The following is a 115343-nucleotide window of genomic DNA, read 5'->3' as shown; positions in this document are numbered from 1 at the left end:
AGTTCGAATCTCTTAAGACGCACCATATGTGGTGAATGTAGTTCAGTTGGTAGAGCGCCAGATTGTGGTTCTGGTTGTCGTGGGTTCGAGTCCCATCATTCACCCCATTTAATTATTGGGATATCGCCAAGCGGTAAGGCACCAGACTTTGACTCTGGCATTCGTAGGTTCAAATCCTGCTATCCCAGCCAAAATGTGGTTCGCTAGCTCAGTCGGTAGAGCACATGACTTTTAATCATGGTGTCCGGGGTTCGATCCCCCGGCGAGCCACCAGAATGAACATGCAGATGTGGCGGAATTGGCAGACGCACTAGACTTAGGATCTAGCGCCTTAGGCGTGGGGGTTCGACTCCCTTCATCTGCACCAATCATTCTAAAAAGTAAAATATGCGGGAGTGGCTCAGTGGTAGAGCGTCACCTTGCCAAGGTGAACGTCGCGAGTTCGAATCTCGTCTTCCGCTCCAATATGCGGGTGTAACTCAATGGTAGAGTGCTAGCCTTCCAAGCTAGTTACGAGGGTTCGATTCCCTTCACCCGCTCCAAATAAGCGTCTTTAGCTCAGCTGGATAGAGCAACGCCCTTCTAAGGCGTGGGCCAGGAGTTCGAATCTCTTAAGACGCACCATATATGCCGGGGTGTGGCGCAGATGGGAGCGCGCGTGGTTTGGGACCATGAGGTCGCAGGTTCAATCCCTGTCACCCCGACCACTAAATTTTAATAATATGCGGGTGTAACTCAATGGTAGAGTGCTAGCCTTCCAAGCTAGTTACGAGGGTTCGATTCCCTTCACCCGCTCCAATAAACAAGTAGTTTGATTAACTACTTGTTTTTTTATGTTTATAATGAAAAAGTTTATATATATTGTTAAATGCACAAATATTTCTATAATTATAAAACAGTGTGATATAATTGTAATAGATAATTATTTATAAGGGTTCAAGTAGGGGGAAGAAAAATGAATAAACCAAATATCATATTTTACTTTTCTGATCAGCAGAGATGGGATACTATTGGATGCTATGGACAGGAGTTAGATATTACACCGAATTTAGACAAATTAGCAGAAGAAGGAGTAGTTTTTGATGAGGCATATACAGCTCAACCAGTTTGTGGACCATGCAGAGCTATGTTTCAAACAGGAAAATATCCTACTCAAATAGGTTGTTATAAAAATGATATAGCACTTCCATTGAAGGTTAAAACTTTAGCTGATTATCTTTATGAAGCAGGATATGATGCAGGTTATGTTGGTAAATGGCATTTAGCAAGTGAGACTCTTGAGAATGGAGAGGTTATTGATTATACTGTAACTGCAATTCCACCTGAGAGAAGAGGAGGATACAAGGGATTTTGGAGAGCTTCAGATATATTAGAGTTTACTTCTCATGGGTATGATGGTTATGTATTTGATGAGAATATGAATAAATGCGAATTTAAAGGATATCGTGTAGATTGTATTACTGATTTTGCTTTAGAATATATAGAACAGCAAAAGGGCGATAAACCATTCTTCATGACTATTTCGCATATAGAGCCTCATCATCAGAATGATAGAAATAGATATGAGGGACCGGAAGGTTCAAAAGAAACCTTTAAAGATTTTAAACTTCCAGGTGATTTAGCGGCATTGAAAGGAAATGCTGAAAATGAATATCCGGATTATTTAGGATGTTGTAAGAGTTTAGATGATAATTTGGGACGAATTATTGCAAAATTAAAGGAAAAAGGGGTATATGAAAATACTATAATTGTATATTCTTCTGATCATGGCTCTCATTTTAAAACTAGAAATAAGGATAAAAATTTGAATGGAGCAGATGATTATAAGCGCTCATGTCATTCAGGCTGTTTACATGTACCGCTAGTTATTGCGGGACCTGGGTATAGGGGAGGTAAGCGCGTAAAGGAGTTAGTAAGCACAGCGAGTCTACCAAAGACATTTTTAGCAATGGCTGGAGTAAATGTTGGAGAAAAAATGGTAGGTGAAAATCTTTATGATGTAGCCTTTGGAGATATAAGTAATAGGAAGAATCAGATCTTTGCCCAAATAAGTGAAAGCAGAGTAGGAAGGTGTATACGTACGGATAAATATCTTTATAGTGTCTTTGCACCAGATAAAAATGGATATGAATATGCTGATAGCACAATATATGAAGAGGATTTTTTATATGACTTGGAAAAAGATCCATATGAACTTAATAATCTAGTAAAGGATACAGGTTATAAAGAAGTAAGAGCAGAATTAGCAGAAAGACTTAAATATGAAATGAAGTTAGCTGGTGAAGAAGAACCTATAATTATAGCAGCTCGATAGATATTTTGCAGACATATACGGCATAATAGTATGGGTGGGGGTATATGTACTATTATGCCGTATATACACTAAAATCCTTTATTGTAACAAACTTATTTTGGTGATAAAATAATAGTGTTACAATATGCACCCATAGCTCAGCTGGATAGAGTGCTGGACTTCGAATCCAGGCGTCGGGGGTTCGAGTCCCTTTGGGTGTGCCATAAATGAAAAAATACCAATGGTTCGGAGAAATGAGCTATTGGTATTTTTATTAAAAGTGTGCAACGCGGGTGTAACGAGATTGAATTAGCTATAAATTAGTGAAGAAAAGTAACTCATAATTTTATTGTTTATTTTTATATGTTGCAATGAGTTTAATTTAAATAATTTAATCTTTTAAATAAAAAAAGGTTGTATATATTTAACTTTTAGATTATATTATATTATTATTAGTGTAGAATATTAAAGATTATATTATAATTAGTGTAGAACATTAAAGATTATATAGCAGGGTGAAGTTAGTTTATTAAACAGTATTAAATTCACCAAAAAAATGGTATACTTAACTTAGCTAGGTATATTAAACTACATAAGTAGAGAAAAGAAAGGAATGAATTGAATATGGCATTAGTAACTACAACAGAAATGTTCAAAAAAGCTTACGAGGGAGGCTATGCTGTTGGTGCTTTCAACGTTAATAACATGGAAATAATTCAAGGTATTGTTGGAGCAGCAGCAGAATTAAAATCACCTCTTATTTTACAAGTTTCAGCAGGAGCTAGAAAATACGCTAATCCGACATATTTAAAGAAGTTAGTTGAGGCAGCTGTAATTGAGGCTGGAGATATTCCTATTGCTTTACACTTAGACCACGGCGAAGACTTTGAGATTTGTAAAGCTTGCATAGATAGTGGATTTACATCTGTTATGATAGATGGTTCTAAACATTCATTTGAAGAGAATATACGTTTAACTAAACAAGTAGTAGATTACGCACATGCTCATGGTTGCGTTGTTGAAGGAGAACTTGGAAAATTAGCAGGAATCGAGGATGACGTAAACGTATCTGCTGAAGATGCATCATACACGAATCCAGCTGAGGTTGAAGAGTTTGTAAAACGTACAGGAGTTGATTCTTTAGCAATAGCTATAGGAACTAGCCATGGTGCTTTCAAATTCAAACCAGGTCAAAAGCCACAATTAAGATTTGATATCTTAGAAGAAATTGAAAGAAGAATACCAGGATTCCCAATAGTATTACACGGTGCTTCATCTGTATCACAAGAGTATGTAAAAGAGATACAACAATACGGTGGAAACTTAGCTGATGCAATTGGTATACCAGAGGAAATGCTAAGACAAGCAGCATCTTCTGCAGTATGCAAAATAAATATAGATTCAGATTTACGTCTTGCATTCACTGCAGGTATACGTAATGTACTATCAAATAATCCCGCAGTATTTGATCCAAGATCATATTTAAAGGTTGGTAGAGAGAATATTAAAACTTTAGTTAGCCACAAAATTAAAGAAGTTCTTGGAAGCGAAGGTCAAGCATAAAATATAAAATCTTTAATATTAAAACAGTAAAATGCGTTAGTCATTTTACTGTTTTTTTATATGGAAAAGTTATAGATTAGTACGTAAAAAAGAGTATGGCTCAGTAAACCATACTCTTTCATCTCATCTATAAGATATAATATATAAAATAATTAATTATATTAATATATTTAAACGGGGTTGTTTAAGCTTTAATATAAAAGATTATTTTTCATTTGCAGCGTTTTGTCCAGCTATACGTCCGTAGAATGAACCCGCTGATATTGCTAGTCCACATCCTGGATATTCAGTTCCGAATAATCCTTCGAAGGCTGTTTCACCAGCAGCGTATAATCCTTTTATTGGATTATTGTTAGCATCTAAAACTCTTGACTCTAGGTCTGTTACAATACCACCGAAAGTAACTGTTACAGCAGGGTTAAGTTTAATTGCATAGTACTTTTCACCTTCTATAGGATACATCTTGTCGCTTGGCTTACCGAAATCTTCATCTACGCCTTTTGCGCAAAGTTCATTGTATCTATCAACAGTTGCTTTTAATGTTGCTGGATCTAAGTCAATTAATTCAGCCAGTTCTTCTATTGAAGCAGCACTTGGAGTGTCTTCTAAAGTCATTGCATATTGTACTGTTGGAGTTGGATCATTTGCTGTTGCAATGTAGTAACCTAAAGAACTGTTCTCTTTAGTCATTTTATCTCCAACATGGTATTGGTAAGTGTATTCATTAACAAATCTTTTTCCGTCTTCAGAAACGATAAGACCTGCCTCTTCATTTATACCTACTCCAGAAGTGTAGCTTACATAAACAGTTTGAGCACTAGGGCTATCGAAGATTTGAGCTCCAACAGCTTCAGCCATAGTTATTCCATCACCAACGTTTCCAGCAGGAACTTGAGTTGAATATCCCTCTGTAAAGTCAGCATATCTAGCCATCATTTCTTTATTAGAAGCGTATCCACCAGTTGCAAGAATAACTGTTTTAGCATTTACAGTTACAGTGCTTCCATCTTTAGCAGTAGCTTTTACTCCAACTACTTCTTTATTATCATTAGTTAATAATTCGTTTGCAGTTACGTTGTAGATGATATCTCCATCTACTTCTTTGTATTTATTCATCATTGGAACGATGATTTGACCGCCGTGACCATCGGTCATACCGCCGCCACCTTTTGTATTATGTACTCTCCATGGTTTTAGAGATGAATGGATTGGTTCAACATCTTGAACTTCAACACCCATTTCAGTCATCCAGTTGAAGGTATCAAGTGAGTTATCAACAAATTTGCTTAATTTTTCATCATCTATTAAGTCTCCACCTACTTCTTTTAGGTATGAGAACATTTGATCATTAGAATCTTCAATTCCTTCAGATTTTTGGAACTCAGTTCCGTTAGCCATAAGCTTACCACCAGATCTTGTAGTTGCTCCACCAACGATTCCTTGTTTTTCTAAAACTAATACGTCAGCTCCGCCTTCAGCAGCTTCAATTGCAGCAGATAAACCAGCAACTCCACCACCAACGACAACAACATCTACATCGTAAGTTTGATCTTCTCCTTTAGCGTCTTCTATATCTGCTAAATTTTCAGGAGCTCCACCAGCTTCAGTTACAGCTTGTTTAACAGCGCCTATTAAAAATTTTGAAGTTAATGTTGCACCAGTAACTGTATCAACATCTAAACTTTGAGTTTCAACGATTTTACCAGGTATTGTTTCGATTGGAGTTGTATCAAGTCCGTAACCTATACCATAAGTTTCTTTATGGTTAACAACCTTTACATCAGTGATTGATGTTTCATCAAAGGTTACATCAACAACCATTTCACCTTTCATACCATTTGTGTTAATTGTATAAACACCCGGAGTATATTTGTTTTCACCTTTAGCACCTTCATTTTTGTCATTACTGCTGCATGCTGTAGTAGTAACTAGCATTAATGAACTTAAAAGTAAGCATAATATTTTTTTCTTGCTCATATTGAACCTCCTTGTTTGTTAATCTACAAACATTCTATCAGATGCTCTAAGAGGAAAGTCAACACCTTGAAATGAGAAGCAATACGATGAAAAAAATGTCAGAAATTATTTAAAAAATATACAATATATACTTAAAATTTAAAAATAATTAAATAATATTGTTAAAATATCTACACAGAACTGTTCCCTTAGGGTATACTATTTATAGAGTTTTAAATAGTTAAAGTATTAATTATAGAAACTAAATTGTTTTTTTGTTAACTTTAGGGGGAAAGCATGAGAATACAAAAGATATTAGAAGTTACGAATCTGAGTAAGAAGGCAGTTTATTTTTATATAAAAGAAGGCTTGATTAATCCAGATAAAAATGATGAAAATGGCTACTATGATTTTTCAGAAGAGGATTTAAATAAGCTGCAGATTATAAATAATTTAAGAAAGATTGGAATGTCAATTCAAGATATTAAAGAGTTGTTTGTATATCCAAGTCTTACAAATTTTTTTATGCATAGACAGATAAATAACTTGAAGAAGGCATTGTCAGAGCAGATAGAGCAATTACAAACGGCGTATTATTTTATAGACAAACTTCCTAATAATGCTACACCGGGAAATCTTGATTTTTCTTTAGAGCCTTTGCATAAGGCTCAAGATAAAAATAACAGTATGTTAGATCAATATTTCCCTAGCATTGATTCTAGGATGATAGCTATATTAATATGGGCAGCGTTTACAGACATTGAAGCAAGTGAATATCATAATTTCTTGTGGGAAAAAATATCAAACGAGCTGAGTTTTCAATTAGAGAATAAATTGATTTACTTAAAAAAGATTATATATAGTTTGAATCCAGAACAAATATATAATGCTTCTGTTCATATGTTTAAAGTAGGTAGAGAAATTGAAATGGCAGAAAAAGCTGATTTGAATAGATATGCTGATAAATTATTTAACAATTGTGCTCAAATAGTTGAAGATGAGAATCTTAGAAGATATTGGACATTGATTTATGAACCTGTACTTAGACCGACAATAGATTTCTTTGATAGTGAGGCAAATAAGCTTTTTAAGGAGTACAATCCAAGATATTCAAAGTATAGTGATAATATGGAGATAATTTGTAAATGTGTACTTGAAAGACTGAAATATGAGCCAATAATCTTGAAAGAACTTATAAAATGCTTAGGAGAAGAGGAAAGTCATGGGGGATTAAATTATTCACATCTTATGTGCATATATTCTTTTGAAGGAAGCATTTTCACACAATTAGAGTTGAATAAATTAAAAGATCTACTTTCTTAAAAATAATAAAGGTTATAAAAACGTATGAGTTACTTATACCTTTTAACTTGAGAAGAAACTAATTTGTTAAAAAATAATTTTATACTCCACAGTATTAAAACAAAATTTAATGTTAGAATAAAGAATTTCTTTACATGAATTTTATATATTATATTATATGATGATGTTGTTGGTGAAATCATGAGAATTTTACCAACAACATTTTTGTTTTTGGAGGAGAGTGGATTGGCTTATGATTAAAGTTGGAGAGAAAAAGAGACTTTTTTTGATAACTATAGCAGTTGTAACAGTGATAGCAGTGTCATGGTTCTCTTTTATGAAAAAAGACGCTTCTGGTGAAAATGAAGTTTTGAGGGAAAGAGAATATGTTGCAACTATGGGAGATATAGTAGTTGGAATTGATGCTAAAGGCGTAGTTAAATTGAAAAGAGAAGCACATACTTTCAAGGATGGAGCTATTCTTGGAAAGTATAATGTCAAAGTTGGGGATTCAGTGAAAAGGGGAGATGTTTTAGCTGAGTTATCCATGGAAGACTTAGAGAAGAAGAAGTCTGAAATAAATGATAGATTTAAGGAAGCTCAAAATGCTTTAAGTAAAGCAAAGAGTGATAAAGAATTTTTTGAATCAGAGGGTAATAAAAAAGTTAATGATATTAAAAAAGATGGTGAGGCTGCATATAACAGTAAATTAAGTGAGATAAACACTAGAATATACTCAATCAATAAAAGGATATCATCAATACAAGGTCAGATAACGGCTCTACAAGATGAGAAGAAGAAGTTAGAGGCTGAATCAGCAAATGAAGCTAATTCTGCAAGGATAGCTGAAATAAAAAATGAGCTGACTGTAAAAGAAGGAGAGCTGAATAGTGCAAATGAAGAGCTTGCTACAGGGAATTCATCTCTATCAACGTTGAATTCAGATAGAAACAGAGAGATAGAGAGAGAAAATGAAGATGTAAACCTACTGAAAAGACAAAATGAAGCTCAGTCCAAAAGTCTTCAAGGAGCTTTAGAAAGTGCACAAAGCAGTTTCGATAAGATAAATAAAGAGCTAGAAGAAATTAATGAATTAATAGCTTCTCCCAAAATTGAAGCAAAGATTGATGGGGTAGTTTTAAGTACGCCATATGCTTTAGGAGAGACAATTGATGCAGCTAAACCAGTGGTAGAGATAGGAGATATGTCAAAGCAGAATCTAACTTTATTTATAGATCCAGTTGGTGTTATTGAGGTTTCAGAGGGACAGCAAGTAAGCTTTTATGTAGATGCATATCAAGAGGATACCTTTACTGGAAAGGTAGAATCCCGTTCTTATGTGCAAAATGAAAATAAACAAGTTGAAGTTACTGTTTTAGTTGATGAAAATGAAGCAGAATTATTAGAGGGTATGGGAGCGTCGGCAACTATTATATCAAAAGAAAAGAAGGAGGTTTTAACACTTTCTAATAAAGCGATTACTTTGAAGGATAACAAGCAGATGGTAAAAGTGAAAAATGCTGATGGCAAAATAGAGGAGCGAGAAATAACTACAGGCTTTTCAGATGGACGTGTGAGCGAAGTATTAAGTGGTCTTGAAGCTGGAGATGTTGTGGTAAGTGAGGGATAACAATGAGGAGTATTGAACTATTTCGTATGGTATGGATAAATATGCTGTAAAACAAATTCAAGGTTATTTTAACATCCCTCGGAATTATTTTTGGTACTATGACAATCGTTCTTGTTATAGCCATAGGTCAAGGAGCTGAAAAAGAGGCAGCTACTCAATTTTCAGGATTATCTGCAGATACAATCTACGTGAATCTAAACTATGGTGCAATGGGGGTGGATTTTGATTTTACAAAGCTTGAAAAGCTTACAGAAGAAAATTTGGAGCAAGTTAAAGAAGAAAGCACAGCTTTAAGTAATATATATTTAAGGGTTGAATCAACTAAAGAAGTTGGAATTGGCAAAACAAAAGAATACTTACCTATTATAGCAGTTACAGAAGGATATGCTGAGGTTTCAAACTTGAAATTTTCATTAGGGTCGGATTTTTCCATTGAGGACTTAGAGGATGGCACTAATGTGGCTGTTGTAGGTAATGATATTGTAGAAAAGTACTTTTCCAGTGGGGATGATGCTTTAGGTAGGAAGATTAAAATTGGTGATGCAAGATATGAAATAATCGGTATTCTAGAGCGTAATGAAGATGGACTTCAAGGAATGAATCATGATGGTGCCATATGTTCCATATACAAGCTTAGAGCAGAATAATATGATGGACGATATAGGGATTCCACAAATGGTTGGAAATGCAAAGAGCTTAGATGAAGTAAAGCGTACAATGCGAGAGATAAAAAGTACCCTTGACTACTATCTGGACAATGCTGATGTATATGTTGTTGAAGATGCTGGTAGTAGAATTGATGCAGCAACAAAGTCAGCTCGTACAATGAAATTATTACTTGTTTCTGTAGCAATAATTGTATTGATAGTTGGTGGTTCCTATATGACTTACTATTATTCAAGCAAAACATTAAAGCCTCTTGAAAAGTTGAATGAAGAGATGAATAAAATTAATGTTAATAATTTAAAAGTTAATCTTCAGGTTCAAAATACAGGAGATGAAGTAGATCAGCTTACAAAGACATTTAATACTATGACTTCAAAGCTTCATGATTCATATATACTTCAAAAAATTTTTTCTGCAAATGCAGCTCATGAACTTCGTACTCCATTGAGTGTTATGCAGACGAAAATAGATGTTTTTAAAATGAAAGATCGTTCTATGAAAGAGTATGAAGAGTTTTTAGCTATAATTGAAGATAGTACATCAAGATTAGTTGAAATAGTTAAGGATTTACTTGATTTTACAAATGAGCAGATTGTTGATATGTCTGAGAGTGTTAATCTTAGAGAGGTTGTAGAAGAGGTAATTTATGAATTAGAAGATTTGGAAATAAAGAATAAAATTGCTATATCATTAGTTGGAGATGATACTGCTATAAATGGAAATGATGGTTTATTACAGCAGGCTGTGTATAACTTAGTTGAAAATGCTATAAAATACAGTAATAAAAATGAAAGAGTTGAAATTGAAATATTGAAGAAGAAGGAACAGGTTATTTTAAAGATTTCAGATACAGGAATGGGAATTCCAGATGAAATGAAATAAAGTATTTTTCATCCTTTATTTAGAGTGGAGGAGTCAAGAAATAGAGAGATTGCAGGGAGTAGACTTGGACTTGCTATTGCTAGAAATATTATAGATAAGCATGGAGGAGTAATAAGGGTTAAAAATAATATACCTAAGGGTACATGTTTTGAAGTTATATTTAAAGCTTTAGATAGAGAATATTGTATTTATTAAAAGTAAAATTTAACTTATTAGTAGTAAGGTTAAAAGTAAAATTTAAAAATAGTAAACTGATGAATAAATTAATAAAAGTATCAAAGCTACAATTTATAGTTTTGATACTTTTATTATTTATTTTGTTTCAAGGTCTATTTTACTTCTAAGCATAAAGTGCTCATGAATATTTTTTACTATTATTTTAAGTATATTGTATATAGGAACAGCTAAAAAGGCTGCAAAAAATCCTCCAAAATAAACGCTGGTAGTAACAACTAAAATTGTTGTTAGAGGATGCATATTTAACTGGTTTCCTGTTATATTCGGTGTTATTACATTACCCTCTAATTGCTGAACAACAATGGTTAAAACAATAACCTTTACGAGCATAGGTAAGCCCATTCCTAAAGCAATTAATATTGCAGGAAGAATACCTAATATTACGCCAAGGAAGGGGATGAATGCTGTAATAAGAGAGAACATTGCAAGTACTAGTGCATTTGGCATGCCTATTATTACATAGCCTATAAACATTAAGACTCCGATTACAGAGGCAACCATTATTTGGGATGTAATATATTGTTTTAATACTGTATCAATTTCATGTAGTATTTTTAGCGTTGTTGATTTAGCTTTGCTAGGTAGAAGAGAAGTAAATGTTCCAAAAAGTTTTTTATCATCCTTTAATATGTAGAACATTATAATAGGAATTAAAATTAATTGAGCTACGAAGTTGCTGATGGAACTTGCAACACCAAAAATATTCTTTGATATGGATACAAAAGAATTCGAAAGATATTCAATTATACTCTGAACTAAATCAGGAATATTAAACATTTCTCCAAGTTGAGGAAATATATATGCATATTTTTGAGTCAGATTATCTAAAGAGTCAACTATTGCAGAAATCAATCCTTGTCCCTGAGTTCTTATTATTGAAGAAGCGTAAAATGTAATAGAAACAATTAAGAGGATTACTAAAAGCATTGATATGGCTGTTGAAATTCCACTTGAAAAATTTTGATTTTGAAAAAAACGCTTCAAAGGTCTTACTAAGTAGTATAGGAAAACAGCTAAAACTAATGGTAAAAACATGGCGTTAAGTATAGTTAATAAAGGTTCTATTACAAAATTCAGTTTTGAAAATAGGAATACTGCAATAAGAACTAAATTTATAATTAGAAGAGATTGAATTATTTTTGCATTAGGATTATTTTTCATAATATCCTCCTTTCAGTGAGGTTATAGGTGTATTATAACATAGTAAATTTAAGTTAAAAGGGGGATTAATGGTTATTAATAGTATATTAAAAAGTTATTAAATATGAGTATGCAATAAAAACGAGCTGTTTTATTAATAGCTCGTTTTTATTGCATATAATTAGTCTATATAATAAGTTGGTTTATAGATTTCATAAAAGTCAGGAATCTAAAGTATATGCTTGAAACTCTAAAAAAATTCCAAATTGTGGATAAAGTTGGGGATAATGTGGAAAAAAATGTAATGAAAGTTGAGTTATATATTTTTATCCACAGTATTTAATGAAGTTTTAGATATTAAATACTTTTGTAATTCCATACAGCTCTCTTTATCCATATGAGGAACACTATTAAGAGCATAATCTAAGCCTAATTTTTCGTATTTATTAACACCAAGTAGGTGATAAGGTAGCAATTCGATTTTATCCACATTAGGGATTTCATTATTTATTATTTTACTTAGTTCATCCATTTTTTCTTTGTTGTCGGTATAGCCAGGTACAACAACGTGTCTTACCCATACTCTGGTCTTTGCACGTCTTAATGCTTCTAAAAATGAATTAATACCTTCTGAAGTACAACCAGTTAGCTCTTTGTATCCAGCAGAGTTAATATGCTTGATATCTAATAAAACTAAATCTGTATATTTTAGAATTTCATCATAAGTGTCAGGATTTCCGTAGCCGGAAGTATCGATTGTGGTATGAATACCATGTTCTTTACACTTCTTTAAAAGTTCTAGAAGAAATGCTGGTTGCATTAAGGGGTCACCACCAGAGAAGGTAACACCACCACCAGAACGTTCGAAGTAAGGTCTGAAGCGTAGTATCTTTTTTATTAAATCTTCAGTGGTAACTTCATTACCATCTTTTAAATGCCAGGTATCAGGATTGTGACAATATAAACATCTTAGTTTACATCCTTGAAAGAAAATAACAGTTCTTATTCCAGGGCCGTCAACAAGACCCATGCTTTCGATTGAGTGAATTTTACCAGTTTCCATTATAGCCTCCAATTAGTTTATTATTTAAATTAACTTTAAACAAAAATATCATAATATATATTTCTCTTTAAAAGTAATTTGAATTCTCTATTATAATAAGAGATTATATTTGATTGAGTTTATAGAAAGGTAGCTTTTACATGGTGAAAATATGCTTATTTATAATTAAGAGAAATACCCACTAAGGAGTATTTCTCTTAAAGAAAATATATATTTAAATTTAAAAGGCAGATTTATGAAACTCCTGCTCACATTTCTTCGAAGGAGTGCTCATAGAACTTAAGTATGCCTTAGCCCAATCAAAGGTTTCAAGGCTTACTTACATTGATGCGTGGAATGTTCTGTTTATAACGTCAAGCTGCTGCTCTCTTGTTAACTTAATGAAGTTAACAGCATATCCAGAAACTCTGATTGTTAATTGTGGATACTGTTCTGGATGATCCATAGCATCTAATAGAGTTGCTCTATCAAAAACATTTACGTTTAAGTGGTGAGCGTTTTGTCCGAAGTATCCATCCATCATAGCACTTAAGTTAGTGATTCTATCTTCAGGAGTTTTTCCTAATGCATCTGGTATGATTGAGAATGTATTAGAAATACCGTCTTGAGAATGCTCGTATGGAAGTTTAGCAACAGAGTTTAATGATGCTAATGATCCGCTTGAATCTCTTCCGTGCATTGGGTTAGCTCCTGGTGCGAAAGGCTCTCCAGCTTTTCTTCCACATGGAGTTGTACCTGTTTTCTTACCGTAAACTACGTTAGATGTTATAGTTAGAACTGATTGAGTGTGGTATGCATTTCTATAAGTTTTGTTACGTCTGATTTTATCCATCATGTTTTCAACTAAGAATTTAGCTATATCATCAACTCTATCATCGTCGTTTCCGAATTTAGGGAAGTCACCTTCAACTTCGAAGTCAACAGCGATTCCTTCTTCGTTTCTTATTGGTTTAACTTTAGCATATTTTATAGCTGATAAAGAGTCTGCGCATACTGAAAGTCCTGCTATACCACAAGCCATTGTTCTAAATACATCTCTGTCATGTAAAGCCATTTGTAAGCTTTCATAAGAGTATTTATCGTGCATGTAGTGGATACAGTTTAGGGTATTAACGTAAAGGTTAGCTAACCAATCAGTCATAACATCAAACTTCTCCATTACTTCATCATAGTTTAAGTATTCAGAAGTTATTCCTTCCATTTTTGGAGCAACCTGAACACCAGATTTTTCATCTCTTCCACCGTTTATAGTGTAAAGTAAAGTTTTAGCAAGGTTAACTCTTGCTCCGAAGAATTGCATTTGCTTACCAACTCTCATAGCAGATACACAGCAAGCTATTGCATAATCATCTCCCCAGTATGGTGCCATTAAATCATCGTTCTCGTATTGTACTGAACTTGTATCTATAGAAACCTTAGAGCAGAAGTTTTTGAAGCCTTCAGGTAATCTAGTTGACCAAAGAACTGTTAAGTTTGGCTCAGGTGATGGTCCTAATGTGTAAAGAGTGTTAAGTACTCTGAATGAGTTCTTAGTAACTAATGTTTGTCCATTTAATCCCATTCCACCGATTGACTCAGTAACCCAAGTTGGATCTCCAGAGAATAATTGATCATACTCAGGAGTTCTTAGGAACTTAACTAATCTTAACTTCATTACGAAGTGGTCCATTATTTCTTGAGCTTCTTCTTCTGTTATAGTCCCGTTTTCTAAATCTCTTTGAATGTATATATCAAGGAATGTTGAAGTTCTTCCAAGAGACATTGCAGCTCCGTTTTGTTGCTTTATAGCTGCTAAGAATCCGAAGTATAACCATTGAACTGCTTCTTGAGCATTTGCAGCTGGAGCAGATATATCAAGGCCATAGCTTGCAGCCATTGTCTTTAATTCTTTAAGAGCAACGATTTGATCAGAAATCTCTTCTCTTAATCTAATAACATCTTCATCTATAGTAGAAACTTCTAAGCTCTTCTTTTGAGCTAATTTATCTTCGATTAATCTGTCAACACCATAAAGTGCAACTCTTCTGTAGTCACCTATAATTCTTCCTCTTCCATATGCATCAGGAAGACCAGTAACTATACCAGATTTTCTAGCCAATCTCATTTCCTCAGTGTAAACATCGAAAACTCCTTGGTTGTGAGTTTTTCTATATTTTGTAAAAATTTCAGAAGTTTTAGCTGAAACTTCATATCCATATGCTTTAGCAGCATTTTCAGCCATTCTGATACCACCTTGAGCTATAACAGCTCTTTTTAGAGGTGCGTCAGTTTGAACTCCTACGATTTTTTCTAATGCTTTATCTATGTATCCAGGGTTGTATGCGTCTATAGCAGAAATAGTTTCTGTATCAACATCTAATACTCCGCCATTTGCTCTTTCTTTCTTAAATAACTCGCTAACTTCTTCCCATAATTTTGTAGTAGCTTCTGTAGCTCCTGCAAGGAATGAAGCATCACCTTCATATGCAGTATAGTTGTTTTGAATGAAGTCTCTTACGTTGATTTCATTCTTCCATGTTTTACCTTTAAATCCGTTCCATTGAGTAAACATACAAAAATCCTCCTTAATAACTAAATATAAGATGTTATCATTGAATTAACAAATTTTTAAAAACTTAAACTTTTTATAACAGTCTTACAAAACTGTTATATATTTGTAACATGCAATGATAAGAAACGTTGCAAATTGGGATATCTGAACTTTCTATCTGTTATAATTGTACTACTATAACAGATAGAACACAACACTTTTTTAAAAATAAATATCAAGTTGTAAAATTAAGAATATTTAAAAAGCGAATCATTAATATTCTAATAAATTTCAAGAAAAAATGTTAATTTGAAGTAAGTTGAGTTATAATATTGCTAGGACTATGTGATTTTAAGTATAAATTTAAAAATTTATAAAATCAGGTTATTACATACTATAGCAAAGGTATAATATAAACTATGGAGGTATAAGCTGTGAGTAGAAAACCAAGCATGTTTAGTAAAAATTACAGAAAAGAGTTAAAACAAAGAAAGATAAGACGTATTGTATTAGCAGTTGGTGTAATATTAGTAATAGGTGGGACTGTAATTTCATTTGATAAGGGTAAAAGTATTGTTAAGAATTTCGTTGCTAAGAACAGCAAGGGGAATATAATAGATAAAGCCGAAAAGGAAGAAATTGATCAATCGACAGCTATTGAAAATGATGTTCACGAAAATGAAGAAAACTTAAACGTTACCTTTGAAGCAAAATTAACCTCAGGCAAAACTGTATTAGTTGAGATCAAAGATGACAATAATAAAAAGGTTATTTCTAATATTCAATGTCCGGAAGCCGTTGAAGGAATTATTTCACCTTCATTAGAAAAGGGATTAATAATAGATGGAAGCACACAGGACATTTATATAGTAGATTCTTCACAGCAAGTAAAGAACATAACTAACCAGCAATACACATCCACAACCAATGATGTTTATACTAAGGAGTCAGTACTTCAGTATACTCCAGATTATAAGTGGGTTGAGGGGGCAGCATTTATAGATGATTCGCATGTCGCATATAGCAGTCAGCTGCCTTGGATTAATGAAGGTGGAACTAGATATCTTTGGATAGTTAATCTTGATGACAACACTCATAATGGATATTACAATATAAAAGGAAATTCTTTTACTTTTGGTGAAACAAAAAATGAGAGGGTTTCTATTGATGTTGACGGAAGAATAATTGAAGTTAATTCCCAAGGAAAAATAGTTTCAAATTAAATAATTTAATGAAGTAAACTAATGAAGTAATTTGCTTAGTAGTGAATGAAAATCAACTGTACTAGTGAATATGTCGCAGTGTTTTTGTTAAAAAGTATATAAATTTAAAAAGTGTTGTAAATAGTTAGTATGTTATTGTATAATTTATAAGGTAATATACAGATTTATCATCTAGTATTTTAGTGCTGGGATAAATAGGAATATTAGTAATAAATACACTATTTACTTTACAAAATTTATGTTATAATTTTAAAAGTATAGAAATGGTAATATTAGGAGGAAGAACAATGAACGTTAAAATGGAGAAACTAGAGAAAAACGTTGTTAAATTAGAAATAACAGTAGGAGCAGATAAATTTGCAGAAGCAGTAAAGAAATCTTATGCTAAAAACGCTAAGAAATTCAATGTTCCTGGATTCAGAAAAGGTAAAGCTCCAATGAACATAATAAAAAAATATTATGGAGATTCTGCTTTATATGAGGATGCAATAAACTACATATGCGATACAACATACCCAAAAGCGTTAGTTGAAAACAACATCAACCCAGTTGATTACCCAGCTATCGATATAGTTCAAATTGAAGAAGGTAAAGAATTTATCTACACTGCTACAGTTGCAACTGTACCAGAGGTTGAGTTAGGTGCATATAAAGGAATAGAGGCTAAAAAAGAGTTAGCTGAAGTTACTGCAGAAGATGTTGAAGAAAGATTAAAAGCAATGCAAGCTCAAAACACTAGAGTAGAAGTTAAAGAAGGCGCAATCGAAAACGGTGATATAGCTGTTATCGACTTCAAAGGATTTGTAGATGGAGTTGCATTCGAAGGCGGAGAAGCTACAAACTATGAGTTAGAAATAGGTTCAGGAAGCTTCATCGATACTTTTGAAGATCAATTAGTTGGACTTAAAGCTGGAGAATCTAAAGACGTTAATGTTACTTTCCCAGAGCAATATGGTAAAGAAGAATTAAATGGTAAGCCAGCTAAATTCGAAGTTACTGTAAATGCTGTAAAAGCTAAAGAATTACCAGAAATAACTGATGAGTTCGCTAGCGAAGTATCAGAATTCGAAACTTTAGAAGAATTAAGAAATAGCATTAAAGAAGAGCTAACTAAAGCTAATGAAGCTAAATCTCAAAATGATTATGAAATAGCAGTAATGGAAACAGTAGTTGCTAATGCAAATGTTGAAATTCCAGATGCTATGGTTAACAGAGAATTAGATTCAATGATTCAAGATTTAGAAAACAGATTAAGATATCAAGGATTAGATCTTGCAAGCTACTTCAAGTTCACAAATACAACAGAAGCTGATTTCAGAAATCAAATGAGAGAAATCGCAGCTAAAAATGTTAAAAATGAATTAGTTATAGATGCTATAGCTAAAGCTGAAGGTGTTGAAGCTTCAGAAGAAGAAATAAAAGAAAGAGCTACTGAGCTTGCTTCTAAATATGGCGAAGCTGATAAAGTTGAAGAAACAGTTAACCGTTTATTACAAGTACAAAGAGGCTACTTAGCAACTCAAATAGTTAATGAAAAAATAAAGAACCTAATAATGGAAAACGCTAAATCTATATAAGCTTTTAAGTAATTGCCAGTCTTGACTGGCAATTATTTTAAAATAAATAGGTTAAAATGTTTTTAGTAAGGATATAATATAAGATATTCTGAAAGATTACATGGAGGAGGGTTTATTGATGAGCAGTTATATACCAATGGTTGTAGAGCAAACAGGTAAAGGTGAAAGATCCTATGATATATTTTCTAGACTTTTAAAGGATAGAATTATAATGTTATCAGACGAAGTAAATGATGCAACTGCAAGTTTAGTTGTAGCACAGCTTTTATTCTTAGAAGCTGAAGATCCTGATAAAGATATATATTTATATATAAATAGTCCAGGTGGCTCAATAACTTCAGGAATGGCTATTTACGATACGATGAATTACATTAAGCCTGAAGTTTCTACTATATGTATAGGAATGGCGGCTTCTATGGGCGCATTTTTACTTGCAGCAGGACAAAAGGGTAAGAGATTTGCATTACCAAATTCTGAAATAATGATTCACCAACCACTTGGAGGATTTAAAGGTCAGGCTACTGATATTGATATTCACGCAAGAAGAATATTAAAAACTAAGGAAACACTTAATCAAATTTTAAGTGAAAGAACAGGGCAACCTCTAGATAAGATAAAATTTGATGTGGAAAGAGATTACTTTATGTCCGCAGAAGAAGCTAAGGAATATGGATTAGTTGACGAGGTAATTAATAAAAAGAAATAGCTTTAAAGGGGTGTTGACATGCCAAGAAATGATGAAAAGAAAAAGTTTAAATGTTCATTTTGTGGTAAAAGTGAAGAGCAGGTTAGAAGACTTATTGCAGGACCTGGTGTTTATATATGTGACGAATGTATTGAACTTTGCTCTGAAATTATTGTAGATGAAAGAGAAGAAGATGTTCAAATTGACATGGGTACATTACCTAAACCTAGAGAAATAAGAAAATACCTTGACCAATATGTAGTAGGTCAGGAAGATGCAAAAAAAGCTTTGGCTGTTGCTGTTTATAATCACTACAAAAGAATTAATTCAGCTGTTGTTGAAAATGATATTGAGTTACAAAAAAGTAATATACTACTGTTAGGACCTACTGGTTCAGGTAAAACTTTATTAGCTCAAACACTAGCAAAAATGCTTAATGTACCATTTGCTATTGCAGATGCAACTACACTTACTGAAGCTGGTTATGTTGGAGAAGATGTAGAAAATATTCTATTGAAATTAATCCAAAATGCTGACTACGATGTAGAAAGAGCAGAAAGAGGAATTATATATATAGATGAGATTGATAAGATTGCACGTAAATCTGAAAATCCATCAATAACTCGTGATGTATCAGGTGAAGGTGTTCAGCAGGCTTTATTAAAGATTCTTGAAGGAACAGTGTCATCTGTACCGCCACAAGGTGGTAGAAAACATCCACATCAAGAGTTTATTCAAATAAACACTTCAAATATATTATTTATTTGTGGTGGAGCTTTTGATGGTTTAGAGAAAATTATTGAAAGAAGAACACAAAAATCAGCTATGGGGTTTGGTGCTGATGTAATGTCTAAGGAAAGTAAAGACTTAGGTGAAGTATTTAAGCAGATTATGCCACAAGACTTACTTAAGTTTGGATTAATTCCAGAGTTTGTTGGAAGAATTCCAGTTATAGTTACTTTAGATAACTTAGATGAATCGGCTTTAGTTAAGATTTTAAGTGAGCCAAAGAATGCCTTAGTAAAACAATATCAAAAGTTATTGGAAATTGATGATGTTAAGCTGGAATTTGATGAGCAATCGCTTATTGCCATAGCTAAGGAAGCTATAACAAGAAAGACAGGAGCCAGAGGTCTTAGAGCTATTATCGAAGACGTTATGCAAGATATAATGTATGAAGTTCCTTCTCGTGAAGAAATTGAAAAGGTAATAATACACGAGAATACTCTTACAACTAAAGAGCCTGAATATGTAATGGCTGCAAGTGGCAAGAGAGAACCTTTAAAAATTGAAGGTAAAAAGGGAGCAAAAAGAACTCCTGAACTTGCTTAAAAGTGAATTTTGAAATTAAGAAACTGCTGTTTAATACAGCAGTTTTTTTCTTATATTTTCTTCTATTAGAATATTAATGAAGCAGAATGAGAATAATACTATTGTGCCATTAAAAAAAGCAGAGGGAGGAAAGTTAACTTGCTTTGGTTCAAATATATCAAGTTAACACAAGAAATCTATGACATCTGTAATAATTATAATACAATTGTTTGTTACCATAGTAATGGGATTATATTTCTATAATGCATTAAAAGGTCAAAAGAGTTCGAAGGTGGTCATTAATAAGGAAAATACTAAGGAAGCTGAAAAGTTAAGAAGGATGAAGAACATTAGTCTTACAGAGCCTTTAACGGAAAAGAGCAGACCAACTACCTTTGAGGATATTATAGGTCAGGAAAAGGGGATTAAAGCTTTAAAGGCTGCTATCTGTGGGCCTAATCCTCAGCATGTAATAATTTATGGACCTCCGGGCGTTGGAAAAACTGCAGCAGCAAGATTAGTTTTAGAAGCTGCAAAATTGATTCCATCTTCACCTTTTAGAGGATTTTCTAAATTTGTTGAGGTTGATGCAACAACAATACGATTTGATGAAAGAGGTATTGCAGATCCATTAATTGGTTCTGTACATGATCCTATTTATCAGGGGGCAGGTCCTCTAGGGATTGCGGGAGTACCACAGCCGAAACCAGGTGCAGTTACTAAGGCTCATGGAGGGATTTTGTTCTTAGATGAAATAGGAGAATTGCACCCAATTGAGCTTAATAAGCTACTTAAGGTTTTAGAGGATAGAAAAGTGTTTTTAGATAGCGCATATTATAACAGTGAAGATCCTAATATGCCTAGTTATATTAAAGAAATATTTGATGAAGGACTTCCTGCTGATTTTAGACTTATAGGAGCAACAACTCGTAGTCCAGAAGAAATTGTTCCTGCTATTAGATCTAGGTGTGTAGAAATCTTTTTTAGGGCTCTTGATGCAGATGAGATTAAATTGATAGCAAGAAATGCAGTTGCAAAAATGGGTATTGAAATTGATGAAGAAGCTGCTGAAATGGTCGGCTTATATGCTAGCAATGGAAGAGATGCTGTAAATTTAGTGCAACTTGCATGTGGAATAGTTATCAATGAGAAAAGAAGTAAGATTGGTGTGGAAGAGGTTCAGTGGGTTATTGAAAATGGCCAGTATTCACCACGTCCAAATAAAAAGGTATGCTCAAAACCTAGAGTTGGGTATGTTAATGGCTTAGCCGTAGTTGGAGCTAATACAGGTGCTGTTATGGAAATTGAAGCTACTGCTAGAAGGATAGATGGTAGAGATGGAATTGTTAAGGTAACAGGAATTGTAGAGGAAGAAGAAATAGGAGATAAAAATAGAAAACTTAGACGAAAAGGTACAGCCAGAAATTCAATTGATAATGTACTCACTGTTCTTGAAAGATTCTACAATTTAGAGGTAAAGAATTATGATATTCATGTGAATTTTCCAGGGGGGCAGCCGGTGGATGGACCTTCAGCTGGAATAAGTATAACTACAGCAATTTATAGTGCAATAACAGGCAAAACTATAGACAACTTAATAGCCATGACTGGAGAAATTTCTATTCATGGTGAGGTTAAACCTGTTGGGGGAGTAACAGCCAAAATCACAGGAGCCATAAAGGCAGGTGCTAAAAAGGTTATTATTCCAAAGGAGAATTGGCAAGATATTTATGCTGGTTATAAGGAAGTAGAAGTTATTCCAATGAGCAATATAAAAGATGTAATAAATGAAGCAATTGTTAGCGAAACAGTTCTTCATGTTAATCTTGAAAATAAAGATGGTACATTTGGCATTATGGCATCACCTCAATTAAAAGCATAAAAAAATCCCTAGAGGAACACTATTAAAAGTACTCTAGGGATTATTTAATTGAAAAAATGAAGTTTTATAGGTATAATAGACTAGTCTAATTATGTTATTATGAAGTCACTATAAGTAAATAGTCAAATATTTGATTTGACTAGTGTTAAGTTAAGTCCAGTTTAAATCTTTGATTTAGTTTTTGGCACTTACTCAGTAGAGCACTCATTGAAATGAATATAAAGATGAGTTTCTTAAACAAAACATATCATTGAATATTTTATATACAGTTGTAATTTGAAAATAAGGAGATGATAGTATGGAGAATAAATTAATTAAACTGCCGTTAATTCCTTTAAGGGGATTAAGTATATTTCCTCACATGGCTTTAAATTTCGATATAGGCAGAGCAAAATCTATAGAGGCCATTAATAGGGCAATGAATAGTGATCAAAAAATATTTGTGGTTACTCAAAAAGAGGCAGCTTTAGAAAATCCTACAAGAAAAGATATATATACTATTGGTTGTGTTTGTACAATAAAACAATTTATGAAGCTTCCAGGAAATCATTTAAGGGTTCTTGTGGAAGGCGAATATAGAGCGAAGTTAGTTGAGTATATTGACGAGGAGCAATGTATTGAGGGTGAAATAGAAGCTATAGAAGAAGTTGATATTGAAGATGATACAGAAGCACAAGGATATAAAAATTCTCTAAATGATATGTTTAGTGACTATTTAGAATTAGTTGGTGATGAAGTTAATGAACTAATAACAGAATTAGAAGAAGAAGAAAATAATAGTGTTTACTGTGATGTTATTAGCGCATTTCTGCCTGTTAAAGGAAATGTGAAGCAAGAATTGTTAGAGACAATCTCCATTAAAGAGAGAATGGAAAAACTTCTAATTATCTTAAAGAAAGAAATAGAAGTTATAAAAGTGGAAAAGTTAATTGGAGATAAAGTAAAGGCTAAGGTAAGTGCATCACAAAAGGAATATTATTTAAGAGAGCAAATGAAAGTAATTCAACAAGAATTAGGCGAAGATGATGAGTTAAAAAAAGAGCTTGATAGATATAATAAACTTATTTCAAAGTGCAAGCTTCCTAAAGAAGTGAAGGAAAAAGTTGAATATGAAATGGAGAGACTAAACAATGTTGGTCTTTCAACTCAAGAAGGTTCCGTAATAAAAACTTATTTAGATACGGTGTTTAATATGCCTTGGAACAAAATAAGTAAAGATAACTTGGATATTAATAATGCAAGAAAGGTTCTTGATGAAGAACATTTTGGATTAGAAGATGTTAAGGAAAGAATAATTGAGCATTTAGCAGTTAGAAAAATGAGTAATGGATTAAAATCTCCTATATTATGTTTAGTGGGTCCTCCAGGAGTAGGAAAAACATCTATTGCAAAATCAGTGGCCAATTCCTTAGGTAGAAAATTTGTAAGAATGAGTCTTGGTGGAGTAAGAGATGAAGCTGAAATTAGAGGGCATAGAAGAACATATGTAGGTGCAATTCCGGGTAGAATAGTCACTGCATTAAAAGAAGCTGGATACAAAAATCCAGTATGCTTATTAGATGAGATTGATAAGGTATCTAAGGATTATAAAGGAAATGTTGAAGATGCTTTACTTGAGGTTCTTGATTCAGAACAAAACAAGACTTTTAGAGACCATTACTTAGATGTGGATTTTGATTTGTCTAAGGTGCTATTTATAACAACAGCTAACAGTTTAGATACAATTTCAAGACCTCTATTAGATAGAATGGAAATAATCGAAGTTTCTGGTTATACTAGTGAAGAGAAATTTCAAATTGCTAAGCAGCACTTATTACCGAAGGTTATGAAAGAGCATTCTTTAGAAGAGGGTGTAATAAATATAACTGAAAGTGCAATAAGAACTGTTATTGATAATTATACTAGGGAGTCAGGAGTAAGAAGCTTAGAAAGAAAAATATCTACTTTAATTAGAAAAGCTGTTACTGAACTGCTTGAAAAAGATAAAAAATCAATAACTATTAATGTTATGGGAGTTAAAAAATATTTAGGACCAGAGATTTTTAGTTATGATGATTTAGATACAGAAAATAAAGTTGGAGTAGTTACAGGTCTTGCATGGACAGGATATGGTGGAGATACTCTGCCAGTTGAAGCCATTGTGATGGATGGAGATGGAAAATTCCAATTAACTGGACAATTAGGTGATGTAATGAAGGAATCAGCTAAGGCTGGTTATAGTTATGTAAGAGCTCACTGTGAAGAGTATGGAATAGATGCTATGTTCCATAAGAATAAGGATATTCATATTCACATTCCAGAGGGAGCTATACCTAAGGATGGACCATCAGCTGGAGTTACAATGATAACAGCTATGATTTCTGCTTTAAGTGGACGACCAGTTGATTATTCAGTTGCTATGACTGGGGAAATTACGCTTACAGGAAGGGTCCTTCCAATAGGTGGTTTAAAAGAGAAAAGTTTAGCTGCTTATAGAATGGGTATAAAAACAATTGTAATTCCAAAAGCTAATGAAAAAGATTTAAAGGATATACCCAAAACGGTAAAAAGTAAAATAAAATATATACCAGTAGAAAAAGTAGAAGATGTACTTAAAAGTGCATTAATTGGAGAGATTAATAATGGAAATTAAACAAGCAGAATTTACAACATCAGCTGTAAAACCAGGACAGTATCCAGAGGATGGAAGAGTAGAGATTGCCTTTGTTGGTAGATCTAATGTAGGTAAATCATCATTAATAAATACTGTTACAAATAGAAGAAAGTTGGTTAAAGTAAGTCAAACACCAGGAAAAACAAGACTTATAAACTTTTTTATAATTAACAATCAATTTTATTTTGTTGATCTTCCAGGGTATGGTTACGCTAAGGTTTCTAAATCAGAGCAAGCCAAGTGGGGAGGAATGATGGAGCAATACTTAATAAATAGACCACAGCTTAAAAAAGTTGCTTTATTAGTGGATTGCAGGCATAAGCCCACTGGCGATGATGTCATGATGTATGAATGGATTAAGCATTACGGATATCAAGTAGTTGTTGTTGCAACGAAAAAAGATAAGCTTAACAAAAGTGAACTGCAAAGAAGTGCTAAAGTGATTAAGGAGACACTTAAACTTAATCCAGAGGATAATTTAGTATTTTTCTCTTCTTTAAAAAAAGAAGGAAAAGAAGAGTTATTAAATGAAATGTTTAAGGATATAGAATTATAAAATAAAAAGTTACTGCATAATTTTCTTTTGAAAATTATGCAGTTTTTTTATCACCGTTTTTTTATCTGAACATATATTGTAGTATAAAGCAAAGGAAAAAGATAAGAAAAACATAGGAATAAAAAAGCTGAGGAGATAGAGGCATAATTAAATTATGAGGAGCTAATGTGAGTGAATTACAAAGGAAATAAAAAACAAATGTTTATTTAGTAAGCAATTGAAAAATAAGTGTCAAAACCTAAGATAGGTCATATAGTATAATATAAAATTTACTAATGAAAATTCAATTTAAAAATAAAATAGGAGGAAAAATATATGAGCGATTATCAAGATTTTTTCGGAATGTTTGGAGGACCAGGCGCATGCCCACCACCACCACCTCCAGGACCATGCCCAGGGCCAGGACCAGTACCAGTACCAGGACCAGGACTAGGAGGATTTGGCGGGAATGGCATAATTATTTGGATAATAATACTATTCTTCTTATGCAGAGGCGGATTTGGATTTGGAAATAATGCATGTGGAAATGGATGCGGAAATAATGGATGCGGATGTGGCGGAAACGATGGATGTGGATGTGGAAATAATGGTTATGCACCTATGATGCCTGCTTATCAAACAGGATGCTGCACAACAATGATGCCAAACCCATGTGACTATACAGAGTATTGTAACTGCTGTGGAAAACAAGTTAAGAAATGCAAAAAACAAAAGAATTATATAGTTGAAATGTGTCAATGCGGAGGTAATTTACCAGCTGCAAACAACAACTGTGGATGTGGTAATTATGGTGGAGGCTTCGGATGCGGAAATGGATTCGGTATCTGGTGGATTATAATCCTAATAATCCTATTCTGTTTCAGAGGCGGTAATGGTTTTTTAGGCGGAGCTCCATGCCCTCCAGGACCACCACCAGCATCAAACCCATGTTAATGCTAAAGTGAAAAATAGTAAGTTACTATTCAGAAAAAAACAATAGAAATGGAGGAATAAACTATGTATGGATGCACAAATAATTCAAATGGTTCAAATCAATGCACAATAATATTAATAATCGTAATATTTGCACTACAGGGATTATTAAATGGATCATCTCAATCTAGGACAGCTTTAGTACTATTATTCTTATTCTGGTTATGTGGAAATAGAGGCTGTGGAAATAATGCACCAGCTCAAGTTAATACTTGCGCAATGCCAATTCAAATGCCAATGAGCAGCTGTTGTATGCCAGATCCTTGCTGCTGTAAATCTAAAAAGCGCCGTCATCGCGGAAGCTGCACTTGCAAATGCGAGAGAGTAAAAGTATGCTGTAATCCTGGAAGATGCTGCAACTAGAATATAATTAGAAAATGATATTAGATTACCAAAGAGCAATTGTTAAAAATAAACTATAGATTAATGATACTGATAGCAGAAGAGGGATGAAGAGGAATAAAGAACAAACAAAAGATTTTCAAATGAGTAACAACGAAAAAACAATATTATATGCTGAAGATATTGAATAACGAGTATTTGATGATAAAAAAATAATTTATAAAAAGGAGATAAAAACTATGTTTGGATGCGGAAATAACAATGGATGCACAATCATTTTAATTATAATAATATTAAAATTTTTAGGCTTATTAGATGTTTGCAACCCAAGTTCTAGAAATGCCATAACATTATTACTTCTATGGTGGTTATGTGGAAGCGGTAACTTCTTTGGTGGAAACTGTGGAGGAAATAGATGCAACAATTATGGTGGAATGATGCCAATGCAAATGAATAACTGCTGTATGCCAAGATCTTGCTGCTGCAGATAATAGAAAGTAATAGATTAAACAAAAGATATAGGAATACAAAGGCTAGTTGTTAACGAAAGAAATAGAGATGCGAAAGGTTCAAGTTGTAATTTACGAAAGTAATAAAAAATGCCGATATATTGATAAGACTCTCAAGAGTTAATTGCGAAAGATAAAATAGTGTGAAGACCATGGCCCGATGACGGGGGGTTTCTAGAAAGATAAGAAAATTAGCAGTCCATGTTTATCATGGATTGCTTTTTTAAAATTTATATATAATTTGAGAGGTGAGTCTATGGGAAAACATAAACATAGAAGACGTGATTCAGGATATGTTCAACAACCAATGAATCAAGGTTTTAATAACGGAAATATGGGAATGAATTCTGGGCAAATTAATGGACAAAATCAATACGCACAAAATGGAATGAATCCAGGAATGAATATGAATCAACAGGGTCAAGGGATGAATGGTCAAGGACAAGGAATTAATTCTAATATGGACTTAGGCATGTCACAAGGTATGAATCAAGGGTTTAATTCAGGGATGAACCAGGGTATGAATAATGCGGCAATGAATCAGAATCCTATGAATATGATGGGGAATATGATGAATAATCCGTTGCTTGGCTTATTAGGCGGCTTAGGTGGCTTAGGAGGCAATAGTGGTGGCGGAATGCCTGATATGAATGGTATTGTTCAGCTTTTAAATGGATTCGGCTTTGGAATAGACCCATCAATAGCCAATTTATTAGGTGGCGGAATGGGTGGCAATGGCAGTAATGGCGGTAATTTTGATATGATGCAGATGCTTGGGAGTTTGTTAGGTGGAAATCTAGGAGGGGGAAGTCAAGCACAGCCTCAAAGTCAAGCAAGTGGAAGCAGTCCAACAAATTCACCTTTTGATGAATTGTTAACTCAAATTAGTCCAGATCAGATGAGGACGATTCAAAGTATATTACAAGGCCTAGGAATTAATGGATTTCAGCAGCAGAGTGCTCCAGCACAAAATCAGCCAGAAAGGAAAGATGAATCATTAGAAGAAATATTAGCAAACTTAGATTTTAATGCTATATTAAATAATTTAGATGATCAGAGTTTCTTTGGAATGGATTTTACAAATGTAAATGGTGATTCTTTGGATGATATTGATGTAGACGATATAGTTAATGGAGAAGCATTTGAAGAGAATATGGGAGAAGTTAAGGATGCGGACATAGTTGAAGAAAATATACTTAATAAAGAAAAGGAGTTAACTCAGGATGATTATAAAAAGTTAATAAATGTTTTAATTAAGCTTATTGATCCGAATAAAATTAGACTTCTTCAAAAGGTATTTAGTGAGTATGAAAAAAAAGTAGAAAGTAAATAAAAAGTATTTTAACGAGTATAAAAAAGTTAAATGAGTCAATAATAATAATGTAATGGGAGTTAAAATCTCCATAAGCCTTCAAAAGAAATTTTGAAGGTCCCCCCCCATCCCCCTTGGGACCTGTATAGGTCCCGTTTTTTTTATAAATAAATGAAACTGCTTAATTTAATAAGCAGTTTCATTTATTTAAGGACAAGTTTTATTGATATATATTAAAAGATGTTATCTTATATGGGAAATCATCATCGTTATATTTATTAATCATTAAATTTATAGTCAGATTACTGATTTTAGAGGAATCAGAGGTATTAGTTGCTCTAAAATTTAATACCCAGTTTGCGCATGTAATAGTTCCATTTTCTTGCCATGCTAAATCAGTAAAATACCCATCTTGGAACTTAAAATTATTTGAGCCATTAGCAAGTTTAAAGAGACTCTCTAAATCGGAGCCACTAATTTGTGAATAAAAGTAGTTTGGTACAGAGATATATTGGTTAGGTAAAGATTGTACGAGAGAAATCAGATTACTGATTGTGTCTGCACCGGCTAAGGAAAGTGGATTTGTATTGGTAAATTCCTCGAGGTTTCCTTTATTGTAAATATATCCTTTGAAATCAATGTTTCCACCTTCGTAGTTTCCGATTATGACTTTAGGAGTTTTACTATTATTACTATCGAAAAAACCTAATAAGTTGTTTGTAGAACTAAATAAATTAACATACTTATTTCCATCCCATGTGAATATGTGTTGTACAGGCTTGTTATGAAAAGAGGATTGAAGAAAAATCTCTTTAGAATTATCTCTAGAGATGTCTAGAGTAGATATTCTAATAGGCCAATAAGCACAATATTCACCTAAAGTTGGAAGGTCTTTGGAGTAATCCAGACTGAAGGTTTTGCTTTTGTTGAGATTGACTTGGGCTATTAAACCTTCACTGGTATGTTTAATTAGTATAGTATCCTTCGCTTTGTCACCATTTAAATCTTCCTCCAGAATGTTATCCTTTTGAACTAGATTAAATACAGGCAGGGAAGAGTCGCTGGCAAAAATAAATTCATAACCACTAAAAAGAATTAATGCACATATAAGGATAACTAAAATTTTATTATTTATTATTAATTTTTTTAACATATAATCACCTCTCTTGATAAATTATATGTAATTAATGACTTAATAATTAATGAAAATAAAGGAAATAAAAAAGAGACTAAAAAATAGTCTCTTAATTACTTTTTTTACATTCAGGGCATATTCCGTAGAAATAAACTTTGTTAGATAAAACATCATAGTTAGTGTTGCATTTAACTGTTTGATTTAACTCTTCAAAGGTTACTCCTTCAAGATCATCAACTTTTGCACAACAAATGCAGTGAATATGAGGATGAGATGTAGTCATTCCATCATATCTAAAGTTGCCTTCTCCTACATTTAATTCTTGAACTAATCCAACCTCAACTAAAACCTTTAGAGTTTTATACACTGTAGCTAAGCTCATTGTAGGATACTCTTCCATTAAAGCTTTATGAATAGTTTCAGCAGATGGATGTTCTTTAGTTGATTTAAGGTAGTTGTATACGGCTATACGCTGAGGGGTAAGTTTAAGTTTCTTTTCCTTAAAGACCTGAGTAAAGTTTGTATCCATTAAATCACCTCAGATATATTTTTTAATTATTATATTATTATAAATATTATATAATAAAGATTATCCGTTGTCAAAAGGAAATTTATTGCATAATATTTTTATTAGTAAGAAAGATAGGGATTAATTACGTAAGGTGAAATTAAATGTAAAAATTTTGATTTAATTAAAATATGAAGGGTTAATTTATCAATATAAATAAATCAAGTAATGAAAAAATAAACATATATTATATTATATGGAAGGAGGAGAGTGGCTTGAAAAAAACATATGTGTTAGATACAAATGTTATACTTTACTCATCTGGAGCTTTGTTGTCCTTTGGAGATAATGATGTGGTAATACCTGAGGTGGTATTAGAGGAATTAGATGAATTTAAAAAGGATAAAAGTGAGTTAGGTCAAAATGCAAGGCAGGCATCAAGAATTATTGATGGGTTGAGGAAAACAGGAAATTTAAGCAAGGGCGTTGTTCTTCCAAATGGTGGGATATTAAGAATTGAAACCAATGGAATAGCGACTGAAATACCATTGTATTGGGATAAAAGTAAAGCTGATAATAGAATACTTCAAGTATGTAAAATGCTAAAAGATGCGGGAGAAGAAGTAGTTCTTATTACCAAGGATACTTTTGAAAGAATAAAAGCTGACATAGTTAATATAAAAAGTGAAGATTTTTATGAAAAAGTAGTTCCACAAGAAGAAGAGCAATATACAGGCAGAATTGAAGTGTATGTTTCACAGGAAAAAATGGCTCAGTTTTTTAATAAAAAACCTATATCAAAAAAAGATGTTCTTTGTTATCTAGAGGAGCAGGATGAATATTATGTTCCAACCTTATATATAAACCAATTTGTGTTGATGAAAGCTTTGGAAAGTGAAAAGCAGACAGCTTTAGGACGTTTTGATGGAGAAAATATTGTGCCTCTTTATTATAGGGATTGTAAGCCACTAGGATTAAGCACTAGAAATGCTGGGCAGAGGTTTATGCAGGAATGTTTATATGCCGATTGCAAGGTTGCACCATTAGTTATTGTAAAGGGTCCAGCTGGAACAGCAAAGACGTTGTTTTCATTGGCTGTTGGCCTTCAGAAAATAATAGAAGAAGATACAGGGGAATATAGAAAAATTTTAGTGTGCAGACCAAATGTTACTATGGACGAAGAAATAGGATTTTTGCCAGGAACAGAAGAGCAGAAAATTTCACCGTTTATGAGGCCTGTTTTTGATAATTTAGAAGTGTTGGTGGATTCTGACGAGAAGGAACGATATAAGAATGAAAAGGAGTTACAAGATAAGGTAACTGAATTATTTGATAGAAGAATTATTACAACAGAAGCTATAGCTTATTTAAGAGGTCGTTCAATTATAAGACAGTGGGTAATAATTGATGAAGCACAAAATCTTTCACCAAAACAGGTAAAAGCTATTATTACAAGGGTTGGAGTTGGAACTAAACTAATTTTAATTGGTGATCCAGATCAGATTGATCATCCTTTTATGGATTCAAGGTCAAATGGATTGTGTTATGCTTCAGAGAGAATGAGGGGAAGCCACCTATGCTATCAAGTTACTTTGAAGCATGAAGAGTGTGAGAGATCACCATTGGCTTATGAAGCTGCAAAGAGATTATAGATAATAGGCAAAAGAAGTGATATTTAGAGTATCACTTCTTTTTTTGTTTAAAATTTTATAAAAAGTGGACATAAAATATGATATACTAGGTTTATTGTAGAAGGAGGGACTTAGAATGAATGATTTTTTATTGAACATAGTACTTGTAATACCAGCAATTCTAATTGCTTTTACTGCAAAGGGCTGGGTTCAAGCTAAGATTGCAATAAAGCTAGGAGATAATACTCCTAAGGCATATGGAAGGGATACTTTCAATCCAATACACCATATAGATATAGTTGGATTTATATTTATGTTGATATTTAGATTTGGTTGGACAAAACCAATGCAGATAGATAGAAGAAACTTTAAAAATTACTTTAAGGATGATTTAAAAGTAAGAGTTGCAGGTGTGGCAGCTAATTTAGTTGTAGGATTTATTGCCACAATTGCATGGGTTGCTTTTGGAACGTTTGCTAAGGGAACTAATATAAATATAGTTATTTATAATATTATTCTAAACATTGCCGTGTTAAACTGTACATGGTTTGTGTTAAATTTATTGCCTATTCCTGGTTTTGATGGTTTTAACATTATCATTGACGTTTTAAAAAATAAATCTATCAAATATACAGATTTTATGCAAAGGTACAATTTACTTATCTTTTTAGTGTTAATTATGCCTTTAATAGGTAATAGCTCAATTTTAGAAATAGTAGTAGGGGTTCCAGGGAAAATGATTTTTGGTTTCTTCTGTAATATAGGTCTTATGATTTTTTAAAATTTTAATAGAGATAGTCTATTTGGTTGTAACATAAAAATCAAAAGTAAGTTAATGAGTGAGTGCTTAAGGCTGAAATTTAGCTTTGGACGCTAATACAAGAATAAAGCTTGGATAAAATATACATTGAGAAATAAGGAGCGATTTTAATGAGACTTAGGAAAAAGCACTGGGCAAGACCAGAGTTAGAAGCAAGTGAAGTGGTAATATATGACAAATATGATCATTGTGGAAAGTGGAATAAAGAATTTGGGAATAACAATCCTATACACTTAGAATTAGGATGTGGAATGGGTGGCCACATAAGCCAAAGAGCAAAGAAAAATAGTAATATAAACTATGTTGGAATTGATCTTAAAGATGAAGTTGTGGTTTATGCTTTAAGAAAAGTTATGAAAGAATTTGAAGATGTAAAGCAATGTAAAGATATTAATGCAAGGCTTATGGTATTAAATATAATGCTGATAGACAATGTATTTGGTAAGGATGAGATTGAAAGAGTATATATTAACTTCTGTAATCCGTGGCCAAAGGAAAGGCATAAAAAAAGAAGGCTTACTTATACTAAATTCTTAGAGTCTTATAAAAAATTCTTAAAACCAAATGGAGAGATTTGGTTTAAGACAGATGATACAGGTCTATTTGAAGAATCACAAGAATACTTTAAAGAAAGTGGTTTTGATTTGGAATTTGTGACTTATGATTTACATAATAGCGGGTTTGAAGATAATATAGTAACTGAATATGAAGCTAAATTTACTTCTTTAGGAATGAAGACAATGTTCTTAAGAGCTAGATTAAAATAAGCTAAACATTTATATCCTGTCAGGGTTTACTACTTTGATAGGATTTTTTTATTATTAATGAGTGAGAGTACAAATTATTATTTTGTTGATATTTATTTTATTATATGATAATATACTAAAAATACTAAAAACAAAAGGGGACATGGAGATGGATTTTAAATTATTACCTAAGATTGAGTTACATTGTCATTTAGATGGAAGTGTTAGACCGCAAACGGTATTAGATATAGCTAAAGAAGAAAATGTTGAGCTGCCAACTTATGAAATGGAGCAGCTAAGGGGCTTACTTGAAGTTCCAGAGGATTGTACTTCCTTAGTGGAGTATTTAAACAGATTTAATATTCCTTTAACAGTAATGCAAAGCAAATCAGCTTTAAGAAGGATAACTTATGAGCTTCTTGAGGATGCGGCAGCGGAAAATGTAAAATATATAGAGATTAGATATGCTCCAGTTTTACATGTGAATAAGGGATTAACCTTAGAAGAAGTAATTGAAAGTGTTTTGAAGGGTATAAAAGATGGTGAAGCAGATTTTGAGATAAAAGCAAACTTGATTTTATCATGTTTAAGACATAGAGGACCAGAAAGTGCAATGATGGTTGCAGAAGCTGGACGAAGATTTTTAAATAAGGGTGTAGTTGCTATAGATTTATGTGGAGCAGAAAATGAAGGCTTCTCAAAGGAATATGTTGAAGTTATAAGCAAAGCTAGAGAGTATGGATATAGAGTTACAATTCATGCTGGAGAAACAGGATATGGCTCTAATGTTGTTGATGCAATAAACCTTCTTCATGCAGAGAGGATTGGACATGGTGTATCAATTAAAGATTTAAAAGAAGCTTATGATTTAGTAAAGGAAAAAGGAATCTTATTGGAAATGTGCCCTACAAGTAATATTGACACTAAAATAGTTAAGGGATATGAAGATCATCCTATTTATAAGTTTTATAAGGATGGTATTAAGGTTTCCTTTAATACGGATAACAGAACTGTTTCAAACACTAACGTAACTAGAGAGTGTGAAGAGATTAATGAAAAGGTGCAAATAAGTCTTGAAGAGTACAAAAATATTTACTTAGATTCAGTAAATGCGTCATTTGCATCGGAGCAGGTTAAAGAGGAATTAAAGAAATATATTTAAATAATAGATAGGCAGTAAAGTTAACTTTTAATAGTTAATTTGCTGCCTGTCTTATTTTAATAAGGAGTTAAAGGTATCACTAGTGATATATCAATAGTGATACATAGATAATTATATATCACTATTGATAATATACTCACTATTGATATATAATATAAGTATAAAAACAAATATAAATTATAGGAGTTGAGAAGATGGAGAAAATTGCATTGATTACCGACAGTGCTAGTGATATAACTAAGGAGCTAGTTTTAAAATACAATATTAAAGTGTTGCCTTTTAAAATAATATATAGAGATAAAGAATTTAGTGATGGTATAGATATAACCTCGAAAGAAGTGTATGAAACTTTAGAGAGTAATACACCAACAACTTCATTACCTTCAATGGCTGAAATCGAAGGGGTTTTTGAGAGTTTAAAGGCTGAGGGATACACTCATGCTATAGCTGTTACTATATCATCAAAACTTTCTGGATTTAATAACGCAATTAAACTTTTATCTGAAGAATATCCTGAAATTAAAACCTACGTACATGATTCAAAATCTATTTCTAAGGGTGAACAGATATTGATTGAAGAAGCTGCAAAAATGATTGAAGCTGGGAAGAACTTTGATGAAGTAGTGGCAGAGCTTCCAAAGATTAATGAAAGAATCAAGATTTTCTTTGTAATAGGCACATTAGAGTATTTAATTAGAGGTGGCAGATTAGGAAAAGTTGCTGGGACCATAGCACAGTTTTTACACCTTAAGCCTATTGTAAGTGTGGATGAAGAGGGCGAGTACTACACTTATGCTAAGGTTAGAGGAAGAAAGCAGTCTTTACATAAGATTAAAGATATTGGTGAAGATATTTTAAATAATAAAAAGTGTGAAGTTTTTCTTATGCATGGTGAAGCGGAAGCAGAAACATTGGAGTTAGCTGAAAAGTTTAAAGAAAACTCTAATGCAGTAAGTGTTAATTTTGGTGGATATTTAAGTCCAGTGTCAGGAGTTCATTCAGGTCCAGGTTTTATAGGGGTACTTTTTTACGAAAAGGAGTAGAATTGGATGGGTGAAGAAAGTGGCAAAGATTTTGCTAGTATAAAGGATGAAGAGAAAAGGCTGTATGAAGAGTATAAGAGAAAATTAAATGAGCTTAGAAAAGTTAAGGTGGAAAATGAAGCCGTTGGTCAAGTTTTTACAAAGGGGCTTCTGCCAATTTATACTCTGTTTGTATTATCTCAAGGGCCTACTAATGGCAATGATATTTCGCAGCAGATAGGAAAGAGGACTAAGGGGTATTGGATTCCGAGTACGGGCGGGATTTATCCACTTTTGAAAAAGCTTGAAAAGCAAGGCTTTGTTGAAGGGACATGGAATGGAAATAAAAAAGCACAAAAAATTTACTCATTGACAGAAGCTGGATTTGAAGAATTTGAAAATAAAAAAGTTTTATTAAAAGAAAATATTGAAGAAGCCTTAGAAGTATTTAAAATAATAAAAGAAGATTTGTATGATTAAAAAGCTGTTACACAGGTTAATTAGAATAATTATGTCAGTAAAATGACAGGTATTCTAATGAAGCCTAGTAACAGCTTTTCTATTAAGCTTTTAGATAGGTTATTCCATCCAGTGGGATTAGCATTTGTGGTTCAGGATAATCATTTATTAATCCGATTAAATATAAAGTGTAATAATTGTCATTATTTAAATTCATGTTAGGAATGTATAAAATAGAAAGGGGGGAATCTGCTAGTTTTATGTCAACTATATAATTATTTGGTGGCAGTTCTATATATTTTGTTATATCTTTGTAGGAAACATTTTTATATAAAAGTGTGCCATTGGCAAGATAAATATCAATTGGTGATACATTTTCAATTAAATTAGATATTCTTATTTTAGCTTTTCCTTTTGTTGGATTATCCAATGGAACCTCGTCTACTGGGTGTAGAGATAAAGTTCTTGTATCTGAGTAAATTGCGTAGGTTATTATTGAACTTGGTTTTAATTGTATATCTAGGTTTAATAAAGGGGTAGATTTAGTGTTTTTAAGGTAAGTTTTTATGTTGTAAGCTCCATCAGGTAATCTGATATAATCGGTAAACTCTCTATATCTCAAATCGGGAACTGTAAGTTTATCGTTAATGTAAAGGTCCATATCGGGAGCCTTAGCTGCAGTGTGCACAAATCTCACATAAGCACCATTATCATTTGGGTCTTTAGGTGAGGTTCGAAGTAATACATTTTGGGAAAAATCATAATAGCGCATTTTATACCTCTATATTTAGTATTCTAGAATTAGTATATGAATAGAGGCATTGCAGTGTTACAAAAAGGCTATGGATAAAGTTTTTATCCATAGCCTTAAGTTTAAAACATATCTTTTTTGCTTAAATACATTATTGCACCTATTGTTATGAGTGTAACTATAAGGCACATATTAAAGAATCCATTTGGATGGTCGAAGAAAGGAATTCCACCTACGTTCATCCCAAGCATACCTGAAATTAATGTAGGAATTGAGATTACGATTGTAACAGAGGTAAGATACTTCATAACCTGGTTTTGATTGTTTGAGATTATTGAAGCGAAAACATTCATTGTTCCTTGAAGGACGTTATCATAAATACTACACATTTCAATTGCTTGTTTATTTTCGATTATAACATCTTCTAGGATATCTCTATCTTCATCGTATTTTGTTAGAATTTCTTGCTTTAAAAGCTTTTCTAAGGTTAAGTCGTTTGATTTTAGTGAAGTAGAGAAATATACTAAGGACTTTTGCAATGCAAATAGCTGAATAAGTTCTCTATTTCTTAGGGACTTATAAAGTGTTTTTTCTATTAACAAGCTTTTTTTATTTATTTGTCTTAAATAAAGCAGATAGTAATTAGAAATTCTATATAAAATCTGAAGCATAAATCGTACCTTTTTAAAAGTATAAAAAGATGGTACTTTTTCATGAGCAAAATCAAGTAAAACTGGACTGTTTTTTAAGCATACAGTAATTATGATATTCTCTGTATATATAATAGCTAAAGGATATGTATCATATGTAAGGGAGTTGTCGTCTATTTCTGTAAATGGTATGTCAACTATTACTAAAGTAGCGTTATCTTCAAATTCTATTCTAGAGCCTTCTTCTTCGTCAAGAGCTGCAGGAATGAAGTCTTGAGGAATGTTAAGACGTTGTGAGATTAATAATATTTCCTCTTTGGAAGGGTCAACCATATTAATCCAGGATCCTTGTTCAATTGAGTCGATATTTTCCAGAATGCCGTCAGCATTACTTCTATAAATTGTAATCAATGGTATCACCTCGTAAATTTAAGTCCATGAATATATTTTATCATTATATTTTTAATTGACAACTATATGTTTAAAAGTAATAATTATAATTGTGGAATAATTTAATTTTCAATCATAATTTTGCATTATCATAATTATAATATTAATGTCTTAATTAAAATATTTAAGAAAAAGGTACATTAATATGATTGGAGGTTATTATGACCATTGAAGAATTGCTGCTTATTGCCCTAGCAGTTTCCTTAGATGCCTTTGGAGTTGCTATTGCAATTGGTATAAATGATAAAGCAACAGTGGCAAAGAAATTTGCGTTTGCTCTTTCTTTTGGATTTTTTCAATTTTTATGCTCTTTTATAGGAGGAGTAGGAGGAAAGTTATTTACAGAAAATGTAGCAGCTGTACCTTCGCTTTTAGGAGGAATAGTAATTGCTATAGTTGGAATACTTATGATAAAGGAAGGAATGGAGGAGAAAGATGATAACTTTATTCTGTCTTTTAAAATGTATTTTGTACTAGGGATTTCTGTGAGTATTGATGCTATTGTTGTTGGGTTTATTACATTTTCATCTATCAGTAGTTTAGCTACTCTTGGATTAGCCACAGCGATTGTAGGGATTGTCACCATGATAATGAGCTTAATAGCGTTTATTTTGGCAAAATTCTTAGGGAAAATTAATGTGGTTGGAAAATATGGTGATTATATTGGAGGAATAATCTTGATTTTATTTGGAATTAAGATGATTTTCTTTTAGAAAGGATGAGTAATATGATAGAAACACTAAAAGATTTAAAAAGCGTTGAGGTATTTAACTTTTTCAAGGAGATGAACAAAATACCTAGAGGTTCAGGAAATGAAAAAGCAGTTAGCGACTGGTTAGTTAAATTTGCAAAAGACCGTAACCTTGAAGTAATTCAAGATGAGGCTCTTAACGTAATAATAAAGAAGCCAGCTTCAAAGGGATACGAGTCAGCACCAACTGTTATTTTACAAGGACACATGGATATGGTTTGTGAGAAGAATCAAGGAACAAACCATGATTTTGAGAAAGATCCTATAGAATTTATAATTGATGGAGATTTTGTCAGAGCAAATGGTACAACATTAGGAGCTGATAACGGAATAGCAGTAGCATTTGCTTTATCAATATTAGATAGAGATGATGTGAAGCACCCTGCTTTAGAAGTATTGATTACAACTGAAGAGGAAACAGGTATGGGTGGAGCTTTAGCTTTAAATCCAGATCATCTAAAAGGAAGAATATTAATTAACATAGATTCTGAAGAAGAAGGTGTACTTTTAGTTAGCTGTGCTGGAGGTGTTAGAGCTAGAATTTCAGTGCCTGTAGAGCTAGAAGAGGTTAATGGTAATTGTAAAGCTCTTGCAGTTAAGATAAGAGGCTTAAAGGGCGGACACTCAGGAATGGAAATTAACAAAGAAAGAGGAAACTCTAATAAGATGATGGGAAGATTCTTAATGGATCTTAACTCAGTAGTTGATTTCAAATTAGCTTCATTAAATGGAGGAGCTAAAATGAATGCTATTCCTAGAGAAGCTGATGCTGTTATTTTAGTTAAAGCTGAAGAAATAGCAAAAGTAGAAGCTAAAATAGCTGAATGGGATATGATATTTAAAAATGAACTTCAAGGAATTGATGACGAATTAAATCTTACAGTTGAAAGTACAGAAGCTGTGGCTAAGGTATTTACTGAAGACACAAAATTAAATGTACTTAGAGCTGTATTTATGATACCAAATGGAGTTCAAACTATGAGCATGGCAGTTTCAGGATTAGTTCAAAGCTCAACTAACTTAGGGGTTGTAACAACAAATGCTGATTCAGTTGAGATGGATAATGCAGTAAGAAGTTCTGTTGCATCACTTAAAAAATCTATAAAAGATCAAATGATAGTTCTTGCTGAAATGCTTGGAGCTTCAATTGAGCTAGAATCTGATTACCCAGAATGGGCTTATAAAGCAGATTCTAAAATAAGAGATATATTTATGGATGTATATGAAAAAACATTTGGTAAAAAAGCTGAAATTTCAGCTATTCATGCTGGCTTAGAGTGTGGATTAATTGGAGATAAATTTAATGGAGAATTAGATCAAATTTCCTTTGGTCCAAATATGTTTGATGTTCATACACCAGAAGAGAAGGTTAGCATATCTTCAGTAGAAAGAATGTATGAGTATCTTCTAAATGTTTTAGCAGAAGTGAAATAATTTAAGAGTTACCCCTGATAGTTATTCTATCAGGGGTTTATTCATTAAGTTGAATATTTTAAATGAGTAGAGTATACTTTAATAATGAGATGATGTCCTTATATGAAGTTTTATTTAAACTATAGTTATAGGGGAAAACATTTGAAATATTGAGAAGTATACAAAGTGGTATACGAGAGAATATAATAGTATACTGAATCAATGGATTTACTAAGGAAGGATGTTAATAGATATATGGATTTTTCAGCAGTAGTTTTAATGGAAAGAGAAAAGGAAACAAATTTTTTAGTTAAGGAACTAGGAAGTTATGAAGTTCATGATGGAGCAGAATATATTACAAAGTTATATTATGATGGAGAAAAAGTAAATTTGTATTTTGATACAAATAAAGAGGTTGAAGATTGGGAGTTCTCTGCAATTTATGATTTGTTTGATGAGGATGCATTTAAGGGATTAGTAACATCTATAGAAGTATATGATGAGGAATTTAATCCAACATGGATAGTTACGTTTGATTTCGATGAAAATCACAATGTGTTTGCAAAAAGATTAAATGATATATGTTCAGTTATTGCAGATGCAATGGAAAAGGTATTTAAGGATATAGAAGGCAAAGAAGAAGAGTATAAGTAAGCTTCCCACAGCAGGCTGGATAGCCTAATTACATAAATAATTAAAGGATGTACTGTTTACAGATATAATGTATAATGTAAGTATATCCTTTTGTTTTTCAGGATATTGTGGATAAATCTAAGCATCTATTTAGATGCTTGTTGAAGATTCGGGGGGAATAAAATGAATATATCAAATATAAAGGTTGTCATTACAGAGAAGGACTTAAATAGTATAGTTTCAGATGTGTTGACTGAATATGTCCATGTTGATGGATTAAAAATAGATAAAATATTAATTGATGAAAAAATAAGTGTGTCAGGAAGTTATAAATATAAGGTATCCATACCTTTTAATATTGAAATATCTATAAAAAGTGTTGAAAACAATACTTTATATCTTTCTATTGAAAAAATAAATGTGAAAAGTTTAAAGATATTTAAGGGAATAATAAATACTGCATTGAAAATCATTAGCTCAAAGGTTGAAGAATATGGAATTGCGTTTGAGAAAGATGTAATAAGTGTACATTTTGATAAACTATGTAAAGTAATTCCTATGGTTGATTTCAGCTTGAAAAGCTTAAAGGTTATTCCTTTTGGATTAGAAGCTGAGGTTGGAGATTTTAACTTTCATAGCGATAAAGGACAAGCTACCCAAGATGTAGGTGTGAAAAAAGAAGGTATTGAAGCAGCTGCCAATGAAGAAGATAATAAAAAAGAAACTGTTTCTAGTGTGGAAACGGTAAGTTGTGTAATAGAAGAGAATAAAGACCTTGAGGAAAAAGAGTATACCTATAGAAGGTTTAGAAAAGAACTTAAAAATAGATTTTCTGATAAAAATAAAAAGTATTATTCTTATGTAGTTTTAATTCCTGATATAACGGCTCTTTTATTTAGACTATATAAGGATCAAAGAGTTGCAAAGGAAATAAAAACTAACATATCCATTGCTTTAGGATATTTAATGTTTCCATTGGATATAATTCCTGATGTAATACCTTTTGTAGGAAAAATTGATGATATTGCTATTGTGTTTTATATTTTACAAAAGATATTATGTGATATACCAGAAGAAGTAGTATTAGAAAACTGGGAAGGTGACGCAAATATCATTGAATTATCTAGAGAAGCTATGTCTTTATTTAATGACAGATTTGGAGCAAAAGAAATTAAGAAGGTTGTGGATTGCGTTAGAATTGCAATGAAAAAAACTACAAACTTTTTTATTAAGTAAATTTATTATGATGGAGAGTAATTATGGCAGCTAAATATTATGCGATAAAAAAAGGTGAAAATTTAAGAACGGGTGAAAGTGTTAATAATATTATTGTTACAAGCTGGAATGAATGCCTAGCCTATGTTAAAGGTGTAAAAGGAGCTGTTTATAAAAGTTTTCTTAGTGAGGCTGAAGCAAAAGCTTATTTAAGCAGTGGAAATGCTTTGAAAAAAGGTGAGGATAAATATCCTGAAAATATACCTCATATATATGTAGATGGAAGTTATAATATAGCAACAGAGAGATTTGGCTATGGAGTTGCAGTGATATTAAAGGATGAGGTTATTTATGCTGACTTTGGAGGAGGACAGGATAAAGAGTGTAATCAAAGACAGGTTAATGGTGAGCTTAAAGCTGCAGTAGAAGGCGTTAAGCACTCCATTGAAATGGGGTATGACCATGTTGTACTTTTTTATGATTATGCTGGTGTATGTAACCATGCGGTGGGTTCATGGGAAAGAAATAATGATTTATCCGCTAAGTATTATGAATTAATGCAGGGCTTTATGCAAGAAGGAAAAATTAAAATTACTTTTGTAAAGGTTGATAGTCATACGGATGATTTATTTAATGATATTGCTGATGAATTAGCAAAACTTGGCGCTGAAGTATCCTTTACTAGTGTTGTGGATAAAGCTATAGGTACGACTGCTATTAAGGTTTCAAATGCTGAGGTGAAGAAAATACTCGGCAAAATAGTAAAGAAGAACATTAATAATGTGCTTTGTGAGGATGCTGCTGCTATTGATTTCTTAAGTGAAGAAGCTGAAAATTGTAAAGACGAAAGCATAGATGAAATTGAGGAAGCAATTGGGCGAATAAAGAAATTAAAGGACAAAGAAAAAGCAAAATTTGTTAAGTCTCTTAAAAAGGATATTCAAACTCAAATTATATTAAAGCTGATTTAGTGATGTTTATCTTATTAAAATCTATATTAAAGGATATTTATTTAGAAATTGCACATCATATTACTATAGTGTAAGAAGGGATGTGTTGATATGAAAAGCATATATAAATTTATAATTTTTCTTGGGGCACTCGTTTTTGGGGTAAACTATTTTATGCCTAAGATGAACCCAAGGGAAAGAAGAAGAATGATGAAAAAAGTAAGAAGGTTTCAAGACCAAGCAGAAGAATATATAGAAAGTGCTATATCTTTAATTAGATAGCTAGAGAAAACTCTAGCTATTTTTTTATTTGTTTTTAATATAATTAAGAAATATTCAAATATTTCGTTTTGTGTATTATGTTGATTTATGGTAGAATATAATAGATAAAATTTTTTATATATAGATAGATATAAAAGCATTTCGCAGAGAAGAGGATGAATTTATGGAGATCTTATCTTTAGGGGAAAAAATTAAACAAAGAAGAAAGGAACTTGATTTAACACTTAAAAATCTAGCTGGAGATAGAATAACTGCTGGTCAAATAAGTTTAATAGAGTCAGGTAAGTCTAATCCAAGTATGGACTTACTAGAATACTTAGCAAGTACACTAAAGGTATCTGTTGAACATTTAATGGAGACAGAGGAAACTCAAGCAAATAAGATATGTACATACTATGAAAATATTGCTGAGGCTTGTATATTAAATGGTCATTTAGAACAGGGCTATAAAGCACTAGAAGACTCAACATCATACATAGAAAAATATAATTTAGAGATTAGAATGGCTCGAAATTTATACTTAAAAGCATTAATATGTGAAAAAAGAAAACAATATGATGAAGCACAAGAATTATTACTTTCTGCAAATAATATTTATGTTAAGTTTAACTATAGTAATGAAGTAATCCGAATATTCATATTACTTGGAAAAATAACATTAAAGCTGGGAGCATATCATTCAGCTTACAGCTACTTTCAACAAGCTGAAAAAGTTTTTGAAGAAAGTGATGTATATAATGAAATATTAATTGGACAAGTTTATTATTATATAAGTAAAACCCTGAGTAAGATGGGGGTAGACTCTAAAGCTATAGAGTATATGAAAAATGCTGAAGAAAAGCTGAATAAGAGTAAATCATTATCACACTATGGAGAAACTTTCTTGGAAGTTGCAAATAAAAGATTCCAAGAGGGGAATTTAAGTCAAGCTATTGAATACACACAAAAAAGTTTAAGCTTTTTCTTGTATAGAGAACAAAGACGTCAAATGTCAGAGTTGAGAAGCGGAATGGGTTCATTGTTTTCTGAATATGGTGAAATAAATAAGTCATTTGAGTATCTTTCAGATACTGAAGGATTGAATGAGATTGTTTTAAAGGATGCAGTTGTAAATTCATTGATTCTTGTTTGTATGAATTATATAAAGCTTAAAGATGACACTAATGCAAAAAAAATCTTAGAACAAATAGAAGAAAACATTCAGTATATAGATAAAGCTGATTATACATTGATTTGTAAATATAATATTTTAAAATATAAAGTTGAACTGCTGGAGAAAAAATATGAGTCAGCAGAATCCACATTATTAAATACATTGGATTACATTGTAGATGTTGGATGCGTAAGCGAGGGAGCTGAAGTGGCCATAACTTTAGGAAAGTTCTATCTGGATTTAGGGAAAGAAGAAGAGGCTGGAAAGTATTTAGACATGGGTGTAAATCTTTTGAGTAATACAAGCAAATTTAGTGATTTTTAAAGAGAGGGATAAGTATGGAGATATTATCAGCCGGAGAAAAAATCAAAAGAACTAGAATATATAAAGGATTAACATTAAAAGATATCTGTGAAGATAAAATTTCGGTTTCTAAAATGAGCTGTATTGAAAATAATAAGGTTGAACCAGAAGATTGGATTTTAGAAATAATAGTTGAAAAACTAGGTTTGGACATGGCATATCTAAAACATGGAGTTAGACAGCAAATAGAAGAGAATATTGAAAAGTTTAGTTCTAACAATGAGGTAATTGCTTTAGATGAAATTCTTCATAATGTAGATTATGCTGAAAAATATGAATACCATGATCTTACGTGTAAGTTATTTCAAATTTTATTTGAATATTATTTAAATCATGGTATGACATCGGAATTGAGTACCACAATTCCTAGATATTACAATGCTTGTCAAAAGTCAAAGGATGAAATATTACATACTAATTATTATATGTATATTGCTAAATACTTATATTCAAATAAAGAGTACTCACAGGCTGGGAGTTATATTTCTACAGTAAGAAGAAAACTTGATGAATTAAATTTAAAAGAATCCATTGAGTATATAAAAGCTACATATAATCACGCTGTTATATATATTCAAAGTGGTAATCTTGAAAAGGCCATAGAGGTTACTGAAGATTTAAAAGAAGTATTGCATTTCAATAATGATGAATTTATTAATGCTGAAATATATAAGGTATTAGCCATAATGGAAATTTATTTGAAGGGTGATAAGGTTAATTATTACATAGAGGAATCCCTTAATAGATACGGGGAAATGCTTGATAAAAGAGCTGCAGCTTATTTTGACATTGCTGAAGCTATGATATTTAATGACATGAAGAATAGTGGAATAACATACTTAATTAAATCATTGAATGAGTATCCTAGAATTAATAAAGAGCATCTTTGTGATTTTCTAATAAATGGTGTAGAGATACTAATTAAATGTAATTATTATGATGAAGCATTGAAGTATATAGAAGAAGTATTAGACATTTCGATAGAACTAAATCTAATTCCAGGAATGGATAGAGGGTATTTTTATAAAGCTACAATATTAGAAAAACAAGATAATTATATTATGGCAGAGTCGTATATAATGTTATCCTTGGATGCACTTTTGAAATATGGAAGTAAAAATGATATATGCAAAAGGTACATGAAGATAGGAAAAATGTATCATAAAATGGGACAAGTAAAGGATGCTATTAGATATTTTGACTTGGCATTTAAAATTGAAAAATCAATGATTTAATAAAAAAGAGTATGTACGAATAGAAGTACATACTCTTTTTTATTATTCTTTAATGAATCTTTTTATAATATGCTCTTTAGCTTTTTCTTCAAAGGAATCATCTAAAGGCTGAAGATTAACTTCACCATATTTGTTTTGAAGAGCTAAGGTTAATAATCTGTCCGCAAGCTCTGGATTTTTCGATAATAGACTTCCGTGGAAATATGTACAGAAGGTATTTTTGTATATACATCCTTCTTTTTTATCGGTACCATTATTTCCATAGCCGTATTTAACTGTTCCCAGAGGTTTTAAGTTACCAATGTAAGTTTTACCTGAGTGATTTTCGAAGCCAACATAGGTTTCATCAAATTCCTCGTTGTATATGATGGAATTTCCGATTAGTCTATCCTTAGAAGCTTCAGTATAAATATCTAAAACTCCAAGACCTTCAAGAACTTCACCAGTAGAAGTCGCATAGGTTTTTCCAAGAAGCTGATATCCTCCGCAGATGCATAAAAATACCTTTCCGCCTTCAATATAATTTATTATTTCATCTTTCTTATTTTCTACTAAATCTGTAGACACTATAGATTGTTCGTAGTCTTGACCGCCTCCGAAGAATACTATATCGTAATCATTTGAAGAAAAATTGTCATTCATTGATACGTTTATAACGTTAACCTTAATTCCACGTTTTTCAGCTCTTTGTTTAAGGATTAAGATGTTTCCAATATCTCCATAAACATTTAATAAATCAGGATATAAGTGACATATATTAATTTCCATAAAAACACCTCAATCTTACCAAATTTTATTTATATAACCTTTGCTATGTAATAGCTTTCGAAGGTTAAGCATAGCAGTATAAGTTACTAATACATAGGTTGATTCTTGAGGAGCGTTTATTAAGTTGTTTAAAAGTTCCTCATCTGTTTCGCACATCTTAAAAGTTTCCTCTTGAATCTGTGCTGTTTTTAGCCTTATAGCCATATCATAAAGTCTAATTCCGCCAATAATGGTTGATTTAATATCTAGTTTTGATAACTGCTCAAAGTCTACGTCCCAGATCCAAGATACGTCAGTTCCATCAGCATAATTATCATTAAGCATTAGAGCTAAGTTTATTGGAGTGCTTTCGTTTAAGTTAAGCATTATTGTGTTAATAGCCTGGTTGTATCCTGCAGGATTTTTAACCAAAATTATTTTAACTTCTTTACCGTTAATATCAATGACTTCTTGTCTTCCAAAGCTGCTTTCTTGATTACTTAAAGAAGTTTTTATTGGATCTGAACTAACTCCTAATTCTTTTGTGACAGCAAGGGCGCATAAGCCATTGTATATGTTATATTCACCGGATTGGTTTATATAGAAGTCTTCGTTGTTGATAGTAACTTCTGATCCGGATGGAGTAAGAGAAATTATGTTTTCAACCTTATATTTTAAGTTTGGTCTGCTGTAACCGCAATGTTCACAAAAGTATTTTCCTAAATGATTATAGGTTATAAACTCATAGCTATATGGGTTTTTGCAGAACTTGCAGAATTTACTATCTGCATTAACGCTTAAAACAGTATCACTCTTGATTGGAGTATCAAAGCCATAATATACTGTAGGGTTTTCTAAATCGACTTTACCAAGTAGTGATTCATCTCCATTTAAAACTAAGGTTGTTTTAGGAGTTTTAACGATACCTTCTAATATTTTAGTGTAGGTTGTATGAACTTCACCATATCTATCAAGCTGATCTCTGAATAAATTAGTTACTGTTATTATTTCAGGTTTTATATTTTCTGTAATTATTTGAAGATAAGCTTCATCAACTTCGATGACAGCAAATTTTTCTTCATTATTCTTACCAAACTTATAGAAGGATACAAAAGAAGAAACTATACCTGTGTTCATATTTGCACCTGTGTTATTGGTAAATACCTTTTTACCATCTTTTTTTAGGATATTATAAATCATACTTGTTGTAGTGGTTTTTCCGTTAGTACCAGTAACTAGTATTACTTTATATCCCTTAGTAACTGTAGATAATATGTTTTTATCTAATGCTAGTGCGATTTTACCAGGAAAATTTGATCCGCCTTTAAATAAAATTGTACTAAGTTTTAATACGGTTTTAGAAGCTATTATAGCAATAAATGAATTGATTTTAATTTTAAACACATCCTTTATGTCTTATAAAGTAATAATTGACACTTTTTCATGAAAATATTAATGAAGACTTAAGTGATAATAATACTATGATTGCTGGCTTCGTTAATAATCACATTTAAATACCTGAATAAAAGGTCAATATTCAATTAAATATTATAGCATATAAATTTGGTTATTTCAGCTTGAACATTGATAATTTGAAAACTCAAATAAAAATTAGTAGTATTAAAGATTTTTATAAAAATTTTAGTCGTAATTTGCAGAAAAGCTAAAAGTGTATCATAAACTGAGCAATTTGGTTTAGAAGTGTAGAAAATAATATTATTATGGAGAAATAAATGTGTAAAATAAAATAAAAATATTCATAAATGCTATTGAAAAAGAATAATAATGTAGTAATATATAAGAGTAAACAGTATATATGTGATATACAATATAAATGCGGGGGGATAGTGTGATGGACTTACAATGTTTAGGAAAACACCGAGAGGACAAGTTTTATAGAAATTTAAAGCCGGCTGCTTTGATTGCTGAAGCTGTTAGAAATGGAGAGGGAACTTTAGCAGAGAGTGGGGCTTTAGTTGTAAATACAGGTAAATATACTGGAAGGTCACCTAAAGATAGATTCATAGTAAGGCAAGAAAGTGTTAATGAATTAATTAACTGGGGAGAAGTTAACTTACCTATAGAAGAAGTTGTGTTTGATAGATTATATGAACAAGTAAAAAGTTATTTGAAAGATAAAAAAATATATGTGTTTGATGGATATGTTGGAGCACTCAAAGAATATAGTATGAACATTGAAGTTATAAATGAGTATGCGTCTGAAGCTTTAATGGCAACACAGTTGTTTAGAAGATATTCTGAGGAAGAGTTAAAAGATTTTACTCCAGAGTTTACTGTTATTGCAGCACCAGGATTTAAAGCTAAAGGTTATGAAGATGGAATCAACTCAGAAGCTTTTATAATAATAAACTTTGAAAAGAAAATAGTTTTAATCGGAGGTACGCAATACTCAGGTGAGATAAAAAAATCCGTATTTTCAATAATGAACTTTTTATTGCCGCAAAAGGGCGTATTTCCAATGCACTGTTCAGCTAATATAGGGAAGTCTGGTGATACTGCCGTATTCTTTGGGCTTTCAGGCACTGGTAAAACAACTTTGTCAGCTGATCCAGAAAGAAAGTTAATTGGAGATGATGAACATGGGTGGTGTGATAAAGGTGTATTTAATTTCGAAGGTGGATGTTATGCAAAAACAATTAAACTTGATAAAGAAAAAGAAGCTGAAATATATAATGCATTAAAATTTGGAGCTTTATTAGAAAATGTTGTTTTAGATGAATGTAACAGACCTATGTTTGATGATGACTCTTTAACCGAAAATACTAGAGGTGCTTATCCCCTTGAATATATAGAAAATGTAGAGGAAAGTGGAGTTGGTGGTAACCCAGAGACAATAATATTTTTAACAGCAGATGCTTTTGGAGTAATACCGCCTATATCTAAATTGTCTAAGGAAGCAGCCATGTATCATTTTATGTCAGGATATACAAGTAAGCTAGCTGGTACAGAAAGAGGAATAACAAAACCAAAAGCTACATTTTCAGCTTGTTTTGGAGAACCATTCATGCTGATGAAGCCTGAGGTTTATGCAAAGTTATTAGGGGAAAAAATCAGTTCAAATAATACTGAAGTATATTTGGTTAACACAGGATGGTCAGGTGGAGAGTATGGTGTAGGGAAGAGAATGAATCTGTCCTATACAAGAGCTATGGTAAATGCTGCTATTGAGGGAGAACTTAAAAATACTGAATTTGAAAAAGATGAAAATTTTAATGTTTTTGTACCAAAAGAAATAAAGGGTGTTCCAAGTGAAATACTAAATCCAAGGAATACATGGAGTGATAAAGAAGCATATGATAAAAAGGCGAAGGAATTAATTGAGCAGTTTCATATGAACTTTAAAAAATTCGAGGGCGTAAGTGATGAGATCCTTGGAGCAGCTCCAGGAAGAAAAAACAATAATTGATACTTGCAAAGAGGTCCTAGAAAAAAATTTAATTGCCAACCCCAAACTAAACCATAGATTAAAAAGGAATCCTTTCAATATAAGGGGTTCCTTTTTACTATGCATTAGTATTTAAGTTTGCTAGATGGTGAGGTGAAGAGAACGAGAATATATTTTTATCTTCCTAATTAGAGAAATAAGGACAAAATAATGAGGTCTAAAGTTAATAGATGGCTGTTAGAATGAAGAAAATCAATATTCATTACATCAAGTGAGCCTGGTGTATCTATATAAGAATTAGTTAGAAAAATAAAGAAAATCAATGAAATTAATAGTTTAATTTTATTATAATTGAAGTTGAATAAAATGAAAGTTATACAAGCCGTGATAAGATATGTCTTGTCGCTGAGAGATGCGGCGAAACAACAGTAAACTTAATAAGTAAAGGAAATTCCTTCTCGCATTCACTAGGATGAGTGATTGAAGAGTAAGTTGGAAAAAGTAAATCGGAAATTTAGAGTTTCATTTAGCTTCAATTGACTAAATCAAGGAATTGAAAATTAACTTAAAAAGTTTAAAAAAGTTGTTGACAGATGTGAAAATGTCTGGTAAAATAGTAAAAGTCGTCGGGAGTAAGCGATGAAACAAAGAAGATGATCTTTGAAAATTAAACAGAGAAATAAAGGTAAAACCAGTTAATTTCGATAGAGATAATCTATCAATAAATGACTTTAACAAGTCAGCGAAACAATTAGAGCGCAGCTCAAACTTTTTAAATTGAGAGTTTGATCCTGGCTCAGGACGAACGCTGGCGGCGTGCCTAACACATGCAAGTCGAGCGATGAAATCCTTCGGGATGGATTAGCGGCGGACGGGTGAGTAACACGTGGGTAACCTGCCTTGTAGAGGGGGATAGCCTTCCGAAAGGAAGATTAATACCGCATAACATCTTTTTATCGCATGGTAGAAAGATCAAAGGAGCAATCCGCTACAAGATGGACCCGCGGCGCATTAGCTAGTTGGTGAGGTAACGGCTCACCAAGGCGACGATGCGTAGCCGACCTGAGAGGGTGATCGGCCACATTGGAACTGAGACACGGTCCAGACTCCTACGGGAGGCAGCAGTGGGGAATATTGCGCAATGGGGGAAACCCTGACGCAGCAACGCCGCGTGAATGAAGAAGGCCTTAGGGTTGTAAAGTTCTGTTTACGGGGACGATAATGACGGTACCCGTGGAGGAAGCCACGGCTAACTACGTGCCAGCAGCCGCGGTAATACGTAGGTGGCAAGCGTTGTCCGGATTTACTGGGCGTAAAGGATGCGTAGGCGGATGTTTAAGTGAGATGTGAAATACCCGGGCTCAACTTGGGTGCTGCATTTCAAACTGGACATCTAGAGTGCGGGAGAGGAAAGCGGAATTCCTAGTGTAGCGGTGAAATGCGTAGAGATTAGGAAGAACACCAGTGGCGAAGGCGGCTTTCTGGACCGTAACTGACGCTGAGGCATGAAAGCGTGGGGAGCAAACAGGATTAGATACCCTGGTAGTCCACGCCGTAAACGATGAATACTAGGTGTAGGAGGTATCGACTCCTTCTGTGCCGCAGTTAACACAATAAGTATTCCGCCTGGGAAGTACGATCGCAAGATTAAAACTCAAAGGAATTGACGGGGGCCCGCACAAGCAGCGGAGCATGTGGTTTAATTCGAAGCAACGCGAAGAACCTTACCTAGACTTGACATCTCCTGAATTACCCTTAATCGGGGAAGCCCTTCGGGGCAGGAAGACAGGTGGTGCATGGTTGTCGTCAGCTCGTGTCGTGAGATGTTGGGTTAAGTCCCGCAACGAGCGCAACCCTTATCATTAGTTGCTACCATTAAGTTGAGCACTCTAGTGAGACTGCCACGGTTAACGTGGAGGAAGGTGGGGATGACGTCAAATCATCATGCCCCTTATGTCTAGGGCTACACACGTGCTACAATGGTGAATACAAATAGATGCAATACCGCGAGGTGGAGCCAAACTATAAAATTCATCCCAGTTCGGATTGCAGTCTGAAACTCGACTGCATGAAGCCGGAGTTGCTAGTAATCGCGAATCAGCATGTCGCGGTGAATACGTTCCCGGGCCTTGTACACACCGCCCGTCACACCATGAGAGCTGGTAACACCCGAAGTCCGTGAGGTAACCGCAAGGAGCCAGCGGCCGAAGGTGGGATTAGTGATTGGGGTGAAGTCGTAACAAGGTAGCCGTAGGAGAACCTGCGGCTGGATCACCTCCTTTCTAGGGAGTCGACATAAGGTTAATCCCTTATGACATTACTGGTACTTATTACTCTGTTTAATTTTGAGAGATTATCTCTCAAGTGAATAATATAATATGGGGGTATAGCTCAGTTGGGAGAGCACCTGCCTTGCACGCAGGGGGTCAAGAGTTCGAATCTCTTTATCTCCACCATAGATTTGAGAAATTGTTCTCAAATTAATAAATTTGATAGAACCGAGCAGCAATGTGAAAGTTATAGCAAATTATAAATTGGATAGAAGCAAGCAGTTCAAGGAAGTGAACGAGCGAAGCAGTGAGCCTACTATGGTAGGTGAACAATGAGTAAGTGAAACTGACGCAGAAATGCGCCGCTTATAGACAATTTAAATGTTCTTTGAAAATTACACAGTGAAATATATTGTTAAACCTTTAAATTAATTTAAAGAAGCAATTTCGTCAAGAATTTTAATGAATTCTTTGTAGAATTAATAGTTTTATCGTGATTTTATCGCTAAAATCATGAAAGAACAAGATTACGAAGATAGAAGCGAGAAGTTCAAGGAAGCGAAGGCGCGAAGCGGCGAGCTTACTTTAGGGTAAGTGAGCAATGAGCAACTGAAGCTGATGCAGAAATTCGAAGCTTATATCGTAGTAAAGATAGGTCAAGCTACAAAGGGCGCATGGTGAATGCCTTGGCACTAGGAGCCGATGAAGGACGTGATAAGCTGCGATAAGCTTTGGGTAGGCGCAAATAGCCAGTGATCCAGAGATTTCCGAATGGGGAAACCTACATAGTCAACACTATGTACCGTATACTGAATAAATAGGTATGCGGAGGTAAACCCGGGGAACTGAAACATCTAAGTACCCGGAGGAAGAGAAAGAAAAATCGATTTCCTGAGTAGCGGCGAGCGAAAGGGAAAGAGCCCAAACCTAAGTCTTTGACTTAGGGGTTGCGGACAAAACATAAAAGATGACAGGAATTAGCCGAAGACAGCTGGAAAGCTGCTCCGCAGAGGGTAATAGGCCCGTAGGCGAAAATGGAGGTCATCGAGTTTTGATCCAGAGTACCACGAGACACGTGAAACCTTGTGGGAAGCAGGGAGGACCACCTCCCAAGGCTAAATACTACCTAGTGACCGATAGTGAAGAAGTACCGTGAGGGAAAGGTGAAAAGAACCCCGGAAGGGGAGTGAAATAGAACCTGAAACCGTGTGCCTACAACCGGTCGAAGCACTTTATATGTGTGACGACGTGCTTTTTGTAGAACGAGCCAACGAGTTACGATATGTAGCGAGGTTAAGTACTTAAGGTACGGAGCCGAAGGGAAACCGAGTCTGAATAGGGCGCATAGTTGCATGTCGTAGACCCGAAACCGGGTGACCTATCCATGGCCAGGATGAAGCGACAGTAAAATGTCGTGGAGGTCCGAACCACGTTGGTGTTGAAAAACCATGGGATGAGCTGTGGATAGCGGAGAAATTCCAATCGAACTCGGAGATAGCTGGTTCTCCTCGAAATAGCTTTAGGGCTAGCGTCGGTTAATTGAGTAATGGAGGTAGAGCACTGAATAGGCTAGGGGGCATAGCGCTTACCGAACCTTATCAAACTCCGAATGCCATATACTTGTATTCCGGCAGTCAGACTGCGAATGATAAGATCCGTAGTCAAAAGGGAAACAGCCCAGACCATCAGCTAAGGTCCCAAAGTGTAAGTTAAGTGGTAAAGGATGTGGGATTTCTAAGACAACTAGGATGTTGGCTTAGAAGCAGCCACTCATTTAAAGAGTGCGTAATAGCTCACTAGTCAAGAGATCCCGCGCCGAAGATGTCCGGGGCTAAAACTTACCACCGAAGCTATGGATGTGTACTATGTACACGTGGTAGAGGAGCTTTCTGCATTGGCTGAAGTCGTACCGTAAGGAGCGGTGGACGATGCAGAAGTGAGAATGTTGGCATAAGTAGCGAGAGCAAGGTGAGAATCCTTGCGGTCGAAAACCTAAGGTTTCCTGAGGAAGGCTCGTCCTCTCAGGGTTAGTCGGGACCTAAGCCGAGGCCGAAAGGCGTAGGTGATGGACAACGGGTTGATATTCCCGTACCACTTGCAGACGTTATTACAAACGGGGTGACGCAGGAGGATAGGTTGTGCATACTATTGGATGTATGTCTAAGCATTTAGGAGTAGCTAGTAGGAAAATCCGCTAGCCGAATCTGAGGTGTGATGGGGAAGCCCTACGGGGTGAAGTAACTGATTCCACGCTGCCAAGAAAAGCCTCTATGGAGGAAGCAAGTGCCCGTACCGCAAACCGACACAGGTAGGTGAGGAGAGAATCCTAAGACCATCGGAAGAACTGCTGTTAAGGAACTCGGCAAATTGACCCCGTAACTTCGGGAGAAGGGGTGCCTACGTAAGTAGGTCGCAGAGAATAGGCCCAAGCAACTGTTTAGCAAAAACACAGGTCTCTGCTAAAGCGAAAGCTGATGTATAGGGGCTGACGCCTGCCCGGTGCTGGAAGGTTAAGGGGAATGCTTAGCGCAAGCGAAGGTGTGAACTTAAGCCCCAGTAAACGGCGGCCGTAACTATAACGGTCCTAAGGTAGCGAAATTCCTTGTCGGGTAAGTTCCGACCCGCACGAATGGCGTAATGATTTGGGCACTGTCTCAACAGCAAATCCGGCGAAATTGTAGTACCAGTGAAGATGCTGGTTACCCGCGATTGGACGGAAAGACCCCGTAGAGCTTTACTGTAGTTTAGCATTGAGTTTCGGTATTGTCTGTACAGGATAGGTGGGAGACTGAGAAGCATGGCCGTCAGGTTGTGTGGAGTCAACCTTGGGATACCACCCTGACAGTACTGGAATTCTAACTGGAGGCCATGAATCTGGTCACAGGACATTGCTAGATGGGCAGTTTGACTGGGGCGGTCGCCTCCTAAAAAGTAACGGAGGCGCCCAAAGGTTCCCTCAGAACGGTCGGAAATCGTTCGAAGAGTGCAAAGGCAGAAGGGAGCCTGACTGCGAGACCTACAAGTCGAGCAGGGACGAAAGTCGGGCTTAGTGATCCGGTGGTACCTCGTGGGAGGGCCATCGCTCAACGGATAAAAGCTACCTCGGGGATAACAGGCTGATCTCCCCCAAGAGTCCACATCGACGGGGAGGTTTGGCACCTCGATGTCGGCTCGTCGCATCCTGGGGCTGAAGTAGGTCCCAAGGGTTGGGCTGTTCGCCCATTAAAGCGGCACGCGAGCTGGGTTCAGAACGTCGTGAGACAGTTCGGTCCCTATCCGTCGCGGGCGTAGGAAATTTGAAGGGAGCTGTCCTTAGTACGAGAGGACCGGGATGGACAGACCTCTGGTGCACCAGTTGTCACGCCAGTGGCACAGCTGGGTAGCTATGTCTGGAAGGGATAAACGCTGAAAGCATCTAAGCGTGAAGCCCACCCTAAGATGAGATTTCCCATAACGTAAGTTAGTAAGACTCCTGGAAGACTACCAGGTTGATAGGTGAGGGGTGTAAGCATGGTAACATGTTCAGCTGACTCATACTAATAAGTCGAGGGCTTGATCTAATAAATTGACGAAAATAATATTAACTGTGTAATTTTGAGAGAACATTTTATATTTTCTAATAGTTTGAAGTTAGAAGCAAGAAGTTCGAGGAAACAAGCGAGTGAAGTAGCGAGCTTACTTAAGGTAAGTGAGCAATGAACGAGCGCAGTTGACGAAGAAATTCGCAGCTTATAACGAAAACAATCTGGTGATGATGCTCTTAATGGATACACCCGTTCCCATACCGAACACGAAGGTTAAGCATTAAGAGGCCGATAGTACTGCACGGGAAGCTGTGTGGGAGGGTAAGTGGTTGCCAGGTAAATGTTCCGCGATAGCTCAACGGTGGAGCACTCGGCTGTTAACCGATAGGTTGGAGGTTCGAATCCTCTTCGCGGAGCCATTTTATTAAATACCTATGCAACAGTCTTACAATGCTAAGGCTTTTTTTATTTTTTGATATTTATTATGAAAACAGTTATATATAATTTAATTATCATATTCAGTATTAATCCATAGTTTATAGCCATCTGTTTTCATTAGGATATTTCCATTTATATCAGTACGATAAATTGATGAGTTTATGTTGCTGAGATTTGTGAGGGTATTTTTGTGTGGATGTCCGTAATTATTTCCTAGGCCACAAGTAATAATAGATATATTAGGACTGACAGCAGATAAAAAATTTGAAGTTGAAGAACTGTTACTTCCGTGATGGGCCACCTTTAAGATATCACTATCAAGGAGAGGCTCATTAATAGATTGTAGCTGAGCTTCAACTTCTTTTTCTATATCTCCAGTAAATAAAAAGGAAATATCTTGATTAATATATTTAACAACTAAGGAATTATTATTGATGTTATCAGTAGCAATGTTTCCTGACCATAAAAAAGTAAGATAATTATTATTTAATAAATTGATGGTCGTACTATCTTCAATAACATTAATCTTAAGATTTTTATGATTTAAAGCTTTAACCATATTTACAAAATCAATATCAGAAGAACTAATATTGGGTGCAATAAGATTATCAACATGAAAATTATTTATAATATCATCCATGGAACCTATATGATCTTCATGGGGATGAGTTGCGATAATATAATCGAGTTTTTTTATTTTAAAAGTTTTAAGATATGAGGTTAGATAATCAGAGGAGTCATTGGAGCCGCTATCTATTAAAATATTATAATTTTCATTATTTATAAGTATTGCATCTCCTTGCCCAACATTAATAAAATGAATAAAGGTTTTATTATCTAAGAAATGTGAATTGAAATTTATTAAATTCTTTTCTAAGAAAAATGATGATAGTGAAAAAAATAGGGTTAAAATAAAAAATGTATTTTTATTGAGTTTTAATTTAGATAGATTAAGTTTTAGGAAAGAGCAGATTTTTATATATTTGTGATTTAACCTGCGAGATAATCCATAAAAAAAATTCATAAGTATATCCTTTCTAATAGGTAGTACTATTAAGTAATTATTGACCAAATAAGAATAAATATTACTACAAGATAAAGTTTCACTTCTATACAATTTAAATTATTGATATAATAATTAGTGAAAATAAAGAATATATTTTTTAATATTTGAAAGATAAGGGATGAAGGGAGAGACATTATGAGAAAAGTTAGATATGCTTTAAAATTCTCTTTTATAATGTTTTGCATTGGGATAAAGAGATTTATATATCCATTGTATAAAAATAAATTAACTCCAGAGGAAAGAGAAAGATTTTTAACTAAGCTAGAAAAAAATTGGGCTGAGGGAACAATAAAGTATTCAGAGATGGATATAGAGGTTATTGGAAAAGAAAATTTAATTGAAGAAACATGTCTTTATGTAGCAAATCATCAAAGTATGCTGGATATTCCTCTTATAATGGCAAATGTTAATCATACAATAGGAGCAATGGCTAAGAAGGAAATGAGTAAGGTTATTGTATTTTCTTATTGGATGGAGGAGTTAGGCTCCGTATATATCGATAGAGAAGATGCAAGAGAAGGTTTGAAGGCTATACTTAAAGGGGTAGAAAACTTAAAAAATGGGCGTTCTATGCTTATTTTCCCAGAAGGTACAAGGAACAGAGGGGGAGAAACTGCAGAATTTAAAAAGGGCAGCCTAAAATTAGCCACTAAGGCAAATGTACCTGTAATACCTATAACAGTAGATGGGGCATACAAGGGTTTAGAAGGTCCGGAAGGTGATTTAAAAGCAAGGATGGTTATTCACAAGCCGATATACACAAAGGATTTGACTAAGGAAGAGAAGGCTGATTTATCATCAATGTGTCAGAAGATTATTGAGTCAGCTTTATAATGTATGTTCTAAAAGCATAATGAAAGCTATAGTTAATAGAAATTAATTAACTATAGCTCTTTTTTAATGAAAAATTTAATAGTTAAATCAAATAATTTTTAAGACTCACAAGAATCTATGGTTAAAACAATGGATTTTAATCTTGTCATTGCCTCTATACTGTATTTAATTCCTTGTGTTCCCATGCCAGAAGATTTCACACCAGAGAATGGGAAGTTATCTGGCCCTCTTTCAGATTTATTATTGATTTGAACAGCTCCAACCTCCAATTTATTCGCAATATAAAATGCATCATTAATATTTTTAGTAAATACACATGATTGCAAGCCATATTCGGATTTATTAGCCAAAGTAATAGCTTCAAATTTATCTTTAACTCTAATTATTGGCAGAACAGGCCCAAAAGGTTCTTCCCACGCAATGCGCATATCAGAAGTTACTTTATCGAATAAGGTTGGATAGAGAGTATTTTCACTTCGTTTATTACCATGAAGCATAACAGCACCTTTGGTAATAGCATCATCAATTAACTCTTCTACAAAGTCAGCTGCAGCAGTATCTATTAATGGAGTAATGGTTGAACCTTCTTCAGGAGATCCTACAGTTAATTTCTTTACGCCTTCAAGGATAAGGGAAGCGAGATCATCTGCTATGGATTCTTCGGCGATAACTCTTTTGATGGCAGTACATCTTTGACCAGAATAGCTGAAGGCACCAGAAACAATTTCATCTGCAGCATCGGCTAAATCAGCATCACTAAGAACTATGGCAGCATCTTTTCCGCCAAGTTCCATCATCATTGGAACCATTCCTGCTACCTTTGCAATATGCTTTCCAACTTGAGAAGAACCTGTAAAGTTAATAAAATTAATGTCAGGATGAGTAACTATGTAATCACCAATCTGTGATGATTTACCAGTAACTGTGTTAATTACTCCATCAGGTATTCCTGCTTCTTGAAAAATTTTAACAAGATGAAGGGCACTGATGGCACCTTGAGTAGGGGGTTTAAGAATTACAGAGTTACCGCCAATTAAAGCAGGTGCAATTTTTGATGCTGAAAGATTTATAGGATAGTTAAAGGGTGAAATTGCTAAAACCACTCCAAGGGGAACTCTCTGTGCAAAGCTAATTTTATTTTTTTTGAAACCAGGAAAGTTATCGGCAGAAATAGTTTCACCCTCTAAGTTTTTACCTGCATCAGCTGTAAAACGAATGAAGTCTGCAGTTCTTTTTACTTCAGATATTGATGAATTAATATCCTTACCTATCTCCATCATTAAGATTTTAGAAAGGTCATCACAATTAGCCTCCAAAAGGGAAGCAGCTTTATGAAGAATCTTAGCTCTTTCGTTGACACCTATGGAAGACCAATTTTTTTGAGCTTCTTTTGCTGATGATATAACTTTATCAATATCTTCAGTTTTCATTTTAGGAATTGAACCTAGGATAAGATTCTTATAAGGACACTTGATTTTAATAAAGTCCTCTGTACCAATCCATTGTCCGTTGATTAGATTTTTATAGTTTTCATTTTCTTTTATATACTGAAACAAAAAAATTCACCTCCGTATTGAAAATTTTTTAAGAAGTTATCTTCTCACATTCTTTAGAAGGAGTAAGAGTGTTATATCACAATATTAAATTTAAGCTGTGGAAGATTTACTACAAGATTTAAGGGTTAACAGCTGTTTTTTTGTGATTACTTATTGTTTAGTATTATCTAAGGAAGCTATTAAAATACGAAAAAAAGACATGGCTAAATTGAATAATAGCCATGAACTATAGAAAATTACTTTGTTAGTTTATTTAATATTTCATTAGGATCTATGTCATCGATTGATAAAAGTGCAGAGACACAGGTTACATATTCAGGTCTAATACTGCTGCTCCATTGAATTTTTTCTCCTACAATGTTTTCTACGATTCCAGCAACATCAAAACCAAGACCTTCAAGGGAATATCGTAGTTTTTCAGGATATCTGCAAGGAGTGTTTGTTTCTCGTGTACAGGTACTGCAGATCAAACATCTTCCAGAAACTAATGCTATTGAATTAGTAAATGATTCTTCAAGTTGAAGAATCTTTGAATCGTTAAATTCTCTGAAACTATAATATAAACCATTAAATATATCAGTGAAATCATCTTTACCATTACTGATATCAGTATACTTTTTTAAAGCATGAGAAACCATTTCAGACAATATATTAGAAGGAATTGCTTTGATATAGACTTTACTGTGTATTATATAGCAGTATTTGTACTTTGATATATAGTCTATATCTTTAAAAGGAAGTGGTGGACAAGACCATACCTTATTATGTTTAGTGCATTCGTAACAAAATTTGTTTATAACTAAAGGATTATAAAATTTTGTTATATCTTCTAGTGAAACTGGATTAATTTTATAGGAAACATAATTTATCATAAAACACCTCAACATTATTTTGTATAAGTTTATTATAAATAAGTTTGCATTTAAATACACTATATTATTAAAAAACAGAAAGAAAGCCGCAAATGCGACTTTCTTTATTAGTTTACATATAAATTATCGTTGGTTAATGTAACTTACTCTTTAGAAGAAAAGCATGGGAGTAAGTATAGGTAAAATTATAAATCAGTATATTTGCTTTTTCCAAAAAAAGAAATTGAATATAGTCCTGCAAGACCTACTAAAGCATATATGATTCTGCTGAAAGTGCTGATGGTACCGAAGGCACTAGAGCCTGCAAAGATTACAGCAACTAAGTCAAAACCGAATAAACCAATAAGACCCCAGTTAACTGCTCCAACGATGACAAGAATTAAAACTATTGAGTCAAATACTTTCATAGTCACATCTCCTTATATAATATTTCATGAATAGTATTTGTAATAATAAATTTTTTAGTCAAAAAATTGAGTACCATATTTTAATAAATTGTAAAAGCTTTATAAAAATAAGATAATAGCTACTTTTTTAGTATGGTATATTATATAATACACTTAGTATTAAACTTTTTGAAAGGAAGGAAATAAAATGAAAGAATTTCTTCAGTATTTTGGAATAATTTTATTATTTTCTGTTATAGTTTTTATTCTGTATCAAGGATTAAAGAAATTTGTTTTTGACAAAATAAAGATTAATAAATGGATTGTATTAGCTATAGGAATAGTGTGTTTTATGGTCCCACCATTATTTTTACCACAAATGCCTGTTATAGTTTCTAATTTTGTTTTACCTGGATGTTTTGTAATATTCTTTTTATGGTTTTTAGATTTAACTGGTTTTATGAAAAAGGTTGAAAAGAAAGCAGAAACGACTACATACAATACTATGAGTAAAAGAAAAAATAAAAAAGACGATATTCAAATAAGACCTAAGGCAAAACCGAATAGGGTAAAAAATAACAATAAGTAAGGTTTTTAGAACAGAAAATTTTTCTGTTCTTTTTATTTTATAAAATGAATAGAAGTGTTTTTAAGAGGAAATTAATGAAATTTATCAGATAACTTGTAAAATTAATATTATATGATAAAATTTAATTATAAATTATTTTAAGGAGATACGTTATTATGTGCATTTGCTGTTGTTGCTGTTATTATAAAAATATATAATTAAACAAGAATAAGCTGTGCTATAATTATGTGGATTAATAAATAAAAGAGTTTAATCGTCATCTTTGCTACAGCATTGTCTGTAGCTTTTTTCATGTGATTTGAATAAATTAAACGTAAGATGATAATATAAAGAAGTAAAGGAGAGATAAAATGAGTTTTTATATTTACAATACTTTGACTAGAAGTAAAGATGAATTAGTTACTATAAAAAAAGATAAAGTAGGTATGTATACTTGTGGACCAACTGTATACAATTATGCTCATATTGGAAACCTAAGAACTTACATATTTGAAGATGCTTTAAAGAAGTCATTAGAATATGTAGGATATAAGGTTAAACATGTAATGAATGTAACGGATGTTGGACATCTTCAATCAGATGGTGATGAAGGTGAAGATAAAATGGCATTAGGTGCAAGTCGTGAGCATAAAACTGTTTGGGAAATTGCCAAGTTTTATGAGGACGCTTTCTTTGAAGACTGCAAAAAGCTTAATGTAAAAAGACCTAACGTGGTTTGCAGAGCTACAGATCATATTAATGAGATGATAAAGTTTATACAAAAATTAGAGGAAAAAGGATATACTTATGAATCTAATGGAAATGTATATTTTGAAATAGATAAATTCCCTGGTTATACAAAGCTTGCAAATTTAAGTATAGATGAGTTAGAGGCAGGAAGCAGAATTGAAATAGACCCAAATAAAAAGAATCCATTAGATTTTGTACTTTGGTTTACAAATTCTAAGTTTGCTAATCAGATTATGCAATGGGATTCACCTTGGGGCAGAGGATTTCCAGGATGGCACTTAGAGTGCTCTGCAATGAGTATGAAATATTTAGGTGAAAAAATAGATATCCATTGTGGAGGTATTGATCATATACCAGTTCATCATACAAATGAAATTGCTCAATCAGAGTGTGCTTTAGGACATAAATGGGTAAATTACTGGGTACATGGAGAGTTCTTAGTATTAGATGGAGGCAAGATGTCTAAATCAAGTGGAGATTTCTTAACAGTATCAAGACTTGAAGAGGAAGGCTTTAATCCATTAGATTACAGATACTTCTGCTTACAATCTAAATATAGAAAGCAGCTTGTATTTAGCTTTGAAAGCTTAAAAGATGCACAAAATGGATATAGAGCACTTAAGAAGAAGATAGGAGCTATTATTTCGAATATTGAAGATGGATTAATTATAAATAAAGAATTGATTGAAGCTTATCAAGAGAAATTTAAAGCTCAAATTAGTGATGATTTAAATTTAGCTAATGCATTCACTGTATTAAATGAGGTAATAAAAGATAGTGCTTTAAACAATAAAGAAAAGGCATTTTTAATTGAAGACTTTGATAAAGTATTCTCTTTAGATTTAATGACAATTGAAAGAGAAGCTATAGAGGTTGATGAAGAGCTGGTAAACAGACTTATTGCTGAAAGAAATGAAGCTAGAGCAAATAAGAACTATGGAAGATCTGATGAAATAAGAGCAGAATTATTAGCAATGAATATAGAAGTACTAGATAGTAAAGAAGGAACAACTTGGAGAGTTAAATAGATCGACAAGGAGAAAACTATATTTTCAGCATGGAAATTTGGGTTTATATAACATGGGATTTCTTTATAACTAAGAACTTAAATATGTGTAGGATTTAGAATTGTTTAGGAAATCCAGCTAAGGCTGGGTTTCTTTAATTGTGTTTTATAAATTCTAAAAAGATTTTATGTAAATTATATTTGTATTTGTTTTTTTTAAGAAAAGCAAAGGAAGAGGAATGATATTATGCCAATATTAACTTTAAGAGCAGTAAAACAAGAGGAAGCGTTAAAATTCAGCAAGGAGCTTATTGATGAGTTAGAAGCTTTACTTAGTTGTCCTAGAGATTATTTTACTATTGAATTAAGAAATTCTACTTTCATAAAAGATGGTCAGTTGAGTAATGGATATCCTATAGTGGATGTAGCATGGTTCGATAGGGGACAGGAGTTACAAGATAAGGCTGCGGAAATAATCACTAAGCATATTAAGGGTTTTGGATATGAAACAGTAGATGTAATTTTTCATAAGTTAATAGAAGAAGCTTATTATGAGAATGGAAAACATTTTTAAGGTTAAATAAGTCAGCTACATATAGTAAATTAACTTTATTATTATGGACTATTTGATACAAGGTTTAAAGTAAGATTAATTGAAAAAGTTATTATGAGAGATAAAGTATGTTGTATAGTGAAAGTTATATGACATGCTTTAATTTATTTGTTTGAAAAATAATTTTAGAATTATGTAATAATTTCTTTTATTATTGGTCATTATATAGTTAGATTGTTTGAACATTCCAGCAATAAAGGTGTCACGGGGTTCTTTATAAAGAAAACTATACCTTGTGTATCACTAAATGAAAATTTGAGAAATAAGTAGTAAATTGATGAATAGATAGTTTAAATTAGATAAAGATAGGATTATGGCGATTTGAGAAAATAAAATCATGATAAGATATGTCTTGTCGCTGAGAGACGCGGCAAAACAATAGCAAACTTAATTAGTAAAGAAATTTACCTCTAACATTCGCTGAATGAGGGATGAAAGAGTAAGTTTGAAAAGCTAAATCAGAGATTTAGAGTTTCACTTAAAAAGTTGTTGACAGATGCGAAAGCCTCTGATAAAATAATAAAAGTCGTCGGGAGTAACCGATGAAACAAAGAAGATGATCTTTGAAAATTAAACAGAGAAATAAAGGTAAAACCAGTTAATTTCGATAGAGATAATCTATCAACAAATGACTTTAACAAGTCAGCGAAACAATTAGAGCANATGAGATTTCCCATAACGTAAGTTAGTAAGACTCCTGGAAGACTACCAGGTTGATAGGTGAGGGGTGTAAGCATGGTAACATGTTCAGCTGACTCATACTAATAAGTCGAGGGCTTGATCTAATAAATTGACGAAAATAATATTAACTGTGTAATTTTGAGAGAACATTTCTCTCTTGGGCGATGATATTATGAGTTTTTTATACAAGTAATATCCGTATAGTCAACAACTAAACTTTATATTATTATCGCATGCTAATAAAGTTTTCTAAACTTTATTAAAGACAAACTAATAATTTAGTTTGTGTAAGTACATTTTAAACTAATGTACTTATCTGGTGATGATGTCTTGAAGGTAACACCCGTACCCATGCCGAACACGAAGGTTAAGCTTCAAAGAGCCGAAAGTACTGCACGGGAAGCCGTGTGGGAGGATAGGTTGTTGCCAGGTAATTAGGTTCGCTAGCTCAGTCGGTAGAGCACATGACTTTTAATCATGGTGTCCGGGGTTCGATCCCCCGGCGAGCCACCAAAACACCTTATTTAAGGTGTTTTTTTTATGTATAAATAAGATTTAACATATTTTAAATGTATTGATAAACTAAAGATATAGGAGGTGATAATCCATGATATTATTTAATCTTTTTGATATTGTTGGAACAATTGCGTTTGCAATTTCAGGTGCACTTATAGGGATTCAGAAAAAGTTAGATTTGTTTGGAGTAGTATTTTTGGGAATTATAACGGCAACAGGTGGAGGAATGTTTAGAGATATTATTTTAGGTCAAACACCACCAAAGGCTTTTGTTAAGCCAACTTATTGTATATTAAGTATTTTTATATCATTGATTGTATTTTACGGTTATCCTAAATTTACGCAAATCTATGCTGAAGCAAAAAAGAAAGAAATGCAGCATAAAAGTACTGTGGAAAACGAAAGTAAATATATGACTTCAGAGCAGCTTTTCAGAATTGCTAATAAGAGAAATCAAATAGCAATATTAAAGAAAATAATAGTGTTATTTGATGCAATAGGACTAGCTACTTTTACAATTACAGGAGCCAATTTAGCATATAATCATCCAGAAAGAAACTTATTTTTAGTTGTTTGTATGGGAATGATTACAGGCGTTGGTGGAGGAATGTTAAGAGATACATTTGTACAAGATACGCCAATGATTTTTAAAAGAGAGATATATGCTGTAGCAACAATATTGGGAGGTATAGCTTTTTATTATTGTAGTATATGGAATGTCTCATATAGTTTTAAATTTGCAATTTGTTTTGCTATCGTATTTTTATCTAGATTTATATCAATAAAATTCGACTTACATTTACCAAGTTATAGTTCAGATAAGTATAATTCAACGTTTTAATATTAAGAAAGAGATAGGAAATTAATTCACAATTGGTTTTCTATCTCTTTTTTTATAGAAGAATTCTAACTATATATAAATATAAGCTATATTTTATAAGCATATATAAATATAATCATATATTTTCTAAAAGCTTTACCTTACAGTAACAAATTGTTTTAAGATACATAATATAGTACTAGGAACAAAGATATAAATTTATGTTCCTATATAAAAATTATTTTAGGTAAAAAGCAGTATATATTTTAGAAAAAAAGTGAGGATTATCTTATGGGAGAAAAAAGAGACTTTTTCTTTGAAGATGAAGCATATGATAGAATGACAAGTGATAGAGAATCATTTGAAAATTATAATAGAAATTTTAATCAAGGTGCATTTGATGAAGAAGACTTTCGGAATTCATGTAGCAATATGAGACAAGAAAATTATAGTTCATATGAATGTGAAAATCCTAACAGAAGTTATAGAGATTATATGAATGTTTCACCAGGATACATGTATGGACAGCAACAGAGAAGAGATAACTTTGATTTTAGAAGTAATAGATTCAGTAATGATCCTTATTCTTGTTGTAATGATTGTTTAAATAGTGATTATAATAATTGTAGCTGCAATTATCGTGAACACAATAATTATGATTATAATAATTTTAATTATGATAATTGTGGTTGTATGAATTATGGTTCAGGATATCCTGGTTATGGATGTAATTGTGACACTGGTAATGAGTGGTGGATCATAATTTTACTTTTATTCTGGTTCTGTGGAGGATGGGGCTTCTGTTTCTTCTAAATGAAATAAGTAATATAAGTATATAAGTTTGTCGTCATCATAAAAGTATGATGACGACATTTTATTGTGAATTTAGTTACAAATAAAAAGAATTAAATAGTGAACTGTTGTTAATAATATATGTATAGTTTTAATAACTTACCACTGGTGATTATACCATTAGAGGTTACACCCGTTACCATACCGAACACGAAGGTTAAGGTCTAATGGGTTGAAAATACTGCAATATGTGGGACGATAAATTATTGCCGGTGATGGCACATAAGATGAAATATGTAAGATATAAAAAGAGAAGTTGAGTTTATTCAGTTTCTCTTTTTTATGGGTTTTATATTTTTAGAAAAGTAGAAGCATGGGATCTCGGGGGGAGAGTACCCATGCTTCTATTAATCTATTTTGAAGGGGAACAATAAGGCATAAACCAACCTTGTGGAAAGTGACATAGAGGGCATTCCATAGGTGCAGAGGTACCTTCGTAAATGTACCCACAATTAGTACATTGCCATAAAGTGTTTTTATCGCCTTTATACAATGTACCAGTAAGTAATCCGTTATATAATTTTCTAAATCTAATATCATGGTCAGCTTCAACTTCAGCTAATTCTTTATAAAAGTCAGCAATTTCATCAAACCCTTCCATGCGAGCGGTTTCTTCATATTCCTTATATATTTTTGTTGCTTCTGTGGATTCTCCCATGAAAGAATTCATTAGGTTTTCCTCAGTAGACTTTATTTGATTTAAATATTCTCCATAAGCTTCGCGAGCATGAGCTAATTCATTATGTGCAGTTTCTTCAAAGATATCGGATATATATTTATATCCTTCTTTTCTGGCCTTTTCAGCATATAGAGTATATTTTGTATTTGCTTTGCTTTCACCACTGAAGGTCTTTTTTAAGTTTTTTTCTGTTTGACTTCCTTTTAGATTCATAATATACTCCTGATTATTTATTATCTAATTACAATATATTAATATTTTTAATATTGGTTACATTTTTTTGGAGAAAATAAAAAATAGTTTAAAAGTAAGAACTTCTAAACTATTTTAATTGAAAAAATTTTACTCTTCAGAATAACTAAAACAATAAAATAAGCAATCTCGATAGTGAGGTAAGTCACTTTCGATGATAATATGGCTATTCTCAGGCAGTTTGCTGTAATATTTTTTTGTTCCATCATTAAATCTGATTTCAATTGTTCTTAATTTTTTGAAAAGGTCATTAGCTATTTCATAAGAAATAGGTTTGATAATTCTCCAATTATCATTTAAACTAACATGCTTATCCTTAGCAAGTTTTACACGTCTGTGTATAATAAATTTTTCAGGTCCTCGAAGTTCTAAAGTATGACCTTCGGGATTTATTGCCCTATAAGTTGGATTAAGATCTAAGATTTGAAGAACCTCAATAGTTGTTAAGCTATATTCAGCCATAGAATAACCTCCTTTTGTACTAGTAGTATTTATAGTATAATACTTTTTTAAAATTATAACACAAACAAATGGAATAAAATAGAAAAAGATGAAAAATTTTAAGATTATTAGTTTTTTTTCATAAATAAATTAAAAATTGCTTGGTTTATGAAGTTTAAGTGCGGGAATACTAATAAAAAAACAGGAGGTCGATATTATGAAAAAAATTGCTGCCATATTAACGTTAATATTAGTTAGCTTTGCTTCGTTCAATGTATATGGAGAAGACTTTGGAAATGAAGATGGAGATGTAAGGATATCGTTGCCTCGATTTGTTAATCATAAAACTGTAATAATGCAGTCTTCTGCGGATCCTGTAGAGATTGTAGATAAGAGTGAAAATTATAGTAATGATTATGTATCTGTTAATATATACAAGCCTGAAATTCATATTAAAAACAATAGTGAAAGCGAGAAATTAATAAATTTAAAGATAGACAATATAGTAAATGGATTTAAAAACAGAGTTGTGGAAGACTCCCAAAAGGATAATGAATTTAATAAAGTTAATGGACTCCCAATAAAACAATATGAGGTAAATGTTAATAATACTATTCATTATAATAAAGATAATATACTTTCATTAACGCTTCATCTATATAGTTATACAGGAGGTGCTCATGGAGCTACTTCGGATGAGTCTCTTAATATAGATACTCAAACAGGGAATAATGGCGTTTTAAAGGATTTCCTGGGGAATAATAGTGGATATGATGAAACAATATTAAATGAAATAAAAAAAGAGGTTGCAAAAAATCCAGAAATGTTTTTCAAAGAAGAAGTGGATAAGATTACAAAACTACCATACAATCAAAAGTTTTTTATAACTGATGATGGTGTAGTAGTATATTTTGATGAGTATGCAATTGCACCATATGTTGCAGGAAGACCACAATTTTTAATTCCTTTTAGTAAATTTCCTAAAGGGTTAAATAAGGCTAATATCACGGAAGAAAGTCCTTTAGTTAAATCTATGCTTCTAGAAAGCAATGACATAAAGATTGACAACAATCAATATATAAGTATACCACAATTAGTTTGTTCTAACGTAGAAAGCAGATATAACGGCTTAAATGATGAAGTTAGAAAAACTGTATTAATGGATATAAAAGCCATTGAAGAGAAGTCACCAATAAAAGGGCTAACTACATATTATACATACTCTTTCAAGAATAAAAACTCAATAATAATATCAATGAAGTACATTATAAATCATAATGATAAATTATATGATGAAGTTACAAAAAACTATGTAATTGATTTAAGTAAAGATAAAATATATATGAAATAAGAATAAAAAATTAAACACATATTGTTAGAAGAATACACATAAAAATAAAATAAATAATAGTTAAATATAGTAACACAATGTGCAGGCTAAAACTATTATAATAAGTGAAGCATTCAATTTCGGAGGGGAGTATGCAAAACCGAACTAGTGCAAACATAATAGGACCTGACCTAAATGAATATAGGGGTACTGTTAATTATAGCTTGCTAGCAACTAAAACTAACTACTGTTATCTGCGTGGTTCAGGGAATGGATCAGGAAGGTTCAGGGAAGATAAAAAATTTGTTGAGTATGTACAGGGCTTAAAAAATGTAGGAATTAAGTCAGGAGCGTACCATTATGCAGTTCCATCCTATGATTTGACTACAGCAGATGCTCAGTGTGATGCTTTTATTAATGTGCTTCAGGAGGCTTATGGACCTGGGAGTTATGGAGATTTATTCCCAGTGATTGACATAGAAGCACCTACAGATAAATCCATTTCAACTGATGCTCTATTAAATTGGGTGGATAGGTTCAGGAAACGCTTTGAACGAAAGACACGTAGAGTTTTAATGCTTTATACAGGTGCATTTTTCATTGAACTCTATAATAACTTCTATCACAGTACAAAAGGATTTATTTTATCTGACATGCCTCTTTGGATAGCTATGTATCCAGAAATAAGCCCTAACCCACCATACCCTAAAGATCAGGGAGGATGGACCAGGTGGAGAATGTGGCAGTATACTGAAAGTGGAACTATAGCAGGGGTAAATCCACCAGTTGACCTAAATTACGGACCTGTTAACTTAGACCTTTTAACACAGCCTAGGGATGTTAGGAATTTTAAAGCTGTGGGCAATGGAAGAAATATCAGAATGACTTGGTCAGCTAATACTGATGTTGATTTAGCTGGATATAATGTATTTATGAATTCTAGTTATATTACTACTTTAGGTAAACATGCAACTTCATATACTATTGAACTAGGGCCACAAGTAGCACCAGTGGAAAGATATGAAGTTGCTATAGAGGCTTTTGATACTGATGGAGATTTTTCACCAAATCGTTCTAAGGCAACTGTAACCTTTACTAAGGGCAGGAATATTGATGAGAAAGAAGAGAGTAATGAAGAGTTTATTCCAATGATTATGACTACTGATGGTGAGGTAAAAGAAGATATTAAAGATATCGTGGAAGAAGCAAGGAGCAATATGGGTATTGGTAATAGTTTAAGGTATATTGATCCGGTAGACAATCTAGAAAGAAAGTTTTTAGGTGAACTTATGGTTCCTTATAGGGAAATGAATCTTGATTCTTCCAGTGATTCAGAAAAAGTGTTATATGATGATTTCGTCGAATCCAACGATGAGTTTGATGATAAACTCTATCTAAAAAAACTAGAGAATGAAATTGCATATAAAAGATATTATAGTGAAGTAAAAGATGACTCTCAGTTGGATTTTTATGATATCCATGAAGATGAGGACGATGACTATGATTATATTTACACTGATAGTTATGGACAAAGATGCAAACATAAATGCAGTTGCACGGAAGATAAGAACCATGATAAGAAGTGTAAAAAAGAGATGTCCAAAGAGGAAGATGATGAAACGTCAGACAGTAAAGAGGACTACAATGATGACAAGGAATTTATTTTTATCAAACCCCAAGATAAGAAAGATGATGGGAAGATAAAATGCGACAGTTGTGGAAATCCTTACGATAGTGATGATAGGAATATTGATTATACAGAAAAAATGAAATTTAAAATGAAGAGTCATCAGAGTTTAAATGAATGTGATTTAAGCTACAAGGACGAGAATAAAAAGGAAGATGAAGGTGATTCACAGAATTCAATCTATAAAGACAGGTATGAGGGCGATAGACGTAGAATAGAGAATAAAGATAGTGATAAAAAGATAAATGTATGCAATGATTGTACTGCAGGTAAGGATAATTGCAACAGCTGTGAATACTTGATTTATGACATGTATTTAAACAATTGCGATTATGGATATAAAAATCATGGTGATAAAAAGAAAAATAAGCATAAATATCATAAAGAAGATAAACATGATAAGAAGAAGAGTAAGCATAAACATCGTTAAAAAGCTGTTTATAAGTAAAACTTTAAGTATTTTCTTAGTATAACTTATAAATAAAAGAAGAAGACCCCTATCCAATAAGGATGGGGGTCAATTTTTATACTTGTTTTGGGTCAGAAGAAATATTCTCGCCTTTAATAGTATACTCAAAAGCATGCTGATTATTTTCTTCGTATTTTTTTATTTCAGGGAATGCTGCATCTTCATGATTGCAAGAACAAGTATCTTCGCATTGACAAGAATTTTCAATGCATTCAGCGTCGGTACATCCGCATCCGCATTCGCAGCTGTCATCTAAAGCATTATCAGTGTCTTCATCATTTAAAGCGTCACAAACAGCTTTTGTACCTTTAGTTGTAACTAAGTCTACTACTTTATCAATGATTACAACAGCACCTACAACTGCTAAAGTATTTGTTATGATTTTCTTTAAATTCATAATATCATTCCTTTCTTACAACTCTCAGTTAGTATATGTCCTAAGAGAAATTTTATGTTGATATATTAATTGAAGCTAATGAAAAACTAGGTAATTGAAGTTTTACTTTGGAAATTTCTAAGTTTTTGCATAATGGCTTCAAGAGTAAACATTTGTGTTTGTAGAATATTTAAATTTCTACCGAAGTTATCATTTTTGAAAATAAGTCTGTTTATAAGTTCTAACTCCTTTGGTGTTAAGGTTTGTTTAAATTCATGCTGTTTATCAAGGGGAATTTTATCATATTCTTTAATAATTTCACAGCAGTATTCCAACAAGTTATTATTTATATAAGTTGCTCTGTTTTTATAATTTTTTTTGCATACCTTGAAACCTATAATTACAATAATAACAAGAATAATTATAGGAAGAAATTCATTCATAATTGGTCTCCTTTTATATAATATTTATTTATAAATGATGTTATAAGTATTTTATTTATTAAATTATTTGAAACAGCATTTTTACTGCAACGGCCATTGCCATGGTTATAAAAATAGGCTTAATAATTTTATTGCCTTTATTAATTGCAAGCCTTGTTCCTATTTTGGCACCTAAAATCATAAGTATGCATACAGGTATTCCTATTAGGTAGTTTATATTTCCACTTAAGGCAAAGGTTACTAAAGCTGAAATGTTACTGACAAAGTTAAGAACTCTTGCATTAGCAGAAGCCTTTAGAAAATTTAATCCTAATATATTTATAAATCCAAATACTAAAAAGGTTCCTGTACCTGGTCCGAAGAAGCCATCGTAAAATCCAAGAGAAAAACCTAAAAGAATAGAAAGAAAAAGATTTTTTTTTGTGAACCCATTAAAATTATCTTCTTCACCTAAGGATTTAGAAAAAAAGGTATAAATACCTATGGCTAAAATCAAAATTAAAACCAAAGGCTGAAGAAAGCTTTCATCAATTAATAGCACTGTTTTTACACCAAGGATAGAACCAATTAAGGTGAAAGGTGCAACAATTTTAAGCAGTTTAAAGTTACAGTTACCTGAACGGATAAAGTTTATAGAGCTGGTTAATGAACCCATAGTGGCAGCAAATTTATTTGTACCTAAAGCTATATGGGTTGGTAACCCAACTATCATATAAGCAGGAACACTAATAATACCTCCACCACCTGCAATTGAATCAACAAAAGCTGCAAAAAAACCAGCAATACATAGAAAAATCAATTTATAAATATCCATTATTCCTCCAAATTTCAGTAATTCTCATGTTATATTATAAGGGTAAAATCGGAAAAAAGAAACCTTTATTACATATTAGTTATTTTTAAGCTTAATTTAAAAATAACTAAAAAGAAATTATACTTTGTCACCATATTGGGATTAAGAATAATTGACACTATCTACTAATTAATTCATAATATAAGGTGTGAAATTTAAGAAAAAGGGGGGAATTGTAGTTGTCAGCTGAAAGAAGGTTAAAAAAAGCTGTAAGTGCAGAAGGAATTATTTTTCTAATATTATTTTTAGGGTTTTTCGTTACCCTTGGAAGTGTTATGGGAATAATTAACATGTTTAATACACTTATGAATACAGCTTTTAGATTATTAATAGACACTGTATTTTATATTATGGGAATTGCAGTATTAGCTGGAGCTATATCAGGATTATTATCAGAATTTGGAGTGGTTGCTTTAATAAACAAACTGCTGTCTCCTTTAATGGGACCAATCTATGATTTGCCAGGTGCTAGTACAATAGGAGTCGTAACTACATATCTTTCAGACAATCCAGCCATATTAACATTAGCAGATGATAAAGGTTTTAGAAGATATTTTAAAAAATATCAACTGCCAGCATTAACTAATTTAGGAACAGCATTTGGAATGGGGCTTATAATTACTACTTACATGATGGGACAGACATCACCATCAGGTGAAAGTTTTATAATACCAGCTATAATAGGAAATATTGGAGCAATTTTAGGCAGTATAGTTAGTACAAGATTAATGCTTAGACATACAAAGAAGTATTACGGGACTGAAGAGTATTGTGTAATGGATGATGGCACAAACTATGACATGCTTAACTATAGAGAGATTAGAGAAGGTTCTGTTGGTTCAAGATTACTTTCAGCAATGCTTGAGGGAGGTACATCTGGAGTTCAAATGGGTATGGCAATAATACCAGGGGTTCTTATAATTTGTACTTTAGTTTTAATGTTAACTAATGGACCATCAGAAGCAGGGGTATATACTGGAGCTGCCTTTGAAGGGGTTGGTATATTACCTTGGATTGGACAAAAGTTAGAGTTTATTCTAAAGCCGTTATTTGGATTCCAAAGTCCAGAGGCAATAGCATTCCCTATAACATCATTAGGAGCAGCAGGAGCAGCAATTAGTTTAGTTCCAGATATGCTTCAGAAGAGTTTAATAGGAGCAAATGAGATTGCAGTATTTACAGCCATGGGAATGTGCTGGAGTGGATACTTAAGTACCCATGTTGCTATGATGGATGGTTTAAAGTGCAGAGAGCTTACCGGTAAGGCAATTATTTCTCATACCTTTGGAGGACTTGTGGCTGGAATTTCAGCTCACTTCTTATATTTATTATTTAATATGATTATATAGGATGATAAGGTCATTCTTATATATGAAGTTAAATATTTTATATGAAGTTTAAATAAAAATTTTAATGAAATAAGAAATATAAAAAGAGATATTCAAGTGCATTTGAATATCTCTTTTTATATTTGTAAAATTGTTGGATTTTTATTTGAAAAGTATATTATTTTCTGCCAGCTCCACCGCCGCGGGAACCACCCCCGCCAAAGCTGCCGCCACCACGTGAGCCTCCACCGAAGTTTCCACCACCACGAGATCCACCTCCGAAGCTGCCGCCACCAAAGCCACCGCGTGAGCTTCCACCAAAGCTGCCACCGCCGAAACCTCCACGAGAACCGCCACTGGAATTTGTACTACTTCTGCCAGCTCCACCACCTCTTGTGGAGCCGCCGCCAAAGGAGCTAGGTCTTGAGTTACTACCGCCAGAACCACCCGTTGGACCACCACCCATTGGTCCCTTAGGACCTCGGTTATTTCTGTTATTATCATGATGATCGTGATGATCATGATGGTCATTATGGTGATGATGTGCCCACCATGGCATGAAGAAAGGTCTTGGTCTTGGTTGTGCATAACCACCACCATAGGTACGTCTTCTACGTCCTCCAAATAAGCCTGTGTAACGAAGGGTGAAGAAGAAGATTAAAAGAAATCCTAAAAATGGTGCAATTACATTACCAACGAAGTTATTATCCTCTTCAAAATAATCTTTATTATAATTATCGTTGTAATTGTTGTTTGAATTGTTATTACTGCCATTTGTAGCTGGCGGCTCAGTTACGTTTGTTCCGTAAATGCCATCAAGTTCATCTAAAAGAGCATTAAAGGTATTTGTAACAGCCTGGTCGTATCTTCCTGCATCAAAATCATCAGCTAAATATTTATTTATTATATTATCTATGGTACTACTGGTTAGGCTGTCAATAAGACCTGAGCCTTGTGTAATCCAAAACTTGCCATCACCTGGTACAAGAAGAAGGAGTATTCCATTATTTTTTTCAGCTGAACCAATTCCCCACTTATCAAATACAGCATAGGAATAGGTTTCTGAATCATAGCCTTCAGGGAGAAAATTTACTGTAAGCACTGCAATCTGTGCTCCAGTGTTTTCGTATAGTATATTATTTTGTTCAACTATATGGTTTTTAACCTCATTTGAAAGGATATTTGCATTATCAGTTACATAAAGAAGATCCGAGGGGTCAGGTATATTGGCTGCTGTTTTTGCTAGAGCTGTGCTGTTAATGGTAAAGACAATGAAGAAGGAGAGCATACAAAGCAATGCCTTCACTGTTCTGGATTGTTTAAACATATTTTACCCCCTTTGAGATTTTAGATAGAAGCTCTGTTAAGTAAGCTGGTCTTAGCCAGATTAAAGATGCACGCTGTGAAAGTTCCATTAACCAAATCAAAGATTTGGAGTGTCACTTTTGTACATTAATAAGGAAACTCCTTCTTAAAAACAGTCGAAGGAGTAAGTTTGCCTTAGCCAAATCAAAGATTTAGAGGCTCACTTAAATAATTCTAATGGTTTGATGAACGTAAGTTTGCTTAAGATATTTGCTGGGAATCCTTCAAGAACGTTGTTGAAGTTCTTGGCATAATCATTATATTTATCATGTTTTATTGTGTCTCCAAAGCTTCTGAAATCTGTGTATATACGAGTAGGATTTTTTGAGAAATTATTGATTAGTTCTTCTTTTTCAGTGATGCCTTGTTTTTCTAGCATTGAATAAAGGGTGAAAACTGCTTCATCTAGAGCCTTATTAGCCTTAGCTTTATCTTGTATTGTTGAAGCGTTTTTTAATTGGTCTCTAGCTGATGTTACTGAAGTTAATACATCAGTGTCTGCTGGAAGATAGGAACTTGATACTGTTACTAAATTCCTTGCAAGCTCAGACCTTTTATCAAGGTCGCTTTGAATGCTGAGGCCATCATTATTAACTCCAGCATAAAAAGTATTTTCAGCTTTACTGGAAAGCTTTGAAAGGGAGTTATGGGAACCAATAAAGGTACCAGCTAGAATCATTATCAGCATAATTAATATTGCTGTTGGTTTATTATTTAATAACTTCATAGGAGCCTCCTAATGTCTTATATCAAGGAGCTTTTTCTTTAATTCTCCTTCTATTTTTTCAATCTCTGCTTCGGCTTCACGACGTTTTTGGCGTCCTTCATCTTGAATTTTAACAACTTCATCTAAGGTAGATATTAAAGTTTCGTTAGTATGTTTTAGAGTTTCAATATCAACAATGCCACGTTCGCTTTCTTTAGCTGTTTCAATGGTAGCCATTTTAAGAGTTTCAGCATTCTTCTTAAGAAGGGAGTTTGTCATATCAGTAACTTCACGCTGAGCAGCTATTGCTTGCTGTGAGTGTGCAACACCAAGGGCAATTACCATTTGGCTTTTCCAAAGAGGAATAGTATTAACTATGGTAGACTGGATTTTTTCTGCCATAAGGGTATCGTTGTTTTGAACTAATCTTATTTGAGGTGCCATTTGAATAGAAATCATTCGAGTTAATTCTAAGTCATGAAGCTTTTTCTCAAAACGGTCACAAAGATTAGCTAAATCATTGGCAGCTTGAGAGTCTTCAGGAAGATTAGAAGCACTAGCCTTCTCTATTAGTTTTGGAAGTTCTGTGGCTCTTACTTGTTGTAATTTTTTCTTTCCTGCAAGAATGTACATGGAAAGCTCTTTAAAGTAAGAGAGATTTAGTTTATACATTTCATCGAGCATGGCAACATCTTTAAGTAATTGGATTTGATGATTCTCCAGTACTGTGGTTATCTTATCTACATTAGTTTCAGCAGAATTATATTTTGTTTTTAAAGAAGACAGATTGTTTCCGGCCTTTTTAAACATACCGAACAACCCCTTAGGTTTTTCTTCAGTTGTAAAACCTTTTAATTCACTAACTAAGTCAGTGATCATATTGCCAACTTCACCTAAATCTTTTGTTTTCACTTTGTTAAGAGCTGATTCTGAAAATCCAGCTATCTTTTTTTGAGAAGCAGCACCATATTGAAGAACCATGTTTGCATTGGTGATGTCAATTTGTTTGGCAAAGTCTTCTACCATTTTCTTTTCCTCAGTGGATAGGGAGTCATCTATTTTAACAGGCTCGGCTTCAACTTTTTCAGGTACAGCAGGAACAGGTTCGTCAAAAGGGGTTAAGGTTAAGCTTGGAGTGTATTCTGAAGAAGCTTTATCCTCCATGTTTTTAAGTTCATCTGACATAAAAAATCCTCCTTTAATTAATTTTCATTGATTTATTTAATATGAAAGCTTGTTTAAACTACTTGGAATCTTTTAAAATTATTTGAAATTATTTTTATTGGTTAAACCTTCTTGAGCCAGCATTCCCTCAAGAACTGTAATATCTGTTGAAATATCAAGTGCTTGGTCTGCAAAAAGATTATCCAACTGCTTTTCAAAAGCATCAGCAATGGTTGAAAGAATACCCTCGATGTTTGAAACTGTTTTATGAATATTATCACCAGAAATAGATTGCTCCTTGAGACTTATATAGGAATTAAGAAGCTTAAGGGCGGTAGGAAGATAATAGTTCATAAATTTTCTTATTTGAGGTGCATCCTTAGGATGCGTTGCAATGTACCTAAAGATTTTATCAGTTGCTTTTTCCATCCTGAATATTTCAGCAGAAAGCTTTGGGTCAGAAATTTTATTATTAGCTTCACGTATTTCCTTTAGATAGGAAATACCATTATTGATAATAGAGTCAACATCTGCATTCCCAGATAAAATAGGCTTTTCCTTAATGGGAACAAGAATTTTCTTTGAAGGTACTAATTTATTAGTTGCAGTAAAGGCAGCTATAGCAAGGATGATAACAATAATAAAGTCATACCATCTATATAAAGGAAAGACAAATCCATAAATCAGCCATATAAGACCTGCTGCATAAAAACCGTAGGGTGGTTTAAAGATTTCTTCTTTCATGTTGTAAGGAATAGAGGAATCTCTATCATGAGAATTGTTCATATAAACACCAGCCTTTTTTATATTTGTATACCTATATTCTAAAGATATTTACAAAATATGTAAATATGTACAAATAAACTTTTAGTATCAATTAAAAGTATTAAGCTAAATATTTTTTTATATACAGGTAAGTTTAAATTATTTAATAATATACGGAAATTAATTTATATTAGGGGAGTAATTTTAAGTTCTGAATATAATATAATATGAGATTAATTGCAGTGGAGGCACTATGGTAGAAGGAAAATATAACTTAATTATGAAAACTCCTAGAGGAAATGAAAAAGGCACTTTGGTAATAATTCAGCGGGGTACATCCATAATGGGGTATTTAACTTATAATGGTACAAATTATAAATTTTCAGGAGGAAGAGCAAAGGAATACGAGTTTGAATTTGAAGGTGAATTCAAATGGTTGTTTATGAGGGTGCCTTACAGGGCAATGGGGCAGGTAATAAAAGATAGGCTCATGGGAACGGTTTATACTAAATTTGGTGATTTTCTTGTGGAAGGAAATAAAGTTTAAGTGATTTAAAATTATTCCCATATTCCTTTTAGGAAGTCAGCTTTAGCTGGCTTAGAAAAGGTTAGGTCTTATTTATAGGAAAAGCTATGATTAAGTTACTAATCATAGCTTTTGTTATTTATCTCCAATTTTTGCATTCAGCACATTGGGTCATATCATTTAGATACAATTTGTTTTCATAGTTGCAGCATAAATCACAGTCCTCAGTATAATAATCAGTTTCCTCATCATAAATTTCATCATTATCTGTGTACTCTGAGTTATGGTTATAATGTGGTTTGTAATTCATTTTTTATTCCTCCTTAAGTGAGAGTCTAAATCTTTGATTTAGTTACTCGAACTTACTCCTTCGAATGTATATGAAAATAAGTTTTCTAATTAAATATTAACTTTATAGTTTCCAGGAATATAAAGTTTATACATTAAATTTAGAAAAAAGAATTTTTAAGTGTCACTTAATAAATTCTATGATTTTGAGAAGAATTTTGTATGGAAAATATATCCACAGATTTATTATAATTAAGTTGTAAACAATAAAAATCGTTTACAGAAACATATAAAATGGAGGGGTATGAATGAAAAAGTTTAAGAAGTTTCTTGCAATTGCTATCTCTGTTATGATGATTGCTGCTTTAGCTGGATGCAGCTCTAATGGAAGTGGTGATGGCGGAAAAGATGCTATTAAAGTAGCAGTATTTTTATACAAATTTGATGATACTTATATTTCAACTGTACGTCAGAGCTTACAATCTATTCAAGAGGAAAACAAGGGGAATGTTACTTTTGAATTCTTTGATGGTAAGGGAGACCAAGCTACTCAAAATGATGCAATAGATACAGCGCTACAAAAAGATTTTGACTTATTAATGGTAAACATAGTTGATATTGGTGCAGGCCAAACAGTAATCGATAAGATTTCTGCTGCAGACAAGCCAGTTATATTCTTTAACAGAGAGCCAAAGACAGAAGAACTTAAGTCTTATGATAAGGCTCGTTTCGTTGGAACAAACGCTAAAGACGCTGGAATATTACAAGGTGAAATTTTAGCTGATATTTGGAATGATAAGAAAGATACAATTGATAAGAATGATGATGGAGTTCTTCAATATGTAATGCTTAAGGGTGAACCAGACAATCCAGAAGCAGTTGCAAGAACAGAGTTCTCAGTTTCAACTTTAAAGGACAAGGATATTAAGGTTGAAGAACTTGGATTACAAGTTTGTAACTGGCAACAAGATTTAGCACAAACAGCTATGGAAGCTTGGTTCTCAAAATATGGTGACAAAATAGAAGCTGTTATAGCTAATAACGATGGAATGGCTCTTGGTGCAGTCGCCGCATTACAAAACCAAGGCTACAATGATGGAAAAGACAAATACATCCATGTTGTAGGTGTTGACGCTACAGAAGCTGCTCAAGATTATATTAATCAAGGTTATATGTCAGGAACAGTTCTTCAAGATGCTCCTGCAATGGCAAAAGCTTTATATGAATGTGCAACAAATATGGCATCAGGAAAAGATGCTGTCGATGGAACATCATACAAATATGATGACACTGGTATAGCAGTTCGTATTCCTTATGCTCCATTTATAAAGAAATAAAAGATAATTAATTTTAAACTGCATGGTGAGGTATCATCATGCAGTTTAATAAAATAAGTAGAAGCGTGGTGAAGTTATTTATGGGAGATTCAAAATATGTACTTGAAATGATTGATATATGCAAGAGTTTTCCAGGTGTTCAGGCCCTTGATAAAGCTCAATTAAAGGTAGAGCCAGGCACTGTCCATGCACTTATGGGTGAGAATGGTGCAGGGAAGTCCACATTAATGAAATGCTTATTTGGTGTTTATATTGAAGATAGCGGTGAGATTTTTGTTGATGGACAGAAGGTAAAGTTTTTAAATCCAAAGCAAGCTATGGATAGTGGGGTTGCTATGGTTCATCAGGAATTAAATCAAGTTCTTCAAAGAGATGTTATGGATAATATATGGCTTGGAAGATATCCTGGAAAGGGTGGAGTAGTAAGTGAAAAGGCTATGTATGAGGAGACAAAAAAGGTTTTCGATGAATTAGAGATAGATGTAAACCCTAGAGTTAAGATGGCTAAGCTGTCCGTATCACAAAGACAGATGGTTGAAATTGCAAAGGCTGTATCTTATAAAGCTAAGATACTTGTACTGGATGAACCGACATCCTCATTAACAGAAGAAGAAGTTAACCATCTATTTAAAATAATAAATAAACTTAGAAAACAAGGCTGTGCTATTATATATATTTCTCATAAGATGGAGGAGATTCTTAGAATCTCAGATCACGTAACGGTTATGCGTGACGGTAAGTGGATTGATACAAAACCAGCGTCAGAGCTTACTACTGGTAAAATAATTAAGCTTATGGTTGGAAGAGATTTAGTTAATAGATTTCCACCTAAGACTAATGAGCCAGGAGAGGTAATTCTAGAGGTAAAGAATTTAACTGGGATGTACCAGCCCTCAGTAATAGATGCATCTTTTGAACTTCGTAAGGGAGAAATCCTTGGAGTTGCAGGATTGGTTGGTTCAAGAAGAACAGAACTTTTAGAAACTATCTTTGGTATTGCTCACAAAAGCCAAGGTGAAATCATTCTTCATGATAAAAAGGTGAATAATAAAAACTCCAGAGCTGCCATAAAAAATGGGTTTGCACTTTTAACAGAAGAGAGAAGAGCTACAGGAGTTTTCTTAAAGGCAAACATTAAGGAAAATGCAACTATTGCTAATATAGACGGTTATTGTAAGATGGGAGTTTTAGATAATAAAAAAATTGAAGAGGATACAGATTGGGTTATAAAAAGCATGAATGTAAAAACCCCAAGTAAGAAGACTCTTATTGCCAGTCTTTCAGGCGGAAATCAGCAGAAGGTTATCATAGGAAGATGGCTTTTAACAAAACCAGAGATTCTTTTACTTGATGAGCCAACAAGAGGTATTGACGTTGGAGCGAAGTATGAGATATATCAGCTTATTATTGAACTGGCTAAGAAGGGTAAGGGTGTTATTATGGTATCTTCTGAGATGCCGGAGCTCCTTGGAATTTGTGATCGAATTCTTGTTATGTCAAACGGAAGGGTTGCTGGTATTGAGGATACAAAAGATTTAGATCAGGAAATAATTATGGCCTTAGCAGCCAAATATATTTAGGATTGAGGTGCAGTTATGGAACCGGTAAAGATTGAAAAAGCTAATTCTCCTAAATTTAATAAGGAGTTTTTTAAGAGTTTTTTATTAAATTATGCTTTATATATTGTTTTATTTATAATGATTATTTTCTTTATTGTTAAGGATCCAACATTCCTTTCATTTAAGAACTTAACAAATATCTTAACACAGGCTTCAACTAGAGGAATCTTAGCACTTGGAGTTGCAGGTCTAATTGTATTACAGGGAACAGACCTTTCTGCTGGTCGTATTTTAGGCTTAACAGCAGTTATTTCAGCATCACTTTTACAGTCTGCTACATATGCTTCAAGGATGTATCCAAATCTTCCAGTCTTGCCACTGGTTGTACCTCTTTTGGCGGCAATATTTATTGGAGCTATATTTGGTGCCATCAATGGATTTGGAGTAGCTAAGCTAAAGCTCCATGCATTCATTATAACCCTTGGAACCCAGCTTATAGCTTATGGGGCTACTTGTCTTTATATCGACAGGCCACCACTAGGAGCTCAGCCAATTGCAAACTTAGATACACGATATAGAGACTTTGTAAATGGTTCTATATCACTAGGACCTATTGATATTCCATATCTTATTATTTATCTTGCTATAATAGCTTTAATAATGTGGTTTGTATGGAATAAGACTACCCTTGGTAAAAATATGTTTGCTATTGGAGGAAATCTAGAGGCAGCAGCAGTATCAGGAGTTAACGTTGTAAAAAATATAATGATAATCTTCATAATTTCAGGTGTTTTATACGGTATAGCAGGATTCTTAGAGGCTGCTAGAGCAGGCTCCACAAGCACTGCAACGGGCTTTAACTACGAGCTGGATGCCATATCAGCCTGCGTTGTAGGGGGAGTATCCTTCAGTGGTGGAGTTGGAACAATACCGGGAGTTTTAATTGGAGCAGTTTTATTACAGGTTATTAACTACGGACTTAACTTCATTGGAGTAAACTCTTACTGGCAGTTTATTATTAGAGGATTAATTATTATAATAGCTGTTTCCTTAGACGTAAGAAAATATTTAGCTAAGAAGTAATTTTTAATTTAATGAGGAGTGTTATTATGGATAATAACAACATTGAGGAAGTTCAGGTTATTAAGGAGCAAAAGCCAACCATGAGGGATAACTTATATGGTAATCTTGATGTATCTGTTAAGACCATGGATAAGGTTATTTTAGGGCTCTTTAGCTGTCTTATTATTGCAATAGTCATAGGTGTTATAATGTAATAAATGAAACCAGCAATTTTAAAAATTGCTGGTTTTTGTTTTGTTAATATATAATAATTAATCTTTTATATTAAAGGCCTTTAAACATTCTTTATATTTCTTTTCACGGTAGAACCATTTTGAGGTTTGAAGAAGTAAGATAACAATTGACATTGATAAGGATTCGAATAATACAGAAGTTGTAGAATAAAGTGAAGTAACAGAATTAAGGATTAAATCTAAAATGATAAAAATAACAATATAAGATAATATATTTCTTAAAAAGTATCGGCCAAAGCCCTTTTCCCTTGTTTTCTTCCAACTTTGTAGTTGATCTTCATTCATAGTAAGACCTCCCATCACTTAATTAAATAAAAGTAATATGTCTAAACTAATATATTTATAATTAAATTATAACATTTTGAGAAGCGATAAGTTTAAAGATTAGAACGCAAATTAAGAATAGTTTCGACGGAGGTGTCAAATTAGTTTTAGCCTTTATAAGCAATACAAAATATAAGATTTAAAGGCTGATATGTTTCATGGAAAGTTCCAGAACTTATCGGTTTTTATAGCTTTACTGTGATTTTTGAAAGTATAATTATTTATAAATAGAGAGATATGAAGCAAAAAAAGCGAGTTTAAAAGGAAAATAAAAAATGAAATATGTAAAATATAAACAAAAAAATGAAAATATGATAAAATTATAGATATATTGAGAAGATTTAAATAATTTTTGATTATTAGGAGCTTGATATTTATTTAAGGATAGAGGTGATAAAGGTATGGATTTATATAAGGTAATGGTAGTGGATGATGAGGATGAAATAAGACTAGGTATTATTAAAAAGATTAATTGGGAAGCACTAGGCTTTAAGGTTATTGGTGATGGAGAAAATGGCAAAGATGCTTTAGAGAAAGTGGAAAAGCTACAGCCGGATATTGTGCTTACAGATATAAAGATGCCCTTTATGGATGGGTTGGAGCTGGTGGAGGAGCTAGGAAAGGTTATGCCTAGTACCAGAGTTGTGATATTTTCAGGAGCAGATGATTTTGAATATGCCCATAAAGCTATCAAGCTAAATGTGGTGGAGTATATCTTAAAGCCTATAAATTCCATAGAATTAACGGATATTTTGAAAAGATTAAAGGAAAAGCTTGATAAGGAATATGAGGAGAAAAGAAATTTGGAAACCCTTTATAACCATTATATCGAATCACTGCCTGTGCTTAGAGAGCAGTTTTTAGTTAGTGCCATAGAGGGCAGAGTTACAAGAGATATGTGGCTGACAAAGTGTAAGAAGCTTGGGATAGATTTGGTGGGTAATTTTTATGCTGTAGCAATTATACAGGGAGAAGCTAGTGGAAAAGATAAAAGAGGGCAGGAGGTAATTAGACCAAGTGAAGATCATCTTATTCCAATTTCCGTAAAGAATACGGTGGATGAAACCATGTGTAATTACTGCAACTTTGTAAGTTTTGTTTATTCAGATTGTGTAATTGTTCTTGGAGCCTTTAAGGATAAAAAAGAAATTATGAAGTTCATACAAGGGATAAATGAAATTTGTACAAGCTATGAGAAAATTATGGGAATAGGTTTATCAGCAGGAGTTGGAAGATGTTATGAAGAGCCAACCTCCATAAGATTTTCCTACAGAGCTGCAGAAAGTGCTTTGGATTATAAGCTTATTATAGGTGGTGGAAAAGCTATTTATATTGAGGATGTGGAGCCGGAAAGCAGAGTGCAGCTACAGTTTGATGAACAGCAGGAAACAGCAATGCTCAATGCCATTAAGGTGAGTTCTGAGGATAATATTAAAAAGGTATTAAGAGAAGTCATTGGAAGCTTTGAGGATTTAGTCCTTCCCTTTAATCAATACAGAATTTATTTAATGGAGATTACCACCTCCATATTAAAGTTAGTGCAAACATATAATTTAAATATGGATGAAATTTTCGGTGACAATTTTAACTGTTACAGCTATCTGGACAGTTTTAATTCTTTGGAGGATATAAAGAATTGGTTTATTGATGTAGCCTTAAAGGTTAATAAATTAATAAAAAAAGAAAGAATAAATTCTTCGAAGATTTTGGTGGAAAAAGCAAAGGATTATGTGAAGAAAAACTATAATGATAATGATATGTCTGTGGAAAAGCTGTGTTCCCAGCTTCATGTAAGTCCCGCATATTTTTCAACAATATTTAAAAAGGAAACGGACATGAACTTTGTAAATTATCTTACGGAAGTGAGACTTGAAGAAGCAGTTAAGCTTTTAAATACCACAGATGATAAGACTTATGTGGTGGCAACTAAGGTTGGATATGCTGAGCCTAATTATTTTAGTTATGTATTTAAAAGAAAGTTTGGAGTATCTCCTTCGCGATATAGGAAGAATTGATAGGGCATGATTTCTTTCAGCCGTAAAAGAGTTAAAGATTTTAAGGATTATTATAAAAACTTAAGCATTCAGCATATCATTTCAATTTCCTTTACAGCTGTTGCCATGGTGGGAATATTATTGGTGGGGATATCATTACATTTAAGATATACCAATTCAGCTAAGGAGATGGCTTCAGAAAACAATAGAGCAGTTTTAGAGCAGGTTAATATGAATCTTGATTCTTATCTTAGAAATATGATGAAGGTTTCAGATTCTATGTATTATAGGGTTATTAAGAAAACAGATTTGTCAAAGGCTGATATAAACTATGAACTGGGGCTGCTTTACGAGGCAAACAAAGACTATATTGTTGGGATAACTTTGTTTTCAGAGGGGGGGAAGGTGGTTGATGGGTATCCTTTAACCCAGCTTAAAAAGTCAGTGGATCCAAGGGATACACAGTGGTTTTCAGATGCGGTAAACCGAAAGGAGAACCTTCACTTTTCTACTCCTCATGTGCAGAATTTATTTGTTGATCCAACTTTTAATTATCACTGGGTTGTATCCTTAAGCAGAAGTGTGGAACTGATTTTTGAGGGAGCAATTGAATCAGGGGTACTCCTTGTTGATATGAACTTTAGAGGCATTGAGCAGATTTGTAAAAATGCAAATGTGGGTAAGGATGGCTATGTATATTTAATTGACAGTGATGGGGAGCTCATATATCACCCAAGGCAGCAGCTTATATATTCAAATCTTATAGAAGAAAATAATACTAAAGTAGCCACCTTTGAAGATGGAGTTACAGTGGATGAACTAAAGGGTGAAAAAAGATTGGTGACTGTTAAAACCGTTGGTTATACAGGCTGGAAGATTGTAGGGGTTACCCCAATGAAATCACTGACAGCAGGATATTATGAAACCAGGGTATTTGTAATATTTATAATGATATTTGCTCTATTTATTCTCATATCATTAAATATGTTCATAGCTTCCAGAATAACTAATCCAATCAGAGCGTTGGAAAGGTCCGTGAAAAAACTTGAGAATGGAGTAAAGGATGTGGATATTTCCATCAGTGGTTCCTATGAGGTACAGCATCTTGGGAAGGCTATAAAATCAATGGTTAACCAGATGCATATTCTTATGGATAATATTGTTCTTGAGCAGGAGGAAAAGAGAAAGAGTGAATTAAATGCACTTCAGGCACAGATAAATCCTCACTTCTTATACAACACTCTGGACTCAATTATATGGATGATTGAGAATGAAAGCTATGAAGGGGCCATAATAATGGTCACAGCACTTGCAAGATTCTTTAGGATAAGCCTTAGTAAGGGGAAAAATATAATTACTGTTGCAATGGAATTAGAGCATGTAAAAAATTATTTAACTATACAAGAAATAAGATATAAAAACAAGTTTACTTATACCATAGAAGCCGAGGAAGCAACCATTAATCTAGCCTCCTTGAAGCTTATTGTACAGCCATTAATTGAAAATGCTATTTATCATGGTATGGAATTCATGGGAGGAGATGGCGAAATTGAAGTAAAGGCTTATATAAAAGATAATGACCTTTATATCGATGTCATAGATAATGGCATGGGGATGGAACAGGAAGAAGCAGATGAACTCTTAACAGGAGAAAACAAATCAAAAGGTAAGGGCTCAGGAGTTGGCTTAAGAAATGTTCACGATAGAATTCAGCTTTATTTTGGCAGGAAGTATGGCCTTAAAATAATAAGTGAACCGGATGAGGGGGTTATTATTCATATCCATATGCCGTGCATAGATATTAATGATGTTCAGAAAATGGAGGGATTAAAGTGAAGAGAGTGAGGAAAAAATGGATTTTCTTTTGTCTTCTTTCCATTTTCATTTTAGCTTCCCTGGTGTTAATAAGTGATACCATTAAGACTGGTAAAAAAGTTGAAATATATGATATCTCTGTTATCGTCAGGGGTAAAAATAGTGAAAGCTGGATGATTATGAGGGAAGGCATGGAGCAGGCATCCTCAGAGATGAATGTTAATTTTTCCTTCATTACTTTGAGTGAAGATAACAGCGTTGAAGAACAGAAAGGTCTAATTGACAGAGAAATTAACAATGGGGTAGATGGAATTATTGTGGCACCGGCAGATTATAGGTCAATGAAAAAATACATTGAAGAAGCTTCTAAGATGATTCCAATTGTTCAAATTGAATCTAAGGTTGAAAGTAAGATGGACATACCATATATATCCTGTAATAATTACAGACTTGGGAAGACACTTGCTAGTGAAATTACAATGAAATCCAAGGAAAAGCAGAGAATAATAATTGTTAAAAACAATATAGACTGCAGCAGTATATATGAAAGATACTTGGGGTTCATTGATGAAATGATGAAGACAGAAAACACCGTCAGCTTTTGGCAGCTTTCTAATAATGAGGAGGAAGCATATGAAGAGGCAAAGAGGCTCATGGAGAATAATGTGATGGATGTATTAGTTACCTTCGAGCCTTCAATCCTGGAGGTTTTGGGAAAAAGCAAGAAGGATATAAGCAGTGAAAGGCAGGAGGAGCTGAAGATAGCAGTTCATGGAGCTGGATCCACCAATAAAATAATCTCTTATTTAGAAGAAGGAGTGATTAACTCTACAGCCATGCAAAATGAGTTTAGTGTGGGCTATTTAGGGGTTAAAACTCTGGTAGATTTACTAAAGGGAAATCCAGTAGAAAGCAGTGAAATATATTCAACAATTATTAATGGAAATAATATGTATTCCAAGGAAAATCAAAGATTATTGTTTCCATTCATTAAATAATTATAGATTTTACATTCAGCACTTTAAATTAAATAGGGGGAATCATGAATAGGGTAAAAAAAGGAGCACTTTTTCTTGTGACACTTTCATTTTTACTGGGACTAACATCCTGTGGGAATAAAATAAATGAAGAAACCAAGGAAATTAAGATAGGGGTGACCCTTTATAAGGGGAATGATACCTTTATTAATGATATACGAAAGGAGATTGAAGCACTTGTCAAAAATAAGGAGGAAGCAGAGGTCTGTAAGATAACTATAGATTTTGTGGACGCTAATGGAAGTGTTATCAATCAAGGAAATCAGATTGATAGGTTTATTAGCAGAGAATATGATGTGATCTGCGTAAATCTAGTGGACAGAACGGCTGCAGCTACTATTATTGATAAAGCTAAGGATGCAGATATTCCTTTAGTGTTTTTTAACAGGGAGCCTGTTGAAGAGGATATGAACAGATGGAATAAGCTTTATTATGTGGGAGCCCAGGCAGAGCAGTCAGCAAGAATGCAGGGGAATATTGTTATTAAAGCCTTTGAAACAGACAAATCAGCTGTAGATAAAAATGGAGATGGAAAGCTTCAGTATGTAATTTTGGAAGGGGAGCTTGGACATCAAGATGCTGCTATAAGAACAGAGTACTGTGTGAAATCTGTCATGGAAAGAGGATTTGAGCTGGAAAGGCTGGCGGATGAAAGTGCCAATTGGCAGTCGGATCAAGGCAATGAGAAAATGACAAACTGGATAAAGGAATTTGGAAATTCCATTGAGGTTGTTTTCAGCAACAATGATGAAATGGCTTTAGGGGCTGTATATGCCCTGAAGACGGCACAGGTACCAAAAGAGCATTGGCCAGTTGTTGTGGGTGTAGATGGCATAAATGAAGCCTTAGAAGCAGTTAAGGATGGAACTATGGAAGGAACAGTATTGAGTGATACACAGGTGCAAGCCACCAATATAGTTAATATTGCTTATGCCTTGGCAATAGGTCAAAGCTTGGAAGAGGTCTCACCCATAAGAAATGGAAAATATGTTTTAGTACCTCATAAGGAGATTACAAAAGAAAATATTGATGATTTTATTAAAAGGCCAAAAATAAAAGAAATTAAATAATAAAAGAGGGATTAAATTTAATCCCTCTTTTATATTTTCCGGCACATACACTAGCAATTTATTTTATTAGTGGTAATACATCCATTAGCAAGGACATAATCAAAGCCATTTGGAAACTGTTTTTGATTTTGAAAATCAGCTCCAAATAATATTAACTAAAATTAATTGCTTCCATAGATATATTCATTTGTTTTACTAAGCACATAATTACCATCAACTTGTCCTACACTGATTAGGTCACCTTGGTGTAATTCATGTTTTTCTATTGAAACTTCATTAGGTGAAACATAGATTGTATCAATAATCTCATCATTAATTAGAACACGGCTGTATGGGGTGAAGTATTCACCTTTAACTACAATTCTATCTTCTTCTTCAATAACTTTTGTAAGTTTTTCATCATAGATACCCATTTTTATATCTGTTGGTTCAAATGGGTTAACTTCACCATAGATTTCTCTTTTTCCATAAAGCATATCATATTGAAGAAGCTCAAAGGCAGATAAATAGTCTTCATTATCTCTTTCGTTTTGATGAAGCTTTGTTAAAGTACCGTTGTCTATATTAAGCTGCTCTAAAACATAAGCATTAAGCTGATAAGCTTCAAGGTTTTTATCTTTTTTAGGAAGATTCATGTTATCCCAAATTACATAAGGAGTATCATAAAGTGTGTTAGCAGCTAAATCTTCTTGTTCAATTCCAAAGGTTGGAAGGTGGTCACCGAAAAGAACTAAAACTATATCTTCATTTGTCTTTGAAAGTTCATTGATAAGATCAGCAACAAACTGGTCCATTTCATGAATTTGATTTACATAATATTCAAAAGCATAATCTTTTTCTTCGTCAAAGCCGTCAACCTTGATGTAATCTGGTGAAGAGCTGTATTCCTTAAGTAATTGCTCCTTAGTTAGAGCTATATCAGCAGCTTCAGCTTTTGCAGCGTCATGAAGGGCTTCTTCAGCAGCTTCATTAGTAGCTTCATCAGAAGTTTCATCGCTTTGAAGGTCTCCAGATGGGTTGTTTGGATATTTTCCATGACCTTGAACAGAAATAGTGTAGATATAATCTTGCTCTTCTGTAGATTTAAGGGTGTTCAAGATTTCCTTAATAAGGATTTTATCCTTTGCCCAGCCAGTTGGATTTTCTTCTATAGGATTCATATACTCTAGAGAAGTAAAGGTATCAAAGCCTAGGTTTGCAAAAACCTTATTTCTTCCATAGAAGGTTCCATCATTATTGTGGATTGCATGAGTGCCATAGCCCAATTCTTTAAGATTGTAAGCTGCACTTTCAGCAGTAGTTTCTTTTAAGATAGTTTTGTAAGGATATTCTCCAGGACCAAAAAAGTCAAGATTCATTCCAGTAATAGCTTCAAACTCTGTATTTGCAGTACCAGCTCCTATTGAAGGAACAGTTAAATAACCAGAGGTAAACTCAGATGAAAGTTTATGGAGGTTTGGAAGGGGATCCTTAGAGAATTTAACATCTTTTAATGTAGTTACATCAAATAAAGATTCAAGCTGAAGCATTATTATATTTGGCTTTTTAACTTCAGTTTCTACCTTTTTCTTACTTTCAAGAGTTTTTGAGGTAATTTCATCTATTGCTGTTGGTGAATAATCTTTAGGTTTATTCATTCCAGTGTTAACCAGACTATTTACAAAACAGTATACAAAGCCGTAATCCTTATAGGCATCAGCGATATTTCCAAAATTTGCAGCCAATACATTAGTTGAAAGGGCTACTTGAGTAAAGAGAGTAACTACAACTGTTATTATTCCAACTATAACAATATTTCTAAGGTAAGAAATTTTGTTTTTATAGATTGGAGCACGACGCCAAAGGGAAACCAAACCAACAACAAGTAGTATAGCTGCCACAATAACTAAACCGATTTGGAAGCCATTAAAATACTTTGTTAGTATGGTTGTCCCATCTCCTAAAAGAGTAAAATCAGTAGCTGTAAATGGAGTAACTCTGTTACTTAAAATGATAAAGTTTGTAATTCCGAAACCTATCCATAAAATAGAAAGCAGTGTTGCCACAAATACTCTTCTTCTGGTTAAGAATGTAATGGATAGTGTTATAAGAATTACAAGTACATTGTAAAAGAATACCTGCGGTTTCGTCAGCATGTGACCAAACCCCTTAAACAGTGACGCACGGTTAAAGCATTCAATGATTAAGTTAATAAAGGTTGCTAATAGCATTAACATTACTAAGGTTTTACAGTTATCCTTTGTAAAAATTTTCTTCATTAATTTCTTCATAATAAAATCTCCTAATATAAAAATGTTAATATACTTGCTAAAAAATACTTACGATAAGCGACCATCCAAATCTATGATTTGGCGAATGAGAAGTTAAGTGACAGTCTAAAAGTGATGCTCCAAATCTATGATTTGGTCAGCAGAACTCCCACAGTGTGCATCTATGATTTAGTTACGGAACTTACTCTTTGACGACTTCTTTGAATGAATATGAAAATGAGTCTCCTTATTAATATATTTTATCTCTTTATAATATAAACCTTAAAAGAGAATATTTGTAGTAGTTAAACAAAGTCTTAAGAAAACTTTAATAATTTTTTTATTCTTTAGCTAATATATGAACTTAATATTATTACGTTCATAAAAAAACAAAAGTGCTTTAAATATTAATATAAATTTAAAGTATTGTAAAGATGTTCTTCGAGCTTCGAAGAACAATTACACTTTTTATAACAATACTAATTATATAAAAAAAGAGAAATTTTTACAATAAATAAAGAAGAAATCTCAATGAGAGATTTCTTCTAAAATAAAACTATTTTTGACTTAAATTATTTTATTTTGAATAGTATTTATGGCCATTTATATATACATCTGAAATGTTTAAGTTTTTATCAAGTAGAACCAGATTAGCTTTTTTACCTGAAGTAATACTTCCCATAGCATCAAAGACACCAATCTCCTTTGCTGGGTTCATAGTTGCACATTTAACGGCACTTTCTAAAGGAACTCCAAAGGAAACAGCCTTTCTTAAACAATTCATTAAAGAAGTGGCGGAACCAGCAATGGTACCATCCGTTAGAGTAGCTAGACTTCCTACTACAGTAACAACTAATCCACCAAGAGTATATGTTCCATCGGTCATTCCAGTAGCTCTCATGCTGTCGCTTATGAGAATTATATGATCATCTCCAAAAAGCTTGAAGGTAGATCTAACTATGTTTGGATGACAGTGGATACCGTCAGAAATTAATTCTACATAACAGTTTTCAGTATCAGCAGCAGCGCCAATGATGCCTGGATCTCTGTGAAGCATAGGAGCCATTGCATTGTATAAGTGAGTAACGTGACAGGCACCTTTTTCAAAAGCTTTAACTGCAGTATCATAATTTGAAGCACTATGTCCAAGGGATAAAATTGTTTTATCCTTTAACTCCTCTATAAACTCCATTGCACCTTCAAGGTCTGGAGCAATAGTAACGATTTTAATTTTTTCACCAGAGGCTTCATTTAATCGGTTAAAGACATTCACATCTGGTTTTTTCAAAAATTTTTCAGCATGAGCTCCTTTTTTACCTGGGGAAAGGAAGGGGCCCTCTAAATGAATTCCTAAAAATTCTGAACCTTGAGCATTTTCATAAGTTCTTGACTCTTTGCAGATATTGTATAATTCTTCTTCATCTAAAGTTAAGGTTGCAGGTGTGAAGGCAGTAACACCTTGACTTGCTTCAAACTTTGCAATGATTTCAGTGGCTTCATTAGTTCCGTCACAGAAGTCATACCCCATAGCTCCATGAAGATGAATATCAATAAGTCCAGGGATGGCATAAAGCCCTTCACCGTCAATAACTTCTTCTGATGTATTTTCACATAAAGAATCTACAAAGATACCATCCTTAATGAAGATATCCTTAGTTACAAATTCACAGCCTTCAGTAAAAACCTTTGCATTTTTAATAATCATAGTCTCACCTCTTATAAAAGTTGAGAAAGAGCTGCTTCATCAGCAACGATAATAACATCATTGTGAAGCTGTAAAATTGAAGCAGGAACGAGTGGAGTAACAGGTCCCTTTAAAGCCTTATAAAGGATATCGGACTTATCTTCACCACTTACAACTAAAAGAATTTTTCTAGCCTGCATGATGTTTTTTATTCCCATGGTATAAGCTTGTTTTGGAACATTTCCATCAGGAAAGAATCTTTGATTTGCCTTTATAGTTCTATCAGTTAAATCTATGCAGTGGGTTTCCTTTTCAAAAACAGCACCAGGCTCATTAAAGCCGATATGTCCGTTATGACCAAGGCCTAAAAGCTGCATATCAATTCCACCTAAATCATAAATACATTTATTGTATCTAGTACATTCCTTTAAGTCATCCTTTGCAAGACCGTTAGGAATATTTATATTATCTTCCTTAACATTGATATGTTCAAAAAAGTTTTTGTGCATAAAGTGATAGTAGCTTTGTTCACTTTCTCTCGGTAAGCCTTTATATTCATCAAGGTTAACTGTTTTAACTTCAGAAAAATCTAAGTCACCCTTTTCATACCATTTGATTAATTGCTCATAAATTCCTATAGGAGTTGAGCCTGTTGCTAAACCTAAAACGCAGTTAGGCTTCATAATAACTTGTGCAGATAAAATATTTGCTGCTTTTCTACTCATGTCTTGATAATCTTTTGCACTATAAATTTTCATAAAAAAACCTCCTGAAATTTGTCTTTAAGTGTAATCCAAATAGTTAATTTGAGGGAAACTCTTTCTTCACAATTTAATATATTTCCCATTATAAGTTATCTTCTAGATATAATTATTAAATCCTTTTAATTTTTATGATATATTATTTTAATTATAATTTATCACAATATAGTTATAATTTTGGCAAATATAATCAACAATTTCCTTAAAAATTATTTGGAAATAAACGGTAAATGCACTATAATGAAATTAAGGAGAAGTAGGAAATGGGAAGATTGAAGCGTATATTGCAGATGAAAATAGATATTAAGCAATGATTTATAGTAGAAGTGGAGTAAATAGAGAGCCACATAATTCATTGTTGAGGAGGGATTATTATGTGGAAGATTAGAAGTGCAAGTAGCAAAGAAGATGAGATACTTACAAGCATAGCCGCTGAATCAGAGGCCTATTGGGGATATGATGAAGAATTCATGGAGATATATAAAATAATATATAATGTGACTTCTGAAATCATAAGTGAAAATTTAGCCTATGTGCTGGAAGACGAAGGTGATATTATAGGTTTTTATGTGGTGATTCAAGAAGCTTATTTAGGTGAAGTTGAATACTTTTATATTAAACCAAGGTACATGGGAAAAGGTTATGGCAGAATTATGTGGGAGCATATGATAGATTTGTGTGAAAGCTTTGGTATTTTAGAGATTGAGCTTGTTACAAGTCCTCAAGCCAAGGAGTTTTATATTAATATGGGAGCTGTAGTTGTAAGCGAAGTACTATCTCAAGTTAATTCAAGAAAGATTCCTAAGTTAAGATGTGAAGTTTTAAGAAAACAGAAAAAATAATTTAATCTGTTAAGAATTATTGTACTTTAATAAAGAATAATACGTATTATCTATATAAGGAAACTCTTCCTCTTATTCATTTGAATGAGCAGGTTTAATTTATCTAAATCATAGATTTAGAGTTTCACTTAAGGAGATACGTATTTTTATTTGCTATGAAAAATTTCTTCTAATGTTGATAGACTTTAAGTTACTACAAATTCCAAAGGAAGGAATTAAAAATTAAAGTAAACAATAAAAAAGGAGGTATTTATGAAAAGAGCAAAAATAATAATTCCCTTATTAATAGCTGCCCTTTTAGCAGGCTGTGGAGCTAAAAGTTCTAACGGGTCAACAGCTGATAGTACATCATCAGATTATGAGGAAGCAAAGCAGGAAATAGCCTACGACGGTGAAGGTACAGCTCCAATGGAGGCAAATGCAGAAAGTACCAGCATTAATTTTGAAAATTTAAGTGAGAAAAAGATTATAGACAATGCAAACCTTTCAATTGAGACAGTAGAATTTGATAAGGCTGTGGATACATTAAAGACATCACTTGAGCAGTGTGAGGGTTATATGCAGTCTTCTAACATTAATCATCCAGGAGTTGGCAGCAATAATTATAAAACCTATAGAAACGCAGACTTTGTGGTAAGAGTACCAAAAGAAAGCTTTCAAGACTTCCTAAAGTCAGCAGAAACCATGGGAGTTATCACCAATGAAAACAGTAGTAGTGAGGATATTACAAAACAGTATTACGACACAGAAACTAGACTTAAGGTTTATGAAGCCCAAGAAGCCAGGTATTTAGAATTATTAAATGAAGCAAAGACTATGGAAGATATCCTAACCATAGAAAAGCAGCTTACAGAGGTAAGGTATAATATTGAATATCTTACTGGATACAAAAACCAAATGAATGACTTAGTGGATTATGGAACGGTTAATATAAGCTTATATGAAGTTGATGAGCCAACTAAGTTGGTTGACAATCCTAAAAACTTTGGGGATAAAATAGTTAATGCTTTTGCTACGTCTCTAAAAAGTTTGAAATATGTGGGAACAAGTTTAATATTAATTATTGTATCAATAATACCTTATGCAGTAATTCTTAGTATTATTGGCTGGATTATCTTCTATGTATATAAAAAAACAAATAAGAATAAATTTAAAAAGTAAGATATGAAAATTAAAAGACCTTCATAAATAGAAAACTATTTGTGAAGGTCTTTTAAGGTATAAGCTATTATAATTTTTAGAGAGATATTTCAATTAAGACTAAGGTTGGAAATTAGAAATCAAATTAGAAATTTCATTAAGAGTATTTAAAGCAACCTTATCTTCAAGAGATTTTGCAAAGTCTGTATTTTCTAATACAGTTTTTATTTCATCAGTAGGAATCTCTTCTTCGTTAATAAGCATATTAACAAATTTATTAATTGTTGACTTGACCTTTATGCTTAAATCATGGTTATCCATCCATAGGTACAACTCATAAATTGTGAAGAAAAGATTTCGCTGGTCTTTAACAAATTTGATGTCTTTATCATCATGAAGATTTTCATTGTTAAACATAACTCTTTCTTCTAAAAGGCCTGAAAACATCAAAAGGCTGTTCATGATTGTAGTGTGTTTTTCACCTATTGCTAGATTGTGAATTTCTTGTAGAAACTCAGTTAAGGTATTTTGATAAATTTTCTTTAAATCTTTATTTGCCTTATTGAAGTCATAAGGTAATAAAAGACTTTCAAATATCATGGCAATGACTGTTCCAGTAACAATTAAAAAGAGAATGCTAGCAGAGAAAATGTTTAATGAGTCATATACTATAAAACCAATGCCAAAGGCACAAATAGAAATTAAAATACCGCTGTACTGGTATTCTTTCTTATAGATTGCGTAAAAATAACTAGCAGTGAAAATAACTAAGCCGCCTGCACCGAAGCCCTTGAAGATGGCAAATAGAATGAATGAAATTAAGCCGCCCAAAAGGGTTCCTATGACCTCATATCGGATGCCCTTTTGACTTGTGCCGTAAAGTGGAAGCATAATTGCAAAGGTGGTAACAATGACCCAGATTCCTTCACTAAAGATGAAAAAACCACTTAAAAGAGTTGCAATTGTCATACCTAAAGCAATACGTAAGGCAAAATAAAATTTAAAGGATAAAATAGGCAGCTTTTTCCCTTCTAAAGTTAGTTTTATATTGTTATCACTAAGGGTATTACTGACTTTTTTCGAGTCACTACTGAGGTTTATGACTTCACCAACACCTTCATATATAAAGCCTAAAAGATTTATTACACTTAAACCCGCATCAGAGTAATTCGTTTTTTCATCTTCTCTTAACTTAATTTTGTGTAAAGCATCTTCAAGTTCAAAGAGCTTTTTAGTTTTAAGTCCACTTTCTATGGTGGAAAGAAAAACAGAAATCTCTTTTAAAATATATCGTTCATCTTTATCATTATGAAGTTTTGGAATGATATTATTTAACTTCTCAAGACCATTTACGACAGCAAGCCTTACAGCAGCTTCGTCAGTTAAGGAAAAACGTTCTTCTTTTTTATCAAAAATTACTTTTCTAATATTTGATAAGGATTTTTCTAAGATAGTATCAAGCTTTGCAGGACTTTCTCCGGCGATAATTAATTTGCACTTATTAATTAAAGTGTTACAGATACCAATGATAAGCTTATCTTCATCCTTAACATTACCTTTGCCGTAATAAATATAATTAACAATCATAATAACAATTCCGCCAAGGGCTAAAGAAGTAATTCTTAGAGGAATCATTCTATTAGGAATTGGTGTTAGAAAAAGATATAGATATTCTAATGCAAAGGGAATATATAAAGGGGATGAAAGTCTGTAAAGCATATAGTATCCAAGGAAAAAGAAAATTAAAAAGCTGAAAATAACTGCAAGCCAAAAATATTCAAGAGCTAAGATACTAGCCACACCGATAACCACATTAAGGAAAACAAGTTTCAAGGTGTTTTTCACAGGATTAACGGTTAAATCTCTTCGAAGCATCGTTAAGGATGCCATGATGATGGAAACACCAATGAGACCATTCTGCGTTCCAAAAACAATTTGAAATAGTATAACGAATAGGGCAGAGCCTATGAATAAAAGGGTATTACCCATTTTCCCAATTTTTTTCATAATTCACACATACCTTCCCTTTATTGATAATAAATAATTCCATGTATCTATTAGTATTGCAAAAGATAGCATGTTATATTCAATGGTAATAAAAAGTGAAGAGCGTTAATTTACTGAAGGTTGTACAACAATTCAGTATAGTATATAATAATTTAGAATGAAAATTGAAAAATGAAGGACGAAAAATTATGGATAGAATTCCTAGGGAATTCTTTTTATATTTCAGTAAGATAATATAATTAAACAAATAAGAAGGAGCTAAACCATGAGAAAAAGAAAAGAGTATGAATTTACTATAGAAACTACAGAATTCCCAGGTAAAGGTATCGCAATTTATGAGGGAGAAAGAGTTGGAATAAAAGGAGCAATTCCAGGACAAAAGGTTAGAGCAAGAGTTACAAAGAAAAACTCTAATGGAATAGAAGCTAAACTTTTAGAAGTTCTTGAAGATGTAGATTATAAAATAGATCCTGCCTGTGAACTATTTGGAGTTTGTGGAGGCTGTAGCCACGGAAACTTATCAATGGACACACAGCTTAAGTTTAAAGAAGAGCAGGTTAAAAAATTATTTGAAGACAAAAATATAGAAGGCTTCGAATACTTAGGAATAGAAAGCAGCCCAGTGCATTCTGAATACAGAAACAAAATGGAATTCACCTTTGGAGACTTCACAAAGGGTGGAGACTTAGAACTTGGAATGCACGCTAAAAACAAAAGCTTTTCTATTGTAACTGTAGATTGTTGCCAAATCGTTGACGGAGACTTTAGAGCAATAATAAAAGCTACATTAGAGCACTTTAGAGCTGTGGAGCTTCCTTACTACAAAATAATGAAAAGGGAAGGCTTCCTAAGAAACCTAGTAGTTAGAAAAGCAATAAACACAGGAGAAATTCTTGTTAACATAGTTACCACAAGTCAGATTGACTATGACTTTACAGCCTTCAAGGAAGCAATCCTAGCACTAGATCTTCAAGGAGAAGTAACAGGAATCATCAACACAATAAACGACTCTTTCTCTGACGTGGTTCAAGCTGACAGAGTAGAAGTATTATATGGAAGAGAATACATCACAGAGAAACTTTTGGGATTAAACTTTAAAATTAATCCATTTGCATTTTTTCAAACTAATACAAAAGGTGCGGAAAGCCTTTACTCAATAGTAAGAGACTTCATCGGAGAATCTGAAAACAAAACTGTATTTGACCTATACTGTGGAACAGGAACTATAGGACAAATCGTTGCACCAAAAGCTAAAAAAGTTGTAGGAATAGAGCTAATTGAAGAAGCTGTTGAAGCAGCAAAAGAAAATGCAAAGCTAAATGGTTTAAATAACTGTGAATTCATCGCAGGAGATGTAGCAGTGACCATCAAAAACGTAAAAGTTAAACCAGACATAATAATCCTAGATCCACCAAGACCAGGGGTACACCCAGTGGCTCTAGACTACGTTATAAAATTCGGAGCACCAGAAATAATTTACGTATCATGTAACCCTAAAACACTAGTAACAGACTTAGAAGTACTTGTTGCAGCAGGATATGAAGTGAAGCAAATGAAGATAATGGATATGTTCCCGAATACACCGCACGTTGAAACGGTCGTTAAATTAATTAAGAAATAGCAGTGTTTGAGATGCTTTGATATGATTTAAAAATGTGATTTGCCACCATATATTTTAAGTTGGTGGCAAATTATTTTGGGTGAGATATTTTATAAAATGTTAATAGTATTATTTTCTTTTTGCAGCAATTATGTTTTTTTATGTTAACTAAGTAATCTCCAATAAAAATTGTTCTATTTGGATCTTGGTTTTAGAAGTACAAAGTTCCAATATACCTTTTTAATTTTATTAAAATCACTTATGGATATTATTTTTAAATCATCATTATCGACAGTAATATTACATGCATCTAATTTAGAAAGTTTTACATATTGTATAGGATTTTTTTGATAAGTTTATACGGCTAATTTAAGGGCACCAAAGAGTACACGGTAAAAATTGATTATGCTAGATTTAGATAATCCACTTATATGTTTTTATTAAGAAATTCTTGTAAAATTAAAGGTGTAAGGGATTTAAGTATGTAAAAGCCCAATGATGGTTTAATATGATTTTTTATTATCTTATTATAATATTCTTGAGTTTTTTTATTCACAATTTATGATCATATACTCTTTATACCAATAATCAAGATAATCAGCTATATATATTACTTTCATCAATAACACTCCAATAGTTTGCATATTCAGTTATGGAGATACGCAATGATTCCTAAGAATCTTTTTTAATTTTAAAACCTCCGTTTTCTTTCAATTATTCCTAAATTAAAGTAATAGATTCATGTTGAGCCACATTTTCTTGTTCCACATTGCATTTAATCACATCTTTATTTAGTTTTTAGTATATTTAAATTACTTTTAAATATGAGTTAATTCATTTCAACAATATGTAATGGCTCCCAAGCAAATGTTTATTTCAAACATAATAAACCCAATAGTTACTCTTATAATATTATATAGCCTCTTAAAAAGTTCTGTTACATTTAATTCTTGTTCTAATTCATGAACAAAACATATCCATTTTAATAAAGCTTTTATTATATTATTTTGGAAAATAACTTTGTCATAAACCAATCTACGAGATTTATATTCTTCGATATATTCTCTGGTTTTGTAAGTTCCGTGATATTCAATTAATCAAATATTCAATTCAAGTGATAACATATTTGGTGAGATGCCAGTTACTATAGGTGAGTTTACAGAAAAATTATAGGGATGAATTTATAATAATATACATGAAAAATAAGGTTATGTAACAATTTGGGGGAATTTAACATAATATATAGTATATTTGCTAAAGGGGGGATGCGTTATATCTTATTATAATAGTAATATAAAATTAGAATACGCACGAGCATATATAATACCTCAAAGATATAAAAGTTTATATTCTATATGTGAAGGTTTTTATAAAGGAACAATCTTTAGAGATTTGTATAGACCGTATAAAAACAATTAAAAGTGAGGTAATATTATGAATTCGTTCGAGTTATTAAAATGTATACAAGAAGTACAATTTTACGCTGTGGAACTAAATCTTTATCTTGATAATTTTCCTAATAACAGAGAAGCAACTGAAGATTATAAAGAGATTTCTAGAAAACTTGATAAGTTAGTTGCTGAATATGAATACCAATATGGACCTATAAGGAACTTTGGATCTGCTTATATTGAGAATCCAAACAAATGGGTTAACCAACCATGGCCATGGGAAATTAGATGTTAGGGAGGTTTAGTTATGTGGTATTATGTAAAAACTCTTGAATATCCTATAAATTTAAAGTGTAATGATTTAAGAATGGCAAAATATTTAATATCTCAATATGGTGGACCAGATGGTGAATTAAGTGCAGCACTTAGATATTTAAATCAAAGGTATACAATGCCTACAAATAAGTCAAAAGCACTGTTAACTGATATTGGGACAGAGGAAATGGCACATGTAGAAATGATTGCTACAATGATATATCAATTAATGGAGAATGCATCAGTTGATGATTTGAAAAAATCTGACCTTGCTGCTCATTATACAGACCATGGTAAAGCTTTATATTATGCTGATGCTCAAGGAAATCCTTGGACAGCAACGTATATTCAAGCTAAAGGAGATGTAATAGCCGATTTGCATGAAGATATGGCAGCTGAGCAAAAGGCTAGAGCAACGTATGAATGGTTAATAAATCTTACAGATGATCAAGATATAAAAGAAATTTTACGATTCTTGAGACAAAGAGAAGTTGTTCATTATCAAAGGTTTGGAGAAGCGTTAATGGATGTTCAGGAAAATTGTATATTAAGCTAAAAAAGAAAGAAGAGTCTTATTTAATAAGGCTCTTTTTATATTGTCCGAAATGACATTAAACTAACGTCTTGTAGACTTAAAGTGTAAAAGGGGTATAAATACATTAATCAAGAACAATGTTGTGTCTTAAGGCCCATATGAGGTTTAATAATATAAAGTCTGCTCCAAGTGCCCCTTGGACAGATAAATAAAGAGGAAAGTTTATGTATTTTAAAAAGACAAGTTACGAGAATAATATGGAGAATCGCTATTCCCGGAACGTAAGATTCAGGATATTGCATTTGATATGGTTTTAGGAACAGGTGGACTCCCGGTAAGTGCAGATAATACCTTTAAGGCTAGAAAATTCAGAGTAGCTGTAGAGGGTGTGAGTTTTGATAACAACGATGGAGAAATGGCTGCTACTGGTAACTTATTAGGGATAGGGGATTTAGTTGTAGGAACATTTAATACTACAACAAGAACTTTCACACTGGGTTTTAATGAGGCACTAGGGACTTTAAATGCTGTTTCTAGTGCCAGCTCAACTACTGGAGATAAAACTAAATTAACAGTTACATCAACACTAACTGGCGGTAATAGCTATAAATATAAAACTGCAGCTAGTTTGAGTTTGCCAGTATTAAACGAGCTTTGTAACAGTGGTATACAGTGTGGGATGAAGTAGCTGAAATAATTGTAACTACTGGAAACAAGATTTTAATAGTTGAAATATATGCTAGCAATAAAGCAAAAAAGGTTGGAATTGCTACAGTAACTTCTAAAGCATAAAAGAAGGAATGAAGGAATGAAGGATGAAAATTAATGGAGTGGAATTAGAAAGCTTAGATATACTTGACCTTAAGGTAGCTGAAAAGTATCAGCCAGCACTTAAAGGTGTTGATGATATGGGCGAAAGAGTAAAAGGTTTAACAATAGTTGAAAGTATTATGCTACAGTGTAATACTATATTTAAAATTTTTAATGACTTATTGGTGAAGGCACAGATAAGAAAATTTTTGGAGACAAGGTTAATTTAATGACTTGCTTAAAAGCTTTTGAAGAACTTATGACACAGGTGAATAGTTCTAATGGTGAAATAGAGAAAATGCTTAATAAGTATTCACCTAATAAAGCGCAAGGACGTAAAAAGTAATAAATATTTTAATAGATATAGTTCCAACTAGTGTAGATATAGAGGAAGAATATTATAACAAAGATGTAGCTTTAAAAGAAAACATTTCAACGAAATTGAGCTAGCTTACAAATGATTCAGGATTTACTCAAAATGCATTAAAGCAAACAGTAAGTGCTACTCAACCAATTGACTCAAAGCAAGGGGATGTTTGGATAAAATTAATTTAACCATAAAGGAGATGAGGAAATGGCAGTGAAAAATGCTATATATCAAGTTGATAATGGAAGTGGATTTGATGAAATTCATTTTAAAACGAAAGCAGCACAAGTGATGATGGCTAATGGAAAAATAGCTGAAGTTGAAATAGCAGATATTTAAAAAAATTTAACAACAGCTGATTTATTAAATAAATGGTATAAAGACTCAAAAACTGGATTGATAATTCAAATAGGACATGCTTATTTTACGCCTAGTGCAGTATATATGGTAGGGAGTATTACGTTAGTTATCTAATTAAATTTCCTACGGCAGTAATGATGACAATTCCAATTATAGAACCAGTAAACTCATGTCAATACAAAGCATATACAACACCAGTTGAGAATTTTAGTCCACGTAATCTATGGAGTTAAAGATATTTCTTAGACGTTAAAATTGAACGTGAGCATGATTTAAATTTAAGAGTTTTAGCAATAGGGTTTTAGGGTGAGTGGATGAAATATTATTTAGAGATTATAGGTAATGAGTTTGGTTTCTTATTTAGATGCAGTACATGATATACCTACTAGTGAAATATCAATTTCTACAGATGAATACAAAAATTATTTTAAATTAACTAATGAGGGGAAATAGTTTAGAGTTAAGAAAGAAGCAACAAGTAGCAGATTATTTGATTATATTGAGGAGTACATCCCTAAATTTAATATAGAGCCACAAACTCCATCAGATATGGATTTATTAAAAGAGGAAGTATTACAGCAATCAGAGGCAATGTTATGTATGGATTTTAGATTAATAAGATTAGAGATTGGATTACAGGAGGAATAACTATGACATATAAAAATTGTAAAAAGTTAATAATACCGTATTTAAATATTAAATGTAGTAAATAATATTTATGAGGTGAAAGACATGAGAAAGAAAGCAATCTATATAGCAGCATTAATAATAGCTGTTATTATTTTTACTACAAATAATGTATATGCAAATACTCCTATTGAACCTATTAATAAAGTTTATAAGGAAGGGATTTATAATTTGGACAAAAATTATAAAGGTAAATATAATTTGCAATACAAATTTGCTAATAAAAATAGTGATTCAGCAATTATTGTATTGGATGAAAATGCTAATATAGTTTATAAAAATATAAACTGTAATAGAAAGTGTAACGCTGGTACAATAACAAACAAGAATACTATTATATTAATAACAGATGGAGAAGTAGAATTAGATTTTACTAAAATAAATTAGAGATTAAATTGCAAAAATATTGTATTATTTGAAATGAATCTGCAGTATTTTTAGTACACAATTCAAAGAAAATGAGAACTAAATAGAGATTTAGAGATTAGAGGAATCCATGCACTTTATTTATGGCATATCCAAGCAAAGGTCAGGTCCATTTTAGAGTATCACATATAAATAAGGTAAGGTATTATCCAGAAGTTCAAAACTATAAATTTGCTTACAATAATTATAATGAAGAAGGACTTCCTAATGTACCATTTGGTAAAATTCCAATAAGATTTGACCAACTAGGATACAAAATACGTTACAGAGTAATGTGTGGAGGAATATGGCTACTATGGGTTGAAAACGGCAATACTTATATAGATGGACCTGACGGATATGCTGGATTAGGAGACGGTACGCCAATAACAGCAGTCGAAGTGAAAATAGTTAAAAAGTAATTTTTTAAGGTTAGTGTGAGAAATCTTGCTAGCCTTTATTTTTATGCGAAACTATGAGCCTAGGAGGGATGATCCAGGCTCATAGTATAAATAAATGAAGAGTAGAATAGATAACGCATAGTAGGGATTACATATCACGCTTTAATTTTATGGAAGAGAAATGATTTACGTGATATTAATAATTTTGGAAAATATAAAAAGGAGAAATTTTATATTTTACATTATCTAAATTCTATAAATAACTCTTCAAATATAAACATTAATTCATAGAAATTTAAGGCTTATTAGAATATACATATGAAGGGCAGATATATAATTGCTATGAAAAAGAAAAGGCATATAAATGTATATAAAATAAACAACATAAATTTTGCACTTCATAGATTAAAATATAAATTTTGTTAAAAAACAAAAGAAGAAAATGGATATAATAATTATGGTATTGAATATTTTGAGATGATCCATGCTATAAAACTCCTATAAAAAGTAATTTTGTTACTTTTTATGTAATTTTAATTTTTTTAAATCAAAATTCAATAATAATTTTTAAAAGTAATAAAATTTTAATAATTATTAATATAATATTAATTTAAGAATATTAATTTAAGATAAAAGTTTGATTTTTGACAAATAAAAAGAGCTAAGCACAAAGCTATAGCTCTTTATGTTAGATTTTATAATAATGGGTTTTGGATATTTTTATACTTAAAGTATAGATATTTTATGGTTAGTTATACATATGGTGTGTGATTATTATAAAAGAAAGCCTAGGAAATCTAGGCTATTTAAGTATGATGGCAGTGTTGTCAATTTGCCACCAGTTCACACAACATGGTTATAACTTTTATAAATAAGAATTATATTAAAAACACAATAAATTACTATAAGGAGTAATTATATTTAACATGTTACCTCATGAATATGTATTTTTCTAATAAGGGTTTGCGGGATTTACAATTGAAAAATTAAGTGTGTTTTGACTTCCTCCAAGGATAAATTGGAGGAAGTTTTTTTGTGGCATATTAATACGCAGAAGTATTTTAAATTTGAAAAATACTATAACTATAGAAGGTGTAATAATTCACCATAGTTAAGTCCTTGCAAAAATCCTAGTGACAATTTAAAGCTTGCCACTGGGATTTTATTTATACTTAACCTGTTATTATATAATGTATTAGCTTATTTGCCTCATCTTCAATTTCTTCTATAGAATCATGAATATAAATTCCGTTACCGCAAGCAAATATATTTTTTCTTGAGGTTTCAAAGTTGTTATCTACTTTAGGTCCTGTAGTTTCAGGGTTTAAGGTAATGTTACTTCTAAAGGCTACTAACCCATCGGATAACATTCCAAGAGCTAAAATTACAGTGTCACAGGTGATTTCTTTTTCATTAACCCCATTGGATATTTTAATGGACTTAACTCTATCTACTCCGGAAATACTTGTGATATGAGATTTTTCATATATATTGTTAGTGATTTTAGTAGATTCCGACCTAGGCCTTTCGCAAACTATTCCTTTAATATTAAGGTCATGAGCTTCTAGGTCCTTCATAATCATGTGCAAATTCTCGGTACCGTAGATGATTATGTCTTTTCCAGGTACAACACCCTCAAGATTTAAAATGTTTTTAGCATTTAACACAGTCATAACCCCAGCACATCTATCTCCAGAGACATCTAAGGCATTTTTACCTTTTTCTTTAGCTCCATTAGTTAGTATTATATTTTTTCCGGATAACTCTTCCATTCCTCTATCGGGGCTTAAGCAAACAACTTTTCCATCATTATTTATATTAATTACCATTGTATTAAAATAGGTATCAATATTTAATTTAGAGTATTTATCTAGTAAATCCTTTAAGTATTCTTTACCAGTTATATTTTTTGTAGTGCTTATATTATAGTTTCCAAGAGTTAAAGCTCCACCTAAAGAAGGATTTTTTTCTATAACAAGAATATTCTCTATACCTTTTTTCTTTCCTTCAATGGCACATAGCATCCCAGCTGCACCGCCACCAATGATTATTAAATCGTAACTACTCATAACAAACTAAACCTCCTTAAACCCTACAACAGGGGAAACCTTAGAATTTTTAACAACTTCAGTGATATCAATACCAAGCTCTCTACTAATTATTTTGCTTATAGGTAACAGACATCCAACACCTTGGCAACCACCCATGGTAGCTCTAGTTCTTCTCTTCACAGCATCAACAGTTCTGGCACCTAAAGTTCTATTAATAGAATCAACTATTTCACCTTCAGTTATTAATTCGCATTTGCATACCATGCGTCCATAAGCAGGGTTCTTTGCAATTAGAGCATTTTTCTCTTCAAGGGATAGGTCACTGAATTTTATCATTCCTTTTCTATAAGGATTAAAATCAGACTTCTCCTTCAAAGGCAACCTTCTTGAAACCATATCTTTTACATGAACAGCTATTGCAGGGGCTGCGGTTAAACCTGGTGATTCAATACCAACCAGGGAGATGAAGTTTTCATTATCACCGGTAGCTTCAATTATAAAATCACCATATTCTAAATGTGGTCTTAGCCCTGCAAAGGTTGTTAATACTCTGCCAACAGGAAGGGTTTTAACACTTTTATTTGATTTTTCTAGTATATAATTTAAACTATCTTTTGTGCTTTCTAAAGCACCTTTGCTATCTACTCCTTTAGCTGTGGGTCCAATTAATAGGTTGCCATCAGCAGTTGGAGTCACCAAAACACCCTTTGATATTTTGCTTGGAACCTGAAAAATAGTCTTACTTATTAGCTTTCCAGCTATTTTATCTAGTAAGATATACTCACCTTTAACAGGCTTTAAGGTATATTTATTTTCACCTATCATATTGTTAATTTCATCACTATTTATACCAGTAGCATTTATAACCATGGTGCTGGTTATAGAGCTTCCATCCTTAAAGGATAGCTCATATCCAGAGTCCATCTTATCTATATTTACAACTTCAGCATCAAAGATAAACTCAACCCCATTTGTACAAGCATTTTCTGCAAGGGCAATAGTCACTTCATAGGGACTAACAATACCAGAAGTCTTTGCATGTAAGGCACCAACAATAGTATCAGATATATTTGGTTCAATCTTGCTCACTTCTTCCTTAGAGAGGATTTCTAAACCTTCAACACCCAAACCTTGGCCCTTGGATTTTAAATTTTCTAAGGTACACATATCTTCATCATTAAAGGCTAATACAAGGGCTCCATTTCTATTAAATTTAAAATCTAACTCCTTAGATAAAGTATCGTACATTTTATTTCCTTTAATATTAAGCTCAGCCTTTAAGGTGCCTTTCTTCTCATTATAGCCAGCATGAATTATTCCGCTATTAGCCTTTGAAATACCATTTGCAACATCAGTATCCTTTTCAACAACTGCGACTTTTAAATCATATTTAGATAATTCTCTCGCAATAGCGCATCCAACTATTCCAGCACCAATTATAACAACATCTTTATTCATAAGATCCCCCTCCTAAATGAAGCAGTAATTGTTTGATTTACTCCATTAAAATTTACTATTATTTATCTTAATTAACTTCTTTATTAAAGCTATAATCTTTATCTATAAGTAATTATAAATCTACACTTAATATAAGTAAAATTAGTGTTTTTGATTATAGTCATAGGTAAATAGTTATGAATGATTTGTGAGGATGAAGAAGTGTTTACAAAAAGAAAAGCGTAATAAGATATTCTTTACTATCATTCAGATGGGAAACGGGTTTATTATCATGAAAATGGCGAAAAGTTTATATTCATTTAAAATTAACATTTAACCTTATCTCATAAAAGCTAAGTAAGAAAAGCAACATAACTTATGAAAAATCTGTTCCTCTTATTTCAGCAGTCTGTTCCTTTAATTTTAAATCGATTTACTCGGGTAAAGTGAGCTCTGTTTTTAAGGAGGAACAGAACATGAAAAAGGAACAGAATTTTTTTGTCTGTTCCCTGTTTTGTTCCTTAAATGAAGTTAGTGATTTCAAGTAGTTTCAGCGTTAAAGGAACAAAGAACAAAAATTGAAGTGTAATATTGGTGTACAAGAAAATAAAAGATAGATTTTTTGAAAAAATCAATGATTTAAAATTTAATGTACTAGAGTAAGAAAATTGCGTTTTGTTCTGTTCTTTGTTCCTTGAATGAGAAAAAGTTGTTAATGAAATATGAACGGGTGGAGAATCGGCAGAATTAAGTAAAAAAGTTTATTTGGCTTGGCACAATCTTGGACAGCTTTTGACTATTTATTCTTAGATTCAATTTTTCAGGAGGGTTTAGATGATAATAGCAAAGGGAAGTTCAAGAAAAGTAAGAGTGTGGAAGAATATAGATGTTTCATGGGAGAAGCTGGAGAGTATATTTAGCAAAATCATAAGAACAGGAGAGACTGTAGAGGAGTATAAAGCTCTTCCAAAGGAAATACAGGATAACATCAAGGATGTGTGAGGCTTTGTAGGAGCTTATATAAATGATAGTACAAATGAAATTATTTTACCTAAAAATAAATTTTTAATGGATAATGAGGAAAGTAAGGAAGATACAACTCAATCAAAGGTTGTGGTTTATAAGTACTGTGGAGCTCAAAACAAATCAACTAAAAATGAAGAAGAGTGTGAGTATTGTGGGTCACCACTAGAATAAAATGATTTTAATAAGAGAAGGTAAAGTATATACTAATAAATATAAGAAGGGTAAAAATAAGAACGGCCTTCACTTTATTATAAGTGTGGAGAGCTGTTCTTTGTATTTTTAAATATGAAAGCTTTCCGTTTACTTCTTTAGTTAATGCTTCAATACTGTCATCCTTTAGTGTATAGTAGTGTTAATGCATAATTTAAAAAGTGTGGAGTGAATTATTGGCTTTATAGATTTTGTAAAAGGATTTTATATGCAAAATATGGATATAATTATTAAAAGGTATAGGCTTTAAGTTATAGGTAAAGAAAGAGGTACAATTTATGAATAATAAAAACACAGAAAATATTTTTGAAATAAAGGGCGAGGCTACCCTGGTAACTATATACAAGAAAAATGGGACTCCACTGAAGACTCAAATTGATACAGAAGATTTGGAAAAGGTTAAAAGTGTTGGAACCTGGTTTGCAGAGTGGAATAAGGATTTTAACAGCTACCTAGTTCAAAATATAAGCTCATCAAAGGTTAATAAAAAGGCTAAGCCTTTAAAGCAAGGAATTCAAACCATAATTATGGGAGTGTCAGCAACTACTCCAGTAAAGCATATTAATGGGGATACATTAGATAATAGAAAAGCCAATTTAAGAATTTATGATAGAAATGAGAAGAATGAAATCGAGCAGGTGGATGAAAGCACAATTGCTATTTTATTAAGAGATAAATACGGTAATGTAAATGCTAAGGCACTAATCTCTCCAGAGGATAAAGAGCAGGTTTTAGCTGAGGGCTTCGTATGGACTACTTACAAACATAGAGATAAAACCATGGTGGTAGCTAATACCCCTGAAGGAAGAATCTATCTTGATAAGCTGCTTTTAAAGCCAGATGATATGCAAAGAGTTCATCATATAAATCTTAATCCTTTAGATAATAGAAGAAATAATCTTGAGCTAAATTCTATAGATTTAGATTAGATGCACAATAGCAGGAGTTATTATTAGAGGATACTACAACAATCAGTTGGACAGAGGGTACAGTGGAAACTTGTGCTAATTACATTACTGTAGTGTACAATGATATAAACAGTAAAGGAAGAAATAGAGGAAATTGAAATGGACGGAACAAGAAGAAGTAATATTAAAATAGGAGCAACAGTTTTAGTGGTTCAAAAGCAGGATCAACGCACTGGAAATCTGACAGAGGGTGTAGTGCAAAGAATTCTTACAAATTCACCAGAGCATCATCATGGCATAAAAGTCATGCTTGAAGGTGGCATTGTTGGCAGGGTGAAAGAAGTAAAATAAAAATTAGTATAATTGTGATGAATAAGGGAAAAGTCTATTTTTCGGGGTATGCTAATGTGGTCTTAAGAGCTAATTAGCAAAGAAAAGTTCTTGGAACTATAATTAATAAAGGATATAAAAAGTAAACCATACCTTGACGTAGATTTTACGGCAGGGTATGGTCATTTTAAATGAGAATAAATGAAGGATGGTGATGGTTATTATGTGGGCATTGAAAACTTTATTTGTTACTATAGTAGTATTAATAATATTTATAAAGGTAAGTCCCGTATTTGGGGGGAGTGCCTCAAAGGAGGCTAATAAGGAATATTCGGAAAGAGGGACTAATTATATAGATAAAAAGTTTATATATCCAGAGCAATATAAATTAAAGATTGAGGCTGGCGAAAATAGTATTTCAAATAAGGAAAGAACTCCTAAGGATGCATTACCAGTGATGAAGCCAACTTTTATGAATACCCCATCTGTTGATGAGTTAAATGTAACATGGCTTGGACATTCTACATTATTGATACAGATCCATGGTATGAATATTATGATTGATCCATTATTCAGCAAGCGTACATTTCCAGTTAACTTTGCTGGGCCAAAACGCTTTAGTGAGATGCCGATAACAATTGAGGAGATTCCAGAAATTGAGTTACTTATTATTTCTCATGACCATTATGATCATTTGGATATGTATACAATTAAGAAGCTTGACAGTAAGGTGAGAAAATATATTGTGCCACTAGGTTTGGAGAATCATTTGCAACGATTTAATGTTGAGAAAGGAAAAATTCAAAGTATGGCTTGGTGGGAAGAATTTGAATTCAATGGATTAACTATTGGATGTACTCCTGCAAAGCATTATTCCAATAGACAGTTATCAGACAGGGGGAATACCCTTTATGCTTCTTGGGTTTTAAAGGATGAGTATCATCAGATATATGAAAGTGGGGATACCGGTTTTGGTGGACATTTTAAAGATATACATGACAGGTATGGAGACTTTGATTTTGTTATGATGGATAGTGCACAGTATAATTCTGCTTGGCATGATAGTCATATGTTCCCAGAGGAGGCTGCTATGGCCGCTAAAATTATGGGAGCACGGATAAGTATGCCAATTCACTGGGGAGCATTTGCATTATCAAGACATGGATGGGATGATCCACCAGAGAGATTTGTAACCTGGGGAGAAAAAAACAATATGGAAGTAGTTACACCTAGAATGGGAGAAACAATGGCATTGGATAAGTATCAAGAGTTTCAAAAATGTTGGTGGAGAGATTTTGAATAGGGTTTAAGGAGATGTTATTTATGGATTTTATTAAAAAGACTAGTACTTTATATTTTATAGCAGCTATATTATTTTTAATTGTTGCAGTAAGGGACAAGAGTAGTATATGGACTATTTTAGGGTGTGCAAATATTATATTTGGAATAAATTATAAGAAACGAAATAGATAAGGCAACACATTTCAATTTCATTCAAAGGTATGAGATAAATTATAAATTCTAGTAGCTTAATTAAGGGGTTAGACACTGAAGTGGTTGAAGGTTATAATATGTAGCTTAGATTGTTCTAAAAATTCGATATAACAAAATAGTTGTAAAATATGATTTTTAATACTTGTCCTAGTGTATCAGTATATAAAAACATGAGGAATTTAAAGATATTTGCAGGAATATGAATATAATCTGTGCAAACTAATTTATATAGAGGTTTTTGAGGTTAAATTCATGATAAGATAATCCATGTCGCTGAGAGACGCGGCAAAGCAACAACAAAAATTAAGTAGTTAACTCTTCGAAAGAAAGAAAAAACTTCTTGAAAAATGTTGACAGATAAGAAATTATCTAGTAGAATAGTAAAAGTCGTCACTAACGAGTGATGAAGTAAAACAAGAATTGGTCTTTGAAAATTAAACAGAGAAATAAAGGTAAAACCAGTTAATTTCGATAGAGATAATCTATCAACAAATGACTTTAACAAGTCAGCGAAACAATTAGAGCGCAGCTCAAACTTTTTAAATTGAGAGTTTGATCCTGGCTCAGGACGAACGCTGGCGGCGTGCCTAACACATGCAAGTCGAGCGATGAAGTTCTTCGGAACGGATTAGCGGCGGACGGGTGAGTAACACGTGGGTAACCTGCCTTGTAGAGGGGGATAGCCTTCCGAAAGGAAGATTAATACCGCATAACATCTTTTTATCGCATGGTAGAAAGATCAAAGGAGCAATCCGCTACAAGATGGACCCGCGGCGCATTAGCTAGTTGGTGAGGTAACGGCTCACCAAGGCGACGATGCNGGAAGCCCTTCGGGGCAGGAAGACAGGTGGTGCATGGTTGTCGTCAGCTCGTGTCGTGAGATGTTGGGTTAAGTCCCGCAACGAGCGCAACCCTTATCATTAGTTGCTACCATTAAGTTGAGCACTCTAGTGAGACTGCCACGGTTAACGTGGAGGAAGGTGGGGATGACGTCAAATCATCATGCCCCTTATGTCTAGGGCTACACACGTGCTACAATGGTGAATACAAATAGATGCAATACCGCGAGGTGGAGCCAAACTATAAAATTCATCCCAGTTCGGATTGCAGTCTGAAACTCGACTGCATGAAGCCGGAGTTGCTAGTAATCGCGAATCAGCATGTCGCGGTGAATACGTTCCCGGGCCTTGTACACACCGCCCGTCACACCATGAGAGCTGGTAACACCCGAAGTCCGTGAGGTAACCGCAAGGAGCCAGCGGCCGAAGGTGGGATTAGTGATTGGGGTGAAGTCGTAACAAGGTAGCCGTAGGAGAACCTGCGGCTGGATCACCTCCTTTCTAGGGAGTCGACATAAGGTTAATCCCTTATGACACTACTGGTACTTATTACTCTGTTTAATTTTGAGAGACTAACTCTCAAAATGTTCTTTGAAAATTACACAGTGATATATATTGTTAAACCTTTAAATTAATTTAAAGAAACAATTTCGTCAAGAATTTTAATGAATTCTTTGTAGAATTATTGAAGTCTAATCTTGATCGCTCAAGATTAGCAAGATAGGTCAAGCTACAAAGGGCGCATGGTGAATGCCTTGGCACTAGGAGCCGATGAAGGACGTGATAAGCTGCGATAAGCTTTGGGTAGGCGCAAATAGCCAGTGATCCAGAGATTTCCGAATGGGGAAACCTACATAGTCAACACTATGTACCGTATACTGAATAAATAGGTATGCGGAGGTAAACCCGGGGAACTGAAACATCTAAGTACCCGGAGGAAGAGAAAGAAAAATCGATTTCCTGAGTAGCGGCGAGCGAAAGGGAAAGAGCCCAAACCTAAGTCTTTGACTTAGGGGTTGCGGACAAAACATAAAAGATGACAGGAATTAGCCGAAGACAGCTGGAAAGCTGCTCCGCAGAGGGTAATAGGCCCGTAGGCGAAAATGGAGGTCATCGAGTTTTGATCCAGAGTACCACGAGACACGTGAAACCTTGTGGGAAGCAGGGAGGACCACCTCCCAAGGCTAAATACTACCTAGTGACCGATAGTGAAGAAGTACCGTGAGGGAAAGGTGAAAAGAACCCCGGAAGGGGAGTGAAATAGAACCTGAAACCGTGTGCCTACAACCGGTCGAAGCACTTTATATGTGTGACGACGTGCTTTTTGTAGAACGAGCCAACGAGTTACGATATGTAGCGAGGTTAAGTACTTAAGGTACGGAGCCGAAGGGAAACCGAGTCTGAATAGGGCGCATAGTTGCATGTCGTAGACCCGAAACCGGGTGACCTATCCATGGCCAGGATGAAGCGACAGTAAAATGTCGTGGAGGTCCGAACCACGTTGGTGTTGAAAAACCATGGGATGAGCTGTGGATAGCGGAGAAATTCCAATCGAACTCGGAGATAGCTGGTTCTCCTCGAAATAGCTTTAGGGCTAGCGTCGGTTAATTGAGTAATGGAGGTAGAGCACTGAATAGGCTAGGGGGCATAGCGCTTACTGAACCTTATCAAACTCCGAATGCCATATACTTTTATTCCGGCAGTCAGACTGCGAATGATAAGATCCGTAGTCAAAAGGGAAACAGCCCAGACCATCAGCTAAGGTCCCAAAGTGTAAGTTAAGTGGTAAAGGATGTGGGATTTCTAAGACAACTAGGATGTTGGCTTAGAAGCAGCCACTCATTTAAAGAGT

At 33.0% G+C, this 115343-nt stretch carries 95 protein-coding genes, 14 tRNA genes, 6 rRNA genes, 3 pseudogenes and 2 other annotated features (1 of these 120 running past the window's edge); of the genes and pseudogenes, 86 read left to right on the top strand and 32 right to left on the bottom strand.

All coding sequences use genetic code 11. From position 1 onward, the window contains the following. From BN1075_RS10020 to fba, 13 genes are all read left to right on the top strand, one after another. A tRNA-Arg gene (locus tag BN1075_RS10020) sits at positions 1–25 on the top strand (it extends 52 nt beyond the left edge of the window). 6 nt (positions 26–31) lie between these two features. Further along, positions 32–107, top strand: a tRNA-His gene (locus tag BN1075_RS10015). A gap of 9 nt (positions 108–116) precedes the next feature. Further along, a tRNA-Gln gene (locus tag BN1075_RS10010) sits at positions 117–191 on the top strand. A 6-nt stretch (positions 192–197) separates the two neighbouring features. Then, positions 198–273: transfer RNA gene (locus tag BN1075_RS10005), tRNA-Lys, on the top strand. A 10-nt stretch (positions 274–283) separates the two neighbouring features. Next, positions 284–367, top strand: a tRNA-Leu gene (locus tag BN1075_RS10000). A 22-nt stretch (positions 368–389) separates the two neighbouring features. Beyond that, positions 390–464: transfer RNA gene (locus BN1075_RS09995), tRNA-Gly, on the top strand. Between the two features lie 4 nt (positions 465–468). Continuing rightward, a tRNA-Gly gene (locus BN1075_RS09990) sits at positions 469–542 on the top strand. 5 nt (positions 543–547) lie between these two features. Continuing rightward, a tRNA-Arg gene (locus BN1075_RS09985) sits at positions 548–624 on the top strand. Between the two features lie 7 nt (positions 625–631). Next, positions 632–707 (top strand) — tRNA-Pro (locus BN1075_RS09980). 17 nt (positions 708–724) lie between these two features. Continuing rightward, positions 725–798: transfer RNA gene (locus BN1075_RS09975), tRNA-Gly, on the top strand. A 157-nt stretch (positions 799–955) separates the two neighbouring features. Continuing rightward, positions 956–2314, top strand: a complete 1359-nt coding sequence (locus tag BN1075_RS09970) for a sulfatase family protein (RefSeq protein WP_040193010.1) — start codon at positions 956–958, stop codon at positions 2312–2314. A gap of 126 nt (positions 2315–2440) precedes the next feature. Continuing rightward, positions 2441–2517: transfer RNA gene (locus BN1075_RS09965), tRNA-Arg, on the top strand. A 400-nt stretch (positions 2518–2917) separates the two neighbouring features. Further along, positions 2918–3856 (top strand): class II fructose-1,6-bisphosphate aldolase, encoded by a 939-nt coding sequence (gene fba / locus BN1075_RS09960; protein ID WP_040193009.1) that lies wholly within the window; start codon positions 2918–2920, stop codon positions 3854–3856. Between the two features lie 204 nt (positions 3857–4060). On the opposite strand, the gene BN1075_RS09955 is transcribed toward fba, so the two are convergent. Next, entirely contained in the window at positions 4061–5833 is a 1773-nt protein-coding gene (locus BN1075_RS09955) for an FAD-dependent oxidoreductase (RefSeq protein ID WP_052406502.1), read from the bottom strand. 276 nt (positions 5834–6109) lie between these two features. On the opposite strand from BN1075_RS09955, the gene BN1075_RS20775 reads away from it, so the two are divergent. The 4 genes and pseudogenes from BN1075_RS20775 to BN1075_RS22140 all read left to right on the top strand — a co-directional run bounded on the left by BN1075_RS20775 (position 6110) and on the right by BN1075_RS22140 (position 10487). Beyond that, positions 6110–7135 carry a MerR family transcriptional regulator gene (locus BN1075_RS20775; RefSeq protein WP_052406501.1) on the top strand — a complete coding sequence of 342 codons (1026 nt, stop codon included), beginning with the start codon at positions 6110–6112 and terminating at the stop codon, positions 7133–7135. Between the two features lie 232 nt (positions 7136–7367). Then, positions 7368–8744, top strand: a complete 1377-nt coding sequence (locus tag BN1075_RS09945) for an efflux RND transporter periplasmic adaptor subunit (protein WP_148315491.1) — start codon at positions 7368–7370, stop codon at positions 8742–8744. Between the two features lie 65 nt (positions 8745–8809). Further along, the gene (locus BN1075_RS20770) at positions 8810–9391 is read left to right on the top strand and encodes an ABC transporter permease (RefSeq protein WP_268871541.1); all 582 of its coding nucleotides are present in this window, start codon (positions 8810–8812) and stop codon (positions 9389–9391) included. Next, positions 9348–10487 (top strand): annotated as a pseudogene (locus tag BN1075_RS22140) (ATP-binding protein). The gene BN1075_RS20770 and the pseudogene BN1075_RS22140 overlap by 44 nt, the downstream one beginning before the upstream one ends. A 117-nt stretch (positions 10488–10604) precedes the next feature. On the opposite strand, the gene BN1075_RS09930 reads toward BN1075_RS22140, so the two are convergent. From BN1075_RS09930 to pflB, 3 genes are all read right to left on the bottom strand, one after another. Then, positions 10605–11690: an AI-2E family transporter gene (locus BN1075_RS09930; protein WP_235777780.1), complete on the bottom strand. Its 1086-nt coding sequence runs from the start codon at positions 11688–11690 to the stop codon at positions 10605–10607. Positions 11691–11985: 295 nt separating this feature from the next. After that, positions 11986–12732, bottom strand: coding sequence for a pyruvate formate-lyase-activating protein (gene pflA, locus BN1075_RS09925; RefSeq protein ID WP_040193005.1), 747 nt, complete (start codon positions 12730–12732; stop codon positions 11986–11988). Between the two features lie 319 nt (positions 12733–13051). Then, the gene (gene pflB / locus BN1075_RS09920; RefSeq protein ID WP_040193004.1) at positions 13052–15283 is read right to left on the bottom strand and encodes a formate C-acetyltransferase; all 2232 of its coding nucleotides are present in this window, start codon (positions 15281–15283) and stop codon (positions 13052–13054) included. 413 nt (positions 15284–15696) lie between these two features. Between pflB and BN1075_RS09915 the strand changes: the two genes are divergently transcribed. From BN1075_RS09915 to BN1075_RS20765, 11 genes are all read left to right on the top strand, one after another. Beyond that, the gene (locus BN1075_RS09915) at positions 15697–16485 is read left to right on the top strand and encodes a hypothetical protein (protein WP_040193003.1); all 789 of its coding nucleotides are present in this window, start codon (positions 15697–15699) and stop codon (positions 16483–16485) included. Positions 16486–16772: 287 nt separating this feature from the next. Further along, positions 16773–18062, top strand: coding sequence for a trigger factor (tig, locus tag BN1075_RS09910; protein WP_040193002.1), 1290 nt, complete (start codon positions 16773–16775; stop codon positions 18060–18062). A 118-nt stretch (positions 18063–18180) separates the two neighbouring features. Beyond that, positions 18181–18768, top strand: a complete 588-nt coding sequence (gene clpP / locus BN1075_RS09905; RefSeq protein WP_040193001.1) for an ATP-dependent Clp endopeptidase proteolytic subunit ClpP — start codon at positions 18181–18183, stop codon at positions 18766–18768. A gap of 18 nt (positions 18769–18786) precedes the next feature. After that, the gene (clpX, locus tag BN1075_RS09900) at positions 18787–20079 is read left to right on the top strand and encodes an ATP-dependent Clp protease ATP-binding subunit ClpX (RefSeq protein WP_040193000.1); all 1293 of its coding nucleotides are present in this window, start codon (positions 18787–18789) and stop codon (positions 20077–20079) included. A 178-nt stretch (positions 20080–20257) separates the two neighbouring features. Continuing rightward, positions 20258–21940, top strand: a complete 1683-nt coding sequence (gene lonB / locus BN1075_RS09895; protein WP_040192999.1) for an ATP-dependent protease LonB — start codon at positions 20258–20260, stop codon at positions 21938–21940. Positions 21941–22238: 298 nt separating this feature from the next. Then, complete coding sequence (gene lon / locus BN1075_RS09890; RefSeq protein ID WP_040192998.1) at positions 22239–24572, top strand: endopeptidase La; 2334 nt, start codon at positions 22239–22241, stop codon at positions 24570–24572. Further along, positions 24562–25149: a ribosome biogenesis GTP-binding protein YihA/YsxC gene (gene yihA, locus BN1075_RS09885; protein WP_040192996.1), complete on the top strand. Its 588-nt coding sequence runs from the start codon at positions 24562–24564 to the stop codon at positions 25147–25149. The genes lon and yihA overlap by 11 nt, the downstream gene beginning before the upstream one ends. 315 nt (positions 25150–25464) lie before the next feature. Then, complete coding sequence (locus BN1075_RS09880; RefSeq protein WP_040192995.1) at positions 25465–26082, top strand: hypothetical protein; 618 nt, start codon at positions 25465–25467, stop codon at positions 26080–26082. Positions 26083–26145: 63 nt separating this feature from the next. Continuing rightward, complete coding sequence (locus BN1075_RS09875) at positions 26146–26484, top strand: hypothetical protein (RefSeq protein ID WP_040192994.1); 339 nt, start codon at positions 26146–26148, stop codon at positions 26482–26484. Positions 26485–26702: 218 nt separating this feature from the next. Further along, positions 26703–26954, top strand: coding sequence for a hypothetical protein (locus tag BN1075_RS09870; protein ID WP_040192993.1), 252 nt, complete (start codon positions 26703–26705; stop codon positions 26952–26954). A 274-nt stretch (positions 26955–27228) separates the two neighbouring features. Then, a complete protein-coding gene (locus BN1075_RS20765) occupies positions 27229–28305 on the top strand; it encodes a hypothetical protein (RefSeq protein ID WP_052406498.1) in 1077 nt (358 codons plus the stop codon). Between the two features lie 199 nt (positions 28306–28504). Here the strand turns inward: BN1075_RS20765 and BN1075_RS09860 are convergent, their stop codons facing one another. Both BN1075_RS09860 and BN1075_RS09855 read right to left on the bottom strand, forming a co-directional pair. Then, positions 28505–29437, bottom strand: a complete 933-nt coding sequence (locus BN1075_RS09860; RefSeq protein ID WP_040192992.1) for a hypothetical protein — start codon at positions 29435–29437, stop codon at positions 28505–28507. 91 nt (positions 29438–29528) lie between these two features. Continuing rightward, a complete protein-coding gene (locus tag BN1075_RS09855; RefSeq protein ID WP_040192991.1) occupies positions 29529–29948 on the bottom strand; it encodes a transcriptional regulator PerR in 420 nt (139 codons plus the stop codon). Between the two features lie 254 nt (positions 29949–30202). Here BN1075_RS09855 and BN1075_RS09850 point away from each other — a divergent pair, with 254 nt between their 5' ends. The 6 genes from BN1075_RS09850 (at position 30203) to BN1075_RS09825 (ending at position 35788) form a co-directional block, all read left to right on the top strand. Continuing rightward, complete coding sequence (locus BN1075_RS09850) at positions 30203–31579, top strand: PhoH family protein (protein ID WP_040192990.1); 1377 nt, start codon at positions 30203–30205, stop codon at positions 31577–31579. Positions 31580–31694: 115 nt separating this feature from the next. Further along, positions 31695–32339, top strand: a complete 645-nt coding sequence (locus BN1075_RS09845; protein ID WP_040192989.1) for a site-2 protease family protein — start codon at positions 31695–31697, stop codon at positions 32337–32339. 149 nt (positions 32340–32488) lie between these two features. After that, entirely contained in the window at positions 32489–33145 is a 657-nt protein-coding gene (gene trmB / locus BN1075_RS09840) for a tRNA (guanosine(46)-N7)-methyltransferase TrmB (RefSeq protein ID WP_040192988.1), read from the top strand. A 148-nt stretch (positions 33146–33293) separates the two neighbouring features. Beyond that, positions 33294–34286 (top strand): adenosine deaminase, encoded by a 993-nt coding sequence (gene add, locus BN1075_RS09835; protein ID WP_040192987.1) that lies wholly within the window; start codon positions 33294–33296, stop codon positions 34284–34286. A gap of 194 nt (positions 34287–34480) precedes the next feature. Continuing rightward, positions 34481–35329 carry a DegV family protein gene (locus BN1075_RS09830; RefSeq protein WP_040192986.1) on the top strand — a complete coding sequence of 283 codons (849 nt, stop codon included), beginning with the start codon at positions 34481–34483 and terminating at the stop codon, positions 35327–35329. Positions 35330–35335: 6 nt separating this feature from the next. Beyond that, positions 35336–35788, top strand: a complete 453-nt coding sequence (locus BN1075_RS09825) for a PadR family transcriptional regulator (protein ID WP_040192985.1) — start codon at positions 35336–35338, stop codon at positions 35786–35788. An 82-nt stretch (positions 35789–35870) separates the two neighbouring features. Here BN1075_RS09825 and BN1075_RS09820 read toward each other — a convergent pair whose 3' ends face one another. After that, positions 35871–36539: a DUF4397 domain-containing protein gene (locus tag BN1075_RS09820; protein ID WP_040192984.1), complete on the bottom strand. Its 669-nt coding sequence runs from the start codon at positions 36537–36539 to the stop codon at positions 35871–35873. Between the two features lie 101 nt (positions 36540–36640). After that, the gene (locus BN1075_RS09815; protein WP_040192983.1) at positions 36641–37579 is read right to left on the bottom strand and encodes a magnesium transporter CorA family protein; all 939 of its coding nucleotides are present in this window, start codon (positions 37577–37579) and stop codon (positions 36641–36643) included. Positions 37580–37779: 200 nt separating this feature from the next. On the opposite strand from BN1075_RS09815, the gene BN1075_RS09810 reads away from it, so the two are divergent. The 7 genes from BN1075_RS09810 (at position 37780) to BN1075_RS09780 (ending at position 45613) form a co-directional block, all read left to right on the top strand. After that, positions 37780–38331: a manganese efflux pump MntP gene (locus tag BN1075_RS09810; protein WP_040192982.1), complete on the top strand. Its 552-nt coding sequence runs from the start codon at positions 37780–37782 to the stop codon at positions 38329–38331. A gap of 17 nt (positions 38332–38348) precedes the next feature. Beyond that, positions 38349–39803, top strand: coding sequence for an aminoacyl-histidine dipeptidase (locus tag BN1075_RS09805; protein ID WP_407637972.1), 1455 nt, complete (start codon positions 38349–38351; stop codon positions 39801–39803). A gap of 234 nt (positions 39804–40037) precedes the next feature. Beyond that, positions 40038–40436: a DUF6762 family protein gene (locus BN1075_RS09800; RefSeq protein ID WP_040192979.1), complete on the top strand. Its 399-nt coding sequence runs from the start codon at positions 40038–40040 to the stop codon at positions 40434–40436. 162 nt (positions 40437–40598) lie between these two features. Then, entirely contained in the window at positions 40599–41651 is a 1053-nt protein-coding gene (locus BN1075_RS09795) for a YkvA family protein (RefSeq protein WP_040192978.1), read from the top strand. A 23-nt stretch (positions 41652–41674) separates the two neighbouring features. Then, positions 41675–42601 (top strand): ribonuclease H1 domain-containing protein, encoded by a 927-nt coding sequence (locus BN1075_RS09790; protein ID WP_040192977.1) that lies wholly within the window; start codon positions 41675–41677, stop codon positions 42599–42601. Positions 42602–43025: 424 nt separating this feature from the next. Next, on the top strand, positions 43026–44339 hold the full coding sequence (locus BN1075_RS09785) for a helix-turn-helix domain-containing protein (RefSeq protein WP_040192976.1): 1314 nt from the start codon (positions 43026–43028) through the stop codon (positions 44337–44339). A gap of 14 nt (positions 44340–44353) precedes the next feature. Then, on the top strand, positions 44354–45613 hold the full coding sequence (locus tag BN1075_RS09780; protein ID WP_040192975.1) for a helix-turn-helix domain-containing protein: 1260 nt from the start codon (positions 44354–44356) through the stop codon (positions 45611–45613). Between the two features lie 42 nt (positions 45614–45655). On the opposite strand, the gene BN1075_RS09775 is transcribed toward BN1075_RS09780, so the two are convergent. Both BN1075_RS09775 and BN1075_RS09770 read right to left on the bottom strand, forming a co-directional pair. After that, positions 45656–46381 carry a type 1 glutamine amidotransferase gene (locus tag BN1075_RS09775; protein ID WP_040192974.1) on the bottom strand — a complete coding sequence of 242 codons (726 nt, stop codon included), beginning with the start codon at positions 46379–46381 and terminating at the stop codon, positions 45656–45658. Between the two features lie 15 nt (positions 46382–46396). Then, the gene (locus BN1075_RS09770) at positions 46397–47764 is read right to left on the bottom strand and encodes a Mur ligase family protein (protein ID WP_040192973.1); all 1368 of its coding nucleotides are present in this window, start codon (positions 47762–47764) and stop codon (positions 46397–46399) included. A gap of 448 nt (positions 47765–48212) precedes the next feature. Between BN1075_RS09770 and pckA the strand changes: the two genes are divergently transcribed. From pckA to BN1075_RS09740, 6 genes are all read left to right on the top strand, one after another. After that, complete coding sequence (gene pckA, locus BN1075_RS09765) at positions 48213–49787, top strand: phosphoenolpyruvate carboxykinase (ATP) (protein ID WP_042387194.1); 1575 nt, start codon at positions 48213–48215, stop codon at positions 49785–49787. A gap of 752 nt (positions 49788–50539) precedes the next feature. After that, positions 50540–52048 (top strand): 16S ribosomal RNA (locus tag BN1075_RS09760). 98 nt (positions 52049–52146) lie between these two features. Beyond that, positions 52147–52222, top strand: a tRNA-Ala gene (locus BN1075_RS09755). Positions 52223–52690: 468 nt separating this feature from the next. Then, a 23S ribosomal RNA gene (locus tag BN1075_RS09750) occupies positions 52691–55596 on the top strand. A gap of 184 nt (positions 55597–55780) precedes the next feature. After that, positions 55781–55898 (top strand): 5S ribosomal RNA (rrf, locus tag BN1075_RS09745). Between the two features lie 6 nt (positions 55899–55904). After that, positions 55905–55979: transfer RNA gene (locus tag BN1075_RS09740), tRNA-Asn, on the top strand. An 86-nt stretch (positions 55980–56065) separates the two neighbouring features. Here BN1075_RS09740 and BN1075_RS09735 read toward each other — a convergent pair. Beyond that, positions 56066–57022 (bottom strand): ComEC/Rec2 family competence protein, encoded by a 957-nt coding sequence (locus BN1075_RS09735; protein WP_052406497.1) that lies wholly within the window; start codon positions 57020–57022, stop codon positions 56066–56068. 177 nt (positions 57023–57199) lie between these two features. Here BN1075_RS09735 and BN1075_RS09730 point away from each other — a divergent pair, with 177 nt between their 5' ends. After that, complete coding sequence (locus BN1075_RS09730; protein WP_040192971.1) at positions 57200–57898, top strand: lysophospholipid acyltransferase family protein; 699 nt, start codon at positions 57200–57202, stop codon at positions 57896–57898. Between the two features lie 98 nt (positions 57899–57996). Here BN1075_RS09730 and BN1075_RS09725 read toward each other — a convergent pair whose 3' ends face one another. From BN1075_RS09725 to BN1075_RS09715, 3 genes are all read right to left on the bottom strand, one after another. Continuing rightward, a complete protein-coding gene (locus BN1075_RS09725; protein ID WP_040192970.1) occupies positions 57997–59454 on the bottom strand; it encodes an NADP-dependent glyceraldehyde-3-phosphate dehydrogenase in 1458 nt (485 codons plus the stop codon). A 236-nt stretch (positions 59455–59690) separates the two neighbouring features. Next, the gene (locus tag BN1075_RS09720; protein ID WP_040192969.1) at positions 59691–60326 is read right to left on the bottom strand and encodes a DUF2284 domain-containing protein; all 636 of its coding nucleotides are present in this window, start codon (positions 60324–60326) and stop codon (positions 59691–59693) included. A gap of 185 nt (positions 60327–60511) precedes the next feature. Continuing rightward, on the bottom strand, positions 60512–60733 hold the full coding sequence (locus tag BN1075_RS09715; RefSeq protein ID WP_040192968.1) for a DUF378 domain-containing protein: 222 nt from the start codon (positions 60731–60733) through the stop codon (positions 60512–60514). 187 nt (positions 60734–60920) lie between these two features. Here BN1075_RS09715 and BN1075_RS09710 point away from each other — a divergent pair, with 187 nt between their 5' ends. From BN1075_RS09710 to rrf (BN1075_RS09675), 8 genes are all read left to right on the top strand, one after another. Further along, positions 60921–61301 (top strand): hypothetical protein, encoded by a 381-nt coding sequence (locus BN1075_RS09710; protein ID WP_040192967.1) that lies wholly within the window; start codon positions 60921–60923, stop codon positions 61299–61301. 350 nt (positions 61302–61651) lie between these two features. Continuing rightward, positions 61652–63058 carry a cysteine--tRNA ligase gene (cysS, locus tag BN1075_RS09705; RefSeq protein ID WP_040192966.1) on the top strand — a complete coding sequence of 469 codons (1407 nt, stop codon included), beginning with the start codon at positions 61652–61654 and terminating at the stop codon, positions 63056–63058. Between the two features lie 225 nt (positions 63059–63283). Beyond that, positions 63284–63610, top strand: coding sequence for a DUF1904 family protein (locus BN1075_RS09700; protein WP_040192965.1), 327 nt, complete (start codon positions 63284–63286; stop codon positions 63608–63610). A gap of 713 nt (positions 63611–64323) precedes the next feature. Then, positions 64324–64422: a sequence feature (23S ribosomal RNA rRNA prediction is too short), on the top strand. A 223-nt stretch (positions 64423–64645) separates the two neighbouring features. Further along, positions 64646–64762: ribosomal RNA gene (rrf, locus tag BN1075_RS09695) — 5S ribosomal RNA — on the top strand. 5 nt (positions 64763–64767) lie between these two features. Further along, positions 64768–64843: transfer RNA gene (locus BN1075_RS09690), tRNA-Lys, on the top strand. A gap of 94 nt (positions 64844–64937) precedes the next feature. After that, positions 64938–65687: a trimeric intracellular cation channel family protein gene (locus BN1075_RS09685; protein WP_040192964.1), complete on the top strand. Its 750-nt coding sequence runs from the start codon at positions 64938–64940 to the stop codon at positions 65685–65687. A gap of 270 nt (positions 65688–65957) precedes the next feature. Beyond that, positions 65958–66479, top strand: coding sequence for a hypothetical protein (locus BN1075_RS09680; RefSeq protein WP_040192963.1), 522 nt, complete (start codon positions 65958–65960; stop codon positions 66477–66479). A 143-nt stretch (positions 66480–66622) separates the two neighbouring features. Continuing rightward, positions 66623–66733 (top strand): 5S ribosomal RNA (gene rrf / locus BN1075_RS09675). A 137-nt stretch (positions 66734–66870) separates the two neighbouring features. On the opposite strand, the gene BN1075_RS09670 is transcribed toward rrf (BN1075_RS09675), so the two are convergent. Then, complete coding sequence (locus BN1075_RS09670; RefSeq protein ID WP_040192962.1) at positions 66871–67410, bottom strand: rubrerythrin family protein; 540 nt, start codon at positions 67408–67410, stop codon at positions 66871–66873. Positions 67411–67539: 129 nt separating this feature from the next. Beyond that, a complete protein-coding gene (locus BN1075_RS09665; RefSeq protein ID WP_040192961.1) occupies positions 67540–67911 on the bottom strand; it encodes a hypothetical protein in 372 nt (123 codons plus the stop codon). A 196-nt stretch (positions 67912–68107) separates the two neighbouring features. Here BN1075_RS09665 and BN1075_RS09660 point away from each other — a divergent pair, with 196 nt between their 5' ends. Both BN1075_RS09660 and BN1075_RS22135 read left to right on the top strand, forming a co-directional pair. Next, a complete protein-coding gene (locus BN1075_RS09660; RefSeq protein WP_040192960.1) occupies positions 68108–69241 on the top strand; it encodes a DUF3298 and DUF4163 domain-containing protein in 1134 nt (377 codons plus the stop codon). 131 nt (positions 69242–69372) lie between these two features. Then, positions 69373–70308: pseudogene (locus BN1075_RS22135) on the top strand (GH25 family lysozyme); the annotation flags it as partial. 1123 nt (positions 70309–71431) lie between these two features. Here the strand turns inward: BN1075_RS22135 and BN1075_RS09650 are convergent. The 3 genes from BN1075_RS09650 to BN1075_RS09640 form a co-directional block, all read right to left on the bottom strand. Next, positions 71432–71773, bottom strand: a complete 342-nt coding sequence (locus tag BN1075_RS09650) for a hypothetical protein (protein ID WP_040192959.1) — start codon at positions 71771–71773, stop codon at positions 71432–71434. Between the two features lie 86 nt (positions 71774–71859). Continuing rightward, positions 71860–72195, bottom strand: coding sequence for a hypothetical protein (locus tag BN1075_RS09645; RefSeq protein ID WP_040192958.1), 336 nt, complete (start codon positions 72193–72195; stop codon positions 71860–71862). A gap of 58 nt (positions 72196–72253) precedes the next feature. Next, positions 72254–73009, bottom strand: coding sequence for a TSUP family transporter (locus tag BN1075_RS09640; protein WP_040192957.1), 756 nt, complete (start codon positions 73007–73009; stop codon positions 72254–72256). 218 nt (positions 73010–73227) lie between these two features. Here BN1075_RS09640 and BN1075_RS09635 point away from each other — a divergent pair, with 218 nt between their 5' ends. After that, positions 73228–74397 (top strand): CD0519/CD1768 family membrane protein, encoded by a 1170-nt coding sequence (locus BN1075_RS09635; protein WP_040192956.1) that lies wholly within the window; start codon positions 73228–73230, stop codon positions 74395–74397. 157 nt (positions 74398–74554) lie between these two features. Here BN1075_RS09635 and BN1075_RS09630 read toward each other — a convergent pair whose 3' ends face one another. The 4 genes from BN1075_RS09630 to BN1075_RS09615 form a co-directional block, all read right to left on the bottom strand. Continuing rightward, on the bottom strand, positions 74555–75703 hold the full coding sequence (locus BN1075_RS09630) for a TPM domain-containing protein (protein WP_040192955.1): 1149 nt from the start codon (positions 75701–75703) through the stop codon (positions 74555–74557). A 198-nt stretch (positions 75704–75901) separates the two neighbouring features. Next, a complete protein-coding gene (locus tag BN1075_RS09625) occupies positions 75902–76468 on the bottom strand; it encodes a LemA family protein (protein WP_040192954.1) in 567 nt (188 codons plus the stop codon). A gap of 9 nt (positions 76469–76477) precedes the next feature. Beyond that, positions 76478–77632: a toxic anion resistance protein gene (locus BN1075_RS09620; protein WP_040192953.1), complete on the bottom strand. Its 1155-nt coding sequence runs from the start codon at positions 77630–77632 to the stop codon at positions 76478–76480. Positions 77633–77710: 78 nt separating this feature from the next. Continuing rightward, entirely contained in the window at positions 77711–78397 is a 687-nt protein-coding gene (locus BN1075_RS09615; RefSeq protein WP_052406496.1) for a 5-bromo-4-chloroindolyl phosphate hydrolysis family protein, read from the bottom strand. A gap of 232 nt (positions 78398–78629) precedes the next feature. Between BN1075_RS09615 and BN1075_RS09610 the strand changes: the two genes are divergently transcribed. Beyond that, on the top strand, positions 78630–78923 hold the full coding sequence (locus tag BN1075_RS09610; RefSeq protein ID WP_040192952.1) for a hypothetical protein: 294 nt from the start codon (positions 78630–78632) through the stop codon (positions 78921–78923). Positions 78924–79041: 118 nt separating this feature from the next. On the opposite strand, the gene BN1075_RS21570 is transcribed toward BN1075_RS09610, so the two are convergent. Continuing rightward, complete coding sequence (locus BN1075_RS21570) at positions 79042–79212, bottom strand: hypothetical protein (RefSeq protein ID WP_156132787.1); 171 nt, start codon at positions 79210–79212, stop codon at positions 79042–79044. Between the two features lie 286 nt (positions 79213–79498). On the opposite strand from BN1075_RS21570, the gene BN1075_RS09605 reads away from it, so the two are divergent. From BN1075_RS09605 to BN1075_RS21920, 4 genes are all read left to right on the top strand, one after another. After that, positions 79499–80527 (top strand): galactose ABC transporter substrate-binding protein, encoded by a 1029-nt coding sequence (locus BN1075_RS09605; RefSeq protein WP_040192951.1) that lies wholly within the window; start codon positions 79499–79501, stop codon positions 80525–80527. Positions 80528–80607: 80 nt separating this feature from the next. After that, complete coding sequence (gene mglA / locus BN1075_RS09600) at positions 80608–82107, top strand: galactose/methyl galactoside ABC transporter ATP-binding protein MglA (protein ID WP_040193508.1); 1500 nt, start codon at positions 80608–80610, stop codon at positions 82105–82107. Positions 82108–82122: 15 nt separating this feature from the next. Beyond that, the gene (gene mglC / locus BN1075_RS09595) at positions 82123–83169 is read left to right on the top strand and encodes a galactose/methyl galactoside ABC transporter permease MglC (RefSeq protein WP_042387189.1); all 1047 of its coding nucleotides are present in this window, start codon (positions 82123–82125) and stop codon (positions 83167–83169) included. 26 nt (positions 83170–83195) lie between these two features. After that, positions 83196–83363 (top strand): hypothetical protein, encoded by a 168-nt coding sequence (locus BN1075_RS21920; RefSeq protein ID WP_197072295.1) that lies wholly within the window; start codon positions 83196–83198, stop codon positions 83361–83363. Positions 83364–83420: 57 nt separating this feature from the next. On the opposite strand, the gene BN1075_RS09590 is transcribed toward BN1075_RS21920, so the two are convergent. Continuing rightward, a complete protein-coding gene (locus BN1075_RS09590; protein WP_040192950.1) occupies positions 83421–83687 on the bottom strand; it encodes a hypothetical protein in 267 nt (88 codons plus the stop codon). Positions 83688–84127: 440 nt separating this feature from the next. Between BN1075_RS09590 and BN1075_RS09585 the strand changes: the two genes are divergently transcribed. From BN1075_RS09585 to BN1075_RS09570, 4 genes are read left to right on the top strand one after another with little or no spacing between them, the layout of a single operon-like run. Then, a complete protein-coding gene (locus BN1075_RS09585; protein ID WP_040192949.1) occupies positions 84128–85741 on the top strand; it encodes a response regulator in 1614 nt (537 codons plus the stop codon). Between the two features lie 6 nt (positions 85742–85747). Next, positions 85748–87556: a sensor histidine kinase gene (locus BN1075_RS09580; protein WP_040192948.1), complete on the top strand. Its 1809-nt coding sequence runs from the start codon at positions 85748–85750 to the stop codon at positions 87554–87556. Further along, a complete protein-coding gene (locus tag BN1075_RS09575) occupies positions 87553–88533 on the top strand; it encodes a substrate-binding domain-containing protein (protein WP_040192946.1) in 981 nt (326 codons plus the stop codon). Before BN1075_RS09580 ends, BN1075_RS09575 begins: the two co-directional genes overlap by 4 nt. A 44-nt stretch (positions 88534–88577) precedes the next feature. After that, a complete protein-coding gene (locus tag BN1075_RS09570; protein ID WP_040192945.1) occupies positions 88578–89642 on the top strand; it encodes a galactose ABC transporter substrate-binding protein in 1065 nt (354 codons plus the stop codon). 161 nt (positions 89643–89803) lie between these two features. Here the strand turns inward: BN1075_RS09570 and BN1075_RS09565 are convergent, their stop codons facing one another. The 3 genes from BN1075_RS09565 to nagB form a co-directional block, all read right to left on the bottom strand. Next, positions 89804–91912 carry an LTA synthase family protein gene (locus tag BN1075_RS09565; protein ID WP_052406495.1) on the bottom strand — a complete coding sequence of 703 codons (2109 nt, stop codon included), beginning with the start codon at positions 91910–91912 and terminating at the stop codon, positions 89804–89806. Between the two features lie 556 nt (positions 91913–92468). Continuing rightward, positions 92469–93596 (bottom strand): N-acetylglucosamine-6-phosphate deacetylase, encoded by a 1128-nt coding sequence (nagA, locus tag BN1075_RS09560; protein ID WP_040192944.1) that lies wholly within the window; start codon positions 93594–93596, stop codon positions 92469–92471. A gap of 11 nt (positions 93597–93607) precedes the next feature. Next, positions 93608–94333, bottom strand: a complete 726-nt coding sequence (nagB, locus tag BN1075_RS09555; RefSeq protein WP_040192943.1) for a glucosamine-6-phosphate deaminase — start codon at positions 94331–94333, stop codon at positions 93608–93610. 377 nt (positions 94334–94710) lie between these two features. On the opposite strand from nagB, the gene BN1075_RS09550 reads away from it, so the two are divergent. Continuing rightward, entirely contained in the window at positions 94711–95178 is a 468-nt protein-coding gene (locus BN1075_RS09550; RefSeq protein ID WP_040192942.1) for a GNAT family N-acetyltransferase, read from the top strand. Positions 95179–95430: 252 nt separating this feature from the next. Continuing rightward, on the top strand, positions 95431–96339 hold the full coding sequence (locus BN1075_RS09545; RefSeq protein ID WP_040192941.1) for a DUF4349 domain-containing protein: 909 nt from the start codon (positions 95431–95433) through the stop codon (positions 96337–96339). A gap of 99 nt (positions 96340–96438) precedes the next feature. Here BN1075_RS09545 and BN1075_RS09540 read toward each other — a convergent pair whose 3' ends face one another. After that, entirely contained in the window at positions 96439–98325 is a 1887-nt protein-coding gene (locus BN1075_RS09540; protein ID WP_040192940.1) for an FUSC family protein, read from the bottom strand. A 265-nt stretch (positions 98326–98590) separates the two neighbouring features. Between BN1075_RS09540 and rlmD the strand changes: the two genes are divergently transcribed. Then, complete coding sequence (rlmD, locus tag BN1075_RS09535) at positions 98591–99946, top strand: 23S rRNA (uracil(1939)-C(5))-methyltransferase RlmD (protein WP_040192939.1); 1356 nt, start codon at positions 98591–98593, stop codon at positions 99944–99946. A 406-nt stretch (positions 99947–100352) separates the two neighbouring features. Here the strand turns inward: rlmD and BN1075_RS22510 are convergent, their stop codons facing one another. Then, on the bottom strand, positions 100353–100481 hold the full coding sequence (locus BN1075_RS22510; RefSeq protein WP_197072294.1) for a tyrosine-type recombinase/integrase: 129 nt from the start codon (positions 100479–100481) through the stop codon (positions 100353–100355). Between the two features lie 695 nt (positions 100482–101176). Between BN1075_RS22510 and BN1075_RS21130 the strand changes: the two genes are divergently transcribed. The 8 genes and pseudogenes from BN1075_RS21130 to BN1075_RS09505 all read left to right on the top strand — a co-directional run bounded on the left by BN1075_RS21130 (position 101177) and on the right by BN1075_RS09505 (position 105217). Then, positions 101177–101344, top strand: a complete 168-nt coding sequence (locus BN1075_RS21130) for a spore coat associated protein CotJA (protein ID WP_235777779.1) — start codon at positions 101177–101179, stop codon at positions 101342–101344. Positions 101345–101359: 15 nt separating this feature from the next. Next, positions 101360–101611 carry a spore coat protein CotJB gene (locus BN1075_RS09530; RefSeq protein ID WP_040192938.1) on the top strand — a complete coding sequence of 84 codons (252 nt, stop codon included), beginning with the start codon at positions 101360–101362 and terminating at the stop codon, positions 101609–101611. Between the two features lie 12 nt (positions 101612–101623). Further along, entirely contained in the window at positions 101624–102187 is a 564-nt protein-coding gene (locus BN1075_RS09525) for a manganese catalase family protein (protein WP_040192937.1), read from the top strand. 286 nt (positions 102188–102473) lie between these two features. Further along, complete coding sequence (locus BN1075_RS20760; RefSeq protein ID WP_052406494.1) at positions 102474–102854, top strand: hypothetical protein; 381 nt, start codon at positions 102474–102476, stop codon at positions 102852–102854. A gap of 127 nt (positions 102855–102981) precedes the next feature. Further along, positions 102982–103322 (top strand): annotated as a pseudogene (locus BN1075_RS09515) (DUF6673 family protein). Between the two features lie 228 nt (positions 103323–103550). Then, positions 103551–103682: a hypothetical protein gene (locus BN1075_RS22350; RefSeq protein ID WP_268871539.1), complete on the top strand. Its 132-nt coding sequence runs from the start codon at positions 103551–103553 to the stop codon at positions 103680–103682. 753 nt (positions 103683–104435) lie between these two features. Then, positions 104436–104777: a hypothetical protein gene (locus BN1075_RS09510; protein ID WP_040192935.1), complete on the top strand. Its 342-nt coding sequence runs from the start codon at positions 104436–104438 to the stop codon at positions 104775–104777. Positions 104778–104899: 122 nt separating this feature from the next. Then, positions 104900–105217: a hypothetical protein gene (locus tag BN1075_RS09505; protein WP_040192933.1), complete on the top strand. Its 318-nt coding sequence runs from the start codon at positions 104900–104902 to the stop codon at positions 105215–105217. 1151 nt (positions 105218–106368) lie between these two features. Here the strand turns inward: BN1075_RS09505 and BN1075_RS09500 are convergent. Both BN1075_RS09500 and BN1075_RS09495 read right to left on the bottom strand, forming a co-directional pair. Further along, the gene (locus BN1075_RS09500; protein WP_040192932.1) at positions 106369–107265 is read right to left on the bottom strand and encodes an NAD(P)/FAD-dependent oxidoreductase; all 897 of its coding nucleotides are present in this window, start codon (positions 107263–107265) and stop codon (positions 106369–106371) included. A 6-nt stretch (positions 107266–107271) separates the two neighbouring features. Next, positions 107272–108705: an NAD(P)/FAD-dependent oxidoreductase gene (locus tag BN1075_RS09495; RefSeq protein WP_040192931.1), complete on the bottom strand. Its 1434-nt coding sequence runs from the start codon at positions 108703–108705 to the stop codon at positions 107272–107274. Positions 108706–109518: 813 nt separating this feature from the next. Between BN1075_RS09495 and BN1075_RS21565 the strand changes: the two genes are divergently transcribed. From BN1075_RS21565 to BN1075_RS09475, 7 genes are all read left to right on the top strand, one after another. Next, positions 109519–109686 carry a hypothetical protein gene (locus BN1075_RS21565; RefSeq protein WP_156132785.1) on the top strand — a complete coding sequence of 56 codons (168 nt, stop codon included), beginning with the start codon at positions 109519–109521 and terminating at the stop codon, positions 109684–109686. A 66-nt stretch (positions 109687–109752) separates the two neighbouring features. Further along, positions 109753–109881: a hypothetical protein gene (locus tag BN1075_RS22345; RefSeq protein WP_268871538.1), complete on the top strand. Its 129-nt coding sequence runs from the start codon at positions 109753–109755 to the stop codon at positions 109879–109881. Between the two features lie 317 nt (positions 109882–110198). Then, complete coding sequence (locus BN1075_RS09490) at positions 110199–110849, top strand: HNH endonuclease (protein WP_040192930.1); 651 nt, start codon at positions 110199–110201, stop codon at positions 110847–110849. 138 nt (positions 110850–110987) lie between these two features. Next, positions 110988–111179, top strand: coding sequence for a YwbE family protein (locus BN1075_RS09485; RefSeq protein ID WP_040192929.1), 192 nt, complete (start codon positions 110988–110990; stop codon positions 111177–111179). 202 nt (positions 111180–111381) lie between these two features. Next, positions 111382–112461, top strand: a complete 1080-nt coding sequence (locus tag BN1075_RS09480; protein WP_040193504.1) for an MBL fold metallo-hydrolase — start codon at positions 111382–111384, stop codon at positions 112459–112461. 20 nt (positions 112462–112481) lie between these two features. After that, complete coding sequence (locus tag BN1075_RS21560; RefSeq protein WP_156132783.1) at positions 112482–112631, top strand: hypothetical protein; 150 nt, start codon at positions 112482–112484, stop codon at positions 112629–112631. Between the two features lie 561 nt (positions 112632–113192). Then, positions 113193–113992: a sequence feature (16S ribosomal RNA rRNA prediction is too short), on the top strand. A gap of 222 nt (positions 113993–114214) precedes the next feature. Next, positions 114215–115343 (top strand): 23S ribosomal RNA (locus tag BN1075_RS09475); the annotation flags it as partial.

This window comes from Clostridium culturomicium, assembly GCF_000821305.1.
Classification (GTDB): domain Bacteria; phylum Bacillota; class Clostridia; order Clostridiales; family Clostridiaceae; genus Clostridium_J; species Clostridium_J culturomicium.
This window is presented reverse-complemented; position numbering and strand designations above follow the sequence as displayed.

Coding starts and splice junctions, on each gene's coding strand:
- BN1075_RS09970 (WP_040193010.1), top strand. CDS start 956: ATGAATAAACCAAATATCATATTTTACTTTTCTGATCAGCAGAGATGG.
- fba (WP_040193009.1), top strand. CDS start 2,918: ATGGCATTAGTAACTACAACAGAAATGTTCAAAAAAGCTTACGAGGGA.
- BN1075_RS09955 (WP_052406502.1), bottom strand. CDS start 5,833: ATGAGCAAGAAAAAAATATTATGCTTACTTTTAAGTTCATTAATGCTA.
- BN1075_RS20775 (WP_052406501.1), top strand. CDS start 6,110: ATGAGAATACAAAAGATATTAGAAGTTACGAATCTGAGTAAGAAGGCA.
- BN1075_RS09945 (WP_148315491.1), top strand. CDS start 7,368: ATGATTAAAGTTGGAGAGAAAAAGAGACTTTTTTTGATAACTATAGCA.
- BN1075_RS09930 (WP_235777780.1), bottom strand. CDS start 11,690: ATGAAAAATAATCCTAATGCAAAAATAATTCAATCTCTTCTAATTATA.
- pflA (WP_040193005.1), bottom strand. CDS start 12,732: ATGGAAACTGGTAAAATTCACTCAATCGAAAGCATGGGTCTTGTTGAC.
- pflB (WP_040193004.1), bottom strand. CDS start 15,283: ATGTTTACTCAATGGAACGGATTTAAAGGTAAAACATGGAAGAATGAA.
- tig (WP_040193002.1), top strand. CDS start 16,773: ATGAACGTTAAAATGGAGAAACTAGAGAAAAACGTTGTTAAATTAGAA.
- clpP (WP_040193001.1), top strand. CDS start 18,181: ATGAGCAGTTATATACCAATGGTTGTAGAGCAAACAGGTAAAGGTGAA.
- clpX (WP_040193000.1), top strand. CDS start 18,787: ATGCCAAGAAATGATGAAAAGAAAAAGTTTAAATGTTCATTTTGTGGT.
- lonB (WP_040192999.1), top strand. CDS start 20,258: ATGACATCTGTAATAATTATAATACAATTGTTTGTTACCATAGTAATG.
- lon (WP_040192998.1), top strand. CDS start 22,239: ATGGAGAATAAATTAATTAAACTGCCGTTAATTCCTTTAAGGGGATTA.
- yihA (WP_040192996.1), top strand. CDS start 24,562: ATGGAAATTAAACAAGCAGAATTTACAACATCAGCTGTAAAACCAGGA.
- BN1075_RS09880 (WP_040192995.1), top strand. CDS start 25,465: ATGAGCGATTATCAAGATTTTTTCGGAATGTTTGGAGGACCAGGCGCA.
- BN1075_RS09875 (WP_040192994.1), top strand. CDS start 26,146: ATGTATGGATGCACAAATAATTCAAATGGTTCAAATCAATGCACAATA.
- BN1075_RS09870 (WP_040192993.1), top strand. CDS start 26,703: ATGTTTGGATGCGGAAATAACAATGGATGCACAATCATTTTAATTATA.
- BN1075_RS20765 (WP_052406498.1), top strand. CDS start 27,229: ATGGGAAAACATAAACATAGAAGACGTGATTCAGGATATGTTCAACAA.
- BN1075_RS09860 (WP_040192992.1), bottom strand. CDS start 29,437: ATGTTAAAAAAATTAATAATAAATAATAAAATTTTAGTTATCCTTATA.
- BN1075_RS09855 (WP_040192991.1), bottom strand. CDS start 29,948: ATGGATACAAACTTTACTCAGGTCTTTAAGGAAAAGAAACTTAAACTT.
- BN1075_RS09845 (WP_040192989.1), top strand. CDS start 31,695: ATGAATGATTTTTTATTGAACATAGTACTTGTAATACCAGCAATTCTA.
- trmB (WP_040192988.1), top strand. CDS start 32,489: ATGAGACTTAGGAAAAAGCACTGGGCAAGACCAGAGTTAGAAGCAAGT.
- add (WP_040192987.1), top strand. CDS start 33,294: ATGGATTTTAAATTATTACCTAAGATTGAGTTACATTGTCATTTAGAT.
- BN1075_RS09830 (WP_040192986.1), top strand. CDS start 34,481: ATGGAGAAAATTGCATTGATTACCGACAGTGCTAGTGATATAACTAAG.
- BN1075_RS09825 (WP_040192985.1), top strand. CDS start 35,336: ATGGGTGAAGAAAGTGGCAAAGATTTTGCTAGTATAAAGGATGAAGAG.
- BN1075_RS09820 (WP_040192984.1), bottom strand. CDS start 36,539: ATGCGCTATTATGATTTTTCCCAAAATGTATTACTTCGAACCTCACCT.
- BN1075_RS09810 (WP_040192982.1), top strand. CDS start 37,780: ATGACCATTGAAGAATTGCTGCTTATTGCCCTAGCAGTTTCCTTAGAT.
- BN1075_RS09800 (WP_040192979.1), top strand. CDS start 40,038: ATGGATTTTTCAGCAGTAGTTTTAATGGAAAGAGAAAAGGAAACAAAT.
- BN1075_RS09795 (WP_040192978.1), top strand. CDS start 40,599: ATGAATATATCAAATATAAAGGTTGTCATTACAGAGAAGGACTTAAAT.
- BN1075_RS09790 (WP_040192977.1), top strand. CDS start 41,675: ATGGCAGCTAAATATTATGCGATAAAAAAAGGTGAAAATTTAAGAACG.
- BN1075_RS09785 (WP_040192976.1), top strand. CDS start 43,026: ATGGAGATCTTATCTTTAGGGGAAAAAATTAAACAAAGAAGAAAGGAA.
- BN1075_RS09780 (WP_040192975.1), top strand. CDS start 44,354: ATGGAGATATTATCAGCCGGAGAAAAAATCAAAAGAACTAGAATATAT.
- BN1075_RS09775 (WP_040192974.1), bottom strand. CDS start 46,381: ATGGAAATTAATATATGTCACTTATATCCTGATTTATTAAATGTTTAT.
- pckA (WP_042387194.1), top strand. CDS start 48,213: ATGGACTTACAATGTTTAGGAAAACACCGAGAGGACAAGTTTTATAGA.
- BN1075_RS09735 (WP_052406497.1), bottom strand. CDS start 57,022: ATGAATTTTTTTTATGGATTATCTCGCAGGTTAAATCACAAATATATA.
- BN1075_RS09730 (WP_040192971.1), top strand. CDS start 57,200: ATGAGAAAAGTTAGATATGCTTTAAAATTCTCTTTTATAATGTTTTGC.
- BN1075_RS09720 (WP_040192969.1), bottom strand. CDS start 60,326: ATGATAAATTATGTTTCCTATAAAATTAATCCAGTTTCACTAGAAGAT.
- BN1075_RS09715 (WP_040192968.1), bottom strand. CDS start 60,733: ATGAAAGTATTTGACTCAATAGTTTTAATTCTTGTCATCGTTGGAGCA.
- BN1075_RS09710 (WP_040192967.1), top strand. CDS start 60,921: ATGAAAGAATTTCTTCAGTATTTTGGAATAATTTTATTATTTTCTGTT.
- cysS (WP_040192966.1), top strand. CDS start 61,652: ATGAGTTTTTATATTTACAATACTTTGACTAGAAGTAAAGATGAATTA.
- BN1075_RS09700 (WP_040192965.1), top strand. CDS start 63,284: ATGCCAATATTAACTTTAAGAGCAGTAAAACAAGAGGAAGCGTTAAAA.
- BN1075_RS09685 (WP_040192964.1), top strand. CDS start 64,938: ATGATATTATTTAATCTTTTTGATATTGTTGGAACAATTGCGTTTGCA.
- BN1075_RS09680 (WP_040192963.1), top strand. CDS start 65,958: ATGGGAGAAAAAAGAGACTTTTTCTTTGAAGATGAAGCATATGATAGA.
- BN1075_RS09670 (WP_040192962.1), bottom strand. CDS start 67,410: ATGAATCTAAAAGGAAGTCAAACAGAAAAAAACTTAAAAAAGACCTTC.
- BN1075_RS09665 (WP_040192961.1), bottom strand. CDS start 67,911: ATGGCTGAATATAGCTTAACAACTATTGAGGTTCTTCAAATCTTAGAT.
- BN1075_RS09660 (WP_040192960.1), top strand. CDS start 68,108: ATGAAAAAAATTGCTGCCATATTAACGTTAATATTAGTTAGCTTTGCT.
- BN1075_RS09650 (WP_040192959.1), bottom strand. CDS start 71,773: ATGAATTTAAAGAAAATCATAACAAATACTTTAGCAGTTGTAGGTGCT.
- BN1075_RS09645 (WP_040192958.1), bottom strand. CDS start 72,195: ATGAATGAATTTCTTCCTATAATTATTCTTGTTATTATTGTAATTATA.
- BN1075_RS09640 (WP_040192957.1), bottom strand. CDS start 73,009: ATGGATATTTATAAATTGATTTTTCTATGTATTGCTGGTTTTTTTGCA.
- BN1075_RS09630 (WP_040192955.1), bottom strand. CDS start 75,703: ATGTTTAAACAATCCAGAACAGTGAAGGCATTGCTTTGTATGCTCTCC.
- BN1075_RS09625 (WP_040192954.1), bottom strand. CDS start 76,468: ATGAAGTTATTAAATAATAAACCAACAGCAATATTAATTATGCTGATA.
- BN1075_RS09620 (WP_040192953.1), bottom strand. CDS start 77,632: ATGTCAGATGAACTTAAAAACATGGAGGATAAAGCTTCTTCAGAATAC.
- BN1075_RS09615 (WP_052406496.1), bottom strand. CDS start 78,397: ATGAACAATTCTCATGATAGAGATTCCTCTATTCCTTACAACATGAAA.
- BN1075_RS09610 (WP_040192952.1), top strand. CDS start 78,630: ATGGTAGAAGGAAAATATAACTTAATTATGAAAACTCCTAGAGGAAAT.
- BN1075_RS21570 (WP_156132787.1), bottom strand. CDS start 79,212: ATGAATTACAAACCACATTATAACCATAACTCAGAGTACACAGATAAT.
- BN1075_RS09605 (WP_040192951.1), top strand. CDS start 79,499: ATGAAAAAGTTTAAGAAGTTTCTTGCAATTGCTATCTCTGTTATGATG.
- mglA (WP_040193508.1), top strand. CDS start 80,608: ATGGGAGATTCAAAATATGTACTTGAAATGATTGATATATGCAAGAGT.
- mglC (WP_042387189.1), top strand. CDS start 82,123: ATGGAACCGGTAAAGATTGAAAAAGCTAATTCTCCTAAATTTAATAAG.
- BN1075_RS21920 (WP_197072295.1), top strand. CDS start 83,196: ATGGATAATAACAACATTGAGGAAGTTCAGGTTATTAAGGAGCAAAAG.
- BN1075_RS09590 (WP_040192950.1), bottom strand. CDS start 83,687: ATGAATGAAGATCAACTACAAAGTTGGAAGAAAACAAGGGAAAAGGGC.
- BN1075_RS09585 (WP_040192949.1), top strand. CDS start 84,128: ATGGATTTATATAAGGTAATGGTAGTGGATGATGAGGATGAAATAAGA.
- BN1075_RS09580 (WP_040192948.1), top strand. CDS start 85,748: ATGATTTCTTTCAGCCGTAAAAGAGTTAAAGATTTTAAGGATTATTAT.
- BN1075_RS09570 (WP_040192945.1), top strand. CDS start 88,578: ATGAATAGGGTAAAAAAAGGAGCACTTTTTCTTGTGACACTTTCATTT.
- BN1075_RS09565 (WP_052406495.1), bottom strand. CDS start 91,912: ATGAAGAAATTAATGAAGAAAATTTTTACAAAGGATAACTGTAAAACC.
- nagA (WP_040192944.1), bottom strand. CDS start 93,596: ATGATTATTAAAAATGCAAAGGTTTTTACTGAAGGCTGTGAATTTGTA.
- nagB (WP_040192943.1), bottom strand. CDS start 94,333: ATGAAAATTTATAGTGCAAAAGATTATCAAGACATGAGTAGAAAAGCA.
- BN1075_RS09550 (WP_040192942.1), top strand. CDS start 94,711: ATGTGGAAGATTAGAAGTGCAAGTAGCAAAGAAGATGAGATACTTACA.
- BN1075_RS09545 (WP_040192941.1), top strand. CDS start 95,431: ATGAAAAGAGCAAAAATAATAATTCCCTTATTAATAGCTGCCCTTTTA.
- BN1075_RS09540 (WP_040192940.1), bottom strand. CDS start 98,325: ATGAAAAAAATTGGGAAAATGGGTAATACCCTTTTATTCATAGGCTCT.
- rlmD (WP_040192939.1), top strand. CDS start 98,591: ATGAGAAAAAGAAAAGAGTATGAATTTACTATAGAAACTACAGAATTC.
- BN1075_RS09530 (WP_040192938.1), top strand. CDS start 101,360: ATGAATTCGTTCGAGTTATTAAAATGTATACAAGAAGTACAATTTTAC.
- BN1075_RS09525 (WP_040192937.1), top strand. CDS start 101,624: ATGTGGTATTATGTAAAAACTCTTGAATATCCTATAAATTTAAAGTGT.
- BN1075_RS20760 (WP_052406494.1), top strand. CDS start 102,474: ATGGTTTTAGGAACAGGTGGACTCCCGGTAAGTGCAGATAATACCTTT.
- BN1075_RS22350 (WP_268871539.1), top strand. CDS start 103,551: ATGGCAGTGAAAAATGCTATATATCAAGTTGATAATGGAAGTGGATTT.
- BN1075_RS09510 (WP_040192935.1), top strand. CDS start 104,436: ATGAGAAAGAAAGCAATCTATATAGCAGCATTAATAATAGCTGTTATT.
- BN1075_RS09505 (WP_040192933.1), top strand. CDS start 104,900: ATGGCATATCCAAGCAAAGGTCAGGTCCATTTTAGAGTATCACATATA.
- BN1075_RS09500 (WP_040192932.1), bottom strand. CDS start 107,265: ATGAGTAGTTACGATTTAATAATCATTGGTGGCGGTGCAGCTGGGATG.
- BN1075_RS09495 (WP_040192931.1), bottom strand. CDS start 108,705: ATGAATAAAGATGTTGTTATAATTGGTGCTGGAATAGTTGGATGCGCT.
- BN1075_RS21565 (WP_156132785.1), top strand. CDS start 109,519: ATGATAATAGCAAAGGGAAGTTCAAGAAAAGTAAGAGTGTGGAAGAAT.
- BN1075_RS22345 (WP_268871538.1), top strand. CDS start 109,753: ATGGATAATGAGGAAAGTAAGGAAGATACAACTCAATCAAAGGTTGTG.
- BN1075_RS09490 (WP_040192930.1), top strand. CDS start 110,199: ATGAATAATAAAAACACAGAAAATATTTTTGAAATAAAGGGCGAGGCT.
- BN1075_RS09485 (WP_040192929.1), top strand. CDS start 110,988: ATGGACGGAACAAGAAGAAGTAATATTAAAATAGGAGCAACAGTTTTA.
- BN1075_RS09480 (WP_040193504.1), top strand. CDS start 111,382: ATGTGGGCATTGAAAACTTTATTTGTTACTATAGTAGTATTAATAATA.
- BN1075_RS21560 (WP_156132783.1), top strand. CDS start 112,482: ATGGATTTTATTAAAAAGACTAGTACTTTATATTTTATAGCAGCTATA.